Raw genomic sequence first — 94784 nt, 5'->3', positions numbered from 1 at the left:
AAGGAGAAGCTTTCAGACGAGAAAACGGGTGAAATCTACGGAAAACGTAAGGTAGACGTAGAGCCAGTTTTTGGATTTTTGAAGGCTAATTTGCGTTTCACTCGAATGTCCGTGAGGGGCAAAGAGTGTGTGGAAAATGAATTAGGATTTGCCTTCCTGGCCGTGAACTTGAGAAAGTACACGGCCAGAAACGGAAACCGTCTAACCAATGATAAGATAAACTCAGTAAAAAAGGGTTCCGGTCATCAAAATTCGATGACCGGAACCCTTTTTTACGTTTTCGACTGGTTATGTCCCAGCCTCTTTTTTCTTGTGTTTTTATCCTATGTGATTGTCACTTTCAAGACAACTTCGCCCCACATGACTTCTCCTGTTCTTTCAAAACCAAGAGATTCATAAAGCCCGATGGCTCCTTCATTCTCGGGTTCTGCACTTGTGTAGAAGTCGACAGGACCATACGTTTCCTTAATAAGAGCAAGCAAAGCGGTCATCGATGCTTTTCCGTACCCTTTTCCTTGATGATTTTGATCGATCATAAAACGACTTACTTCCAAACGTTTTGTTTCAGGATCACGGTCGTACATAAGAAAACCAATCATCATGTCGCCAACATAAATACAAGTAGGAAAAAACTCCTTTTCAAAAGAAGCTTCTATGATCGAATACCAATTCTCAGCAACAAAGCCTTTTTGGCTTTCATCGACCTTCAGGCTGACACATGTTTCCCAATTTTCTTTTGTTACCGGCTTGAATAATAGATTCATTTCCAGCACCTCCGCTTTCTATTATATAGAGGGATAAGGAAGATAAACAGAATAGTGGGATGAAGCTTTCTAATATTGATCAGTTTTAAATGGCGGAGACCGGGAATATTCTTCATAACATAAAAAAAGGGGTTTTTATTCAAATGTCACTCTATATCGAAGTGGATCATGACCGCCATATTGACTTATTCGTGCAAGATATCGGAGAAGGACAGCCGATCGTATTCCTTCATGGCTGGCCCCTGAACCATCAAATGTTCGAATATCAAATGAACACATTACCCCGGAAAGGCTACCGCTTCATCGGCATCGACCTGCGGGGATTCGGAAAATCAGACAAACCGGCTTTCGGCTATGATTACGATACACTTGCTCATGATGTGAAAACCGTTGTGGAATACCTTCAACTGGAAAACTTCTATTTAACAGGCTTTTCTATGGGCGGGCCGATTGCAGTCCGCTATGCTACGAAATTTGCAAACAAAGAATTGGCGCAGTTGATTCTGGCAGGTCCGGCCGCTCCAAGTTTCACTCAAAGAGAAGGGTATTCCCACGGCATGAAGAAAGAAGAAGTCGACGGCCTGATCCAAGCGATCCAAAACGACCGTCCAGCTGCATTGAAAGATTTCGGCGAAGGGTTCTACCATTCTGATATCTCGGAATCTTTCGGAGAATGGTTCCACAGCCTCGGCCTTGAAGCATCAGCTCACGCCACCATTGCTTGCGCAGAGTCACTAAGAGATGAAGATTTACGGGAGGAAGTCAGTCAGATTGAAGTACCTACCCTCCTCCTCCATGGAAAACACGATGAAATCTGTGATTACGCATTTTCCGAGATTTTGAATGAAAAAATTCCGAACAGCACTCTCATCCCTTTTGAAAACAGCGGCCACGGAATGGTTTATGATGAAAAAGAAAAATTCAACCAAACGCTGCTTGATTTATTGAAATAATAGAAAAGGAGAACCGGCTACATGTGCCGGCTCTCCTTTTCTTTTTCCCTGAATGAATATCCGAAGATCGTAATAATAGTTCCAAAGTCGCTAATAAATACCCCAAAGGTACTGAAATTTTCCCAGAAGAATATTGAGGGCACACCTATAAAAGCATCGAACCCGCTGATTAATGATTAAAAGCCACTGATAAATGCATCAAAGTCACCGTTAAATATTCAAAAGCTACCGATAAAAGTCCCAAACCGACTGATAATTCCTCATAAGGCAGTTACTACTTAAATTCTAATGCTAACTTTTACACCCTTAAAATGATACAGCTATATTCATATTCCTCTATAACTATCACACCCAACAAAAAAAGCCAGGAAGAGCTCAAACACTCTTCCTGGCTGTCACCTTAAGCGATGACCACTTTCTTCGGGTTGGCTAGCTTCTGGATCAGCGGCAATCGGGATAGATCCATGTTTCCTCCACTCAAGACAACACCGCATTGCTGTTGTTCAAACGTGTCACACGTGCTGAGGAGACCGGCAAGCGCAGTGGCTCCCGCTCCTTCAACCAGTGTTTTTTCACGTTCAAGCAGCATCAGCATGGCTTTTGCGATTTCATGTTCTTCCACCGTAATCACTTGATCCACGTATTTTTGGATACACGTGTAGGTGAGTCTTCCTCTTTCCTTCACGGCGATTCCGTCAGCAATCGTCGAAACAGATGTCAGTTTTTCAGGTCCTTTTTTGTACAAAGCATTGTACATGGAAGGGGCTTTCGCTGATTGGACACCGATGACTTTAATGTCCGGCTTCAGCTGTTTGGCTGCGAACGCAATACCAGCGATCAGCCCGCCACCGCCGATCGGTACGAACAGACGGTTCAAATCCGGCTGTTGCTGCAGCATTTCAACGGCGACTGTCGCTTGTCCTGCCATCACATCATAGTCATCGAACGGATGAAGAAAAGTAGCACCTGTTCTTTCCTGCTCAAGCAAAGCGGCCTGGTAAGCTTCCTGGAAGGACTCGCCGGTAAGAACGACTTTCGCTCCATACCCTTGTGTCGCTTCCACTTTCGCTCTCGGTGTTCCTTCCGGCATGAAAATCTGTGCCTGAATGCCACGCTTCGCTGCAGCAAGAGCGACGCCCTGGGCATGGTTCCCGGCAGATGCTGCGATTACACCGCGGGACGCTTCTACTTCCGTCAGGCATGCCACCTTATAGGAGGCTCCCCGCACTTTGAAAGCACCTGTTTTCTGCTGATTCTCCATCTTCAAATAGACGTGCTGTCCGGTTTTTTCATTGAAGGTTGTTGATGTTTGCAGCGGGGTGCGGTGCACCACCTCCTGCAACTGTTCCTGTGCATCCATGACTTTAGCTAGCGTTAAGAAATCCCCAACGTCTTCACTCCTTTGTTTTGTTTTTCGTACTGGTCGATTTTGTCTTCATAGGTCAAAGTGACTGCAATTTCGTCCCAGCCATTCAAAAGCATTTCTTTATGGTAGGACTGGATGTCGAAGGACACTTCTAAGTCCCCGTCATCAATGATCTGCTTTTCCAAATCGACCTTCACTTCATACTTTTCTTTCGTAGCCTTTTCCATCAGCTGATCCACAACCGGCTTCGGTAACTGAATCGGAAGGATTCCGTTTTTGAAGCAGTTGTTGTAAAAAATGTCGGCGAAACTCGGGGCAATAACCACTTTAAAGCCATAGTCCTGAATCGCCCATGGTGCGTGTTCCCTGGAGGAACCGCACCCGAAGTTTTCACCGCCGACAAGAACAGAAGCACCATCATACTTCGGGTCATTTAAAGAGAAATCTTCCCGTAGTGTTCCATCCTCGTTGAATCGCCAGTTGTAGAAGAGAAACTGGCCGAACCCCTGTCGTTCAATCCTTTTCAAAAATTGCTTCGGAATGATCTGGTCGGTATCGACATTCGATCGATCCAATGGGTAGACCAGACCACTGTGTTGTTTGATCGGTTCCATCTCTTCACCCTCCTACTGTACTGGCGTATTTTCTGACATCGACAAAATGACCTTCCAATGCAGCCGCTGCTGCCATTTCCGGACTGACGAGATGGGTACGGGCACCATTTCCCTGGCGCCCCTCGAAGTTCCGGTTGGAAGTGGAAGCACAGCGTTCCCCAGGTGGGACGATGTCATCGTTCATCGCAAGACACATGCTGCAGCCGGCATCGCGCCATTCAAATCCTGCGGTCAAGAATATCGTATCCAGCCCTTCCGCTTCTGCTGCATCTTTCACAGATTTAGAACCAGGGACGACAAGAGCTCTTACTCCTTCATGAACACGGCCGCCACGAACGATTTCTGCCGCTTTACGCAAATCGCTCAGCCTGGAGTTTGTGCAGGAACCGATAAACACATGCTCGACAGGGATCGATTCAATACTCTGGTTCGCCTCAAGACCCATATACTCAATCGCTCGTTCAATACCGTCACGATCATCTTCCACCGATTCTGGATCGGGTACACGACCGCCGACAGGAACACATTGAGAAGGGTTCGTTCCCCATGTGACCTGCGGTTCAATTTCATCCGCATGAATCGTAAGCGTCTGGTCATATTCTGCTCCTTCGTCGGAAGCTAAAGCGAGCCACTGTTCAGCCGCTTCATCAAAAGCTTCTCCTTCCGGTACATAGCGCTTGCCCCGCATGTAGTCGATCGTCGTTGCATCAGGACTGATCAACCCGGCTCTTGCTCCTGCTTCAATGGACATGTTGCATACCGTCATCCGTTCCTCCATCGAAAGATTACGGACAGCTTCCCCGGTGTACTCGATCACATGACCTGTACCGAAGCGGACCCCGTATTTACCAATGATCGCGAGGATTAAGTCCTTCGCTGTGACGCCTGTTCCAAGCACCCCATCGACGTTGACTTGAAGAGTTTTCGGAGGTGCCTGCCATAAGGATTGGGTGGCAAGCACGTGCTCCACTTCACTCGTTCCGATTCCAAATGCCAATGCTCCAAAAGCGCCGTGTGTAGAGGTATGGCTATCACCGCAAACGATCGTTTTACCCGGCTGTGTCAGACCAAGTTCCGGTCCGATGACGTGAACGATCCCTTGATCCGGGTGGTTGATGTCCGCGAGGCGGACGCCGAACTCTTCACAGTTTGCCTTCAAAGTCTCCATCTGCTTTTTGGAAACTTCATCTTTAATGACGTTACGATGGATCGTCGGGACGTTATGGTCCATCGTCGCATACGTACGATCCGGTCTTCTCACTTTCCTTCCGGCCATTCGCAATCCTTCAAACGCCTGGGGAGAGGTCACCTCATGAATCAGATGCAGGTCGATGTAGAGGAGGTTCGGCTTCCCTTCTTCTTCATGGACGACATGCTGATCCCAAATTTTTTCTACAATGGTTTTTGGATGACTCATTCCGTTCCGCTCCCTTCGTGTTTATACGTAACAACGCATGATATTTTCTGTTGTATCACTTGTGCTGATTTGATCAACCACTCTTCTGGCCAATTCACTTCCACTGACGACAGTACCACCTACGAGATCGATGTCTGCGGTATGGTAGCCTTCGTCCAACACTTCCTGCACAGCCGCTTCCACCTGTTCTGCTTCTTCTTCCATGCCGAATGAATGCTTGAGCATCATGGCAACAGATAGAATACTTGCGAGTGGATTCGCTTTATCTTCCCCTGCGATATCTGGGGCAGAACCGTGAACCGGTTCATAAAGTCCGACACCTGTTTCGTTTAAGCTGGCGGATGGCAGCATACCGAGTGATCCTGTCAGTACAGACGCTTCATCACTCAAGATGTCCCCGAACATGTTTTCTGTCACGATGACATCAAAGTAAGAAGGATTCGTAACAAGCTTCATCGCAGCGGCATCCACAAGCATATGTTCCACCCTTACATCCGGGTACTTCTCCTTTTTCTCCTCGACGACTTCCCGCCACATACGGCTCGATTCGAGAACATTCGCTTTATCAACTGAAGTAAGCTGCTTCCTTCGCACCTGTGCACTTTGGAAAGCCTGCTCTACGATTCTTTCAATCTCACGACGTTCGTATGCCAGCGTATCGACGACAGCTTTCCCGTTGTTGCGTCGTTCTCTCGGTTCTCCAAAGTACAACCCGCCAGTCAACTCACGTACGATCAATAGATCGCTTGCCGCGACGACCTCGTGTTTCAAAGGTGATGCATGGAGCAACTGTTGAAACGCTTTGACAGGACGGAGATTCGCAAACAAGCCGAGTTGTTTGCGGATCCCAAGCAGCCCTTTTTCCGGCCTCATATGACCGGGAAGCTGATCCCATTTCGGTCCACCGACCGCTCCAAGGAAAATGGCATCTGCTTTTCTCGCTGCTTCGACCGTATCCTCCGGGAGGGGCGTTTCGTGATTGTCGATCGCCACTCCTCCGATGTCATGACTCTCAAAAGTGAAGGTGTGCTGAAATCGATCCGCGACCGACTGCAGTACGTTTTTTGCTGCTTTTGTCACTTCTGGACCGATCCCGTCTCCTGGCAAAAGTACGATGTGTTTTTCCATGTGCATCCCCCTTTAGTTATACTTGCACTCTTTGATAATTCTCGAATTTGCTTCTATATAATGTGCGGTTTACGGCGTTCAAAAAGGCGTGGGCAGAGGCTTCCAATACATCCTGTGCCGATCCTCGACCAGATGCTTTGATTCCATCTACCGTCAATTGGACGTGGACTTCTGCTAAAGCGTCGCGTCCTTTACCGATGGAACTCAATTGATAGTCTTGCAGATGAACATCGGCATCAATCAGATCATCGAGCGTGTTGTAGATGGCTTCGACGCTTCCTTCTCCAGTATTGGCCTTCTCCACTTCTTCTCCATCCGGACGTGTCAGAAGGACGGTCGCTGTCGGACGGTTGATGCTGCCATATTGAACCTGGAAGGCTTTCAACTCGTATTTAGGCTGATCTTCGTCTTCCGTCTGAGTGTCTGTCAAAATGGCGAATAGATCATCATCCGTCACTTCTTTCTTCTTGCCTGTCAATGTCTTAAATGATTCAAAAGCTTCCTTCAGCTTGTTTTCGCTGAGTTCGAACCCAAGTTCTTCCGCTTTTTGTTTGAACGCATGCCGTCCGGAATGTTTCCCTAACACCATTCGATTGGAATCGATGCCAACCATCGCTGGGGTGATAATTTCATAGGTTGTCGACTCCTTCAGCATGCCGTCCTGGTGGATCCCGGATTCATGGGCAAAAGCGTTGCGTCCTACAACGGCTTTGTTGCCTGGCACCTGCATCCCTGTCAGGCGGCTGACGAGATCACTGGTCCGCTTGATTTCTTTCAAAACAAGGCCTGTTTCAAAATCAAAACGATCTTGGCGGATCTTCAATGCGACAGCGATTTCCTCAAGCGCTGCGTTTCCGGCACGCTCGCCAATGCCATTGATCGTCCCTTCGATTTGCCTTGCTCCGTTTTCAATCGCAGCGAGGGAGTTGCTTACAGCCATTCCCAAATCATCATGATTGTGCGTAGACAAAATCGCCTTGTCGATGTTCGGAACGTTCTCTCTTACATATCGGAAAAGCCGGCCGATTTCGTCAGGAGTTGTGAATCCTACGGTATCCGGAAGGTTGATGACACTCGCTCCAGCGTCAATCACTTTTTCGATAATGTGTACGAGAAAGTCTTGATCGGACCTGAGCGCATCTTCCGCGGAAAACTGGACGTATGGAAATTTCTCCTTCGCATAGGCGACCATTTCCACAGCTTTTTCTACCACCTCATCCGGTGTCTTTTTCAGCTTGTGTGTCATATGAATCGGAGAGGTAGCGATGAATACGTGCAGCCTCGGCTCCGCTCCGCCTTTCAATGCTTCCCACGCAATGTCTATGTCACGTTTGTTAGCTCGCGCTAAGCCTGTGACCGAACAACCGCGGACGGTATCAGCGATCTCTTTGACCGCTTCAAAATCGGCTTGAGAGGAAGCGGGAAAACCCGCCTCCATAATATCTACACCTAAACGTTCCAGCTGTTTGGCAATTTCCACTTTTTCTAAACGATCCAAATTGACACCAGCGGATTGTTCTCCGTCTCTCAAGGTTGTGTCGAAAACGTTAACGTGAGCCATGTGTGACCACATCCTTTTCTTTGGATTGGGACTTCTTGACGAACGGCATCAGTTCACGGAGCTCTCTACCCACCTTCTCGATTTGATGATTGTTTTCACGGGAATTAATGGCGTTGAACTCTGGACGGTTCACCTGGTTCTCAAGGATCCATCCTTTGGCAAACTTCCCTGTTTGGATGTCTGTCAGTACATCTTTCATGCGAGCTTTCGTACTCTCATCAACGACGCGTGGGCCTGATACGAAGTCACCCCACTGGGCTGTATCAGAGATGGAGTAACGCATGCCTTCAAGTCCGCCTTCGTACATCAAGTCAACGATCAATTTGAGCTCGTGCATACATTCAAAGTACGCCACTTCCGGCTGATAGCCTGCTTCTGTCAACGTTTCGAAACCGGCTTTTACAAGGCTTGAAAGTCCACCGCAAAGGACGGCCTGCTCACCGAATAGATCGGTTTCTGTTTCTTCTTGGAAGGATGTTTCAAGAACCCCTGCACGGCCGCCGCCGATTCCTTTCGCATAAGCAAGAGCGATCTCTTTCGCTTCCCCAGTGACGTCCTGTTCAACACCGATCAGTGCAGGTACACCAGCGCCTTCTTCAAACGTACGGCGGACAAGGTGTCCCGGTCCTTTTGGTGCGACAAGGAATACATCCACGTCTGATGGAGGAACAACCTGGTTGAAGTGAACATTGAATCCATGAGCGAAAGCAAGAGCTGCGCCGGACTTCAAGTTCGGTTTGATGGATTCTTCATACACTTTCGGCTGATACTCATCCGGAAGAAGAACCATGACAACATCGGATTCTGCTACAGCATCTGCAACATTCTTCACTTCCAACCCGTCTTGTTCCGCTTTATCCCAGGACTTTCCTTTACGAAGACCAACAACGACGTTATGGCCGCTTTCCTTCAAGTTCTGAGCGTGTGCATGACCTTGGGATCCATAACCTACAACAGCGACCTTCTTATTTTTTAGTACCTCGTCTTTAATATCGTTGTGATAGTATACGTGTGCCATTTTTACATCCATCCTTTCGGGAAATTATTTTAATAGAGAGTAAGATTTGAATTCTGCTACTTGCGGCTGATGACCGCGGGTGAATGCGGTTAAGCCTGTTCTGGCAAGTTCTTTTATGCCATAAGGCCTTAATAGATCGATGAGCGCATCGACTTTATCTGATTTACCTGTCACCTGAACCGTGACGCTTTCTTTACTGACATCAATAATTGATGCACGGAACGGTTCGATGATGCCCTGGATTTCGCTGCGGATCTGTGGGTTGCTTATCACTTTCACCATCGCTAGCTCCCGGGCGACAATTGCTTTGTCTGTGATGTCTGACACTTTCAAAACATCAATTTGTTTGTTCAGTTGTTTGGTGAGCTGCTCGAGCTTACGGTCATCTTCGACTTCCACGACGAACGTCATCTTTGAGACGCCTTCCGTCTCTGTCCGCCCGACGGAAATACTTTCAATGTTGAATTGCCTTTTGGCAAGTAATCCAGTCACTCGGTTCAGCACCCCGCTTCGATTATGAACGGTAGCTGTGACGATTCGCTTCATCGTTTCACCCCAATCATTTCGTGTAATCCTTTTCCTGGTGCAATCATCGGATAGACATTCTCTTTTTGAAGGACGCGGCAATCGATGACCGCCGGCTGATCATCCCCCAGTACTTTCGGCAATACCTCCAAAAGTTCTTCCTGGGTTTCAATCTTATAGCCGGGAACTTGGTAGCTTTCCGCTAGTTTCACAAAGTCCGGCTGCACATCGATGATTGATTCTGAGTATCTTTCACTATAAAACTTTTCCTGCCACTGTCTTACCATCCCTAATGCCTGGTTATTGACGATTAACACTTTGACAGGTAATCTCCGTTCTTGTAGAACAGACAGTTCCTGAAGTGTCATTTGAAAACCACCGTCACCCACAACAGCGACGCAGGTGGAATCCATGTCGGCCAGCTGTGCTCCGATTGCTGCCGGGAACCCGTAGCCCATCGTTCCAAGGCCGCCAGAAGTGACCCAGCGGTTTGGCCGGTCAAATTGATAGTATTGGGCCGCCCACATTTGATGCTGCCCGACGTCTGTCGTAACGACCGCTTCTCCACTTGTGTATTCATAGACTTTTTGCATGAGCCATTGAGGGACGATGAGTTCATCCGGCTGATCATGCCAGAGTGGATAATCGATTTTGTTTTGGCTGATCGCATCCATCCATCCCTTGTGGTGCAGCCCTTTCACAGTCTTGGCATTCAAAGCTTCCAGCGCTGCTTTGGCATCCGATACGATAGGAATGTGCGTCGGAATGTTTTTTCCAATCTCAGCAGGGTCGATATCAATATGGGCGACCATCGCGTTCGGTGCGAAGTGCTTAAGATTACCCGTCAGTCTGTCATCAAAGCGGGAACCGATATTAATCAGCAGATCGCATTCATAAAGGGCGGTGTTTGCCGAATACGTCCCATGCATCCCAGCCATTCCGAGGGACAAATCACAGGTGCCCGGGTAACTGCCAAGCCCGAGAAGCGTAGTCGTAACCGGCAGTTGATAGTTTTGGACGAACGTTTTTAACTCCTCCGAAGCACCTGCATGAATGACACCGGATCCTGCAAGTACCACCGGTTTTTTCGCTTCCACAAGAGCGTCGTGCAGTTTGCTGACCTGAAGTGGATTCGGCTTGACGGTCGGCTGATAGCCCGGCAAATGAAAATCACTCTTCACTTCCTTTGCATAAACCGTTGAACTGATGTCTTTCGGAATATCCACAACGACCGGCCCTGGTCTTCCTGTCGTCGCAATATGAAAAGCTTCATTCACAATTCTCGGCAGGTCCTCGATTTCCTGGACTTGATAATTGTGTTTAGTAATCGGCGTCGTGATCCCCATGATGTCTGATTCTTGGAACGCATCCGTTCCGATGACGCCTTTCGCTACCTGACCGGTAAAAATAACGAGTGGAATGGAGTCCATCATCGCATCCGCAATACCAGTAACTAAGTTTGTTGCTCCTGGTCCTGATGTCCCGATTACGACTCCGGCTTTTCCTGAAACCCTTGCATATCCTTCCGCTGCGTGGATCGCACCTTGTTCATGTCTTGGAAGAATATGATCAAAGCTGCCTTCCGCCCGGTAAATCGCATCATAAATTGGTAAAACCGCGCCACCTGGATATCCGAATAACGTTTCGACACCTTGACCGATTAAAGCTTCTACGAGCAAATCGGCTCCTGTCTTTGTCGCGGTCTCTTGTTCCGCACTTGCCTGTGCCTTCATTTTTCATCCCTCCTGTGTTGAACATATCTTTTATGAAAAGCGGATGTTTTCAGTGATGTTTTTCCGCTTCAAACCTTTCGCCTTTCGAACAAAAAAGAGACCTTCTTCCTCCTCAAATTCCTGCAACACAACAACAGTGTCGTAAGAATGTGAGGGGTGAAAAGGTCTCTCTTTACTTCCACGGTACCACCCTCATTCGTGAAGCTCTATAACAAGCTCCACCTCATGGGATCCAAAATATGAACCCCTTTTGATAACAGGTGCGGTGAAACACCTGGTCCCGCCTACTGGATGAACGTTCGGCGTGGACACTCAAGGATGATGTCAGAATAAGATGTATTTCCGGGCTTCCAGCAACCCCGGCTCTCTGGGAATACAAGCACTTATTCCTTTATTCCTTTCATCGTGTTCGTGTGATTTATTTTTCAACTGCCTCAGACTCTGCTCAGCTTTCCTCTACTAACTGACGTGCGCTTGATCTTTGCTGTACACTTTGTATCCGTCTGTTGTCGTTACTTTTCTGAATTCTGAAAGCAAGTGGTTTGTGACAACGCCAGGCTTCCCATCTCCAACTTTTCGCTGATCGACTTCCACAACGGCAATCACTTCTGCCGCTGTACCTGTCAAAAATACTTCATCTGCGACGTAAACATCATGTCTCGTAAACGGCTGTTCCTTGACTTTGTAGCCTTTTTCTTCGGCTAAATCGATGATGGCGTTACGGGTTATCCCTTCCAAAGCACCTAAATAAGTCGGCGGTGTTAAAATCGTTCCATTCTTCACGATAAAGATGTTATCGGCAGAACCCTCGGTTACATAGCCTTGATCATTCAGCATAAGAGCTTCATCAACGCCTGCTTGATTGGCTTCCATTTTCACGAGAATGTTATTTAAGTAATTCAACGATTTCACTTGGGGCGGTAACACGTCCGGACGATTTCTTCTGCTTGAAACAGATGCAAGCCGGACCCCGCGTTCATATAGTTCTTTCGGGAACAAAGCGAGTGCTTCAGCAATGACAACCAAGCGAGGATTCGCACAGCTGGCCGGGTCCAGACCCAGATTGCCGGCGCCTCTAGAAACGACGACGCGGATATAAGCGGTTTCCAACTGGTTACGGCGGACCGTTTCAGCAATAATCTCTTCGAGTTCCTCCTTGCTATGTGGGATCTCGAGCATGATCGACTTCGCTGAATCATAAAGACGGTTTAAGTGTTCATCAAGCTTGAAAATGTTGCCTTCGTATACGCGAATCCCTTCGAACACCCCATCTCCATATAAGAAACCATGATCATAAACGGAAACGACAGCTTCTTCTTTCTTCACGTATTCGCCGCTCATATAAATCCATTGGCTGCTCATTTTCAGCACTCCTTTCTTTTATAGTTTAATGTTTGAAATGATTAAAGAATGATAAAGAAAATGTGGACCCTTCTGGTAAGTGGTGATCTTACATTTTCAGGGTCCCAATCTCAGGTCTTTCGCATGAACCAACCAGACGATTGAAGTGATCGATGTGGTTGATTGAGGACTACTTTAAACCCATTTCGAGGGAAGGTCAACAGGTTTTTAGTAAATTTTCTGAACACTCAAAAGATTCGATGAATGAGTTAAGCGCTTACACCGTTGAGAGGCTTGACATCCCGTTTCTTTTTCTCTTTTCTTTTTTTCTTTTTTATCTCAAATGAGCATCGATTCAGTGTGAAAAGGTTCAATAAAACACAGGCGATCATTTGTAATTTTTCTTCAAGAAAACCACTTTTTTTGTTCACGAAAGTCTCTAATAAATAAATGTGGACATTCGCCCTGCCTTCAGAGCCCGTCCCCTCATACTGTGTCGTATAGGATTAAAAAAGGTGGTGAAAGATATGAGCTGGTATGGTGGCTGCGGCGGATATGGCGGCGGATACGGCGGTGGATACGGAAGCACTTTCGTTTTGATCGTTGTATTGTTCATCCTTTTGATTATCGTAGGAGCTTCCTTCTACAACTAATAAACCTTTTCGTGTGAACCACCGTTACCCGTAATAAGTGGTTCACACAAACGTGGATGGTCAGTCAACGACTTTCCACTATTCGGGTGTGCATAAAAAAGAACCAGAGGTCATCACCACCTTCTGGTTCATTGTTCGTTATCTTTGCAATTAAAAGAATTCTAGAGAAAAATTGTTTTCTCAATATAGGTTTGGTTATAATAGACGGCGAGACATATTCTCTACAACCTCTACCTGTAGAATGTCTCCCTCTTTCAATTCCAGAGCGTGCTCGCTCTGGCTTTTTTTGTAGACAAACGTCTATTATATCAATATAATGAGCACACTCTTTTTTGGGGCCGGTTTCATCATGTTTTTCATCGCCGCACACCGGTCTGCCTAAAAAGTCATTTTCAGACCATTAAGATTTTTAATAATAATGCATAAAGAAGCGAGTCGCCTATGTAAGATAGCCGGTTCGCTTCTTTTTAGCTGTAAAGACTTTTTCAATCCGGAATTTCTTCGTTTTAATTTTCCAGTGCACATTCTCTTTGATACTCCAAGTTGATGAAAATTTGCTGCAACTCAGGCAAAGTCATCTCAATCGTCCTTTTTCCAAAGGCATCCTCTGTGTAACCTAAATCCCTTAATTGATCAATCAAATAGTACCTGTCCTGATATGAACCTTCTGGGGGATAAACTGACACAAGCATCCTAATCAACTCCTGAGCAAAAGATTATTATAATAAGTTCTTTCTACTCTCATACCCCTTATTCCTCTTTTCAACCGCAAAAATTATCATAATTGTCTGATTTTTAAACGAAGAAAACATCACTCTTTGGAGAATCAGCCATTTTTTTGATGAATGACCTCCACATTTGTTTCTTAATGTTCGGGACTCAGTTTCGTGACACTTTGTAGAGGCCGGTCGGGTCTGCGAACCGATCCAACTCATTGCTTCAAGAGTTCTGCCATATTGTTTGATAAAAAAAACGCCCATCAAATGGACGTTTTTTCGATCATTTATATATTGCCGAAGAACTTCTCCGCTTTTTCTAAATACGGCTCTTCTTCAGGCATGAGCTCATACTCTTCGACAATCGCATCTACCGGACAAACCGATACGCACGCGCCACAGTCTATACAGATATCAGGGTTGATGTAATACTGATCTTCCCCTTTTTCAATACAATCGACAGGACAAACATCGACGCATTCCCCGGCTTGTTCGCCCTGGCACGGTTGTGTAATGACAAATGCCATATGTATCTCTCCCTATTTCCTTAATAGATCTAGTGTCTCGAAAAACAGGGGGTTTTGTCAATCTTTGTACTGTTATCCTCATTAAATCATCACGGTCAGATATAGACATAAAGAGAATACCCCTTTGTATGTTTGCCAAAGGAAATAGCGGCTAGTAGAATAAAAGGTAGCAATTGAATGGCTGGGACTATGATGAAAACGCACGAAATCTGAATGGATGATTTGGATTTCCTGCGTTTTTTTATCTTTCACCCCCGCCCCAGCTTTTTTGTTAGAAAAGGAAGGAGGGATGTCCATGTCCTCATGGATACGGCCTTTTCGTGGTCTCATCGTTGTATTAGTTCTATCTATTTCTACACTTACCGCTTGTACCGAAACACAGCCTGTAGAAGAAGACCCTGACAGTCAAACGGAACAACCACAAGATTCTGAAGAGAATGCTTCCGTAGGAAAAGAGGATGAAGCACCTTCAGAGGAGGAATCTAAGGAATCCGTCAAAGAAAAACAGCCAGGAGATGTTGATGCCACCGTTACAAACGTTGTGGACGGAGACACCATCGATATTAAAATCAACGGCAGAGAAGAACGCGTCCGTTTGTTACTGGTCGACACGCCTGAGACCGTTCACCCTGACAAACCCGTCCAGCCTTTTGGACCTGAGGCAAGCGACTATGCAAAAGAAATGTTGTCGGGAAAAGAAGTACGGTTTGAATATGACGGGCCGAAACGTGATCATTATGACCGGCTTCTTGGCTATGTTTGGGTAGACGGAGAGAATTTCAATCAGCAATTACTTGAAAAAGGGCTTGCCCGATATGCTTATGAATATGATCCTCCCTACGTTCATGCAGCATCTATGAAGAACGCAGAAACCCGTGCCAAACAACAAGAAAAAGGGATTTGGAGCATCGACGGGTACGTTACGGATGAGGGATTTCGTGAAGACGAATCATCAAGCGTTGAGGAAACGAAAGCCTCTTCCCCTTATGAAGGCAGCCTTCCTTATGACCCCCAAGGACCTGACCGGGACTGCGGCGACTTTTCTTCACAAGAAGCAGCACAAGCCTTTTATGAAGCAGCTGGAGGTCCTGCCCAAGACCCCCATCGCTTAGATGGGCACGATCAGGATGGTCTCGTTTGTGAAAGCTTATAAATGAATAGAAATGTCCGTTCCAAGTGAAGTTTCTTTCATTTTTGATCGGTTGAAGAGGAGCTCCTATCAGGAGGTCCTCTTCTTTACTATTACCCCCACGCTTTAATCGTCTTAATTTTTGTAATATTATTGTAATTGCACCATAAACAAGGTAAAATCATGTAAATATAAGGATGTTTTTGGTTTAAATGGATGAAAATGATCCTTTTAAATCAATCCAATTTTATAATAGGGGGTCTTCAAATGAAAAAGTATTCATGGTTGATGTTCGTTCTCCTCTTCACTGTAAGCCTATTCTTGAGTGCTTGTGGTGAAAGTGGGACAAGCGGTTCCGCAGGAGAAGACGGCGGAAGTGATGGTGGCGAAGAAATGACAAACCTGACGATGGGAACAGGTAGTGTCGGTGGCGTCTACTATCCGCTGGGTGGAGAAATGGCGAACCTTTTCACAGATAATATTGACGTTGAAGGTTTTGATGTTAGTTCCGTTGAATCTGGAGCTTCTGTTGAAAACATCGCCAAGATCCAATCCGGAGATTTCCAGTTGGGGATTGCCCAGAATACAACGATGATCAATGCGGTTGAAGGAATGGGTGAATTCGAAGGAAAAGATGTCGGAAATGTCGGCGTCATCGGTTCTCTTTATCCAGAGGCCCTTCAAGTAGTTACGCTGGATTCTACTGGTATTGAGTCCATTGAAGATCTAAAAGGTAAAAAAGTAGCTGTTGGACCTCCAGGTGGAGCGACTCGTGAAGCTGCTGAGATGGTTCTTTCCGCTTATGGTATTGAAGAAGGAGACTATGAAGCGTTTGAAGAAGGATTTGGCGACGCGAAAAGTAAACTTCAAAACAATACGATTGACGCTTCTTTTGCGGTTGTAGGGGTTCCATCCTCCACAACGGATGAATTAGAAGCGGCTACAGGCGAAGTTAAATTCCTGAACATTGAAGGAGACGCTTTAGATGAAGTGGTTGCCAACAGTCAGTACGAAGCTTACACAGTGGAACCTGGTACGTATGAGTGGCAGGAAGAGCCTGTTGAAACCATTACCGCATTGGCGCTACTTCTTGGTTCAACCAGCCAGGTCAGTGAAGATTTAGCGTATGAAATGACGAAAACACTTTACGAAAATGCTGGCGATATGTCGATCGCTCAAGCGAAGCTGATCACGCAGGATAGTGCCTTGACAGGTGCTCAGGATCTTCCGCTTCACCCTGGAGCAGAGAAGTACTTCAAAGAAGCAGGCATTTTAGAATAAAGGCAGGATACGGAACCGGACATTGTTTTTGTCCGGTTCTTTAAAGCGCTGATTTAAGAAAAGAATGGAGGTAAGAGGCGTGACGAAAAAAGATAACAAGGAAGTCGATAAGCAAGAAATGATGAAAAAATACGATAAAGAGAGCACATTCCGCACAAACCTCGGGACCTGGGGCTGGGTGACATTGATCCTTGGCAGCGCACTTACGATTTTTCAGCTTTATACGGCTTACCGTGGAGCTTATGTTTCACTCATCCAGGGTGCCATTCACCTAGGCGCGGCGCTGTGCTTAGTCTATCTCCTCTATCCGATTAAATCTTCTTTAACGAGCAAACGCGGCATCCCGTGGTATGACCTGATCTTTGCTGCGGTCGCTCTTTATGCGAACTTTTATATCATTCAAAATTATGACCGTCTCATCAATGAAGCGATTATATTCGGCTTCACCTATATGGACCAATTTGTCGCAACCGCCGGCATCCTTTTGTTACTTGAAGCGACAAGGCGCGTCGTCGGACTTCCGATTGTCATCATAGCTATTCTCGCCCTTCTCTATGGGATGTTCGGAAACTTCATCCCCATAATTGGGCACGCGGGCAATGACTGGCCGACGCTCGCGACGAAAATGTTTTTCAGTTCCAGTGCCATTTTCGGTATACCGATTCAAATATCATCGACCTATATTTTTCTATTCCTATTTTTCGGAGTCATTCTCGTCAAAACGAACATTGGTCAGTTTTTCAACGACCTCGCCCTCCGACTAACAGGAAAATATACGGGTGGAACAGCCAAAGCCGCGGTTGCAGCGAGCGGGCTTCAAGGAATGGTTAGCGGGAGCTCAGTCGCCAATACCGTAGGATCTGGATCATTTACTATCCCGATGATGAAAAATGCAGGGTTCAAACCTCACTTCGCTGCAGCCTCGGAAGCTTCTGCCTCGACCGGTGGGCAGCTCATGCCGCCAATCATGGGTGCCGCAGCATTCATCATGGCGTCTTATACGGGAATCCCTTATAACGAAATTATCGTCATCGCGATCATCCCCGCTCTTTTGTATTTTTCAGGTGTCTTTTTAGGGACACACTTTGAAGCAAGAAAACAAAACATCCGTGGGCTTTCAAAAGAAGAACTTCCTAAAACAAACAAACTGATCAAACGGCTGGACTTGTTCCTTCCGCTCGTCATCATTATCGGATTTTTACTTGCAGGACGGACACCGACGTATGCCGCTTTATTTGCAATCGTGACGGCCTTCGTTATCAGTTTTTTCCGTAAAGAAACACGCATGTCCTTGAAAGGAATTATCAAATTGCTTGAAGAAGGAGCCCGTGTTGCCCTTCCCGTCATTGCTGCCTGTGCCACTGCTGGAATCATTGCAGGAACAGTAACGACTACAGGCCTCGGACCTAAAATTGCCGGCGGAATCATCGACCTTGCCCAAGGCCAGTTTTTCCTTGTCATGTTCTTCACCATGATTGCTTGTATCATTTTAGGGATGGGACTACCTACGACAGCCAACTATGTCGTAACCGCTACGATGGCGGCTCCAGCCTTGTTAGCTTTTGATGTTCCCGTCATTGCGGTTCACATGTTTGTCTTCTATTTCGGAATTGTCGCAGATATCACTCCACCAGTTTGTCTCGCTGCATATGCAGGGGCAGGAATCGCCGGGGCCAATCCGATGAAAGCTGGTGTAACTGCGGTCAAACTCGCAATTGCCGCATTCATCATTCCGTATGTGTTCGTCACCAACCCGCTTTTATTGCTGCAGGGAGACGTCACTGCATTCAACTTATCCATCAGTGTCATCACAGCCTTATTAGGAATGGCAGCCATCAGCTCCGCACTGATCGGATATTTCGCCACGAAAGTCACGTGGGTCGAACGAATCGCCCTTATCGCTTGTGGACTCATGCTCGTTTATCCACACCTAGTCATTTCTCTCATTGGTTTAGGCGTTTTCGGAGCAGTTTCTGTCTTCCAATATGTAAAAAACAAAAAAGAGGATTCTTCGAAACAACAAGCTGTCGTGTGATCAAAAGTCAGACCTTTCATTACAAGGTCTGGCTTTTTCTTGCCGAATTCCCTTTTAGCCAAAATCCCCCAAGCTCATTTATGAAAATAGCGGCTACGATCAAAATCACCCCCACCCACTGAACCAAGGAAACAGATTCAGAAAGGATGAGCATAGCGGAAATAATCGCAACAGGTAGTTCAATAGAACTCAAGACATTCGCAAGCCTTCCAGAAATCAAAGGGGCTCCCTGCGCAAAAAACAATGGTGGGATGACTGCCCCTACGAAAGCCACTCCTGCCCCTATACTCCACAACTGGGCGTCAAATAGCGGGAGTGTTGGGAGGTCTTGAATAAATACAACCAGCACAAGAATCAACGATCCGGTAACCATCAAAGCACTTCTAGCAATCGGATCGGTTTTTGTCGCGACCTGTCCGCTGAAAAAGACAAAACCTGCATAAGAAAAACCAGAAAGCAGCCCAAGAAATAGTCCTGCCAATGGAAGGTCAAAGAAGCCTCCACCGATCACACCCGACGCGCACACCACCCCTAAGAGGGTAACAACCAATGAAAGAAAATTAATTTTTGTAGGAACAACTTTCGTAAAGATCCATTCGTAAATCATCCCAATCCACACGAATTGGAAAAGTAGAATAATGGCAATCGACGCTGGTAAATACTGCATTGCGCCATAATAGAAGATACTGGTCAAACCAACGGACGTGCCCGTCAACATAATTTTCAAAAGATCTCCCCTGCTTGTTCCTCTCAAAGAAATCCTTTTGAAGAAGCTGATCAACCATAAAAATATAAAGGCAATCGCCATTTGGACAATGTTCAGTTCCCCGAGCGTGTACCCTAAAGAAAAGCCTGTTTTTACAAAAATTGGTGTGAACCCAAAGCTCGCGGCCCCGATGAGAACGAGTGTAATCCCTTTTCCTTTCATTCGTCCCCCTCCTCCTTTCCAACCAACGAAAATTTCATTTTCATACCTTCACTATTTTAACATCTGCCCCCATAAAAAAAGGCCCCTCTTTAAAAAGAGCGGCCCTGCGTATGTTTTTATTATACGATTCTCTTAATCAATCGTCCTATAGTACGTGGAATGAATAAGAGAATATCTACGATAGTATGGATCAACGAACGAATCAGTTTCATTTTCATTCCTCCTTTTTAGATATATAAATACATACCTCAAAGATAGAAGGCTGAAACTCCGCATCGCTATTTAGGGTAAAATGTCCCAAAACCAATAGAACGTGCTGGAGTAGTAATCTCGGGCCTGCTCTCAATCTTATGAAAGTCCTTAAAGGAAAGAAACGACCAGGATAAAAACGGATGTTAAAATCATGTAAATAAGCCGTCTACTCCCTTTATCCCACACCCTTGTACCCTTTTCTATGTCAGTATAATTTTTCCATTACTACTAAAGTGGTATAGACAACTAGAAGGTTAAACCGTATGCTTGAATTATCTGAAAAAGGAGGTCGTAAATTGAAAAAGAAAACAGTATCCATCCTATTAACAACTGCTTTAGGAGCAACTCTATTAAGCCCGCATTCAACCCTCGCAGCACCTGGACCGAGCATAGAGAAGAAAGGAGTGAAAACAAATGTCCATACGAACCAAAGCACTGTCCACCCTGCATTTTCATGGGATCAACCTGGTCCATCCTCTCCAATTCTACACCCTGGGTCTGTACGAGGAGCAGGCATGAGAGAAGAGCCTTTACAAGAAATTGACCCTCTTTTACTCTCTGCCATAGAAAACAACGTGATGCCCGGGGCCGTGACTCTTGTAGCAAGAAGAGGCCATATTGTGAAAGAAGAAGCTTATGGGTATGCCATGAAGTATGAAGACGACGAATTCACACAATCAGAAAACCCAATCCCCATGAAGAAAGATACCATCTTTGACCTCGCTTCCATCAGCAAAATTTTCACCACGACCGCCGCTATGATTTTATATGAACAGGACGCGTTCGAATTAAACGATCCTGTCGCGAAGCACCTTCCGGAATTTGCGGAAAATGGAAAGGAAAACGTGACGATTGAGCAGCTCTTGACACATACCTCAGGCTTCAAGGCGTGGATCCCTCTTTATACAGTTGAAGGTGACAGAAACGACCGTTTACAACATGTATTACAATATCCTCTCGCTAATGAACCTGGATCCACCTATACTTACAGCGACTTAAATATGATCACCCTAGGAGCTCTCGTCGAGCGCCTATCCAATATGCGCTTAGATGAATTTGTTGAAAAAAATATTACCAAACCATTAAAAATGGAAGATACAATGTATAATCCAGAAGAGGATTTGAAACCACGCATTGCTGCAACGGAAGATCAGCCTTGGACGAATCGTGGGCTTGTGTGGGGAGAAGTACACGATGAAAGCGCCTGGTCATTGGATGGAGTAGCCGGTCATGCAGGAGTCTTTTCTACAGCGAATGATTTAGCCAAATTCGCACACATGTTTTTAAATGAGGGTACGTATGGAAACAAGAAGATCCTTGAGCCTGAAACCGTTAAGCTGCTTACAGAAAACCGCATCCCCCAATTTGCAGGTGATGACCACGGGTTAGGCTGGGAACTCCAACAAGGATGGTATATGGATGCCCTCTCAAGTCCAAGGACATATGGGCACACCGGTTACACAGGAACATCCATCGTAGTAAACCCGGAAAATGATACGATCGCTATATTATTAACGAATCGTGTCCACCCTACAAGAGATACGGTTTCTACGAACGGGGCGCGTAGAGGCTTTGCCCGAAAAGTGGCGGATGCCATTCCGGTCCAAATGGATAAAAAATCAAACCCGTGGTTTTCAGGGTATGGGGATCAGGTAGAGAAACAGTTGTTGGCAAAGGTAAACCCAAGCGAAACGGCTTCCCTTTCATTCCGTACATGGTTTGAAATCGAGGATGGTTATGACTTTGGAACATTGGAAGTATCAGACGATGGGGAAACGTGGACAACACTGGATAGATTTACAGGTGACAGTAACGGATGGGTATCACGAAATGTTGAACTACCTTCAGACACTACGCATCTCCGCTTCATCTATGAAACCGATGGAAGTGTGAACAACCGCGGTTGGTACATTGATAATCTAGAAATAAACGGAAATGCTGTAGAGGTTAAAAGCGATTCATGGGAAAAACGATCCTATTAATAAATCTTTCACAATGCAGACAAGTGATCCCACTTGTCTGCATTTTTTTACTTTCCTCACCTCATCTACTATACCAATTGTTTATAATATTTAATTGTTTTTTTCATAGAAACAGTTAAGGATGGGTATAACTGAAAGGAGAGTGAAACATTGACAGAGCACAATAAACTAGTCCGAAATCAAATTCCTAACTTACTGAGAGATTCGGGAAAGAACATCCGAACTCGATATTTCAACATCGATGAAAACAAAGATTCCTTGACGAAACTCGCAGACCCTTTGGAAGTCATTCACGCCTTATCTTACACACAGAGCCACAATTGATGAACTTGAACATATTCTTCAACATCGCAGAAAAGAGCGCTGCGCATTCCATAATCATACGATGCTCCTGGATATTGAAGATGTGTGACCACATGTAAGGGGAAAGCCTGATGGGCTTTCCCCTTTTTCTATTAATCGATTGGATCCACCGCTTTCCCGTAACGAATGACATCATAGATCGCCATACCGTCACTCGGCTTGCCGTCACCATTTCGATAGGGAAAGAGTGAAAAGAATATGAAGTACACAGAGAAATAAGAATATTGGTAGAAAAATAGATCCACAGGAAGAACTCCCTGAGTGATCAAAACATTCAATAACAGGATAATCGCCAAGTTAAAAAGGCTTCCGGCAAGGTAGATCGACACATGAGCCCATGTCTTGTTGTAGGAAAGCTTTTCGTACTGACACCAGCCCTCCATAAAGTACATACGCCTTACTTCCAAAGGCCCCACATGAAACAGCAGTTTCCCTGTCCCTATACAGTACTTTATCTTCCCTCCGAATATACGGGCGACAAGGACATGACCCGTCTCATGAACAAGAGTGACGAGTGGCAGAATCAGAAAAAAGTTTATGATGAACATAGGAATGTCATTCATTGTAAACATAAGCGTTCCTCCGTTATGGTGTGAATTGAAGTTCTGAAAAAACAACTTCCCTTTTTTGTAAAAAGATAACCCAAATGCAGAAAACTGCTTCCATAGCCTCAGTAAGGAGACTATAGACATGACAAGGGAGCCATTCACTGTAATTCGCTCAGAAAGTGCTGAAGTGATCGTCTTCATTATCCTTCCAGATCATCCTTATAAACCCATATTTCCCCATTCAGTGGAACCCTCCTAAAACCTCCCCTTCAAATGTTTGTAAAATTTAAACATTCCTTCTCCTGTTGTGTAAGGCTTCTGTTTCGAGTATGATAGGAATAGCGATTTTTTTTAAAGAGGAGCGTATTTATGAAACGATCCATTTACGGATTGACGTTTGACCAACTGACAGATTGGCTTATAGATCATGGGGAGAAAAAGTTCCGCTCCAAGCAAGTATGGGACTGGCTCTACCAAAAGCGTGTAACAGACTTTTCACAAATGAAAAACGTGAATCAATCCTGCATCGATCTTCTCGATGAACATTTTACGATTGAGACACTTTCTGAAGAAATTAAACAAGAATCAAAGGACGGAACCGTTAAGTTTCTATTTAAATTAGATGATGGAAACGTTATTGAAACGGTACTGATGCGATTCAACTACGGGTTGTCCGTATGTGTGACAACACAGGTGGGCTGCAACATTGGATGCTCCTTCTGTGCGAGTGGAATTCTTCGTAAGAACCGTGACCTTTCCAGTGGCGAGATTGTTGAACAGATCATGCAAGTTCAACAGCACTTGGATCAACAAGGGAACGATGAACGCGTCAGCCACATCGTAGTGATGGGGATTGGTGAACCGTTCGACAACTATGAAAACCTGATTGATTTCTTGAAAGTTGTGAACGATCAAAAAGGACTTTCCATTGGAGCGCGCCACATCACTGTATCCACAAGTGGAATCGCACCGAAAATGTATGAGTTCGCAGATGAAGGCATCCAGATCAATCTGGCCCTTTCCATTCATGCACCAAACAATGAACTGCGTACCCAAATCATGAAAATTAACCGTGCCTACCCACTCGAAAAACTGATGCCGGCTATTGATTATTATCTGGAAAAAACGAACCGACGGATTACCTTCGAATACATTTTACTCAAGGACGTCAATGACCATAAGAAGGAAGCGGAAGAGCTTGCGGACTTGTTGAAGGATAAGCGCCACTTATCCTACGTCAACTTGATTCCATACAACCCGGTCGCTGACAACCCTTATGAGCGAAGTGAAAAAGAAGCGATCCTGACGTTCTATCAAACGTTGATGGACCGCGGAATCAAGTGCGGAGTCCGTACAGAACACGGAACCGACATCGATGCCGCCTGCGGACAGTTGCGCAGTAAGCAAATCGAAAAAGAAAAAGCACGCAAAAAGAAAAAGATGCCAATGAACTAAAAGCATGAGGCCCCGGCCTCATGCTTTTTTTCATACTTATAGCTTTTTCAAATTCCCATTTATCTCTTGAGCTAAATCCTGGCCTCCTAACCTACTAATGAAAATTTTTTTACGCTTAGTATGATAGCTTTCATATAATACCGAAAAAAATGGTTTCATTTGTAAAAATATAGGAAATAGAAGAATATACAAAAATATCCAAGGGGTGATGGGAATCTATCAAAAAGGAGTTTTTCCAGAATGAGAAAATTCTTAGCTTTTCTATTCGTTTTCACTTTAACCTTTGGCAGTGCAGGGATCGTAAGTGCCGACAGTCATGACGGAGACAAAGATTGCAGCGACTTTGATTCTACAGCAGAAGCAGAGCAGTATTGGGAAGAAAATGGGTACGATGAAAATAACGATCCAGATGGATTAGACCGAGACAAAGATGGTGTACCATGTGAGAGCTTAGGTGGCAGCTCATCTGGTGATGGATCTGGTGATTCAGAAGCATCAGAAGACGAGGCAATGGAAGATTCTGAAGAGAACGGAACTCAAGAAGAATCTTCTGACGAAGAAGGTGGAGAGCTTCCAGAAACCGCAACGCCGTATGCTACATATGCGTTACTCGGGATGGGGCTGTTTTTATTGAGTGGCGGACTGTTGTATGTGCGCAGGGAAAATTAAATAACCTTACCCATCCCCCTCTTCAGCGAACCTTTATGGTTCGCTGTTTTTTCTTTGGAGCCTATTTCGTCTAATCTTAAGAGCAAAACAGGTCTATCCGTTTATAGGATAGACCTGTCATTATTTCTGTGCTAACCCATGCATAATGAAGTCAATCGTATAATCAATTTCCTTTTCGTCCTCCCAGTTTAAATCAGGTGCAATGATAAAGCGGGTGACCAGAAAACCGACGACGGAAGAGATAATCATACGTATGATGGAGGCATTCGGCATTTCCACAAGTTTTCCTTTTTCTTTCAAGTGATTCAGTGCCTCTTCGAATTTCGGGAATATTTCTTCAAGGAATACTTCTTGAAAATTTTCCTGAAGCTCAGGGTGAAAGGCCATTTCCTGAATCACAATGCGCAAAAGAGGAGCGTTTTCTTTTGCAAATTCAAATCGATTTTTCAAAAGAGTCCGCAATAAACTTTCCAACCCCTCTGGAGGCTCCTCAAAAACTTCCTTGGCGAAATGAGAAGCAAAAAACGGCAAAGTGAACTTCGTCATAAATGGGGTCACGATGGAGATCAAGAGCTCTTTCTTTGTTTTATAATGACGGAAAATCGTCCCTTCAGCTACATTCGCTTTTGCTGCAATTTCACTGGTGGAAGAAGAAGCGTACCCTTTTTCCGCAAAAATCTCTACGGCAGCTTTTAATATTTGTTCCTGTTTCGGTGTTAACTTTCGATCTTTTTCTGTCGTCTGTTCTAACGTTTCCACCATTTTCTTAAAGTCAGTCATTCATCCATCCTCCTAAAGCGTCCATTCTACCATTATAAACGCCGATGCTTCTTCAATGCGAATATATTCAATGTCGTGAACAGGGCCGTAAACCCTAGTAAAATATACACTTCCAGTTGGATCTCCGCAAAAGAAGCTTCGCGCAGCATAATCCCCCTCATAGCTTCTGCCCCATACGTTAAAGGCATCATCTGTCCAATGACCTGTACCCATGTTCCTAGTCCTTCTATTGGGAATAAACCGGAGAAAAACACCTGGGGAACAATGATCAAAGGAATGAATTGAATCATCTGAAATTCATTCTCAGCAAATGCGGATACCAATGTACCAAGACTTAAAGCCGCTAGAGCAAGTAAAATGGTTACAATGAGCACATAAAAGAAACTCCCATCCATGAACACCCCCAGGATGTAAATGGAAAAGGAGGCAATGACGAGAGACTGAAGGATTGTGAACAGTCCAAATCCTGCGAGATAACCGAACACGATTTCAGATCGTTTGATGGGGGTAGCCAACAAACGTTCCAATGTACCCTGTGTACGTTCTCTTAAAAAAGAAACTCCGCCCACAATAAATACGAAGAAAAAGACGAAAAAACCGATGAGTGCAGGTCCCACGTAATCAAATAACCCGAGATCCTCTGACCCATGGTAGTACTCAACGTTCATTGAAATTTGCTGATTCGCTCTTAAAGATTGCAATTCTTTTTGGATTGCCCCAGCAGCGTTTGGATCACTCCCCTCTAGAAGCAGGGATGTTTCCTGATTTTCAAAATACAACACAGCATCCAACGTCCCCTCATCCAGCTTTTCTTCTGCTCTAGAAGAAGACAGCGTTTCAACAACAAGGGTGTCAGACGACAATTTTTCAAGCATGGATTCTGGAACGTCGACGGCTCCTAGTTCCAAGTTGGTTTCATCATGATCCAGTACCATCCACATGAGGGACAAAACAAGGAGTGGTGCCACCACCATCAGAGCTACACTTCTTTTATCCCGCCGGAATTGGAGAAGAATTCTTTTCATTACATGGAAGGTATCCATTTTGTATCACCTCCATAATGCAAAAACACGTCCTCCATAGATGACACATTCACCTTTTCCTTCAACATTTCTGGAGTATCCATGGCTATCATTTTTCCTTTTCTCAGCAGAGCCAGACGATCGCACTTCTCCGCCTCGTCCATGACATGTGTGGTAACAATAATCGTAACGCCCTTATGCTTCAAATCATTAAGTTCGTTCCAAATCGACTGCCGTAAAACAGGATCGATGCCAACAGTGGGTTCATCAAGGATGATCATTTCCGGTTCATGGACAAGAGCTGCAGCTAAGGACAACCGCCTTTTCATCCCTCCAGAAAATGTTTGGACGGGCTGGTCTTTAGAAGAGGATAAGTTAACCATTTCAAGTACTTCTCTGATTCTTTTCCTTCTCTTTTTTCTCGATAGGGAATAAATGGAGGCAAAAAAATCTAGATTCTCCCATGCCGTCAATTCTTGATACAAAGCATCCGATTGCGCCATGAACCCAAAATTTTTCATCTGCGCAAGATGCCGCAATGCGGCCCCATCAAGAGAAATGGTTCCTTCTGTAGGTTGTAGTATTCCTGCCATCAACTTTACAAGCGTGGTCTTCCCTGCCCCTGAAGGGCCCAACAATCCAAAAATCTCACCTTTCTGTATGGATAGATCCACCTGGTCAATGACTGTAACTTTACCATAACGTTGGACGACACCCTTCATTTCAACCATAGAATTCAAATTAACCCCTCCTAAATGAGTGATTACTCACTTTAATTATACATCGCTTCCTGAACATGTAAAGGGAGAAGGGAGAAATTATTTCTTACCTTCGTTTCTCATCCGCTGGCAGTGTGTGATTCCAAGAAGAGTGCTTTATCAAAAGAACGGTTTATTCTGTTTAATCAATATTTAATATTAGATATCCATCGGCATTTTTAACTGCTATAATATTCTCAATCACTAAGGGAATGTCTGTTCGTAAATAATGAAAGGAGTAAAACGTTGAAAAACCATGATGATCGCGAGGTCCTCTACTATCTTTTTTCAGTAATAACGCTCGCTTCGTTTTTTGGAGTCATTTTTTTGGCAGGATGGCTGGCAGGTGCTGACTGGAGCACCTATTCCATTGAATTCAGTTGGAGTATGTTGAATACCGATACGCTTAAAGACATATTCAAAAACTGATTTCAGGTTCTAATTTGGAAGCTTGTTCGATACAATACATCGATCATCTTTTGGAGGAGAAATTCATGGAAGAATGGATCATTTGGATGATGGAACAGTTCGGGTATCTGGGGGTTTATGCATTGATGGCGATCGAAAACATCTTTCCCCCTATTCCATCAGAAGTTGTTCTGCCGCTCAGTGGATTTATGACTGTAAGGACGGATTTAACGATAACATGGGTCATCATTTATGCGACCTCGGGTTCTTTGACTGGATCTCTTCTATTGTATGGAATCGGGATGTCCATCAGCAGAGACAAACTGGAAGAGTGGGTGGAACGTCACGGAAAATATCTGCGTCTCACGAAAGCAGATGTGAACAGAGCTTTCCATTGGTTTGAGACTTATGGATATTGGGCCATCTTTCTTTGCCGTATGCTTCCACTTGTCAGAAGTTTCATTTCCTTACCTGCAGGAATGGCCCGTTTCTCTATCGTTCCTTTTCTTTTCCTTACCTTTTCGGGAAGTTTGATTTGGAATACAGCCTTGATCTACACAGGTGTCATCCTCGGAGATTCCTGGCGCGATATTCTACACTATATGAAGGTGTACTCTATATGGACGTATGTCCTAATCATCGCTGTTACTTTCCTTACCATTTGGTGGATGCGTAAAGGGAAAGGTGTTCGCTTATGGAGATGATGGAGTTTATTAAAGTCGTGATTCTTGGAATGTTTGAAGGTTTGACAGAGTTTGCGCCCGTATCTTCAACCGGGCACATGATTCTTGTTGATGAAATGTGGCTGAAGACGGACTTGTTTCTGGGAGACTATGTAGCGAATACGTTTAAAGTGTTCATTCAGCTGGGATCTATTCTTGCTGTCGTTGTCATTTTCCGAGATCGATTTAAGGATCTATTGATATCCTCGCGGAAACGTAAAGGCCTCCGTTTAAAATGGTCTCATATTATCACAGGACTCCTCCCAGCTGCCATTTTAGGTTTCCTATTCGAAGATTTTATTGATAAACATTTGTTCACTCTCGAGACCGTTTTGATTGGATTAGGAGCAGGAGCTATCTTCATGATTGCTGCTGATCTGCACCAACCGAAAGGAAGGAAAGAAAGTGTCGATCAAATCAGTCACTCACAAGCTTTTACAATAGGAATCTTTCAATGTCTATCGCTGTGGCCTGGTTTCTCACGTTCTGGTGCTACGATATCAGCAGGTGTTGTAATGGGGCTGAGCCACAGAGCTGCAGCAGATTTCACTTTCATCATGGCTGTTCCAATCATGCTGGGAGCAAGTAGCCTGTCCATTGTAAATAACCTTGCCTACTTCCAATGGACGGCTGTTCCTTATTTTGCTGTCGGTTTCCTAAGTGCTTTTCTCTTCGCTCTCTTATCCATTCGATTCTTTTTGAAACTGATCAATCATGTGAAATTAATTCCATTCGCGATCTACCGTTTCATCTTAATCGTGGTTATCTGTTTTCTATATTTTTAATAAAAAAAGGACAAAGCTACAAGAGCTCAGTCCTTATGGCCACCCTCATTTTTCTCTAAAAAATACTTAACTCCTGCAACAGTACCGATACCAAGCAAGGCATACTTCAACCCTTCCACCGTTGCTGATGGAGAGATGCCTTGCTGCCAATAGGAAAAAGCGACTCCTAAAACAACAGCGATGATGGGGATGTATCGGTTTGGCACTCGTTTTGTCTGCCTCATCGCATACAACAATACAGCGAGTCCCGCATAGGGGGTGAAATCCATCATGAACTCCATGGGTTGATCTCCTTTAGAATAAAATAAGAGCTTATTCCATGTTATTCATGAAGCGAGGCTTGAAGTACTTTCTGCAAAATATAACATCCCGCCCCTCTCATGGGACGAGACGCAATATTTTCTTATGAAACGAATGATTTCGGTCCAAGGGCTTTTTCGACTTCCATATAATCCAACCCATGAGCTTCTGCCACTTCACGATAAGTCACACTGCCATTGACGACATTTACACCTTTTAATAAGGCAGTGTTTTCGAGGCATGCCTTTTGAAAACCTTTGTTTGCGATCTGAACCGCATAAGGAACGGTAACATTTGTGAGCGCAAGCGTTGATGTCTGCGGAACAGCTCCCGGCATATTGCCAACCGCATAATGGACAACTCCATGTTTCACATAGGTCGGATCGTCATGTGTCGTGACGTGGTCGACCGTTTCGACAATCCCGCCCTGATCGACAGCGACATCAACGATGACACTTCCCCGACTCATCGATTTCACCATATCTTCTGTCACAAGTTTTGGCGCTTTGGCCCCTGGAATCAAAACCGCTCCGATAACTAAATCGGACTCCCTGACCGCCTCGCTCAAATTCAATGGATTCGACATAAGCGTGTTGATCGATGAACCAAATATATCATCAAGCTGGCGAAGTCGATCAGGGCTGAGGTCGATCATCGTGACATCCGCCCCTAAACCGATCGCGATTTTAGCAGCGTTCGTTCCTACAACACCACCTCCGATAATCGTCACCTTCCCGCGTTTCACTCCCGGAACTCCGCCAAGAAGAATGCCTTTACCTCCATGGGTGCGTTCTAAATATTGCGCACCTTTTTGCGTGGCCATCCTCCCTGCCACTTCACTCATCGGTGTAAGCAGAGGTAGTGATCCATTCCCGGATTGAACCGTTTCATAAGCAATGGCGACCACTTTTTTCTCTGCCAACGCTTTTGTCAATTCTTCATCTGCCGCAAGGTGCAAATACGTAAATAAGATTAATCCCTCATAAAAGTAAGTGTACTCTTCGGCGAGCGGCTCCTTCACCTTCAGAACCATCTGCTGGGCCCATGCCTCCGCAGCCGTGTCTACGATTTTGACTCCGACTTCTTCATATTGTTGATTAGAAAAACCTGAGCGTTCCCCAGCTTTCGTCTCTAAAAAGACTTCATGTCCTTCATTGATTAGATTAACCGCGCCAGCTGGAGTAATCGCCACACGGTTTTCATTATTTTTAATTTCCTTTGGTATCCCTATCCGCATTCGAGAAACCTCCTAATTAAGATCATAACGTTTGTATCGCCTCCACCACGGTATCCAGCAGGAGAGTCAGATCTTCTTCTTCGATAGACAAAGGAGGAGATAGTGTAATGACATTGTTAAAGCCGGCTACTGTCATCCCATTTTTGCCAATGATTACTCCTTTGTTCTTACAATAAGCGATGATTTGGTTGACTTTCTCAACAGCCAATGGTTCCATCTTTTCCTTACTTTCAACCATCTCAATACCGATGAGCAACCCCTTCCCTCTCACATTGCCCACATGCCTATGGTTTTGAAGACGCGTGTTCAAATCATTTTTCGCTGCCTCTCCTAATTCCCGTGAACGCTCAAACAAGTTTTCTCTTTCCATAATCTCAATATTTTTGAGTGCAACCGCACAAGCCGCTGGATGACCTCCGAAGGTATTGATGTGACGGAAGAAATCATACGTATCGTCTCCACAAAATGCTTCATATACTTCCCGTTTGACTGCCGTCGCTGAAAGAGGAAGATACGCACTTGTAATCCCTTTCGCCATCGTAATGATATCGGGCTTCACCCCATAGTTCATAAAACCGAACGGCTTTCCTGTACGTCCGAAACCACAGATCACTTCATCGACAATCATGAGAGCTCCGTGCTTTTCACAAATGGCTTGAACCTCTTTCATATACTGTTCTGGCGGTACAATGACACCACCACCAGTAATGATCGGCTCCATGATTACACCAGCAATCGATTCACTATATTCCCATGTCATCACATCGTCGATTTCCTTTGCTCCAAAGCGGTCTTTTTCATTATGGTCATTCCGGTACTCATCAGGTGGAGCGACATGCAAAAAACCAGGGCCTAGAGGTTCGTACTTGTATTTGCGCTGCGCCTGCCCCGTGGCAGCTAACGCGCTTGTGGAATTTCCATGATATGCGCGATATCTTGAAATGAATTTCGTCCGGTAGTGATCCCCTTTTTGCTGATGATATTGTCGAACCATTTTAAACGCAGCTTCATTTGCCTCCGATCCACTGTTTGAGAAAAAGACGACATAATCATCACCAAGCAGCTGATTGATTTTTTCTCCTAATTGAATCGCAGCTTCATGACTTTGCGTAAGTGGCATATAAGAAAGATCCTTGATCTGTTCATAAGCTGCTTTCGCAAGCTCCTCCCGCCCATAACCAACGTTCACACACCATAAGCCTGACATCGCATCCAAATATCGGTTACCGTCTATATCGGTGATCCAGGAACCTTTGGCACTTTTGGCTATCATTGTCGCATCAGGGTTATAGGGCTTCATGGAGTGCCATACATACTTCTCGTCTTTTGAAAGCATTTCGCTTTTTACATCAGCTTTAGTCAACGGAGATTCCTCCTCAATGGTCTTTTGTTAGAATTATCTTAATTATCTAATATTTGAGGCGTGCTTTCATTAGACATTGTGTCAAACAGTCATCTCCCCACTTTCACATAATGACAAGAGAGCTTATTAAACAATATGGCAGTATTGTTGAAGACTTGATTTCGAGACGTTTGTGGGAGTTTAGGGCTCCGGGAAAAGGTTCGCTTTCCGTGGGCGAGTGATGAGCCTCCTCGAGCTAACGCTCTGCGGGGTCTCATCTACCACGCACTTCCCACAGGAGTCTCACCGTTTCCCTCCGCCCCTTTGCCATACGAGGTTCTCAAAATCCCTTTAACAGTAACCTGCCGAGCTCTGTAATGAAGGCCTGTTCACCCACGCCGTTATAGGGTTGTTTTAATCATGCATCCTGCACAAATAAAGCGTGGGAACAGGGTCTGGGAAACGTCCGCATGAAAAACGAATGGAGACACGAACATGTGTGTTTTTCTACTGACTGATTCAAAGCACTGCAAATCGTCGTTTCCCTGACCCCGTATCCATGGCCAGGATATGTCATTCATTATTTCAACTGGGCAAGGCTTTCTTTAAGGATGCGCGGTATGTGCTCCTTGCGCTCCCGCGGAAAGCGAGCTATTACCCGCAGCCCCCATCCACACAACAAAAGTCTCGAAACTGAGTCTTCCACAATCGGGAGCTTGAGTTGGAAAAGGATAATAAAAAAACACTTATTCGAAAAGCGAATAAGTGCTTGAAGTAGCTTGGTTAGGTGACGGCTCTTTGGTATTCGTAGGCTAGGAGAGCAAACTCGATGACCTGTCTTTTTTCACATTCCATAAAATCAGGTCCCAGCAGTTTTTCTAACTTCTCCAGGCGATGATATAACGTCTGACGGACAACAAAAACTTTGGAAGCGGTTTCTTTTTTAGATCCATTGCACGCCAAATAAACCCTTAATGTCTCAAGGAGGTTCGTGTTATTCTTTTCATCATACTTAATAATCGGTTCTAAGTACTCTTCAACTAATCCATCAAGGTTGCTGTGTTGATGGACGAGTGAAATTAATCGGTACATGTGTAAGTCATCGTAAAAAAATTTGGACTGACTTTCCGGGAGCTTCTCCTGTAAAGTCAAAGTTTCCTGTGCCGTTTGAAAGCTTTCATGCAACTTGTACAGGTCTTTCACGTATTTACCAACAGCGATTTGAAAAGAGGATATGCATGAATCATTCAAGAGGCTGATTTTCTGTAGTCGCTCAACCCCGCGTTTGACTCGCTTCTTCCAATCTTCAGCTTCTTTCCGATTCAACAGAATGAAAGTAAGCTGATGCCGCTTCTCTACCGGAAAAACATAATAACCGTTCTGGTCAAAAATATTGTGGATGAGCATGTTCATATAGGTGACGTCAGGGTTGGATTTCTGTCTGTCCACCATATTCAACTTAATGGTAAGTACAATCGCCCCTTTTACAGTTTTATCCAGTTTGTAGACGGCAAGTCTGTCACGAATCTCCTCTTCTTCATGCTCTCCCTGCAGCCACTCTGTCAGCCACTCTGTTTCTTTTGCTTTTCTTTTTTCTTCCGTATAAAGTTCTCTTAATAAGTATTGCGCAAGCGCAGTCCCCGTCCTGTCCAATAATAAAGACTCGAATTCACCGAACTCTCTACGGTTGGACAATAAGTAAATATTCGCAAATTCCCGATCGAATACTTGCACCGGCTGTTTTAAAACTCTTCTCGATCCCCCATCTGGCTTGCCGAGCTCCATCAATACTTGCTCGCGTTCTTTCTCTCTCAAGGCTGGGATCGTGACGACCGTATGATCCTTGGCAATATAGACGAGCTGGCAATTCACATATTGCTGCAAGTTTTTTAGAATCTCAAAGTAGTTATCAATGGATAACAACCGTTTATTCAGCCGTTGCGAATAATCTTCTAAATTCGTAATGAATTCGTATTGCTGATTGATGAGATCCGCATGAATATCTTGAGTAATTTCCACAAAAGAAACTTCTTCCCGGAATAAGATGATCGGAAAATCGTTGGCTTCCGCATAATCGATCGCTTCCTGGCGTATGTAATCAACAAAACTCCCGATTTCGATACAAATTCCGGCTACTTCTTTTTCGACTAATTGTTTTAATAAATGGAGAAAAAGCTCATGATCATCCTTCCAGCCAAATCCTGTCGAAAGGACAAGCTCTCCACCTTTCAAGTTCTTTCTCACTTCGATCATTTCAAAAACGTGAACCCATTTGACCAACCGGTCGATCCCCTTCCGACCAGCAATAACTTCAGCAGAAGCGAAATGGTCCCTTTTCAGGATGTTTTCAATCGACATGTGTTCGTTCATTGAATGACCCCTCTTTTAAAGTACAACAATTATTCAGAAAAATCTAATAGATTGTGAGATTTTCTTACAAAAAAGTTTAATAGTCCTAGTGAATCTAACAATTCTCTCAATCTTCATCAAACTGGCAGGTTTATGGAAGACTTGATTTCGAGATTTTCGTGGGTGTTTAGGGGCTCCGGGAAAAGGTTCGCTTTCCGTGGGCGAGTGATGAGCCTCCTCGAGCTAACGCTCTGCGGGGTCTCATCTACCACGCACTTCCCCTTAGATATCCGGTTCCGGCGCCTAGCGGCTAGTGAGACTTCCCTCGCTTCTGTACGATAAGTCAACATCGAATCGCTCCGCTCTTCGTGTTTCCTTTATCTCCTCCAGCTCAGTCCAGTCCATACGCCGCTGACCAAGGCGCCTGCACACTTAAGGTAGGAGTCTCACCGTTTCCCTCCGCCCCTTTACCATATGAGGTTCTCGAAATTGCTCTTAAAGTACCCTGCCTAGTTCTGTGTAAAAATCTTCCTTAACCCACGTCGATATAGGATTCTTAACCATAAAAGCTCCTATTACTGGAAGGTAGTTTCGAGAATCTCTTCCGGCAAGTGGGCGGAGGGGAATGGCGAGACTCCTGCGGGAAAAAAGTGCTTGGTGAGACCCCACAGGAGGCTCACCGCGCTCCCGCGGAAAGCGAGCTATTCCCCGCAGTCCCCATCCACTCAACAAAAGTCTCGAAACTAAGTCTTCCACAATCGGGAGCTTATGTGTAAGATGTAGATGAAATAGAAGAAAGAGGATTGGCGGGGAGCCAATCCTCTTTCTTCTATTTAACACTCTGTTTTTTCTGTTGTTGGACGAGAATGGTAGAGAAATATTTCCTCGTATCCGGGTGCAGGATGTGAAGGCGTTCCTTCTCACTTTTATCAGGTTTGTTTCCTTTATACTCAAACTCCACAAAAGCCCCGCTTAAATTTTCGGTGACTCCACTAATGACATAACCCTGTTCTAATAAGAAATCAATCTTTTCCCGTTCTGCTTCAAACTCACGATGGTCAGACATTTCAATTCCTCCTTGTTAAGCATCTATTTTCCTTGTGGACCCTTCTGTACCTGTCTTGCGTCCCAGCTTTTCTTCTACGAATTTTTCTCCGATAACCCAGTCCCGACCTACGGTTATGCCGAGATATTCATCGTCACTTGGGTTATCGATTTCTGCCTGGGGATGTTTTTTGAAATACCAATGCTTGGCTAATAAGTAATAACATAGGGCACCTACGCCAAATCCGACGAAGAAAGAATAGGTTGAGAACGTATAGGCGAAGGCACTTCCAATGACCCATGAAATAATGCCAGCCCAGTTGATGCCTCCGTCATACCGGAATTGTCCGCCGGGTTTATACAAATCATAGACGTTCATTCTCCGCTTTCTCAATAAGTAGTAATCGGCAAAAATGATTCCTACAATAACAGAGAGAATGGCTGCGGCAATCAATAAAACAGGGATCAATAGGTTAAAAATACTCCATGGCTGGATGACTGTCCCCACTAGACCTGCGATGAAAACGCCGGCCCAGAATGGCAGTTTCGGTCCGCCTACATTTGAAAAGATGGTGGCCGCAGGTACGATGTTGGCTGACACGTTTGTCGACCACTGGGCAAGAACAATCATTAATAGAAGAATTCCGAGGACCAGACCGCTCGCTGACTCCTGCAAAGCGACAACAGGGTCGAAGTTGGAAACAGCAATGTACGATACCGCACCAAGGACGACAATGAATGTTTGTGTTAATGGTAACGCTACAAGACTACCAACTAGAGCACCTTTGTTTCGCTTAATCCAGTTACGCTCATTTTTCGGTGCTTTTATAAAGCGAGAGATGGAAGAAATGTCTGCAGCAAGGGTTGCCCAGTAGCCCATATTTCCGACTACGACTACCACAAATGCTGTAAAAGCAGCTCCTCCGGTGACAGGGCTTTCCACCCATCCCCAAATGTCTCTTCCCTGTTCAGTTGCTGTACCAGCAAGTGTGAAATACATCCACACTCCAATCAAAATGATGATCGGTGCAGCAAGGTCAGCAAATTTTTCTACCGCTTTAATCCCTAATGCCGTATTAAACAGTTGGAATAAAGCAAAAAGAATGTAACAAACGAACCAATTATCAAAACCGAATAAGATGTTTAGAATTCCATTGATAGCGGTTGAACCGAAGAATGTATTAATCCCGAACCACATCGATGCAGCGACCCCGCGGACGACGGAAGGGAAATGGGTACCGAGTGTTCCAAAAGGTGCCCGCATATATACCGGAAATGATATACCATGTTCAATTCCAATATCAGCCGTGACAGTGATTGCAAGACCGATTAGAATCGTTCCCAATAAAGTTCCAAGAACGACCCAGATTAATGAAATTTCCTGCACACCCGCTCCACCAATGGCGAAAGCGGCCAAAACAACAGCCATACCCACCCACATGAATGTAAAGCCAAGGGTACTAATCTTTTTCTCACTGTGCGGGATGGGCATTAAATCCGGGGACATCAAATGATTTGTCTTTTTGTCCATTATTGGACTCCTCCTACCTATACCTGTTTTTTAAAAGGCTGCCCGGCTTTGAATGAAGCGAGGCAGCCTATATTCCATGGCATACGGACAGGTTACTTCTGATAAAGTTCTTCTTTGGAGGATGTCAATTCCCCGTAACGGGAACGTTTCAAATAGTTTCCTTTGCCAAGTTTACCGACAAATTCTTTATTCTTAATGACAAAATCACCACGGGATAATACACTGACCGGTTGTCCCGTCACTTTCATTCCTTCAAAAGGATTGTAATCGGCAGCCATGTGACTCGTTTCAACGGAGATCGTCCGTTCTACACTTGGGTCGAAGATGACAATATCCGCATCTGCGCCGACCGAAATCGTACCTTTTTGTGGGAACAATCCGAATGTCTTCGCGATTTTCGTGGACGTAATGTCTACAAACTCGTTCAGCGAAATTCTTCCTTTTTTCACCCCTTCAGAGAAAAGAATGCTTACGCGATCTTCAATGATAGGCCCACCGTTCGGGATCTTCGTGAAGTCCCCTTTTCCTAAGTCTTTCTGACCTTTAAAGTCAAAGGAGCACTGATCGGAACCAAGTGTTTGCAGATCCCCTGTCTTAAGTGCCTTCCATAATACTTCCTGATGGTGCTTTTCACGAAGTGGCGGAGACCACACATACTTTGCGCCTTCGAAGTTTGGTTTTTCTAAGTAACTTTGATCGAGCACCAAGTATTGCGGGCACGTTTCACCTGTGACGTTATAGCCTTTTTTGCGAGCTTTCGCGATGGCTTCTACCGCCTCTTCACATGTCACGTGAACAACATAAAGCTGGGAGTCAGCAAGTCCTGTTAATTCTGCTGCACGCCCTGTTGCTTCCCCTTCTACTTCAGGCGGTCGCGTCAGTGCATGATAAATCGGATCGGTTTGTCCTGCTTCCAATGCTTTATTAACTAAATGCTCGATCACATCGCCGTTTTCCGCGTGGACCATGACTAAGGCGCCAAGTTTTTTCGCTTGTTCTAAGGTACGGAAAAGGGTGCCGTCATCAGCCTGGAATACATTTTTATAAGCCATGAAAACCTTGAATGATGTAATGCCTTCATCTTCTATGACACTTGGAAGCTGCTCTAGGACACTATCGTTCATTTCACCAATCATCAAATGGAAGCTGTAGTCGATAACGGATTTATCCTTGGATTTCGCGTGCCACTGATCAATGGAATTTTGTAGTGGCTTGCCTTTGTCTGTCAGACAGAAGTCGATGACCGTGGTCGTTCCCCCGTGAGCAGCGGCTATGGTACCTGTTTCAAAGTCATCCTTACTGACCGTTCCCCCAAAAGGCATTTCGAGGTGCGTGTGTGGGTCGATACCACCAGGGAAAATGTAGTTACCTTCAGCATCGACGACCTCAGCTGAAGGATCGGTCAAATCCTGACCGATCAGAGCAATTTTTTCATTTTCAATGAGAATGTCTGCTTTGTACGTATCAGCGGCCGTCACAATCGTTCCATTTTTGATGATTTTCTTCATCCAATCCCTCCGTTAAAATTATTTGATTAAATTGACATCACAAGAAGAGGCGGCACCGATCGCTGCCTGTCTTTCATTCCATGTCATCGGTGGCTTGCCGTTCGCATACTCGACCATATCGATCGCACCATCCACTGGACAGACGATGCTGCAAAGGTTACAACCGACACAATCTTCCTCACGCACTTTGAGAATGTCGTTGCCATTGGCATCTTTCAACATATCGATACACTGGTGAGAAGTATCTTCACAAGCGATGTGGCACTTATTACAGTTGATGCATACATCGTTATTGATTTGAGCAACGACCTGGTGATTGAGGTCCAAATTGCCCCAGTCGCTGTACTTCTCTACAGACTTCCCGACAAGATCCATGACGGAATCAATGCCTTTTTCATCAAGATAATTGTCCAGCCCTTCGACCATATCATCGATAATACTGAAGCCGTGGTGCATCGCAGCTGTACAGACTTGGACACCCGTTGCGCCCATGAGCATGAATTCGACTGCTTCTCTCCAGCTGGATACACCACCCATTCCAGAAATCGGAACATTGATTTTCGGATGGCGGGCACATTCCGCGACCATGTTCAATGCAATCGGCTTAACGGCAGGTCCACAATATCCGCCGTGTGCCCCTTTGCCAGCAACGTTCGGAATTGTATCCCATGAATCAATGTCGACCCCAGCGAGACTGTTGATCGTGTTAATCATACTGACCGCATCAGCTCCACCATTAACGGCCGCTTCTGCTGTGAAAGTAATGTCGGTAATATTAGGTGTGAGTTTTACGATGACAGGCGTTTGGGCGACTTCTTTCGCCCACATGGTCTGCTTCTCAACAAGCTCTGGAACCTGCCCGGAGGCTGCCCCCATGCCGCGTTCTGCCATCCCGTGCGGACAGCCGAAGTTCAACTCCAGCCCATCCACCCCGACATCTTCGACACGTTTCACAATTTCATGCCATTTTTCCTGAGTCGGTTCAACCATCAATGAAGCAATGATCGCATGGTCTGGAAACCTTTTTTTCGTTTCGTAAATTTCTTTCAAGTTCACTTCTAATGGACGGTCTGTGATCAGCTCAATATTATTGAAACCAGCCACTTGTTTTCCATTAAACCCTACGGCCGCAAAACGGGAGGACACGTTTAAGATTGGTTCACCCAACGTTTTCCAAACGGCACCACCCCATCCAGCTTCAAAGGCGCGCTGGACCTGGTAGCCCGAGTTTGTTGGAGGCGCAGAGGCGAGCCAGTATGGATTCGGAGATTTGATTCCTGCAAGATTCAAACTTAAGTCAGCCATGTATGTTCCTCCTTGTTGAAAGATTTGTAGGCGCTCGTCGGCTCAGGTGCCAGTTGTTTGTGGATCGCCATCGCTGCTTCTTTTCCTTGTTGGGCGGCTGTTACAACCATCGCTTCTCCCTGCCCTTTGGCAAAGATGACATCACCCGCTGAAAAAACTTTCGGATTCGATGTTTGCAATGTTTCTGGATCGACAGTGACAACGCCACCTTCATGATCCAGCCCAAACCCTTCAATAAGATCGGTATAACGGCTTTGACCAATCGCTTTAATGACAGCATCCACTTCCATGACAAATTCAGAGTTTTCAACAGGAGACGGTCTGCGGCGGCCATCCGCATCCGGTTCACCGAGGGCCATCTTCACGCATTTTAAGTGTGTGACTTTCCCGTTTTCATCACCAATGATTTCAACAGGTTGTGTGAGCCAGTTGAATTCGACATCATCCTGCTTTGCAAAGTCATATTCGAACTCATACGCGGTCATTTCATTCCTCGTCCGGCGGTAAACGATCTTCACATCACCAGCACCTTTTCGAGCGGCACAAGTCGCAGCATCAATGGCTGTGTTACCGGCGCCGACAACGACGACATTTTTCCCAAGAAGTTCGTCGGTGATCGGTCCAGACTTCGTACTTTTCACAAAATCAATGGCGTCATGCACACCATCCAGATCCTCTCCATCAATGCCGAGCATCGGAACATTCCCCATTCCGATCGTCAACACAATCGAATCATAATCATTGGTCAACTCATCAAAAGAAACATCTGTGCCTACCCTTGTGTTGGTGCGGATTTCAACATCCAGCTTTTCGACTTGGTCGACTTCCCAGCGGGAAATATCCTGTGGAAGACGGAAAGAAACAATCCCGTAGGTATCAAGTCCACCCGCTTCCGCTTCGGCTTCAAAAATCGTTACATCATAACCGAACCTGGCGAGTTCCCTGGCTGCCGATAACCCGGCAGGTCCGCCGCCGACAACCGCAACTTTTTTACCGTTTTTCTTGCCAGGCTTGAACAATAATTGTTCGTTTTTAATTGCCCAGTCTGTTGCGAATCGTTGTAAATCTCCAATCAAGATCGGTTCAGTGGAATGGTTCAAAACACAGGCTCCTTCGCACAACTCTTCCGTCGGACAAACACGGGCGCAAGTCGCTCCGACAGGGTTGGACGACATGATGGTCGTTGCCGATCCTTTCAAGTTCCCGGATGCGATCTTCTTAATGAATTTCGGGATATCGATACCTGTGGGACAAGCCTGGATACAAGGAGCATCGTAACAATATAAACAGCGGTTCGATTCTTCCATCGCTTCCTGAGCATTCAGCCCGTCATGGACTTCCTCGAAGTTCACCTTCAAATTTTCCAATGAAATCCCTTTGCTCTTTAACTGGGTCAAGGTGTTTCCCTCCTTTAATAAAAGAGAGGCTTTTAGTTAGGCCTCTTAATAAAAAAGTTCCACATAGAGAAAATGGTTCATTTTCTTTTGCTCTATGCAGAACTTCTACTTTGTGTCTGATGGATAGGTTTTAAGGGAGAAGCTCAACCATGTTCTCGTAAGTTTCCGGACGGCGGTCGCGATAGAACTGCCATGTGTCACGTACTTCACGGATAAACTTCTTGTCCATTTCTGCAACGAGGACTTCGTCTTGGTCGCGGCTGGCAGTTTCAACAAAGTTTCCGCGTGGGTCGACAAGATAGGACTGTCCATAAAATTCACCCATGTTCCACGGTCCTTCATAACCGACACGGTTAATAGCGCCAAGGTAATACCCATTGGCTACCGCATGAGCAGGCTGCTCAAGTTTCCATAGGTACTCAGAAAGCCCAGCTACAGTGGCTGATGGGTTGAAGACCACCTCTGCCCCGTTTAACCCTAGTAATCTAGCACCCTCAGGGAAATGGCGGTCATAACAGATGTAGACGCCGACTTTCGCAAAGGCCGTATCGAACACCGGGTATCCGAGGTTTCCTGGCTTGAAGTAATACTTTTCCCAGAACCCGTGCCCCTTGTCGCCGACAGCGACTTGTGGAATGTGGTGTTTGCGGTATTTTCCTAGATAAGAGCCATCTGCATCGATGACGGCCGCTGTGTTGTAATACGTTGAAATCCCCTCTTTTTCATAGATAGGAAGAACAATCACCACGCCCAGCTCTTTCGCGAGTTCTTGGAAACGTATCGTTGTAGGACCATTTGGAATTTCTTCCGCTGAGTCGTACCACTTCGGATTTTGTTCTGAACAAAAGTAGGGGCCATAGAAAATTTCTTGAAGGCAAATGATCTGCGCCCCTTTTTCCGCTGCTTCTTTTACTAGTTTGATATGTTTTTCAATGGAGTGCTGTTTATGAACCTCTACAGGCTCACTCCCATCCACATCATGCGAAGCTTGGATTAAACCAATTTGGACTTTATCAGACACTATAATTCCTCCTTATGTAATCCTTTTTTGTTGTCCAGTCACCTTGAAACCAAATCCCCCAAGATTGTGATTTCTTAAATCAAGGCTTACCTCTTTTAATTGAATTTTCTTTATTTACTAAATTTTTAAATAACTAATTTTACTTTACATCATAAAATGAAAAATTCCATTATACATAATGTCAAATGTTGCATTCTGCGTTTAGATTTTTTGTAAGATCGGCAGGAAATTTGTGGATGCTATAGTGGGAAGTGCACGGAATTTTCAGAATCCCGCGCACCTATAAAAAGTCAGTACCAGCGTTGTGTCAGCATTTTACGCTTCGTATAGAAGTTGAGTCCATCTTTACCATTAGCATGGAGATCGCCATAGAAGGACTTTTTATTTCCAGAGAACGGGAAGAACGCCATTGGTGCTGGAACGTTGACGTTGACACCCAGCATTCCGGCATCCATCTCTTCTCTGAACTGTTGAACGGCTTTCCCGCTTGACGTGTAGATGACAGCGCCATTGGCGAATTCAGATTTATTGGCCGTTTCGATCGCCTCATCGAGCGTATCAGCACGAACGATACTAAGAACCGGGGCAAAGATCTCATCTTTCCAAATCTTCATCTCATCGCTGACGTAGTCAAAGATTGTCGCACCAAGGAAATAACCAGACTCATTTTCACGAAGCTCTACTCTCCCATCACGGACAAGCTTCGCATTATCCTGTTCTCCAGCTTCAATATAGCTGAGAACACGCTCACGGTGGGAGTCACGGATCAATGGCCCGAGGTTTGTTTCCTCGTCTAACCCATTTCCTACATTTAATTGATCAGCCGCTTCTTTTAATTTGGCGACAAGGGCATCACCCACATCGCCGACGGCTACAACAACAGAACAAGCCATGCAGCGCTCTCCCGCGCTTCCGAAAGCAGCATTGATGATTCCTTCGACCGACTTGTCTAAGTTACAATCCGGAAGAACGATGGAGTGGTTCTTCGCTCCAGCGAGCGCTTGAACTCGCTTGCCGTGGTTGGCAGCCGTTTTGTACACATATTCCGCAACAGGCTGAGAACCGACGAAGGAAATGGCGTCGACTTCCTCATGCTCAAGCAATCCGTTTACAACGTCATGGGCACCGTTGACGACATTGAGGACGCCTTTCGGAAGACCCGCTTCATGAATAAGTTCAACGAGCATTTTCGCGAGGATCGGCGTGCGTTCTGATGGTTTCAATACAAATGTATTTCCACATACGATCGCAAGCGGGAACATCCATAATGGCACCATCATCGGGAAGTTAAACGGGGTGATCCCCCCAACGACGCCCACCGGATAGCGGTACATTCCAGAGTCTATCCCTTCTGCAATGTCTGGAAGAACATCCCCCATCATAAGACTTGGTGCGCCAGCTGCGAATTCAACACATTCAATACCCCGCTGCACTTCACCTGTCGCATCTTTCATAGTCTTTCCATTTTCCTGTGTGAGTGCTTTGGCCAGCTCCTCACGATTTTCCACTAGTAACTGGTGATACTTGAACATCACTCTGGCCCGCTTCGGTACCGGCACCTTTTTCCACGTCTTGAATGCCTCTCTCGCTGATTGGACCGCTTTATCTACATCCTCTTTCGTTGAAATGGGAACTTGTGCAATGATCTCTCCTGTCGCAGGATTGGGTACGTCCTCCACTTGCCCGTTTTCCGACGAAACCCACTCGCCTCCAATGAAGTTCTGAATGGTTACCTGATTCTTCTTCGAGAAAGTTGTCTCCATTTTTTCACCTCTACTCGTAGATTCTGTTCCTTTACACCCTTCAAATATATTATAAATTCAGAAAATTTCTACATCAATGGACGAAGTGTCAAATCAAAAACCTCCCATTTTGACATAATGACCTTTTGGAAGAAGCTATTTCATATTTGGATAATACTGGATGACCTGGGCATCCTAATATTGGGTGACCAGGTCATCCAGTATTTTACATATAGGAGGGATTTTGTGAGCAATCAGAAGAAGGAGATTCAGCCGAAGCAGCATCAGGAACGGCAACCAGGGTTTGAACATGAAATGAAGCCACTTCCGGAATACGTGGATCCAAACTATAAAGGAAGCGATAAATTAAAAGGAAAAGTGGCTGTGATTACTGGTGGAGACAGCGGTATAGGGCGTGCGGTCAGCCTTTACTTCGCCAAGGAAGGCGCGGACGTTGCTGTCTTATACCTCAACGAACAGGAAGACGCTGAGAAGACGAAGCAGTTGATTGAATCGGAAGGTCGCACATGCCGCCTTTATAATGGAGATATCGGCAGTGCAGCGTTTTGTGAAGAAACCGTCCGGCGAATCAAAACTGACTTTGGAACGATTGATGTTCTCGTAAACAATGCGGCGATGCAGTTTCCACAAAAAGATCTAACTGCCATCACGAATCAGCAGCTGGAGAAGACCTTTCGCGTGAATTTCTTTTCTTATGTATATATGGCTAAGGCCGTCCTCCCTCACTTACAAAAAGGAAGCACGATCATTAACACTTCATCAGTCACTGCATATGAGGGAAATGAACAGTTGATTGACTACTCTTCAACCAAAGGAGCCATAACCACATTCACGCGTTCTCTCGCCAAGTCCTTGGTAGATAAAGGTATACGCGTCAACGGCGTCGCGCCTGGTCCGATTTGGACACCTTTGATTCCTGCAAGTTTTGATAAGCAAAAAGTAGCGGAGTTCGGTTCCACCAACCCGATGGGTCGTCCAGGGCAGCCGTATGAGCTTGCTCCTGCCTATGTTTATTTAGCAAGCCAAGATTCCAGCTACGTGACAGGACAAATGATCCATGTCAACGGCGGCATACCTGTCAACGGTTAAAAGCACGTTCTCTATAAAAAGAGCGGTCCCAAACCCAAAAGGCTGAGGGACCGCTCTTTCTATATATTTTTCACCATCATCATCATTGCAGGTCTACTTTTAGTTTCTCCCCTTCTACCAACACGTTTCCTTCTTCGTCCAAAACATCACTGGTTTCGATCCGCATAGACTCTAATTCTTTCCAATCATGCTCAAGAACAAACCCCATTTGTCCGACACGTGTTTCACCAGGTTCATATACCCCTTTTAGCTTTTCCAAATAAAAGTCGTCCTTGAACCCCAACTTCTCCCCGGTATTCGTCTTCAAGACTTCCACAGGCGCTAAATTCACTTTCTGATCTCCAGTATTTTTTATAGCTACGGTGAACTTGATATAATTAAAGTTTGTTTCATTATGAGTATAGGCATGGAAATAATCCACCAAGTCAGGTGAAGGAGAATAATTGAGCACTTTGACGTCCTTAACCGCCATTTGGACCGGTCCTACTTCTATATACTTCTCCATCTTCTTAATAGCTTTAAGAGCTAGCCGCCCATCCATGTCTTCTACCTGGTTCCCTACTTCCTTTAAATCCTGATCATCGGGAGCTTGGGGATTATTTTTATACTTCGTTTGTTCTGGAATTTCAAATAAGGGAGATTGTCCCTCCGACTCATTCCCTTCTCCAGCCACATGGTTTGAACACCCTGTGAGAATAATGGAAATGGTTAAACTCAATAATAGCAACAAACGTTTCAACGTTTATCTCTCCTTTTTCCAAAAAAGCCTCCCTAAGAAAGGGAAGCTTTTTCAATTATTTATGTGCCTGCTTTTTCATTTTTCCATTCTCCATCAAGTTCATGACCTTTTGTCCAACTTCGTGGTTATCATGAAGTCCTGCGAATTGTTGAGACTGAGGACCATAACCGTACACAATCACATCTTCCCCCGTATGGCCGCCGGTTGTCCATCCTGTACCGGAGCGAATATCAAAAATGTGCTCAATCGCATTATCAATCTCCGTCACTGATCCATTTTCTGCTGCATCTTTCACGGATTGGACTTCATCGTCCGTCAAGTCAAGATCCACGTACTGTTCTAACGTTTTTTCGACTCCAGCTCCTTCTGAGATTTCTGCAGCCATAAAGTCAGGTGTACGTTTCGCAGCTTTCAAAGGTTCAGGATTCCACTGATATTCTCCATCCCGCCCCATAGCCATTCCACCTGTAGAGTGGTCTGCTGTCGTAACAACTAATGTATTCTTATTGTTCTTCGCAAACTCAATGGCTTCTTCATAAGCAGCTTCAAAGTCCTGCATATCGCTCATAGCCGCTACTACATCATTATCATGACCCGCCCAGTCGATCTGACTGCCTTCAACCATCAGGAAGAAACCATCTTTGTCCTCGCTCAGCCTGTCCAATGCTGAAGAAGTCATTTCCTCCAAAGAAGGAGCATCTGAAGACCGGTCAATCATCTTATCCATGCCTTTAGGAGCGAACAAACCAACGATTTGATCATTAGAATCTTCCATAAGTTCCTCACGAGACTCCACATAGCTGTATCCATCTTTCTGGAAATCATTGGTCAGGTCACGATCTTCCCTTTTAAAATAAGTAGTTCCTCCACCGAGCAGCACATCAATCTTGTGTTCACCATTTACTTTTTCATCAAAGTAATCATCAGCGATATCATTATAATTGTGGCGGGATTCATCATGAGCACCGAATGAAGCAGGTGTAGCATGATTTACTTGAGAAGTCGCTACAAGGCCTGTTGCTTTGCCTTTTTCCTTCGCCAACTCGAGAGCGGTTTTCACTTCATTCTTCTGCATGTCCACAGCAATTGCATTGTTGTAGGTTTTAATTCCAGCTGCCATTGAAGTTGCAGCGGCAGCGGAATCCGTGATGCTCTCTTCTGGATCCCAGGAATAGGTCTCCTGCATCCCGATTAAATGTTCATCGAATGCCGTGTTTTCCGTATAAGGAGTAGAAGGATCATCTTTGAAGTAACGGTAAGCGGATGTATAGTTAGGTCCCATACCATCTCCAATTAGAAAAATAATGTTCTCTACCTTTCCTTTATCCTCTTTAGGTTTTGCAAGAACCTCTTCGTTAAAAGTAAAAGCAGAACCTCCTAGAATTAAAGATGTAGTTAGAGCCACAGGCAATAGTTTTTTCATATACTTTTTGCTAAACAACTTTATTCCTCCTCGTTATATGTCGATGCAATACGCATATTACTTGGAGAATATGAAACAATGGTTAAAAAACTGTAAATCTAGCGTAAATTAACAAATTAAGACAATTGGATCAGGTACATTGTTTGGAATTTAATTATCACCGAATGATAGGTTAAGCGTGGTATAATAGGTCAAAATCTAATCAAAAAAGGTGTGAAATCATGACCAAAAGCTTTTGTCACTGCTTTAGTAACAAGGAAGAGATTAATCGAGGAATCGAAGATAAGTGTACATACCTCGCCTTTTGTGTCGTCTCTGGTGAGCACGGAGCTGTAGAGTTCAGTTTCCGTACCAGTTATATCGACAGTGATTCGGAAGCGCCCTTCAGGAAATTTTACGACGTAGGCGAGGAACTTGAGGAGGATAACAAGACATCAAGAAAAATAAGGGTCCACAGCAAACATCCGCTTGCCCACAGTGATGCGGAGCCAACAGAAAAATCTTTCTTACGATCTTCTGAACGCTTCTACTCCTATAAAATCGGACTTGATTTACATAAGCTTCAATCTTTTAAAGACAACCCGGACAAATACTTAAGAACCATCCATTCAAAAAAACTGTACGATGAACTGAAGGCTGTCTATAAAAACATTTTTAAATATCCACCTGATGCATTAAAAGATGATCACTGGGTGGTACTCGTAGATTAACCTCATTTTCCATGTAGGATTTTCACGGAAACCGGAGTACATATTGGACGTTCACACACCAGCCAGATATAACATAGGCTATTGAGGATATAAAGTAAAGACAGGGGGAAAATGAATGTACTCCAATTTTAACCATGTCCCTTATGGTTATGGGTATCCCTACGGGGCAAATCCCTACCACCCTTATTCTCGTTATGCCTACCCTCAAGCCTATGGAACTTACCCAAACTACTATGGCTATGGTGTAAGACAACCGGTGCGCGGCCAGGCCACCTGGACAGAGGGCGGAGAAGTGACCAAATGTAGAATTCCATGGTCGAATAACCGATACATGACGGCTGCTGTCGGTCAGAATTCACCTTACCAATGCGGGCAGACGATTAAAGTGAAAAACCTTGCTAATCAACGGGTCGTTTTAGTCACGGTCGTCGATCAAGTCCCTAACTTCCCGGAAAATAAAATCAACCTTCACAGAAAAGCCTTTGAAACATTAGGGGCAAGTGTGGATCTTGGTGTCATCAATGTAGAAATCACACCGAACCCTCAATTAGAAGAAGAAAAATGGGGGAAATACCTTTTAGAGATCGCTCAATCGGCCTACCCGAATTATAATGCTACGGATTACAGTAAAGTAAGCCAAACCCAGCAGAATGGTAACATAAAGGAAGTTTACAAGTTTGTTATGGAATCCCCTCAGGAAACAATGAGCATCGAAGGGGCGGTCATCTATAATCCAACAACAGACCGCATCATTTCCATCAACTTCAAGGAAGTATCATAAGGTTCAATATATTTTAAGAGACAGCATTTATCTGTCTCTTTTCTTATGAAAAAAAGCAGATGATGACATCCTATAAAAAAAGAAATGACGCAGCCTCTCCCTGGATGAGAAACTACGCCATTTCGGCACTTAGTATGGATGATTCCGATTGGGCTCGAACCAACGACCTCCACCCTGTCAAGGTGGCGCTCTCCCAGCTGAGCTACGGAATCGTATGTAGAATTTTGTCGGCTGTCTTGCTGACAAATAATAATATACTACGGAACAAATAAAGTGTCAATGAAATTTTAAGAGTTTTTTAAGTTCATGTAAAAGTAGCTTTTTATCCTTGCCATAATCGGTCATACTAAGAAACATACACTATATACGAGGAAGTAGGTTTTTCAATGAATAAAGGAAAGGTTTGGATCAATCTCAGAGATAGCTTTTGGTTTCTCCCTACGATATACAGTATCCTTTCAATCATTGCTGTGGCGATAACCGCCCTCATCGATCAATGGATCATATCAGAATATAAAAACAACATCCCTTCTCTCTTTTTGACGAAGTCTTCAGTTGCTCAAACTTTATATGGATCGATGGTGACTTCCATCTTAACAATGACAACGATTAGTTTTTCGACCATTATGGTTGTACTGACAACGTACACTACACAGTTTTCACCAAGGACCCTGCAGGATTTCATGAAGAGTCGAGTGACTCAACATGTGCTGGGTGTGTTTTCTTTTGGCTTTATTTTTTCTCTCATCAATCTGTTTCTAATAGGGAAAGAACCGGGCTTGGGGTTGGTCAGTCCCCTCTTCACGGTCATCGTCTCCATTATTTGTTTAGCATTTTTCATATTGTTCATTCATCATTCTTCACGATTCCTGAAAGTGAATAACTTAATTGGCGCAATTAGAAAAAGCACCTCAACTCTCATCGCCAAAACATTTGAGGAAAAAGATTATCAAACAGCGACGGAATGGGATGACAGCGAGCTAAAAGCATTAGACCGCTCCCAGGCACATGTGATACCAGCTCAGAAGTCGGGGTATGTACAAAGTGTTCAGTACGATTCTCTTATTAAGTGGGCAAAAAATCATACCCTCATTCTTGAAACAAGCTTTTTAATGGGAGATTACATTCAAAAAGGAATGCCCCTCTTTTATTATTGGAAGGATGCGGACAGTGAACTTACAAACCCAAAGGAATGCACAGCTTATGTTTTAATTGGGAATGAACGGATTGATACACAGGATGTCGAATTCTCTATACAAAAGCTAGTAGAGATTGCAGTGAGAGCCATCTCACCAAGCCTGAACGACCCCCATACCGCGACAAACTGCATTAACCGGATTGGATCCCTGCTTATAGAACTGGCGTCGGTTTATGAACCGATCCGATACTACATCGATAATGATGACCAACTTCGTTTAATTGCCCAGCCGAAATCCTTTGAAGAGTATCTGTATAAGAGCTTTTACCAAATAAAAATATATGGCTATCATGATATATCTGTCATGAATAGTGTCCTTGAATCTTTGTATAAAATTGCCGCTACGCAGTCACAAGCTGTCCAAGAAGATGTTTGGACATTCAGCAGCACAATCATCAACGCTGTAAAAGTAGAAGAATTGGATGAACTCGATTTCAAGAGGTTCAACAACGAAGTGGAAAAATTAGCAGAAGCTTGTAACAAAGACTTCAGCTTACCAAACTCATAGAAGAATACAAGCTCAGGAAACCATGAGCCTGATGTCATCATTTGTCCCCATTGAATCTTATAGACCATAAAAAAAGCGAGCATTCATAATGAATGCTCGCTTTTTTTATTAGTGATTCCGATTGGGCTCGAACCAACGACCTCCACCCTGTCAAGGTGGCGCTCTCCCAGCTGAGCTACGGAATCGTATGTAATCATAAGTATTTGCTGACAAGGAATAATATACTACGAAACACTAAGAATGTCAACAATCTCACACTACATTATATTTCTGCCTCGCTTAACTAGAGCTCCCCTTTGTGGAAGACTCAGTTTCGAGACTTTTGGTGAATGGAAGGGGGCTGCGGGGAACAGCTCGCTTTCCGCGGGACCGCGGTGAGCCTCCTTGGACTGCGTCCTGTGGGGTCTCACCATGCACTTTTTCCCCGCAGGAGTCTCGCCATTCCCCTCCGCCCCTTTGCCATATAAGTATATCGAAACCACTTTAACCACTTCCGGAATAAGCCGCTTTTATGCCCATGGTAATTGGAGGGGAATGAACTCCTAAGGACGCTATTCTGCACACGAAAAGCTTGTTATAGAGTGCTTTATGCTTATAACACCAGGATAGTGGAAGGCACCCTCCCACAGGAATGGGGTTCGTTTCTCACCTTCATGGAATGGGGTGGTTGGGAAGCTGCGAGACTCCCGTGGGAGAAAGGAGATAGGCGAGATCCCGCAGGACGAAGTCCGAGGAAGCTTGCCACTCCCCCACAGGAAAGCGAGTAGCTTCCCAGCCACCCCTTACGTGTTCACCCGGGCAACGAACCCCGAAAAGTCTCGAAATCGAGTCTTCAACAATCTTGCCAGTTAGTGAAACAATCTTATAAATATAAAAGAACATTTTACCTGAAAATCCCACCTATCATCTTTTCAACTTTTTCGACAATTATATGATAAAATGAATAGTGGAACGTTTACACGAAAAATTTATTGGGAAATCCTAAAGGAACTTTCCATGCTGTGAGGAGGTGGTAGGAAAATGGGTAGAGACGGATCCATGACAGAATACACCATTGATAGTCAATACTTACAGGAGAAAATGACACTGAGGGTGTACACTCCGAAGAATTTTTCTCCATTATACAAATACCATTTCTGTATCATGCAGGATGGAAACGATTATTACTCGATGGGACGCGCGGCCACATTGAGTGATAAACTCCATAAAGAAGAAAAGATCGAGAACACCATTTTCATTGGCATCCATTACAATGACAAATATGATCGCCAGGACAAATACCATCCAGACGGAAAGAAACAAGCAGAATACGTCAACTTCCTTATTCGCGAAGTTGTACCTTTCCTGGATGAGGAGTTTCCTGGTTACTGCATGGGGCGCGGACGAACACTTGTCGGTGACTCTTTAGCAGGCACGCTCGCTTTAATGACGGCGGTGAAATTCCCGAACATCTTCGGCAATGTCATCATGCAGAGTCCTTATGTGGATGAACATGTCAAAGAGGTCGTGCAATCGACCAAAGACTTTTCTTCCTTGACCATTTATCATACCATCGGAATGGAAGAAACAGATGTCGAAACGACAGAAGGAGCAAGAAAGAATTTTCTTGAACCTAACCGTGAACTGCGCGAGTTTTTGAATCGCCAGCCGCTTGCCTATACGTATCATGAATTAGATGGTGATCATACATGGGGCACATGGCAGAAGGATTTTGAACGTGCTTTATTGAAGATGTTTGGTAAGGAATAGCGATATAGAAGGAAACAGGAGGTTAGTCCAATGAGATACGGAATAGCAGTTTTTCCATCAAAAAAAGTACAGGATGTGGCGAATTCATACCGCAAGCGTTATGATCCCCATTATGCGTTGATTCCCCCACATATCACGATGAAAGAAGCGTTTGAAGCAGAAGAAGAAGAAATTGAGAACAAAATCATTCCTGAATTGAGCGAGATTGCAAAAAACACGCAGCCTTTTTCGTATGGTGTTTATAAGGTGAGCTCTTTCTCACCCGTCACAAATACGATTTACTTAAAAATTGAACCTTCCGATGAAATTTTTGAATTGAATGACAAGCTGCACGCAGGAGAACTTCCAGAGGAGAAAGATTTTGCTTTTGTCCCACATATCACAATTGCCCAAAAGCTTTCGGATGAAGAATTCTCGGATGTATATGGCAGCCTGCGCATGCTGAAATTCGACTTGAATGATAAAGTCGACCGCTTCCAGTTGCTTTATCAGCTTGAAAATGGGGCATGGAGTGTTTATGAAACATTCCGACTCGGCAAAGGGTGATAGTCCGTGGACATTGTGAAGGTTAAGAATAAACAGCAAAAAGACGACGCTTTCTACGTTAGACGCGTCGTCTTTGTAGATGAACAACAGGTTCCCTTGGAAATAGAAATTGATGAGTTTGATGATAGCGCCATCCATTTTGTTGGATATGAGGGGAAACAGCCGGTCGCCGCTTCCCGACTACGCTTTGTTCAAGGATTTGGGAAACTTGAACGGATTTGTGTCATGAAGGAACACCGAGGCCAATCATTCGGAAAACAGATCATCGAGTCGATGGAAGAAGTAATCCGTGATTATGCATTTGACAAGGCCAAATTGAATGCCCAGACCCATGCAGAGGCTTTCTATGTGTCTCTTGGGTATGTGACCATTTCAGACCCATTCATGGATGCCGGCATCCCACACGTGACGATGGTGAAAAAATTATAAAAAAATGATAAACGAAAAAACTCCGGGCTTCCGGAGTTTTTTCGTTTATCCTAAGGTCCTTTTGTCTAAAATGAACCGTATAGGCTACAGGTAAGGATCGTGAAACGCTATGGAGTACTTACAAATTACTGTGGAAACATTTTTTGGTTTTGCTGCACTCTTTGTTATGACAAAAGTGCTTGGGAAATCGCAGATCACACAAATTACCGCTTTCGATTTCATCGCTGCTCTCGTCCTTGGGGAACTGGTCGGTAATGCTTTGTATGATAAAGAAGTGGGAATCCTGGATATCGGTTATGCCATTTTATTATGGAGCATACTCATCTACTCAACCGAGATGATCACAGAAAAGTTTAAAGGAACACGAAAAATTTTAGAAGGAAGTCCTTCCCTCGTTATTTATAAAGGAAAAATCGATCGAAATCAGCTGAAGAAAAACAAGCTGGATCTTAATCAACTGCAGCATTTGTTACGTTCGAAGGATGTTTTCTCGATCCAGGAAGTTCAATATGCGGTACTCGAAACGGATGGCACCATTTCTGTCCTGAAGGCTTCCCAGTATCAAAATGTCACTCGTGACGATATGAATTTAGCCCCTCAACCTGTTCCTCTTCCTCGGACCATCATCAGTGATGGAGAGGTCATTTGGGATAATCTCAAAGAAGCTGGTTTTGATGAGAAGTGGCTGAATGAACAGCTAAGAGCACAAAATTTTACCGATCCTGCTGAAGTCATGTACGCTGAACACAAAGAAGGCGAGCCGGACTTATTCGTTATTGGTCTGTAATATAAAAACTCCACGTATTGTTCATGATGCGGTCCTCCACGAGGCCCGCTTTTTTTAATCCGATTAAATAGGCAGTGACCGCCGTTCTGAATAGCAGCCATTGTGACAAACCCTGAGCTTCAACGTTGTAGTGTTCACACATAGCCCTAACGAGGATCTCGTGCGCCGCCGGGCCTTCTTCAGCAAGGTATTGATGCAGCCATGCGGACAACTGCTCATGGTAGTCCATGTTGTTTTGTATCGTCAAGGTAGGAGAAGCCTCGAACTTGCCATGACCAGGAACCGCCCCCCTGCATGGAATTTTAGTGAGGCGGTCCAAACTATCCAATGCTAAACTGACATCGGTCAAAAAGGGAATCTTATGTTTTTTTAGTGTCTCCACACTAAAATAACTGTCAGCCGCGTAAAGAATGTCATTAATTTTCAATGCCAACTGGTGATAACTATGACCAGGAAGATGGTAAGCTTCCGCTCTTAAAGCACCAAACACTACCTCCCCTTCTTCCACGACCTCATCCACCCTTATAGCTGGCCCTTCTAAAAATTTGTTATGTAACTCTGGGAGCGGGTCGTTCCCTCCGAATAAATAAAGAGGTTCCAGACCAGGATTTCTTAAAATAGCTTCTTCAAACACAGGGGCGACGGTATGTACATTGTACTTTTCCTGAACAAACCGAGCCCCTCCGTAATGATCTGCATGGGCATGGGTAATAAAAAGATGCGTCAACGGGAGCTTTCTTTTCTCTAGCTCCTTGATCACCTTTTTCACGGATGAAACATCGATCCCTGCATCGATGAGTAACCCATCCTTCCCTTGATGTACATATCCAATATTGACGGAACTATGATAGTAATAACAACATTCATCCAACTGTTGAAAAGACATATCCACGACTCCTTTAGCTTTTTCATACAGTTTCGCTAAAGTGACGCCCTTTTCCTGTCATATTAGAAAGAATCTTCTCTGTACCGCTTCTTTGAAGTGAAGGTTGTACGCTGTTGACAGCATGGGTATTCCTCGGTATATGGATCGATCTTCCACGCTGGTCTTCCACACGATCTTGATTGTGCTTCATTTTATGATCCAACGTAGCTTTGAACACTTTTTCAAGGACAAAAGGTGAACGTTCATGCTGGGTCGTTCTGGTTTGATAATCCTGATACTGATAATGATTCACAGGCAGAATATATCCCATATCGACGCCTCCTTTTTTTATCTATACCCTTTTTTCCTACTCAAAGAAACGCTCCATTTTCCCCATCTGTTTGGTCAGAAATTTTTCCATGTCCGTCATCCGCTTCGAGAAACGACGATCCCATGCCTGAAAGTCCTTTTCCCACTCGTTGAATTTCTTCTCAGGTTGTTTGATGATTCCATTCATTTTCGACGTTTCCACATCGATTTCCTTTAAAACTTCAAACAACGTCTTTTCCTTTTTATCCGTCATTGTCGATCAACCCATGTATAGATGATGGATTGCAATCCGGCAAGAGCGAGCAATAGCACCAACCACTCTCCATATGGAATTACTATATAGAAGAAAAGCATAATTAAAGCAGACCACACACCGACACACCATTGACAACTCAATCCTTCACCGATAAAACCCTTCGGTTCCACCCATTCTTCTTCGACGCCGTGCTCGTTTTGGATGACCTTTACGTCAATAAAAGGCCGTCTGAACCATTCCATGATGTAATCTCTGACAATGAGACGTGTCAGACGGAAAGTGGCAAGTGCCAGCAATACAATCTCCATCACACTTAACATCATTCTCCTTCTCTCCCATGAAGAAAAAGCCACTACGTTCCTTGTAGTGGCTCACTCTTTATTTTCTTAAAACCAACGAAATCCCCCACGGCGGTCGGAAGATTCATCATCACGACGGCGGTTTCTTGAACTACTTTCATCTCTTGCTTCTTCTTCTCTACGTCGTCTCGGTCCGCCGAAAAATGGATCGACACGGTCGTCTCGGTCATGACGGTTATGACGGTCGTCACGCTGGGGCTCGATGACGACATTATCCGCTTTAATGACAAGGTCTTTCACATGGATGACCTTCTTTTTATCAGACATTCCATTCACTCCTTATTCGAATTCACTTCTAATCTATGGTGTTTGCCCCTGTTGGGTATAGTCTCCTGCCCATGAAGGACAAAAAAAGTGCGGATTCAGAGAAAAGAGACAAATGCCCACACCGACACGGACACATTTCATATTCTAGTAAAGACAATACGTCAATGCGTATGGAAAGGGGAAATTAGAAAATGAGCTGTGGAAAAAGACACGATTCAGGTTCATGTGTGATTGATATCCTTAAAGATATCGTCGATGCACAGAATGATGTCATGCACGATTGCACGACAAGCTGTGAGCGTTCAATCGCAGACCTTTTAGGTGACACTGGTGGAGGTTCCGGCTTCGACACGGTTCCTGTCATCCTTTACTGTAAAGATGGATGCACACCTTTTAAAGGCTACGGTTCAAAACGAAGTGGCGACGATTGCGAAGTGAAAGGAAGCTTCTTCTTCAGAGTTAAATCTGTCGATCACGATGGTTGTGCCATCCTTGAACTTCTTTTTGCTGACCGCTGGCATGATGACGACGAGGATGAGGTTGAAGGCTCACGCCGTCACAGAGGATTCGATCCAAAATCACCAGCTGATCAAAGCTGCAGAAACCTTCGTGCTTCAGGAATCTGCATTACAGTAGACTTGAACTGCTTCTGCCACGTAACATGTCTCCCGGCAGCAGCAACTCTTTAAGATTCATAAAAAACCGCGCACAGATGCGCGGTTTTTTCATAACTTTACTAAAACCCTAGAAGTCTAATATCTTGAATGGCCTCAAATGCTATCTCCCTCTGAAACGGACGCTGAAAAACTTTCATGTGCACGACACCATCTACATAATCCGTAATGTACCCTCGGTAGTTTTCTTCCTCTGTCATTACTTCACATTTCATTTTCGGCACGTGAGGGGAAAGATTGAAGAAATATAAAACTTTTTCCTCTAGCGTCATGTCATGGAAGCGCTGCCTTCGATCTCGAGGTGCATCCTTTTCCACCTTTTCTTCTGCACTTACAGCTGAAGCGTCTCCACCTCTCTCTTCTCCACTCATTTCCGGTTCATCCGATGTTTTCAATTTTGCAAGCTCTTGACGGTGGGGGGAGTTCTGACTGCGCATCCGTATTTCGCGCTCAGTCGATGGAGCTTCTGCTGGAGGCTGTTCTGTCTTCTCTTCTGCTTTAGAAGATCGCTGACTTCGAAAGCTGGTTTGCATTGGAACTTCTGCTGGTTTCAAGCCCTTAGGCTGGACAATATAAAGCATCGGCTGCTTAGCAAGTCGCTTTTCATCTGCCATCAAGATCTCTCCTTTTCCATTCGGTCATCATTATATATATATGCCCAAGTCACAGACCATGTTCACTTTTGTCCTCATTTGACAAAACCTCTCATGATTTTACACAAAATTAACAGAACCCGGCGATTCTTTTATCTTACGATTGTTATGGTAGGTGTAGACCATTGTTTAGGAGTGTTTTCATGAGCCTTGCTCAACAACGAGAACGCAAGTCATCAGAAGATGTCCTCACTTCATACATGAATGAGGACAAGCTTTTTATCCATTATCCTGTGAGTGCTTATTTTAAAAGCCCAGTCGAACTCTTCCAGTTTGCCGATCAGACGAACCGGTTATTTCAACTTGAAAAACATACACGCGAGCTTGCCATCGACTCGGTTCTCCCCTATTTACAAGAGAAACAGCAATTGTGGGTGAATTTAACGCCGAATGTCATACATGACGATTCTTTTATTCCGGGTTTCACCCATGCCGTTTTGAAAAATACAGGGTTAAACCCAGACCAGATCGTCTTTGAAATTACCGAGCACTCCGCCATTTCTGATTTTCAAAGCTTCCGAAAACTTCTAGAACATTATAGGAAACAAGGATTTAAAGTGGCGATCGATGACGTCGGTGCAGGTTATTCCTCCCTACAAATGATTTCTGAATTGAAACCGGACTACTTGAAAATCGATCGGTCCCTGATTACCCATATCGATCAATTCCGTGAAAAACAATATATGGTGGAGGCTTTACAACATATCGGAAAGAAGTTAGGTGCAGGGATTATTGCTGAAGGAGTGGAAACCGAAGGCGAGTGTCTTCATTTAATTCAAATGGGGATCTTCCTTATGCAAGGTTATTATTTTGCAGAGCCTGACTATCCTCCTCCCCCGCTGCCAGTGTCCATTTCCGAACAATTGAACCTGCAAAGAAATAGTCAAATGTTTCCCTTGAAAATTGGTGAGCATACCACATTTTTTGAGCTGATGACATGGATCATGGCTTATCAGGGAGGTTATGATCACCACTTCGCACTGATCCATGTTCCTAATAGAAAAGAAGTGCTACCATTAACGGAAGTGGTGCGATTTGTTGCTTCCCACGGTACAAAAAAGAAAGAAACCGTTTGGCCACACCTTCGAAGCTTGTTCACATGACAAAACCCCTTTTCTACTCTATGTAGAAAAGGGGTTTTGAGTTTAGATTAATAAGCGACAATGCTGAATCCGGAGTCCACGTGAATCACTTCTCCGGTCACACCGCGAGATAGATCACTCATTAAATAATACCCGGTGTCACCTACTTCTTCTTGAGTAACAGGACGACCTAACGGCGCACGTTCCTCAATCACTTTAAGAATTTGATTGAAATCACCGACGCCTTTAGCGGAAAGTGTACGAATCGGACCAGCGGAAATGGCATTTACCCGAATGTTATGTTTACCAAGATCGTTAGCTAAGTATTTGACGCTAGCATCCAGACTCGCCTTCGCTACACCCATGACGTTATAATTTTTCACGACTTGTTCTCCACCAAGATAAGTAAGGGTTACGATACTTCCTCCATCAGTCATCAACGGTTGAGCTGCACGAGCGACCGCTGTTAGAGAATAAGAGCTGATGTTGTGAGCAGTGAGGAAACCATCGCGACTTGTGTTCAAGAATTCATCTTTCAATTCTTCACGATTCGCGAATGCGATACAGTGGGCAAGGCCGTGAATCGTCCCTACATCTTTACCGATTTGTTCAAACGTCTGGATGATCGCTTCATCGTCTGTCACGTCACACTCATACACCAGTGACTCCTCGCCACCTTCCAAAGTATCGGCAAGATCCTGAACCGACTTTTTGAAGCGCTCCGATGCGACTGTAAAAATCAAACGCGCTCCAGCAGAGTGAAGTGAGCGGGCAATCCCCCAGGCAATGCTTCGTTTGTTCGCCACTCCCATGACGACATAAGTACGTCCTTCTAGTGAAAAGTTCATGTTTTTGAACACCCTCCTTGAGGTAGTAGAATCTAAATTAGTATTTGTTATTAGTACCTGCTCCTATTTTAAACCATTAACTTTTGAAAAACAAACCTCCATTTATCCTTTCCCTATTTCCACTCACATAAGCCCATTCTCTATCCAAAATCAGGATATCGAAGTTCACCTTTTTCAATTAAATGACAGGATTGTGTAAGACTTGACTTCGAGACTTTTATTGAGTTTGTGGGGCTACGGGAAATAGCTCGCTTTCCGCGGGAGCGCGCCTGAGCCTCTTCGGACTCCGTCCTGCGGGGTCTCACCTAGCACTCTTTTCCTCTTCAATATCCGGTTCCGGCGCCTAGCGGCTAGTGAGACTTCCCTCGCTTCTGTACGATAAGTCAACATCGAATCACTCCGTTCTTCGTGTTTCCTTTATCTCCGCCAGCTCAGTCCAGTCCATACGCCGCTGATCGAGGCGCCTGCACACTTAAGGTAGGAGTCTCGCCATTCCCCTCCGCCCCATTACCATATCAGTGTCTCGAAACCACTCCTTGGATAAGTTAGCTATCCAGCTTGATGGAGTGTAAGAATAAACTCCCATGTCCAGGTTCATGAAAGCTTGATACAAAGCGATTTATGCTTCTAAACAGCGGGGTAGTGGAAGACAATCCAATTTGGCAAAGGGGTTCGTTTCTCACATTCAACGAATGGGGTGGTTGGGAAGCTGGGAGACTCCCGCGGGAATGGACTGGCTGGAGAGACCCCGCAGAGCTTTAGCTCGAGGAGGCTCTCCGCCATCCCCGCAGGAAAGCGAGCTGCTTCCCAACCACCCCTGACTCTCAATATGGCAAACGAACCCCGGTTATTTCGAAACTGAGTCTTCCACAATCGGTAGCTACACTTTAAAGGAAGATAAAAAAACCGCTCATTCTCGTGATGAGAAGGAGCGGTTTGAGGGTTAACACCATTCACAATATTCCAGTTCCATTTTCAGTTCTTCTACATACTCATGAGAGCCTGTAACGATCAGGCGGTCACCCATTTTCAACTCTGTATCCCCGTGAGGAACGATGGAGTCTTTTCCGCGGAAGATACGGACCATGATGACATCTCCGGTGAATGGAAATTCACGAAGATGGATGCCGTTATAGACCGAGTTGTTCATATTGATTTGATAGAGCGCACTATCTTGTTTCGTTAAGATATCTACAACATTTGGTGCTTCGATCATCGCTTTCAGGAGCGCTTTGGAAGACAAGAAGACGGAGAACACATTGATATTGAGATCTTTCATTTCCTGAGATAAGTCTGGGGACTCTACTCGGACAATGACGCGTTCCACCCCTTGCTCTTTCGCAAAGCGGGCAATCTCAGCATTTCGTTCTTCGTCACCCGTTGAAGCGACAATCAAGTCTACTTCAAAGACTCCGAGTTCCTTCATTTTTTCGACATCATAGCCATCTAACTCTTTGATATCAAAGCAATTACGGCTGATGCGTTCATCAATTTTATCCACTTTTGTATGGTAAAGATGAGTCTCATATGCATGAATGTCCAGTTCTCGAACAACCGGTAAGGTCATGCGGTTAGAACCGATAAAGGAAACGACCGTCTTATGGTCTTCGTCTTCAAATCGTCCATAAACCTTTTTGAAGACGATCGGTGCCACTAGACATGTCAGGACAGCCACTAGGATCAGGGCGCCTTCCATTTGGTCATCGATCATTCCTTCCCGCTTCCCGATGGCAGCTGCCGCAATCACAAGAGAGAGTGTGGAAGTAAGGATAAAACCTGATCCAAAAACGGTTTTCTTATCATACCACTTACTCAATATTAAAGCAGGAACAATCTTCGAGACGAGTAAGGCGATAAATAACAGTGGAATCAATATGAGCACACGTGAATCAGTAAATAGGCTCCAAATATCAATTTCCACACCAACCATAACGAAGAAGATTGGAATTAGGAATCCATAACCGAAACTGTCCAGACGCTTGACCATCTCTGGGTTAGGAGACAGCAAGGAAACGAGCGTACCTGCTAAGAAAGCACCAAGGATATTCTCTGCTCCAACAGTCTCAGATAAGGCGACAAGCAGAAGGATGAGTGTGAACACAGCACGTGTATCGATCTGGATCGTCCCTTTGGCCATCGTCTCCACAAACGACTGATGACGAAACTTTTTGCCGATGTAATAGAAAAGGACACCCGCTGCAAAAAGTATGAGCAGTAACCATGTGTTTCCACCGCTCTCTCCATAAATGGATACGAAAACAGCTAACAAAATCATTGTCACAAGATCGGCGATGACCGCAATGAGGAGGATGGTTTGACCAATCGTCGTCTTCATCATTTGGGCATCCTTCAACGTGGGCACGACTACACCTAATGAAATGGTAGAAATGATCAGTGTCATCAAAAAGGCATTGTCAATGAAACCAGCCAACACGAATAAATAAGAAAGTGCCAGAGATATGATGAAGATCCCAATGAAGACAGTGGTCGCCACCCATACTGGGTTCGGAGCACCTGTCCCCTGGTTTTCCGGCTTAGCTTTCTTCTTTCTACTTGCAAATATAGAAAAATCAATTTCTAATCCACTGAGGAACATCAAGAAAATGAACCCTAATGTAGACAAGATCTCTAACCAGCTTCCTTGCTCTACAATATCAAATCCACTTTGACCGATGATTAATCCTACGATGATTTCTGCTACTACAACCGGAATAATATTCAATTTAAAACGGTGTAGTAAGATGGGAGTTATGAATGCTGCGATAATTACAATAACTAGAGAAGTTACTGATGCACCATGTTCCATACTCGCCCTCCTTCCTTAAATCAATAAATTCATGAAAGCTGTCGCGAGTCCAAAGTAAATCAAAATGGAGATCAAGTCATTCACCGTTGTAATGAATGGACCTGAGGCAACAGCTGGGTCGATCTTTAAACGATGCATAAGAAGGGGAACGAGAGAGCCAGCCAATGTTGCTACAACCAAGGTCATAAAGATGGACAATCCGACTAATACGCCTAAAAAGAAGTTTTCATGCCATATATATACAATGAGAGTGATCAATACACCACAAGAGAGCCCAGTAATAATACCGGTTCCTGCTTCTCTCATCATCATTTTCCATTTTCCTTGCTTTTCAATTTCCCCGGTAGCAATACCGCGGACAGCAACGGCTAGTGCCTGCGTTCCAGTATTTCCTGCCATTCCGGCAATCAGCGGAATAAAAATAGCGAGGATAGCTACTTGATCCAAGGTGTCCTCAAAACGCCCAATGAGACTGGCTGTCAGACTTCCCAAAAAGAGGAGAATGACAAGCCAGGGCAAACGCTTTTTGGCTGAGGCAAAAGCATTGTCATCAGGGCTGTCAACGTCAGAAACGGCCGCAAGTTTAGAATAATCATCACTTGCTTCTTCTTCCATGACGTCCATAATGTCATCGACGGTAATGATTCCAAGGAGATGGTCCTGGAAATCAACGACCGGTAAGGCAAGAAAGTCGTAGTCGCGCACCATACGTGCCACTTCTTCCTGGTCTTCACCGACTGAGACCGATACCACTCGTTCATTCATAACGTCGGATATCAGCCATTCTTCTTCAGATATAATCAAATCCCTCAACGAAATAACACCTACGAGCCGTTTATCTTCATTAATGACATACGTGTAATAAATCGTCTCGGCGTCCGGGGCTTCTGTTCTCAGATGAACCATCGCTTCCTTGATCGTCATACCGGCTTTAACGACAACAAATTCTGTTGTCATTATGGAACCAGCGGTTTTCTCTTCATAATGAAGCAGGTCTTTGATTTCGTCAGCTGCATCATCATCCATGATCGTCAAGAAACTCGCCACTTTATCTTTATCTAATTCGTTTAAAATATCAACAGCATCATCCGTTGACATTTCAGCGAAGACTTGCGCAGCAAAAGTCGGTTCCATTTCAGTAAAGAAAGGTTCAATCTCATCATAGTCGATGTGCTCCATGACATCTGCAACCTCTTCTGGAGAGAGGTAGGTGTAAATTTGCATCCGGATTTCTTTATCCAAATCTTCAAAGATCCGGGCCTGGTCATATGGATGCAGTTCGAGAAATTCTGCACGGAACTGGTCGATGTGATCATTGAACAAAGCATCTTTAATATTCGTCCAAACTTCTTGGCGCTCCTGGTCATCTAAGTGTTCCATAAGCAACCCTCCCCAGTGTCTATTTCGTTTTTGACCGTTTAATCTTAATGGCGATACACATGTTTGTCAACGAAAGTCACTCAATTTTTAACAGCCAAATTCCTCACATAAATGTAGTTTAACAGAAGAAATCCAGGTTAGGGAATAAACTCCCCGTATGTTTAGTATTACGAAGGCTTGGGAAAAATATCTTCCATATATAGGACAGCATCAAAACAATTATTGAATAACAAAAGGAGAATGACCATGAACTACGACATAATCGGGGACGTCCACGGCTGCTTCGATGAGTTAAAACAACTGTTTGAAGAACTCGGCTATGAATGGAGCGAAGGTCTCCCGCAGCACCCCGAAGGAAGAACTCCTGTGTTCGTGGGAGATATCACTGACCGGGGCCCCTCATCCGTGGAGTGCATAACCTTCGTCTATCGTCTAGTTACAGAAAAAGGAGCCCATTATGTCCCGGGAAATCATTGCAACAAATTGTATCGTTTTTTTCTAGGGAATCCTGTCCAAGAAAAGCATGGATTGGAGACGACCGCTGCAGAATACCGTACCTTATCTAAACAAGAACAGATGGATGTAAAAAAACAATTCAAGCATTTGTATGAGCAATCCCCTCTGCACTTAATTTTGGAAGATGTTGATGCTGTTGTTGCTCATGCCGGGATCCGCGAGGAAGACATCGGTCATAAAAGTAAAAGTATCGAAACGTTCGTGCTCTATGGGGACATTACTGGTGAAAAACTGCCGGACGGTCGTCCTGTCAGACGAGACTGGGCCCAGCATTACACCGGAGATCGATGGATCATCTATGGACATACTCCAGTCCGTGAACCCCGTTTTGTTAATAAAACCGTTAATATAGACACAGGGTGTGTGTTCGGAGGCAAGTTGACCGCTTTCCGACTGCCGGAAGAAAAAATCATCAGTGTACCATCAAGCATGCCTTTCGTAGAAGAAAAGTTCAGATATTAAAAAGCAGGAGCACTCGTGGCTCCTGCTTTTTAATAGAATCGAACACATGCTTCTCAAGCAAATTCTTCCCAATGTTTCGGTGGTTCTGATGTAAAGGTCATCTTTTTCTTCGTCCATGGATGAATGAAGTGAAGACGCTCACAATGCAAGGCCTGACCATCCACCCCATCTACTTTTTTCCCGCCATATAACGTGTCACCAGCTAAAGGATATCCCCTATGGGCCATATGGACACGAATTTGGTGCGTCCGACCGGTGAGGAGTTTAAAGCGGATTCGGGAATAATTTTTCTCCTGATTAATCAGATGGTACTGAGTTTTTGAAGGCTTTCCCTCTGGAGATACAACTCTTCGAATGATGGAGTCCTCTGCACGGCCGATTGGCTCATCAATCAGACCTTCCTTTTCACGAAATTCTCCTTCAACTACCGCAACGTACTGTCGTGAAATCAAGTCCAATTTCTTAGTTAGAAGCCAATGACTATAAGCGTGTTTAGCAATCAACATCAATCCAGAAGTATCTTTGTCCAGCCTCGTGACAATATGGGCCGTACAGGGGTACCCTCTTTTTTCATATTCAAAAAGCAAGTAACTTGCAATTGAAGGCTCTTTTTGGTCAAAAGGAGGTACCACTGGGATGCCTGCAGGCTTGTCGAGGACAATGACATCATCATCCTCAAATACGATCGGTAAAGTCCCCTGGTGAGGAAAGATCGCTCCTTTTTCTTCTTCAGGAAAAACGAGGAGGACTTCATCCCCTGTATCTAATGGGCGCCACATCTCCACCTGAGTTCCATTTATGAATACCATACCGTCCATCCGAACTTTCTTGAGCAATTGTCGGGAAAACTCACCCGCCTGTAACAGAAATTCCCGAATGGAGGAACCAGCGTAAGCCTCTGTCACCTGCCACCTCTTTGTCACATTAGTCTGAGTAGTCATCAGCTACAAAGGAGTCGTGGACACGTTTCCAGAAAGGAAATGGACGGAACCTTGCAAATCGGACTTTTTCTTCAGCCACGCGGCATTGAATCGATTTTACGTCTTTATAGGTACGAGTGATGTGATCGATCGTAAAAAGAAAACTGCGGTCATGCTTCGGCTTGAACATGCACGTATGATGACTAGGTAAAATCAATGGAGACCCAATCGTTCGGAACACACGGTTATTGATCGAAGCCATTTCAGCAATTTGGAAGGCTTCAAGAGAAGGATGCAGAATCGCTCCTCCCAGCGCTTTATTATAGGCGGTACTCCCGGATGGTGTAGACACGCAAAGACCGTCTCCACGGAACGTCTCGAAATGGTCTCCTTTAATTTCAATGTCCATAACCACCGAACCTTCTGACGTTTTGATCGTACACTCATTCAGCGCAAGGTAGCGGTCCTCTTCTCCCCCGCTTTTCGGGCGGATGGTAACTTCAAGGAGTGGATATTCGACCACCTGAAACGGTGTCTTCGCAATCTCAATGATCAGCTTTTCTAATTCTTCCGGCATCCAATCTGCATAAAAACCGAGGTGGCCGGTATGTATTCCTATAAAAGCTGTTTTATCCAATCGGTGAACATACGTATGGAAAGCCTCCAGCAATGTGCCATCCCCACCGACAGAAATGGCAAGATCTGGTTCATCTTCATTGTATTCCAACTTGAACTCCGTCAAGTAGTTCTTGATTTTCGAACGGATTTCGTTCGATTTTTGATCACCTTTAGAAAGGATCGAGAACTTCATCGTCCACCCACTCCTTTAAGTTTTTCTAGGGTTCTTTTTTTGTTCTTCTTTTCTTAGAAACGCTCGTTGTGCTTCTTGGATCTCGCTTTTTATTTTGGACATCTCTTCATCGAGCTGAAAGGCAGCCTCACCGGCACGTTTGAGACGTGATTTGATTTCTGATGGTATTTTCCCCGAATACTTATAATTTAATGAGTGTTCATTGGTCGCCCAAAAGTTCATGGCAAGGGTGCGGATCTGTATTTCTGCCAATACTTTTTTCTCTCCATGAATGGTTTCCACCGGGTAACGAATAATGACATGGAAGGATCTATACCCACTATCCTTTTTCCTTGAAACGTAATCTTTCTCTTCTACGATTTCAAAATCATGGCGGTTCCGAAGCATGGTGACAACCGCATAAATGTCATCAACGAATTGACAGACCACTCTCACTCCAGCTATATCCTGCAGTTCTTCTTCGATGTTTTCAGGATTAATGGCTTTTCGTCTAGCCTTTTCAATAATGCTTGATTTCGGCTTTACGCGTCCGGTTACAAATTCGATAGGGGATTGTTCTTCCTCATATTCAAACTGCCGGCGCATGCCTTTTAATTTAATTTTTAATTCTTCCACAACTTGTGCATAAGGTGCTATAAATATATCCCAATTCATCAAGCAACCACCTTTATGTATCCAATCTTCATAGTAAATATGTGCGTTTTGTTCATCATTCATTGTATCATAAAGTTAGCCTGCAGAATAAGCAGAGCGCCTGACATTATACTACGATCAGGAGGTCTTAACCATGGCACAGGAAATTGAAATCGAGTTTAAAAACTTATTAACAGAAGACGAATATGAAAAGGTTTATCATTTTTTACCATTCAAATCAGTTGAACTCATGGAACAAACCAATTATTATTTTGAAACAGAAGACCTAAATCTAAAGCAGCAAGGAGCCGCTTTAAGAATACGTCAAAAACAAGGTCAATGGACATTGACGCTGAAGCAGCCACATGCAGAAGGTCTGCTTGAAACTCATGATTCGCTTACAGAAGAAGAAGCCAATCTTTGGATTCAAAACAAAATGACAGAAAAGCCTCATGTATCCAAGCAACTGGATGACCTTGGTATATCCCTTGAAAATCTTCACTACCTCGGTTCTCTTACAACGAGACGAAAAGAACTTGCCTACAAAGAGGCTACCGTCGTCCTTGACCACAGCCTTTATTATGACAAGGAAGATTATGAGCTGGAAGTAGAAGCCGGTTCTAAAGAGACCGGGAAAAAAGTGATCGACGAAATCCTGCATGTATGCAATATTCCGAACCGTGAAACAGATAATAAGATCAAACGTTTCTACGACAGAAAGCGACTGCAATCAGAATAGTTGCCGTTCTCTAGCCCTCATTGCTAAAATGATGAACAGACAGGAAGGGATGCTATGCAACAACGAGAAACGTTTTTTGAGGAAATTGGTAAAGAAAAAATCGATGAGCTTGTCGAAGCTTTTTATAAACGTGTGAGTGAACACCCGGATTTAATTCCGATCTTTCCGGACGATCTTACAGAAACCATACGAAAACAAAAGCAATTTTTAACCCAGTTCTTCGGTGGCCCCCCACTCTATGTTGAGGAACATGGCCATCCGATGTTACGGGCAAGACACCTGCCTTTCAAAATCACACCTACAAGAAGAGATGCATGGTTATCCTGCATGTCCGGTGCCATGAATGAGGTTGATATTGAAGAACCACATCGTTCTTTTATGTTTGAAAGGCTTACGATGACAGCAAACCATATGATGAATTCACCAGAAGATGAGAAAGGAGAATCGATGTGAGTTGGAAAAGTTTAAACAGTGACAGTGATACAACTGGAACAGCGAGCGGTTTTTTCGATTTACTGAAACGACCGATTGAGATCTATGTTTTTATTGATCCCTTATGCCCCGAATGCTGGTCACTGGAACCCTTCCTCAAAAAGCTCACGATCGAATACGGACGCTTCTTTACTCTCCGGCCGATCATCAGCGGGAAGCTATCTTCTTTACACCAGAATAAAATAAAGAAGCCTGAAAACTTGAAAGAGGCGTGGGACAAGACCGGGTCACGTACAGGCATGTGCTGTGACGGGGATGTATGGCTTGAAAACCCTATATCCTCCCCGTTTGCCACAGCTCTTGCTGTAAAAGCTGCTGAATTACAAGGGAAAAAGGCTGGAATGCGCTTCTTACGAAAAGTACAGGAATATGTTTTCTTGGAAAAACAGAACATTTCAGATGAATCGGTTTTAATCGAGTGTGCTGAAAAGTCCCGTCTTGATGTTTCTGAATTCAAAAAAGATCTCCATGGAGAGGCTGCACGAAGAGCCTTACAGTGTGACTTGAAATTAGCTCATGAGATGGATGTGGATTCCACTCCTACCATTGTCGTCTTTAACGAATCAGAAGAAGATGCTGGCTTGAAAATCACAGGATTATACACGTACGACGTTTATGTGAAAGTGTTGAAAGAAATGCTACAAAAAGATCCAAAGCCAGGAATAAAACCAGCTTTGGAGGATTTCTTGCAACACTATCGCTTCGTTGCCAACAAAGAAATAGCGGTTGTGTATGACTGGACAGAACAAGAAGCGAAACGAGAAATGAAAAAGCTTGTACTGAAACAAAAAGTGCGGGAAATTCCCGTGAAGCATGGAGCTTTTTGGCAATATATCGAAAGTTGATTAAACTCCCGGAAGCGGGAGTTTTTCTTTGGCAGGGAGTCATGTGAATCCATTCCTCTCCATAAAATGAACCATGGAGGTGTGTGTGGAGATGAAAATTTGGGTAATCCTATTTTTCGTAATTAGTATTTTATTTCTTGCTGCTTTCCACTTGTTCGCACTCATGAATTTATATCCCATTTACATCAGTTCGCCCTTATTGTTCATTGCGATTTATCTCATTTTATCCATACCATCCCACAAGAAAACATTTCGCGGCTTTAAATAAAGAAACCCACAGAACCTTTTATTCTGTGGGTTTATCTGTGTTATTTTTTCAAAAGTTGTTCCATTTCATTTAATTTTTCTTCAAAAACATCCAATGCTGATAATATGGGATCTTTCGATGTCATATCGACTCCAGCCTGCTTTAGGACCTCAATCGGATAGTCACTGCTGCCCGCCTTCAAGAAGTTTTTATAGCGTTCAACCGCTGGTTCTCCTTCTTCAAGGATTTGTCCTGCTAATGCCTGTGCGGCTGCATAACCAGTAGAGTACTGGTACACATAATATCCCATATAGAAATGCGGAATACGTGCCCACTCAAGACCAATTTTTTCATCAATGACGATATTCTCGCCAAAGTATTTCTTATTTAGCTCATAATAAATTTCTGTCAGTTTTTCAGCTGTCAAAGCCTCGCCGTTCTGGGCTTGAACGTGAATCTCGTGTTCAAATTCCGCAAACATCGTCTGGCGGAAAACCGTACCACGGAAGCCTTCTAAAAAGTTGTTCAATAAATAAAGCTTCTCTTTTTCACTATTTGTCTTCTTAATCATATAGTCATTGAGAAGGGCTTCATTACATGTAGAAGCTACCTCTGCCACGAAAATGGAGTAGTTACCGTAGCGATATGGCTGGTTTTGATGCGTATAATAGCTATGAAGAGAATGGCCGAGTTCATGAGCTAACGTAAATAAATTATTTACATTATCCTGCCAGTTCATAAGAATATATGGGTTTGTTCCATAATGGCCGGATGAATAAGCACCGCTTCGCTTCCCTTTATTCTCCTCTACGTCAATCCAGCGATTTTCAAACCCCTCTTTAACGATATTAACGTATTCTTCACCCAACGGCTCCAAGCCTTTGATGACCAAGTCCTGAGCTTCTTCGTACGTAACTTCCATCTCTGCATCTTTCACAAGTGGAGTGTACAAGTCATACATATGAACTTCATCAAGGTCCAGCACTTCTTTTCGAAGCTCTGCATAGCGATGCAAGAGAGGAAGTCTTTCGTTTACTGCTTCGAGCAAGTTATCATAAACCGATTCGGGGATATTATTGCTATCCAGTTTGGCTTGTCTTGCCCGGTCATATTTCCTTACAGACGCGTTGAAATTGTTCTTCTTCACATGTCCTCCGAGTGTGGAGGCAAATGTGTTCTTGAACGACCCAAACGTATCGTACATGGCATCAAACGCAGATTTTCTCACTTCCCGATCATCTGACTTCAGAAAATTGATGTAGCGCCCGTGAGTTAGATCGACCTCTTCTCCTTTTTCATTTTTTATGGTTGGAAAAGTGAGATCCGCATTATTTAAGGCGCCGAAAGTTTGTGAAGGGTTGGCACCAATCTCAGAAAATCCAGCCAACAATTTTTCCTCTTTCTCACTCAATACATGAGCCCGTTGGCGTGTAATTTCATCGAGTGTATGTTCATATAGCTCTAAAGGCTCATAAGATTCAATAAAGCTTCTCACTTTCCCTTCAGGAAGAGCAAGAATCTCCGGAACGATAAAACTCATAGCCGAGGCGATCTTCGTGTATAAGTTCTCAGCCTTTGCATTCATCTCCTGATAATGAGCATTCGTTGTATCCTGGTCATTTCTCATATGGGCATAAGTGTACAACAAGCCAATTTTATGTGAAATTTTATCTTGAAAGGAAAGAAGCTCATATAGCTGTTCCGCCGATTCCCCCAGTTTACCCTGGTACTTTTCTAATTCAGGAAGCAGCTCCTTCGCTTCTTCTAATTCTTTATACCATTCTTCATCTGTGGCAAACATGGCTTCAAGGTCCCATGTTTTATCAACAGGTATATCTTCTCTTTTTGGTAGTTCTTTCGCAGACGACATTCAACATCCTCCTTCAAAATAATTCGTCACCCTAAAAATTTCTCGATTGAGGTGCAAATCCCTTCTTAAATCTTAATTCTTTGTAAATTTTTCAACTGTTCCAACGTCCTACGGTCATCTTCCAGCGCATCCTCCACTCGTTTATGGAAGGGGACCTGTTTGCTCTTGATATAATTATTCTTCCCTGTTTTTTCTATGATATTTAATTGAGTAAGTAAGTCTAAATATTGTTGGCTTAAATGAGGGACATATCCGTTTGGAGTCGAAGAAATCTTCAGGAAGGGAAATTCGATAGGAGAACCTATAGGAAGGTGAAAGAAATGATCCAGGAAAAGACGGGTTTGCCATACATACGGCCTCATTACAGATTGAACTTGGGCGGGCACAGGCAAATAACAAATACTCGGGATTAACGAGAAGTGATAACCCCTTAAGTAAAGATACTGACGATATTGACGTTCTTCAGAACTTACCTGACTCTGATAAACCGTCCGATTTTTATACCATAATCTCTCTACTTCTCTTAAGAAATGCCCTTCTCCGTGACTATATGGTACAGAGGAAAATAACTGAGCAAAACTAAGATTAGTTAAAGATGAGGAGAAAGTATTAGCAAAGACCCGGCGTCCACCTGCGGATTTGGCATTTGAAAGCACGCAGATGATATTTTTTGAAGCATGAAAGAAATATAAGTGATAATCATCATTTAAGTAATAAAGGAAAGAGCGGGTAAAATCACTGAGAGAACAATGATTGGAGTTTGAGGATTGAAGGTGTTTTGCACCAAGAATCCAGAGAGGAAAAATTCCTGCGTCCCGGTAGGAGAGGGTTCGTTTTTTGATTTCGCGCTTGGAGACAGAAGCACACTGATACTCAATCGCGATTTTCTTATCATTGACCATTAAGTATAAGTCCGGTCTTTGTCTAATCTCTGGCAAGTACTGCTCCAGCTGAACCTCATACCCTTGGTGCTTCAACCATGTAAACAACTGCCATTTTCCTCGATCATGTTCGACAGTCTCCCCTCCTTTTAGCACAGTACAATTGCTTTTGGGAAGATGGGAAAAGTGAGGAACCGTCCGTGTCCCCGACCGTATTTGCAACATTTCATGACAGACAGGACAAAAATAGGGGTTCTTCCTTGCCAAATTTATTTCCGCTTGCGTCAGCTGGTACAAAGATTGTAAATCTCCATTTGTATCTAAAGCATACAACACCTGCTTGATCACCTCCTATGTTCTTTTATTCGACGCAAGGCCCCAATAATCCTGCTTAACTTACCGGATTCGAACCTCGAACCGCTGTCAAACCTTAGGGAAATAGCCTGAGTATCCAAAACTGAGTCTTCATTTAAATGGCCCACAATTTTGAAGTAAATAAATATCATTTAAGACAAAAAAATAAGCACACGTGGTGGTGTGCTCGTCGAATTAATCGACAGGAAAATATTCTTTCACTGATTCCAATGCCTGCTCGCTGAATATCGTTTTTCCATACTCCTCCAACCTGTGAATCGTAAGGGATGACTCATGTCCGTATTCCATAAGTTGACTCAACACATTTTCTTGGTCATCATCACTCATATTTTCATCATTGAATTGAATATATAAATAGTAGCGGTCTTCAAAATGGAACAAGCGCTGCTCCATGGATTCAGTTGGTAATACGTAGTGGCTCAGTTGGATCACATCTTCAAAATCATTGAATTTGAGTGTGAACGTCAGAGGTTCATCTGAATCCTCCTGATCCTCATCGTATTCATTCCTTTGATCATAGTCTTCGGAAGATTGGAATTTATCATCAAGCAGTGACTCCAGTTTTTCATCCACTGGAACATCAATTGCCTTACCGTCCTCATTCGGAAGTTCGAGCTTTTGGCCATCCTGGGATACTTGAGCCTTAGTCACGATCACTTCTAGTCCTTTGTCCATCGCCTGGACCTGAATCCACAATGGACCATCCGCCTGGAAGTTTTCCTGATCGTTCACTTCATCCATCATTTCCCAAAAAAGCTGTTCACTGCGTTCTCGGTTATACCAGATTTCTTCTCTGTCGAAACCTCTTTGCTCTACGTCTTGATATGTTACGTAAAATTTAACGGTATTTTCATTAATGCGTTCGATTTCCATACGTTTCTCTCCCTTCTTGTCATGTTTTAAGGGGGAAGGGAACACTCACCCTTGCGTCGCTTATAAAACCTTACCCGTTAGGCCAAAGCTTCAACCGTCATGATGTGTGGAAATAAGGGTTGATGTACTTCTATTGTATGACAGCAAAGGCTGTTTTGAAAACAAAATGCTCGATTTCAGCATATAACCATTTGTGTCATGAATAAACATGGAAATAGGCCCTCATTCGGTTGATTGACTTTATATTTTAGCTTATTCCCTTAGGTTTGTCACTACATAGCAGGAGGATTTTTCAATGAACTGGGACTTGCTTGAACCATTACTCATCATTATCAGTATTGATATCATTCTTGGCGGTGATAATGCCGTAGTCATAGCACTGGCCAGCCGCAATTTACCCCCTCAGCAAAGAAACAAAGCGATTCTTCTCGGGACAGGCTTAGCCATCGCTGCCAGAGTCCTTTTGACTTTGGTTGCTCTTTATCTTCTCCAAATCCCTTTCCTTCAATTAATCGGAGGATTGCTTCTCTTTTATATTGCCATGAAACTGCTAACTGATACAGAAGAGAACGATCACATCAAAGCAGGTGACAGCCTGGCTGCTGCTGTAAAAACAATTGTCTTTGCTGATATCGTGATGGGTTTTGACAATGTACTTGCCATAGCTGGAGCCTCTCACAACAACATCATTCTCGTCATCATCGGGCTTCTCGTATCTGTACCTATCATCGTTTGGGGAAGCCGAATCATCCTCGTGCTCATGGACAAGTTTCCACTCCTCATTTATTTCGGCGCTGGGATTTTAGCTTACACAGCTGCCGAGATGGTAATGGAAGACCGCTATATCCTGCAGTATATGGAAGATTATCCACTTATCCATCAGTGGTTTGCAGTGGTTATGGTTATTGCAGTCATTACTTTAGGTTATTTTTCCAACAAAAGAAAAGGCACGGCAGTCTAACAAAAAATCACCCATTTTCTAAGTAAGAATAAGGGAATAAAAAAGCTGTGATGGTTTGATCACCATCACAGCTTTTTCATTTATTAATTGACTAAGCGTTGAGCTTCTTTCAATTGGAATGTGCGTACACTTCGAGGTAAGAAACGTCGAATTTCATCTTCGTTATAACCTACCTGCAGTCGTTTGTCATCCAAAATAATTGGGCGACGTAACAAACCAGGGTTCTCCTGAATCAAGTCAAAAAGATCTTGCATCGGCAGCTGATCGAAATCCACCTTCAATTTTTGGAAAACTTTTGAGCGTGTAGAGATGATTTCTTCCGTTCCATCCTCCGTCATACGGAGAATTTCCTTAATCTCATCCAACGTTAGCGGCTCGGAAAAGATGTTTCGTTCAGTGTAAGGAATATCGTGCTCTTCCAGCCATGCTTTAGCTTTTCGACATGATGTACAACTTGGTGAGGTATAAAGTGTAACCATACAGAAACTTCACTCCTCAATATTTTATGGTAGAACTTTAATTGCTTATTTTATTTGTAATCAATATAATCTAACCATGATTCTACTATAACACACCTGTCAAGTTTCATCTATAAAAACACGAACATATGTTACAGAAAGCAATTATAAATCGTTTCCATGTTCTTATACCACGTTATATATAAGGTTAAACCTCTTTTTTAGAGAAAATATAAAATTATTCTATTTTCAACTAATAGCCTTCCATTGAAAATACCCACCTTAATTAACGGTGGGTATATGTGATCAGTTTTTTGTTTTATCCAGTTCTTTTAGGATGTTTTCCATATCACGCTCTTCATCATGAGTCAGCACTTCATCGACAGGCTGATAGGATTTTCCGTAGAATTCTTTATCCTTATACGTATGGATTTCTGTGTACATCTCTTTCATCTGCTCATAAATTTGTTCCTCAGACGCATCTTCCGGAGACCAGTAAAGGATTTCCATTTGATTGAGTTCGTCTGTAACAACAGAGCGTCTTGTGTAACCAATGGATTTTGCGTGCTTAAATCCTTCACGCTGATAAAAGCGGAGTCTTGCTTCAGTATCCGAGTCATCATAATCGACAGGTTCGACTTCCAGGATGATCGGCTTCCCTTTCGCCTTCATTTTTTCGATGAGTTTATGACCAAGTCCTTGACCACGTGAAGCAGTGGAAACGTATACATAGTCGATGAAAAGAAAAGAATCAAATTCCGCGTACATAAGGACGTGGTGTTCTCCTTCATCTTTGTAGTACACATCACTTTTTTCTTTCAATAATGCTTCCATGTGTTCTTTTGATTTCATTTCCTCTACTGGGAAATACTCGTTCAACTTCTCATACCAATTCATTGATCTACTCCCTTATCATTAGTCATCTTCTATTATACCGAATAATCATTCAGTTGTTAAATGCTATTCTATACACTTTCTTTTGCATTTGTAGCGTCAGCTGTGTATAGAATGTGGAGGCTTCTTATAAGATATGCTCTATTTATCCATTTCCTAAAATAGCTCCGAAAAAACGTCCCCCTTCTTTACCTTTGGGCTGCGGGGAATAGCTCGCTTTCCGCGGGAGCGCGGTGAGCCTCCTCGGACTTCGTCCTGTGGGGTCTCACCATGCACTTTTTTCCCGCAGGAGTCTCGCCATTCCCCTCCGCCCCTTTGCCATATAAGTATCTCGAAACTACATCCGGAATAAGCTGCTTTTATGCACATGGTAATTGGAGGGAATCAACTCCCAAGAAGGCTATTACGTATGCGAAAAGGTTGTTATAGTGCGCTTTATGCTTAAAACACCAGGATAGTGGAAGGCACCCTCTCACAGTGAAAGGGTTCGTTTCCTCCTGCATCGAATGGGGTGGTTGAGAAGCTGCGAGACTCCCGTGGGAGAAGGAGACAGGCGAGATCCCGCAGGGCGGTAGCCCGAGGAAGCTCCGCGCTCCCCCACAGGAAACGAGTTGCTACCCAGCCACCCCCACCGCTCAATACGGCAAACGAAACCCGAAACATCTCGAAATCAAGTCTTCAAGAAACCTGCCATTATCTTCAATAAAGAAAAAGGTGTGGAATCTTTTTGATTCCACACCTTTTTACTAATCTAAGGGTGTATAGTCTACGTTTTTCGTGTAATTGTTTCCAGCATTCCATAGAAGGAATTCGTCAATCCCGTTTTCGTTTAAGGCACGAATTTGAGCTTCCACTTCTGCTTTTCCATATTGCTTCGTAGGTCCAGAATAAAGCCATGGAGCTTCAAAATCCTGCAGCCAAGGGCGCGAGGTTGGAGAATTCTCTAATGCTCCCAATACCTCGTTCTCGACTTTTGCGTATTCACTTATTAGACGGTAAGGTTCAGTATCCGGTTTGGAGATTCCAAAATACGGCCCCCAGTGACTTGGATAAATCATAGATGAAATAACATCAACATTTGATGAAATCTTTGAAAAGTTCTGTCCGATGTTAGGTGCTTCTGTAATGGTTGCTGCATAGCCAAAGATATCTACAGAGACATCAACACCATAGTATTCCAACTCTTTACTGGCATATTCGACAAAATCTGTAACGGCCTGCACGCGTTTTTGGACATTGTCCATATCCATATCTCCGTACTTCCCTTGGCCGTACTCGAGAACATCGTCACGGCTTCCAAAACCTTCTGGGAAGCGGACATAATCGTACTGAATTTCTTCAAAACCCATTTCTGCTGCTATTTTTGCAAGTTCTACGTTATATTCCCAAACTTCCTCCATAAATGGATTGACGAATGATTCACCTTTTCCGTTTTTCCAAACTTGTCCATTCTGAGTGAAAGATAAGTCCGGGCGTTTTTCAGCGAGTAAGCTGTCCTTAAATACAACGACACGAGCAATTGGATAGATTCCTTTTTCCTCAAGCTCTTCTAACATAGCACGAGGATCATCAATAAATCCCTCGGCAACGTCGGCATAAGGAGAACCTTCTTCTGGCTCGAACGTGATGTTCCCGTTATCCTCTTTTATATCAATGACCATCGCGTTCAGTTCTGTATCTTCGACAAGTTTCGTAAGCTCCGCCATCTTCGCTCCACCGGCGGAAGGCCCCGTAACAAAAATACCTCTAACGGCATCTGGGTATTCAAAAGTCAATCCAGAGTTATATGTAAATCTTGCCGCTGGACTAGGAACGGTTAATTCCTTCAAACCCGATTGTTTTTTCGTAAGCATGGCGACCTCTTTCGTTCCTTCTCCATCTTCCGCCTTCACGATATGTAATGACCCCATCATTCCGAAAAGGAGAACCCCCGTGAAAATCATCATCCATAGTTGTCTTTTCCCCATGTGCATCCTACTCCTATCCTAATTTCTTCTAATCTTTATTATAAAAGAGGAAGACCATTTATAACAGAGCTCTCTGACAATTTTTCATAATTTTTCCCTATAGCACAACAATTGTACTAAACATAGGTAAAAAAAAAGGCTCTGTCACCTCGACAGAGCCTTTTCACCTTATTATTCTCCGGTACCGTGCTCACGTCGGTACTGTTCGAATTCTTTTGTGGTACAAAGAACAAAGTGACCAGGACGTACTTCCCGGAACTCAGGTTCTTCACTCGTATCATGTTTCGTAGGATCATACGTGAAACGCTCACGAGAACGTTCGTAATCCGGATCAGGTAATGGAATGGCAGATAGTAGAGACTGTGTATAGGGATGAATTGGGTGCTTGTACAATTCATCTGCATCCGCAAGCTCAACCATTTTACCAAAGTACATAACGCCGATCCGATCACTGATATATTTGACCATCGACAAATCGTGAGCGATGAACAAATAAGTTAGACCTTTTTCTTCTTGAAGCTTTTTCAAAAGGTTAACCACTTGTGCTTGAATGGAAACGTCAAGAGCAGAAATTGGCTCATCAGCGATGATGAAACTCGGGTCTACAGCAAGGGCACGTGCGATACCGATACGTTGACGCTGACCACCACTGAACTCGTGCGGGTAACGGTTAGCATGCTCTTTATTCAACCCTACCGTTTCCAACAACTCGTGGACTTTCGCTTTACGGGCTTTTCCATCTTTCGCAAGTCCGTGAATGTCCATTCCTTCTGCAATAATATCTTCAACCTTCATACGAGGGTTTAACGATGCATAAGGATCCTGGAAAATCATTTGCATTTCACGGTTGAACTTCTTCAAGTCTTCACGAGATTTTTTCCCATGTACGTTTTCTCCGTCAAAAATGACTTCTCCATCTGTAGCATCGTACAAACGGATGATCGTACGTCCAGTTGTCGATTTACCACAACCAGACTCACCAACAAGTCCGAACGTTTCCCCTTTATAGATGTTGAAGTTCAAACCGTCCACGGCTTTTACAACACTATGACGGCCTGTTTTAAAATGTTGTTTAAGATTTTTTATTTCGACTAGTTTTTCTTGACTCATACTCGTTCACCTTCCGAACTGCTCGATGAATTCGCCATGCCTTCCATACGCTTCTTCACCGCTGCTGGTGGTTCAATCTTTGGTGCATGCTCATGCAGCAACCATGTAGCTGCGTAATGTGAATCACTTACCTTAAACATTGGTGGCTCTTGTTCAAAGTCGATCTTCATCGCGTATTTGTTACGCGCAGCAAAAGCGTCCCCTTTTGGTGGGTGCATTAAATCTGGTGGTGTACCAGGGATAGCGAAAAGCTCTTCATCCGCGCTGTCAAGTGAAGGCATAGAGCCTAATAATCCCCATGTGTACGGATGTTGTGGATTGTAGAATATATCATCTACCGTGCCGACTTCCACAATTTTCCCCGCATACATAACCGCTACTCGGTCAGCAACGTTTGCTACAACACCCAGGTCGTGCGTGATGAAAATGGTCGCTGAATCTGTTTTCTTTTGAATATCTTTCATAAGCTCCAGGATTTGCGCCTGAATCGTTACATCCAAGGCTGTTGTAGGCTCATCGGCAATCAACAGTTTAGGATTACAAGCCAAGGCAATGGCAACAACGACACGCTGTCTCATACCACCCGAGAACTGGTGTGGATATTGTTTCATACGGTTTTCAGCATCTGGAATACCTACAAGCTCAAGTAATTCCATGACACGTTTACGAGCCTGAGGCTTACTCATTTTTTGGTGTTTGATCAGACCTTCCATGATCTGATTTCCAACTTTCATCGTCGGGTTCAGAGAAGTCATAGGATCCTGGAAAATCATTGAGATTTCTTTACCGCGGATCTTCTGCATCTGTTTCTCGTTCATTTTCGCAAGGTCACGACCTTCAAAAAGGATCTCTCCTTCTTTGATCCGACCCGGCGGCTTTGGAATTAAGTGCATAAGAGCTTTAGTTGTAACGGATTTACCGGAACCTGACTCTCCTACAATCGCTAAAGTTTCTCCTTTTTTCACATCAAAGTTAACGCCGCGTACAGCTTTGACTTCACCACCGTAGGTGTCAAAGGAGACATGTAAGTTTTTAACATCTAGTAGTTTTTCCATTTTGTACACCTACCTCCTATTCGCGCATCTTCGGATCGAATGCATCACGAAGACCATCAGCTAAGACGTTAAAGGCAATCATGATAAGTGAGATTATAATTGCCGGGAATAATAGAATGTGCGGATAAATCTGCAATGAATCGAAACCTGCATCGATGAGTGTACCTAAAGAGGCCATCGGAGTTGGTAGACCTAGTCCGATAAAACTTAGGAAAGCTTCAAAGAAAATCGCTGAAGGAATCGAGAACATCGTGTTGATAATAATTAAACCTAATGTGTTCGGAATTAAATGTCTTTGCAATATACGTCCATCTTTCGCACCTAACGTTCTAGATGCAAGAACGAACTCTTGGTTTTTCAATTTCAATATTTGTCCTCGGACTATCCGTGCCATTGAGATCCATCCCGATATGGCAAGGGCTATGGTAATAGACATGATTCCTGGTTCTAGTATTAGAATCATTAAAATAATGAGAACCAAGTTTGGAATACCAACGAGGATTTCAATGAAACGCTGCATGTAGTTGTCAACACGACCGCCGTAATAAGCTGAAATCCCACCATATGCAACTCCAATAACCATATCTATTGCTGCAGCCAGCAGGGCAATATAAAGAGAGACACGTGTTCCCATCCAAGTACGGGACCACTGGTCACGCCCCAAACCGTCAGTACCGAACCAAAAGTTCTCATCCATGTCTTTGGCAGCATATACATCATAAGTGGCTCTGACTTCTGCTTGTTCACCATTGGAGCCATCATTCAATACTTCCGTCGTGATAAACTCTTCCTGGTTATTAAAACGCATCAGGGCTTTTGTTTGTGCGCCCTCTAATGTGTCGGCAGACTGTACATCAGAAAGTGTACCATCCATTCCAAGCCACGCCAGCCCCTCTATCTTAGGGGGCATTTTGGCACGAGAAAGGTCTTGTTCATACTGTCCATAATCGTTCATATATGGACCAAAAGCAGCCATTAAACCTAAAACAATCAAAACAGCCAGTCCAATCATCGCTCCTACGTTCTTGCGGAGACGAATAAAGGAATCCTGCCAGAAGGAAAGGCTCGGCCGTGATATCTTCTCATTTTCTGTTTCTGTCGTTTCTACGGGCACAAATAAGTCTTTCGATGGTTTGTGGTTATCCATAGTCGATCACTCTCCTTCCGCCAGTCGAATTCTAGGGTCGATGACTCCATAAAGCAAGTCGATGACCAGGATGATGAAGATGAATAGGAAAGCGATTAAGAGGGTTGTACCCATTATGATTGGGAAATCATTCATATTGATCGCCTTAACGAACTGTTCACCAATGCCAGGCACGGCAAAGATGTTTTCAATAACAAGCGTACCTGTCATCAATCCTACAGCTAGCGGACCTAACACTGTAATTAATGGAATTAATGCATTCCTTAAACCATGCTTAAATACAACACCGACTTTATTCACACCTTTGGCACGGGCTGTAACAATATAATCAGATCCCATAACCTCAAGCATTTCTGTTCTCATAAAACGGGCAGCAATTGCAATTGGGAAGATGGCCAACGAAATGGTTGGTAATATGGTATATTCCCAGCCTTCCCACAGGGCAACTGGCAGCCAGCCGAACTTAACACCAATATAAAACTGTAATAAACCTGCAAATACAAATGATGGTATGGACTGTCCTAATACAGCAAGGAATGTAGACGTATAGTCCATGATTCCATTATGGTAAATCGCAGATACCAGTCCCAACAGCATACCAATGATTGTTCCTATAATCATCGCTTGGAATCCTAGTTGAACAGACGGACCGATTCTCTCCATAATAATTGTAGTGACCTCTCGATTGTCGAACTGGAATGAAATACCTAAATCACCTTGAGCCAAGTTGACCATATAGTTGAAATACTGAACAGGAACTGGATCATTCAATCCATACTTTTCTAAAACTACCGCTTGCTGTTCGTCTGATAATTTATCTGCAGCACTTAGGGGAGTACCTGGTAAAAACTTCATCAGAAAGAACGTTAAGGTAGCAATTAAAAACATCGTTATAACCATATATATTAGACGCTGGATTATATAACGAGTCATATCAACACCTCCATATGTGTAAACCTACAAACTTATCATGTTGTCATAATTGACAGAAATTTGTCTATAATCTGAATAATTTGATGGCAGGGAAAAAGAGAGCATACGCCAACACGTTGGACATATACTCTCTCCCCTTTAAAGCAAGCCTATATGTGGTTGGAAATTGTTATTTCAATTATTTACCTTCGATATAAGCATACTTGTAAGTGTAGTCAGGTCCCATAGGCTGAGTGATTACACCTTTAACATAAGGCTTCCAAAGTTGAGCAACTGCACGCTGGTAAAGAGGTGCAAGAACTGCATCTTCTTGGATTAGCAATTTCTCAGCTTCTAGGAATGTTTCGAAGCGTTCAACCGGCTCTTGAGCAAGCTCAGTATTCGCTTTTTCAATTAGACCGTCGTACGCTTCAGAAGAGTATCCAGTCTTGTTGTTTCCGCCATCTGTTACGAACATGTTCAAGAACGTGTTCGGGTCGATGTAGTCAGGACCCCAACCAGAGTTTTGAATATCATATTCCATGTTTTCATCACGCTGAAGGCGCTCTTTGAAAGGTACGGACTGAACATTGACAGTTAGACCTTCCAGCTGCTCAAGCTGGTCCTTGATGTAAGCGTCCATGTTCATAGCCACTTCACTATCGCCACCAAGGTAGCCAAGTTCAACTGTGTCCATGCCAAGCTCTTCTTTAGCCGTAGCCCAAAGCTCTTGTGCTTGTTCAACATTTGTTTCAATTAGATCACCGTTAAGCTCACGGAAGTCCTCTTCTGTTTCAGGGTGCTTCGTGAAGTTCTGTGGAACGTGACCTACAGAAGGAATAGATCCATTATTCAAGATAACATCAACCATAGATTGACGGTCGATAACCATTTGAATCGCTTTACGGGCATTTACGTTACCCAATACTTCGTTTTCTTGGTTCATCTTCAAGTAGAACAATACAGGCTCTTCTTCAACTTTGAAGTCATCAGAAGTACGGTATTGGTCTACGAATTCTGCAGAAAGACCTGTACGATCAATTTCACCCGTATCATAAAGGTTTACAGCCGTAGATGTTTCTTTAACAACGTTAACGTTGATTTGTTCAAGTTTCACATTTTCTGCATCCCAGTAATCCTGGTTCTTTTCAAGCGTCCAGCCTTCACCGTGGTTCCACTCAGTTAGAACGAATGGACCGTTGGAAAGAAGTGTGTCCGCTTCAAGAGCGTATTGATCACCTTGTTCTTCAACGAATGCCTGATTCAACGGTAGGAAAGTACCGAAAGTAGTCAAAGATTCGAAGTAAGGAACCGGCTTTTCAAGTTCTACAACTAGTGTGTAGTCGCCATCAGCCTTAACACCAAGTTCTTCGACAGGAACTTCACCGTCAACGACAGCTTGTGCATTCTTGATAACGCCACCCATCATGTATGGGCCGTACTCAGAACCTGTATCAGGATTTACAGCACGTTGCCAAGCGTATACGAAATCGTTCGCTGTAACAGGATCGCCGTTTGACCAAACAGCGTCTTCACGAAGGTTGAACGTCCAAGTAAGACCGTCTTCACTTACTTCGTGGTCTTTAGCAATTCCTGGTTCTGGCTGAGCGTTCTCACCAAGACGATAAAGTCCGTCTGTTGTAGAACCTAACCATTGGAATGCTACAGCGTCAGTTGCTAGAGATGCGTCCATTGTTGGGATCTCTGCACTGTCTGTAATGTTAAGTACTTGTTCACCTGAAGCTTCTCCTTCTTCACCAGAAGTGTCTTCAGTTTCTGTTGTTTCCTCTGAGTCAGCATCGTCTGTGGAATTTGACGTATCGTCTGATCCACCAGAACAAGCTGCGAGGAACATGCTAAGTACTAGTGCAAGTACTAGCAATAACCAATTTGTCTTTTTCATGATAGAAAATGACCTCCCCTAAAAATTTTCTAAAAATTTGTTGTGGCGTTTTGTCCACATATCGAATTATACAAGTTTTCTAACTATTTTGCATTACCTTTTTTTTTGAAAACTCTCAGGATTCCCACCATTATTACGTTTCAGTAACACAAAATGCGACTAATTACCTAGTTTATTTTACAATATTTAAGACCTAAACTTATTATTTATAAGCTCATATGCATAAAAAAAGATATGGGATTTTCAAACAATGTTATTTATCACGGTTATCCGTTAAAGCGTTTGAATAACCCATTCATTATTTTACCAAAGCTGAATTTTCTGTTTATTTATAGTGTTAACAATTCCTTCATACTTGCTAAACATGCTATAATATAGTTCGAGTTTGTATGAAAGGTGGAAAAGATGTGTCCATCATAAAAAATAAATGGTTGATGTTCAGCTTAAACATGGCAATCGTAACGACCCTGTTTATTGTTCTTGCCCCTGCTTACGATTTATTTCATTATATTAACCAGCTTTTCTATATCGCTTACTTCTATATATTCGTAGGTATTATCATGTGGGTTATCCGAGGGGGATTCTTTGACGGGATCACATACGGTTTCAGACGATTTACAAACCGCATGTCCAAACAGAGGGATTACTTAGACGATTGGGAAGAGAAACCCCTCCCCTCTCAAACAGTACACAAAACGTTACCCAAGTTCTTCTTATTCCATGGGACAATGTTAAGCATAAGTTTACTGGCTTTACTTTTCCTTTACTATTCAGCTTAAGAACTTGCATAAAGCCTATGAATCCGATATAATACTGACTTACTAATATAGTACGAAAAGCAATGAAGAAGGATAAGTACGTAGGGTGGATCCTCTACAGAGAGGCTGTGGTCGGTGGAAACAGCTGAGGATACCATACGAAATTGGGCCTTTGGAGCTTCTAATGACGTAAATCGGCGTTAACGATTCAAGACGACTTCTATATTATTAGAAGTAATTAGGGTGGCACCGCGGATCATTCGTCCCTTCCATGATGGAAGAGACGAATGATCCTTTTTTGTTCAAAAATAAACGTTGAGGTGATGATGATGACAAAAACGATTTTCTCAGGCATTCAACCAAGTGGTACATTAACACTTGGAAACTATATTGGAGCCATGAAACACTTTACAAATTTACAGGATGATAACCACTGCTATTTTTGTATTGTCGATGAGCACGCGATTACTGTTCCGCAAGATCGTCTGAAATTGAGAGAAAACATCCGTTCTCTGGCAGCTCTTTACTTGGCTTCTGGAATTGACCCTGAGAAAGCGACCCTTTTCATTCAATCTGAAGTTCCCGCCCACACTCAGTTGGGTTGGATGTTACAATGCGTCAGCTACATTGGTGAGCTGGAGCGAATGACGCAATTCAAAGACAAATCCGCCGGCGGAAAGGAAGGGGTATCTTCTGGTCTCCTTACTTATCCTCCATTGATGGCAGCAGATATTCTCCTTTATAAAACGGATGTCGTTCCTGTAGGAGATGATCAAAAGCAGCATCTAGAACTTACAAGAAACTTAGCTCAACGCTTCAACAATAAATTCAATGACATTTTCACCGTTCCTGAAGTAAGCATTCCAAAAGAAGGGGCACGCATCATGTCCCTTCAAGAACCTACGAAGAAAATGAGCAAGTCTGATGAAAATCAAAAAGCGTTTATATCTATGCTGGATGATGAAAAGAAAATTATGAAGAAAATCAAAAGTGCGGTCACAGATTCTGATGGAATCGTGAAGTATGATAAAGAAAACAAACCTGGTGTTTCTAACCTGTTGACGATTGAGTCTGCTTGTAGTGGTGCCAGTATCGAAGAGTTAGAGCAAAAGTATGAAGGGAAAGGATACGGGGATTTCAAAGTAGGCGTCGCAGAGGCGGTCATTGCCGTTTTGAAACCGATCCAAGAGCGTTACCAAACACTGATTCAATCAGAAGAATTGGATGATATTTTAGATGCAGGAGCCGAGAAAGCATCATATGAAGCAAACAAAATGATCCGCAAAGCGAAGAAAGCTATGGGTCTTGGACGCGTCAAGAAGAAGAAATAACAAAAAGCCAGAATTGAGTATTTTCCTCAATTCTGGCTTTTCATATGTTGAGAGACACCTTCATTTTCTCCCTGCCATATGGTTTCAAAGAAAGGCTGCCCTTTCACCATCTTTTTGCATAGTTCTTCGTGGGCCATCGACCATCCATTACATGTTCCTTCATATAAACGATCCCATGCTTCATCGTTGGAGAACTGCTTGATCGTTGGATATTGAGCTGGATTCCATTCCGTCAACCAATAGCGGATTTCTTCCGGGTGATCGGATTGCTTCAATTGATCGAGTGCCATCATCAAAAGCTGTTTCAATTGCCTTTCTCTCCGCGTCAATCCAGACATCTTCCTTGGGTCTAATGATAAAATATGATGTTCTTTTAACATTCTTTCTTCTATTAAATAGTGCTCAGGTTCTTTGCCTTGAACCATTTCGAACACTAGACGTTCTTGTCTAGGTATTAAACGGCTCTTCTTAACAGGAAGCGTGTAGCCAATCGTATCAAATACAATAACATCTTTGCCATTTGTGACGACCGCTGCATATTCAACCGTGTGACGTTCTTGATTTTTCTTCATATACGTTTTCCGGTGGACATCCTGTAGCAGCGATGCTGGTAGATCTTGCAAATCATTCTCAATAAAATTAAACAATTCATCACTGATTAAAATCAAAGGGATTTGATCGATCAGCTCAATTCCATCCTCTTTGCGCCATTCATGAAAACGACAGACGTTATACCCATTCTCTTCACCTTCAAACCAGTTCACCCACAGATCATGCATGTATAACATTTCGGACCCTCACTTTCACTCGGTGATCTCTTTTGGTTACATTATGACCAATGCTGGCTTTTTTATTCTTTGAATCCATATTTTAGAAAATTAATCTTCCATAAGAATTAAGGCTGTCGTAATCAATATCAATCCGATAGGAAAAAAATAGCACTCCACCCGTGTACGAATCAGGATAAAGAATTCAATCCAACTCAACCCGGCAGGAACGAGATTCAAATACGTGATTGTTACCGTTCCTCCTGCGACAGCGAAACCGAAACCTGTCAATAGCAGCATCCAGTACCACATAACTTCATCCCCTCCGGCTCGTCCTCCTATTGCTATCTTATGAAAGGAAATGCTTTGTCATGCGGTGAATTCCCTTTAAATCCTAGTCTTTACTTCATTGGCAAGAACAGGTACATTTAATTACAGACAGACATTTATAAACAAGCTTTTTGGGTGAGTTAAGTTTGAAAGGATGATGACTTTGTCACAGTCGAGATCCTTGCGGAAACGCAGTAAAAGAAGGCGAAAACGCAAGCTATTTATTGGTATGTATGCTCTTATTTTTCTACTAATCATCAGTTACTCCGGCTACGAGTACTTAGCAGGCAAGCATCAAGCAATGAGTCAACAGGCTTCTGCTGCTGAAAGTATCGATCAAGTAGAAACGGTCGAAAGTGTGTACAAAGAAGACTTCAACGGAAGAGATAACGGGGACGGGAAGATGACCGTCCTTCTATTGGGAGTCGACCAGCGAGAGTCAGAGATTCCAAGGACGGACACGATCATGATTGCAGAATATGATCCCGCTTCAAAAGAAGCAAAGATCGCTTCTTTAATGAGAGACCTTTACGTTGATATCCCTGGACACGGATACAACAAACTGAATGCCGCATTCGCTTTAGGCGGCCCGGAGCTTCTCCGTGAGACCATTGCAGTGAATCTAGGTATTGAAATCGAATATTACTCGATCGTCGACTTTCAAGGGTTTACGCAAATCGTAGATACTTTATCACCAGATGGAATGCAAGTGGATGTAGAAAAGAACATGCAATACCGTTCCGGGGATGGAACGACAGACATCCAGTTGCAAGAAGGGATACAAACCCTCGACGGTGAAGAACTTCTTGGTTATGTGAGGTATCGCAGTGATGCCCGGGGAGATTTCGCCAGAGTAGAGAGACAACAGAAGGTTATTCAATTGCTGAAGGATGAACTCCTCTCTTTCCAGGGAGTTCTAAAAGCACCACGTTTGATTGGAAACATTCAGCCATATATTGATACAAACCTCGGTAGCAGTAAAATGATCCAGGTTGGTAAAGACCTTTTGCTGAACCCTGTAGAATCCATGGATATGATTAGCATCCCTACGACAGATAATGTATGGGATGAACGAAAGCCTTATCCGATCGGCCTAGTGCTTAACCACGATGAGGAATCTACGAAACAAACATTACAACAGTTTTTTGAACAAGAATAAAATAAACCCGATGTCTGAATCGCAGACATCGGGTTTATTTTATTCTTCGTACTTTTGGAAAATCAGACTAGCATTGTGGCCGCCAAATCCGAGCGAGTTACTCATCACCGTATTGATTTCTTGTTTACGCGCCTCATTCGGAACATAATCAAGGTCACATTCCGGATCTGGAGTTTCGTAGTTGATCGTCGGTGGAAGTATTCCGTCGTTAATTGCCTTTAAAGAAATGAGCGCTTCAACCGCACCTGCAGCACCCAAAAGGTGACCAGTCATGGATTTCGTTGAAGAAATCGCAAATTTATTCGCATGCTCTTGGAATACTGTCTTGGCCGCATGTGTTTCAAATTTATCATTGAGCTCTGTGGACGTTCCGTGAGCGTTCAAGTAATCGATGTCTTCTGGTTTTAAACCTGCATCATCAATCGCTTGTCTCATTGCACGCGCCGCGCCGTCTCCTTCAGGTGCCGGAGAAGTGATATGATAGGCATCTCCTGTAGAACCATAGCCTTTCAGCTCGCCATAGATTTTCGCTCCACGCTTTTTCGCGGATTCCAGCGTTTCCATAATAAGAATGCCTGCTCCTTCACCCATGACGAAACCATCACGGTTTTTATCAAAAGGACGGCTGGCTGTTTGCGGATCTTCATTAAGGGATAACGCACGTGCAGCGGCGAATCCAGCAAATGACATTTTATTCATCGGTGCTTCTGTACCACCGGCAATCATAATATCCGCATCGCCACGTTGGATGACTTTGAAAGCATCCCCGATTGAGTTTGCACCTGAAGAACAGGCGGTCACTGTACAGGAATTAATCCCTTTAGCTCCGAGCGCAATGGATACCTGGCCTGCTGCCATGTCCGGAATCATCATAGGAATGAAAAACGGACTGACACGACGGTAGCCTTTTTTCTGGAACGTTTCAAATTGAGACTCATACGTTCCCATTCCACCAATTCCAGAACCAATCCATACCCCTGTTCTATGAGCGACATCATCTGTGATTTCAAGGTTCGCATCCTCAACAGCCATATGAGAAGCGACCATTGCATACTGGACAAATGGGTCCATACGACGTGCATCTTTACGATCCACATAATCAGAAGGGTCAAAATCTTTCAGTTCTGCTGCCACATGGACAGGGTAGTCTTCTTTATTGACTTTCGTAATTTCTCCTACCCCGGACACGCCATTTTTAATATTATTCCACATTTCTTCTACTGAATTACCGACAGGAGTCACCGCTCCCATTCCGGTAATGACAACACGATGTTTATCCATCATTCCATTCCTCCTTGATTACTTCCCCCATCGAAGGGCCACGGCTCCCCATGTGAGTCCGCCACCGAATCCGACAAGAACGACTAGATCATTATCTTTTATTTTACCTGCCTTCACGTCCTCTGACAAAGCAATCGGAATAGACGCTGAAGAAGTATTTCCATAACGCTTCACCTGCGTAGACATTTTTTCTTCAGGAATTCCTAAGCGTTGTCTGGCTGCTTCCATAATTCTTATGTTCGCCTGGTGTGGCACTAAATAGTCAACATCCTGTTCACTCAGGCCAATTTTTTTAACGACATTGACTGAGGATTCAGGCATTTGTCTTACTGCAAACTTGAATACTTCACGACCATTCATGGACAAGGTATCTTCAGGCGTCTGATACAAGTGAGGTCCACCTGCTCCATCGGCCCCAAGTTCAAAGGAAAGAATTCCTTTATCATCACTTACCGGTCCAATGACAGCAGCTCCTGCTCCATCACCAAAAAGAACGCATGTATTACGGTCTGTCCAGTCCGTGATTTTTGAAAGTTTCTCAACCCCTACGACAAGAATATTTTTGTAGGCATTCGTTTCAATGAATTGTTTAGCTGTGATGACTCCATACATGAACCCGGCACAGGCTGCACTCAAGTCCATAGCCGCGACCTTGTTGGCACCAAGCCTATGTTGAAGCATGGTGGAGACAGATGGGAATGGCGTATCTGGAGTAACAGTAGCAACGAGGATCATATCAAGTTCCTCTGCTTTCATATCTGCATCTTTCAAAGCTTCTTCCGCTGCACGAAAGGCTAGATCAGAAGTATCCATTTCGTCCGAAGCGATACGGCGTTCTTCAATTCCAGTTCGCGTACGAATCCACTCATCACTCGTCTCTACCATTTTCTCCAAGTCTTTATTGGTCAGCACTTTTTCCGGCGCATAGTGTCCAACGCCCAAGAATCCTGCGTTCATATATTCATCCCCTTAAAGGTAATATCTAATATCAATTCTTATGACTTGGTACTAATTTTAATTCATCTTGGACCAATCTGCAAGTTTTGCAAAAGGCTACCCTTGAACTTGTACTTTTTTTAATATTTGTTGTACCTGCCTACAAAACACAGGGAGATCTTTCATAAATTGTAACAGAGGAGGTGTGCTTGTATGGGCAAAAGAAAGTCATCCCCCTTTGATGATTTTTGGGGGTTCCGTCAGCCAGAAGAAAACGAAGGAGAGAAAGATTCGCAACCGAAACTCAATGATCTCTTTCAAGAAGCTTCAAAAACGTGGAAGTCAGTGTCACCGATGATCAAACCAATGATCGATAAGTTCAAGAAATAAAAATCATTTCCATGAAACTCCTTTAGATTAATAATCAATTTAAGTTATTCCACTATATGGCTGGATTGTGGAAGACTCGAATTCGAGACTTTTCGGGGTTCGTTTGCCGTGTTGAGCGTCAGGGGTGGCTGGGAAGCAGCTCGCTTTCCTGTGGGGGAGCGCCGAGCTTCCTCGGACTGCGTCCTGTGGGATCTCGCCTATCTCCTTCTCCCACGGGAGTCTCCCAGCTTCCCAACCACCCCATTCGAGAAAATAAAAAAACGAACCCCCTATACTTAGAAGGAGCGTCTTCCATCCTCCTTGTCCAGTAGTCATAAAGCGCGCTGTAACAGCATTTGAATGGGGAGATCACAGACTTTTGCATTTCGACAAATCTTGGAAGCTCTGCTATCTATGGGAGTAGTTTCGAGACACTGATATGGCAAAGGGGCGGAGGGGGATGGCGAGACTCCTACCTTAAGTGTGGAGGCGCCTCGGTCAGCGGCGTATGGACTGGACTGAGCTGGCGGAGATAAAGGAAACACGAAGAGCGGAGCGAGTCGATGTTGACTTATCGTACAGAAGCGAGGGAAGTCTCACTAGCCGCTAGGCGCCGGAACCGGATAACTAAGAGGGAAAAAAGTGCTTGGTGAGACCCCGCAGAGCGGAGCTCGAGGAGGCTCACCGCGCTCCCGCGGAAAGCGAGTCATTCCCCGCAGCCCCAACCCAGGATACAAACATCTCGAAATCAAGTCTTCCATAAACGGGAGCTTATGTGAAATGAACCATACTCTGATATGAATCTATAATAAAAACCTCTGAAGCCGTTTGTGTGCTTCAGAGGTCTTTTTCAGGGAGCTCTCCTGTTTCTTTATAATTTTCTACGACTTCTTCCATTCTACTGCGGAAGTTTTCTGGGATACTTGGGCTGTATTCCCCCATCTTTATAGCACCTTCCTGAAAATCGAACGTAAGCATTTCTCCAGGTAAGTCTTCGTTCATATAACGCTCCATTGCTAATTTATATACTTCATCTACCTTTTGGACGGTACTCGTGAGCACCGTATTTTCAGCCACGGAAGATTGGTCCTGTACATAACCGATGGCATAATTCCCGTCGTTTTGAGCCTGTTCAATGACAGCAACATTAAAAACATCTCCCGCTGGATAAAACACATCCACTCCCTCTTCGTTCATCGATTCATAATACATGAGGGCCATCTCCGTATTTTCCCAGCTGTTCGTAAGTGAAATGTCTACTTCGGCCTCTGGATTTTGATAAATGACGCCTTCATAAAACCCTTCCACTTCTGGTTGCCATTCAAATACTCCAATGATTCCAACACGATCCGTTTGTGTCATTTCCCCAGCTACCATTCCTGCGAAAAATCCCATCGCTTGCGCATCAAAATTGAGACTTGTTACATTTTCGGCTGAGAATTGGCCATTAAAATAGACAAAGTCCATCTCAGGATAAACCTCATGCAATTCCCTGAAATGATTTCCATATAAGCTGCTATGTCCAAAGATGACGTCAATGCCTTTAGCTGCAAACTCATCGATCGCCTCGGCTGTATGTTTGTATGTTCGTATGCCTTCTTTAAAATAAATGTCTACTCCATATTCCTCCTGGATCGCTTGCAATCCTTTGTACCCTTGCTGCCCCCATGCTTTATCATGGATGGTCGTTTCGACAAGCATCCCGACCTTTATATCTTTCTTATAATCCGGGAGGCCTTGACATGCGACAAGGGAAAATAATAGAGAGAGGATCATGATGGACTGTAATTTCACATTCAAGCACTCCTAAGTACCTACTTATATCCTCTCCCTATTCTACATTTTTTTCATAACAAAAGTAAATGACCAACATGGAAAGCTTTAGATTTTGCGAATCAGCTGCTCACAGCGCCACAAAGCATCCACTCTTTCTGTGATGGTATCCTTGTCTTCGACTCGCTCCTCAATGCGAAGCGATTGATCGAAGAATCTCTCCAGGAAGGTCTCCATGAAAGTTCCAATATAGGTCGCCTGGTGATCTATGACCCATTGCACAAGCTCATCTTTTTCTTGCACCCCGGCCCTCTGGAGATCCATCCATTCACCATAAAGAAGGGGAAGCTCGATCCAATTTCTTTCTTTATCTCCTTGCCTGACTAACAAGCCGTCATCGACCAAGTCCACTTCCCACTCGTCATTCGATTGTTGGACGTGATTTTCTTTGTCACTTCTTTGAAAGAAATGCTGAAAATTACTGTTTCTGCCGACATACATATATAATAGATCACTCTTCGCATCCACGATGGGGTCAATACCGATGACTTCGATTCCTTCTTGAAGAAGATTTGATGTCAAATGATATCCAATCCAATGAAAGCAAGGGTTAACGGTCACCATCATAGGCTATCCTCCTCTTCCTTGTCTTCCTACATATTATTCAATGGAAACGTCAATCATGAAGCGATTTCATATTTCCTTTTCCTGTACTCTCTGATAAGATAAGAGTAGATTGTGTAAAAAATGAGGTGAATAATGATGCGGATGATTTGGACAATCATTTGGGCTTTCCTATTGAGCTTCATGTCCGCTTATGTAGTCAGCAACATGGCTGGGAGCAGTTTCGCTTTCTCTCAAGTCATCATTATGACAATTCTTTTCACACTGGCTGCAGTTGTTCTTGGGGAAGGAATTATCAAAGAAGAAGCATAAGCCACACTCAAGCGTTGCTATCCTTCGGGAGGCAACGTTTTTCATTTGGAAAATGATGAAATCCTCCTCTAGCCACAAGGACAAGGTTCCTTTATAATCGTAGAGTGCGTGAACATCATCACAATTGTTCTATCAACACAAATTATAAATATAGATATAAATAGGAAAACAGACGGGCAGGAGGAACAAGCATTATGGAACAACTATGGTTAATTATTAAATATTTATTTTTGGGGATCTTTCAAGGATTCACTGAACCGATTCCGATTTCGTCCAGTGGTCATTTGGTCATTGCCCAGGAATTACTAGGAATTAGACTGGAAGGACTTACGTTTGAGGTGCTCGTGAACTTTGGGTCTCTCGTAGCGGTATTAATCATCTACCGTGAAGATCTCATTCGGTTGATTCAAAATGGATTCGGATACTTATTCAATCGCAGCCAACGCGATCAACAGCAGAAAGACGATTTTGATTTCATAATCTACCTGATCATAGGAACGATTCCTGCTGGGGTGCTCGGCGTTCTTTTAGGAGATGCTATTGAAGTTTTATCTACCGTTCAAACGGTAGGCATCACATTAATTATCACAGGAATTGCCCTCTGGTTAATTCGTAACCTGAGAGGACGGAAAGGCGACGGACAATTAACGTGGAAGGATGCCCTGATTGTTGGGATTGGACAAGCGGTCGCACTCATACCGGGAATCAGCCGCTCAGGAGCCACGATTGTTGCGGCCATGTTTTTAGGCATGAAACAAGAAACGGCGCTCCGTTTTTCGTTCTTATTATTTATCCCTGTCAGTCTCGGGACAATGCTTCTATCCATCGAAGATGTGATCAAACATGCAAGTGCTGAGAATGCCTGGTTTGCTTATATCATGGCCTTTGCCGGATCCGTAGTTGCTTCTTATTTCTCATTAAAATGGTTCATGGGAATCATGGCTCGTGGGAATTTGAAATACTTCGCGTTTTATTGTTTTATCGTCGGTGGACTTGTCGTGCTATTCTTATAAATAGTAAAAGAGGCTGGGACAAAACTCAGCCTCTGAAACAAAAAGGAGCCCTGCGAACCAATTTGGTTCGCAGGGCTCCTCAATTTATGTTGTCTTTTTTCATTTCAATTAAAAATAAGAGCACACTCTGATAAAATTAAAGTTCCTACACAATAACCTCGGAGGTGCTCTTATGTTTAAAAATTATAACATGAATCAAGTGGTTTTGCCCATGGACGTTGAAATGAAACTTCAGGAAAATGACATCGCCTATTCGGTCCATGAATTGGTGGAAAGTATTCCGGATGAGGATTTCTCATGTTTCATGCGTGATACGGGATGCCCCGCTTATCATCCTCGTATGATGATGAA

General features: G+C 43.9%; 93 protein-coding genes, 2 tRNA genes, 1 pseudogene and 1 other annotated feature. Of the genes and pseudogenes, 35 read left to right on the top strand and 61 right to left on the bottom strand.

Annotated features, from left to right (window positions below):
• Window positions 1-399 (top strand): transposase (locus BLS23_RS22065; RefSeq protein WP_244157244.1); only part of this gene is annotated, 399 nt, incomplete at its 5' end.
• On the opposite strand, the gene BLS23_RS15820 is transcribed toward BLS23_RS22065, so the two are convergent.
• Complete coding sequence (locus BLS23_RS15820) at window positions 324-764, bottom strand: GNAT family N-acetyltransferase (protein WP_089654011.1); 441 nt, start codon at window positions 762-764, stop codon at window positions 324-326. The two genes, BLS23_RS22065 and BLS23_RS15820, sit on opposite strands and share 76 nt — an antisense overlap.
• A gap of 143 nt (window positions 765-907) precedes the next feature.
• Between BLS23_RS15820 and BLS23_RS15815 the strand changes: the two genes are divergently transcribed.
• Window positions 908-1717, top strand: coding sequence for an alpha/beta fold hydrolase (locus BLS23_RS15815; protein ID WP_089654010.1), 810 nt, complete (start codon window positions 908-910; stop codon window positions 1715-1717).
• A gap of 400 nt (window positions 1718-2117) precedes the next feature.
• On the opposite strand, the gene ilvA is transcribed toward BLS23_RS15815, so the two are convergent.
• From ilvA to ilvE, 9 genes are all read right to left on the bottom strand, one after another.
• A complete protein-coding gene (gene ilvA / locus BLS23_RS15810) occupies window positions 2118-3047 on the bottom strand; it encodes a threonine ammonia-lyase (RefSeq protein ID WP_370551086.1) in 930 nt (309 codons plus the stop codon).
• Window positions 3048-3091: 44 nt separating this feature from the next.
• Window positions 3092-3697, bottom strand: coding sequence for a 3-isopropylmalate dehydratase small subunit (leuD, locus tag BLS23_RS15805; RefSeq protein ID WP_089654008.1), 606 nt, complete (start codon window positions 3695-3697; stop codon window positions 3092-3094).
• A gap of 4 nt (window positions 3698-3701) precedes the next feature.
• On the bottom strand, window positions 3702-5114 hold the full coding sequence (leuC, locus tag BLS23_RS15800) for a 3-isopropylmalate dehydratase large subunit (protein WP_089654007.1): 1413 nt from the start codon (window positions 5112-5114) through the stop codon (window positions 3702-3704).
• A 21-nt stretch (window positions 5115-5135) separates the two neighbouring features.
• Entirely contained in the window at window positions 5136-6242 is a 1107-nt protein-coding gene (gene leuB, locus BLS23_RS15795; RefSeq protein ID WP_089654006.1) for a 3-isopropylmalate dehydrogenase, read from the bottom strand.
• A 16-nt stretch (window positions 6243-6258) separates the two neighbouring features.
• Window positions 6259-7803: a 2-isopropylmalate synthase gene (locus tag BLS23_RS15790; protein WP_089654005.1), complete on the bottom strand. Its 1545-nt coding sequence runs from the start codon at window positions 7801-7803 to the stop codon at window positions 6259-6261.
• The gene (gene ilvC, locus BLS23_RS15785; protein WP_089654004.1) at window positions 7790-8821 is read right to left on the bottom strand and encodes a ketol-acid reductoisomerase; all 1032 of its coding nucleotides are present in this window, start codon (window positions 8819-8821) and stop codon (window positions 7790-7792) included. The genes BLS23_RS15790 and ilvC overlap by 14 nt, the downstream gene beginning before the upstream one ends.
• A 24-nt stretch (window positions 8822-8845) precedes the next feature.
• Window positions 8846-9367 carry an acetolactate synthase small subunit gene (gene ilvN, locus BLS23_RS15780; protein ID WP_089654003.1) on the bottom strand — a complete coding sequence of 174 codons (522 nt, stop codon included), beginning with the start codon at window positions 9365-9367 and terminating at the stop codon, window positions 8846-8848.
• Window positions 9364-11079, bottom strand: coding sequence for a biosynthetic-type acetolactate synthase large subunit (gene ilvB, locus BLS23_RS15775; protein WP_089654002.1), 1716 nt, complete (start codon window positions 11077-11079; stop codon window positions 9364-9366). The genes ilvN and ilvB overlap by 4 nt, the downstream gene beginning before the upstream one ends.
• Window positions 11080-11538: 459 nt before the next feature.
• Window positions 11539-12441, bottom strand: a complete 903-nt coding sequence (gene ilvE / locus BLS23_RS15770) for a branched-chain-amino-acid transaminase (protein WP_089654001.1) — start codon at window positions 12439-12441, stop codon at window positions 11539-11541.
• 506 nt (window positions 12442-12947) lie between these two features.
• On the opposite strand from ilvE, the gene BLS23_RS15765 reads away from it, so the two are divergent.
• Complete coding sequence (locus BLS23_RS15765) at window positions 12948-13073, top strand: YjcZ family sporulation protein (protein WP_089654000.1); 126 nt, start codon at window positions 12948-12950, stop codon at window positions 13071-13073.
• A gap of 506 nt (window positions 13074-13579) precedes the next feature.
• Here the strand turns inward: BLS23_RS15765 and BLS23_RS15760 are convergent.
• Window positions 13580-13765: a hypothetical protein gene (locus BLS23_RS15760; RefSeq protein WP_089653999.1), complete on the bottom strand. Its 186-nt coding sequence runs from the start codon at window positions 13763-13765 to the stop codon at window positions 13580-13582.
• 311 nt (window positions 13766-14076) lie between these two features.
• Entirely contained in the window at window positions 14077-14316 is a 240-nt protein-coding gene (locus tag BLS23_RS15755; protein ID WP_089653998.1) for an indolepyruvate ferredoxin oxidoreductase subunit alpha, read from the bottom strand.
• A gap of 295 nt (window positions 14317-14611) precedes the next feature.
• Here BLS23_RS15755 and BLS23_RS15750 point away from each other — a divergent pair, with 295 nt between their 5' ends.
• From BLS23_RS15750 to BLS23_RS15740, 3 genes are all read left to right on the top strand, one after another.
• Entirely contained in the window at window positions 14612-15469 is an 858-nt protein-coding gene (locus BLS23_RS15750) for a thermonuclease family protein (protein ID WP_167356101.1), read from the top strand.
• A gap of 243 nt (window positions 15470-15712) precedes the next feature.
• Window positions 15713-16726 carry a TAXI family TRAP transporter solute-binding subunit gene (locus BLS23_RS15745; RefSeq protein WP_089653996.1) on the top strand — a complete coding sequence of 338 codons (1014 nt, stop codon included), beginning with the start codon at window positions 15713-15715 and terminating at the stop codon, window positions 16724-16726.
• A gap of 64 nt (window positions 16727-16790) precedes the next feature.
• Complete coding sequence (locus BLS23_RS15740; protein WP_089653995.1) at window positions 16791-18761, top strand: TRAP transporter permease; 1971 nt, start codon at window positions 16791-16793, stop codon at window positions 18759-18761.
• A gap of 19 nt (window positions 18762-18780) precedes the next feature.
• Here the strand turns inward: BLS23_RS15740 and BLS23_RS15735 are convergent, their stop codons facing one another.
• Window positions 18781-19689 (bottom strand): EamA family transporter, encoded by a 909-nt coding sequence (locus BLS23_RS15735; protein WP_089653994.1) that lies wholly within the window; start codon window positions 19687-19689, stop codon window positions 18781-18783.
• 548 nt (window positions 19690-20237) lie between these two features.
• Between BLS23_RS15735 and BLS23_RS15730 the strand changes: the two genes are divergently transcribed.
• Window positions 20238-21923 (top strand): serine hydrolase domain-containing protein, encoded by a 1686-nt coding sequence (locus BLS23_RS15730; RefSeq protein ID WP_244157243.1) that lies wholly within the window; start codon window positions 20238-20240, stop codon window positions 21921-21923.
• Between the two features lie 150 nt (window positions 21924-22073).
• A complete protein-coding gene (locus BLS23_RS21825; RefSeq protein WP_167356100.1) occupies window positions 22074-22247 on the top strand; it encodes a nucleoside triphosphate pyrophosphohydrolase family protein in 174 nt (57 codons plus the stop codon).
• A gap of 131 nt (window positions 22248-22378) precedes the next feature.
• On the opposite strand, the gene BLS23_RS15725 is transcribed toward BLS23_RS21825, so the two are convergent.
• A complete protein-coding gene (locus tag BLS23_RS15725) occupies window positions 22379-22858 on the bottom strand; it encodes a site-2 protease family protein (protein ID WP_089654018.1) in 480 nt (159 codons plus the stop codon).
• 345 nt (window positions 22859-23203) lie between these two features.
• Here BLS23_RS15725 and rlmN point away from each other — a divergent pair, with 345 nt between their 5' ends.
• Both rlmN and BLS23_RS15715 read left to right on the top strand, forming a co-directional pair.
• Window positions 23204-24289, top strand: coding sequence for a dual-specificity RNA methyltransferase RlmN (gene rlmN / locus BLS23_RS15720; RefSeq protein WP_089653992.1), 1086 nt, complete (start codon window positions 23204-23206; stop codon window positions 24287-24289).
• Window positions 24290-24529: 240 nt separating this feature from the next.
• Entirely contained in the window at window positions 24530-24958 is a 429-nt protein-coding gene (locus BLS23_RS15715; protein ID WP_089653991.1) for an excalibur calcium-binding domain-containing protein, read from the top strand.
• 120 nt (window positions 24959-25078) lie between these two features.
• On the opposite strand, the gene BLS23_RS15710 is transcribed toward BLS23_RS15715, so the two are convergent.
• The 3 genes from BLS23_RS15710 to ccmA are packed head-to-tail and all read right to left on the bottom strand — an operon-like array spanning window position 25079 to window position 27491.
• Window positions 25079-25738, bottom strand: a complete 660-nt coding sequence (locus tag BLS23_RS15710; protein ID WP_089653990.1) for a TetR/AcrR family transcriptional regulator — start codon at window positions 25736-25738, stop codon at window positions 25079-25081.
• 32 nt (window positions 25739-25770) lie between these two features.
• Window positions 25771-26781, bottom strand: coding sequence for an ABC transporter permease (locus tag BLS23_RS15705; RefSeq protein ID WP_089653989.1), 1011 nt, complete (start codon window positions 26779-26781; stop codon window positions 25771-25773).
• Window positions 26763-27491 carry a heme ABC exporter ATP-binding protein CcmA gene (gene ccmA / locus BLS23_RS15700; RefSeq protein WP_089654017.1) on the bottom strand — a complete coding sequence of 243 codons (729 nt, stop codon included), beginning with the start codon at window positions 27489-27491 and terminating at the stop codon, window positions 26763-26765. The genes BLS23_RS15705 and ccmA overlap by 19 nt, the downstream gene beginning before the upstream one ends.
• 273 nt (window positions 27492-27764) lie before the next feature.
• Between ccmA and BLS23_RS15695 the strand changes: the two genes are divergently transcribed.
• The 3 genes from BLS23_RS15695 (at window position 27765) to BLS23_RS15685 (ending at window position 29433) form a co-directional block, all read left to right on the top strand.
• Entirely contained in the window at window positions 27765-27947 is a 183-nt protein-coding gene (locus BLS23_RS15695; protein ID WP_089653988.1) for a hypothetical protein, read from the top strand.
• A gap of 65 nt (window positions 27948-28012) precedes the next feature.
• A complete protein-coding gene (locus BLS23_RS15690) occupies window positions 28013-28630 on the top strand; it encodes a DedA family protein (protein WP_089653987.1) in 618 nt (205 codons plus the stop codon).
• Complete coding sequence (locus BLS23_RS15685) at window positions 28621-29433, top strand: undecaprenyl-diphosphate phosphatase (protein WP_089653986.1); 813 nt, start codon at window positions 28621-28623, stop codon at window positions 29431-29433. Before BLS23_RS15690 ends, BLS23_RS15685 begins: the two co-directional genes overlap by 10 nt.
• A 26-nt stretch (window positions 29434-29459) precedes the next feature.
• On the opposite strand, the gene BLS23_RS15680 is transcribed toward BLS23_RS15685, so the two are convergent.
• The 11 genes from BLS23_RS15680 to BLS23_RS15630 all read right to left on the bottom strand — a co-directional run bounded on the left by BLS23_RS15680 (window position 29460) and on the right by BLS23_RS15630 (window position 44230).
• Entirely contained in the window at window positions 29460-29714 is a 255-nt protein-coding gene (locus tag BLS23_RS15680) for a phage holin family protein (protein ID WP_089653985.1), read from the bottom strand.
• A gap of 122 nt (window positions 29715-29836) precedes the next feature.
• A complete protein-coding gene (ald, locus tag BLS23_RS15675) occupies window positions 29837-30970 on the bottom strand; it encodes an alanine dehydrogenase (RefSeq protein WP_089653984.1) in 1134 nt (377 codons plus the stop codon).
• A gap of 22 nt (window positions 30971-30992) precedes the next feature.
• Complete coding sequence (locus BLS23_RS15670) at window positions 30993-32333, bottom strand: aspartate aminotransferase family protein (protein ID WP_089653983.1); 1341 nt, start codon at window positions 32331-32333, stop codon at window positions 30993-30995.
• Window positions 32334-33095: 762 nt separating this feature from the next.
• Window positions 33096-34682, bottom strand: coding sequence for a PucR family transcriptional regulator (locus BLS23_RS15665; protein ID WP_089653982.1), 1587 nt, complete (start codon window positions 34680-34682; stop codon window positions 33096-33098).
• Between the two features lie 808 nt (window positions 34683-35490).
• On the bottom strand, window positions 35491-35727 hold the full coding sequence (locus BLS23_RS15660) for a hypothetical protein (RefSeq protein ID WP_089653981.1): 237 nt from the start codon (window positions 35725-35727) through the stop codon (window positions 35491-35493).
• 15 nt (window positions 35728-35742) lie between these two features.
• Complete coding sequence (locus tag BLS23_RS15655) at window positions 35743-37236, bottom strand: NCS1 family transporter (protein WP_089653980.1); 1494 nt, start codon at window positions 37234-37236, stop codon at window positions 35743-35745.
• A 92-nt stretch (window positions 37237-37328) separates the two neighbouring features.
• Complete coding sequence (gene hydA, locus BLS23_RS15650; RefSeq protein ID WP_089653979.1) at window positions 37329-38744, bottom strand: dihydropyrimidinase; 1416 nt, start codon at window positions 38742-38744, stop codon at window positions 37329-37331.
• Window positions 38745-38762: 18 nt separating this feature from the next.
• Complete coding sequence (preA, locus tag BLS23_RS15645) at window positions 38763-40049, bottom strand: NAD-dependent dihydropyrimidine dehydrogenase subunit PreA (protein ID WP_089653978.1); 1287 nt, start codon at window positions 40047-40049, stop codon at window positions 38763-38765.
• Window positions 40037-41446: an NAD(P)-dependent oxidoreductase gene (locus BLS23_RS15640; protein WP_089653977.1), complete on the bottom strand. Its 1410-nt coding sequence runs from the start codon at window positions 41444-41446 to the stop codon at window positions 40037-40039. Before BLS23_RS15640 ends, preA begins: the two co-directional genes overlap by 13 nt.
• A 130-nt stretch (window positions 41447-41576) precedes the next feature.
• Window positions 41577-42467 (bottom strand): nitrilase-related carbon-nitrogen hydrolase, encoded by an 891-nt coding sequence (locus BLS23_RS15635; RefSeq protein ID WP_089653976.1) that lies wholly within the window; start codon window positions 42465-42467, stop codon window positions 41577-41579.
• Between the two features lie 290 nt (window positions 42468-42757).
• Complete coding sequence (locus BLS23_RS15630; RefSeq protein ID WP_089653975.1) at window positions 42758-44230, bottom strand: CoA-acylating methylmalonate-semialdehyde dehydrogenase; 1473 nt, start codon at window positions 44228-44230, stop codon at window positions 42758-42760.
• A 225-nt stretch (window positions 44231-44455) separates the two neighbouring features.
• On the opposite strand from BLS23_RS15630, the gene BLS23_RS15625 reads away from it, so the two are divergent.
• Window positions 44456-45319, top strand: coding sequence for an SDR family oxidoreductase (locus BLS23_RS15625; RefSeq protein WP_244157242.1), 864 nt, complete (start codon window positions 44456-44458; stop codon window positions 45317-45319).
• 82 nt (window positions 45320-45401) lie between these two features.
• On the opposite strand, the gene BLS23_RS15620 is transcribed toward BLS23_RS15625, so the two are convergent.
• Window positions 45402-46058 carry a hypothetical protein gene (locus BLS23_RS15620; protein WP_089653973.1) on the bottom strand — a complete coding sequence of 219 codons (657 nt, stop codon included), beginning with the start codon at window positions 46056-46058 and terminating at the stop codon, window positions 45402-45404.
• Between the two features lie 55 nt (window positions 46059-46113).
• Window positions 46114-47499, bottom strand: a complete 1386-nt coding sequence (locus BLS23_RS15615; protein ID WP_089653972.1) for an alkaline phosphatase — start codon at window positions 47497-47499, stop codon at window positions 46114-46116.
• A 203-nt stretch (window positions 47500-47702) separates the two neighbouring features.
• Here BLS23_RS15615 and BLS23_RS15610 point away from each other — a divergent pair, with 203 nt between their 5' ends.
• On the top strand, window positions 47703-48191 hold the full coding sequence (locus BLS23_RS15610; protein ID WP_089653971.1) for a hypothetical protein: 489 nt from the start codon (window positions 47703-47705) through the stop codon (window positions 48189-48191).
• A 115-nt stretch (window positions 48192-48306) separates the two neighbouring features.
• Entirely contained in the window at window positions 48307-48972 is a 666-nt protein-coding gene (locus BLS23_RS15605; protein WP_089653970.1) for a DUF3889 domain-containing protein, read from the top strand.
• Window positions 48973-49111: 139 nt separating this feature from the next.
• On the opposite strand, the gene BLS23_RS15600 is transcribed toward BLS23_RS15605, so the two are convergent.
• Window positions 49112-49184: transfer RNA gene (locus BLS23_RS15600), tRNA-Val, on the bottom strand.
• 174 nt (window positions 49185-49358) lie between these two features.
• Between BLS23_RS15600 and BLS23_RS15595 the strand changes: the two genes are divergently transcribed.
• On the top strand, window positions 49359-50678 hold the full coding sequence (locus tag BLS23_RS15595) for a DUF2254 domain-containing protein (RefSeq protein ID WP_089653969.1): 1320 nt from the start codon (window positions 49359-49361) through the stop codon (window positions 50676-50678).
• 112 nt (window positions 50679-50790) lie between these two features.
• Here BLS23_RS15595 and BLS23_RS15590 read toward each other — a convergent pair.
• A tRNA-Val gene (locus BLS23_RS15590) sits at window positions 50791-50863 on the bottom strand.
• An 835-nt stretch (window positions 50864-51698) separates the two neighbouring features.
• Here BLS23_RS15590 and BLS23_RS15575 point away from each other — a divergent pair.
• The 4 genes from BLS23_RS15575 to BLS23_RS15560 all read left to right on the top strand — a co-directional run bounded on the left by BLS23_RS15575 (window position 51699) and on the right by BLS23_RS15560 (window position 54189).
• Window positions 51699-52427, top strand: coding sequence for an alpha/beta hydrolase (locus tag BLS23_RS15575; RefSeq protein ID WP_089653966.1), 729 nt, complete (start codon window positions 51699-51701; stop codon window positions 52425-52427).
• Between the two features lie 30 nt (window positions 52428-52457).
• Complete coding sequence (locus tag BLS23_RS15570; RefSeq protein ID WP_089653965.1) at window positions 52458-52973, top strand: 2'-5' RNA ligase family protein; 516 nt, start codon at window positions 52458-52460, stop codon at window positions 52971-52973.
• Between the two features lie 6 nt (window positions 52974-52979).
• The gene (locus BLS23_RS15565) at window positions 52980-53402 is read left to right on the top strand and encodes a GNAT family N-acetyltransferase (protein WP_089653964.1); all 423 of its coding nucleotides are present in this window, start codon (window positions 52980-52982) and stop codon (window positions 53400-53402) included.
• 109 nt (window positions 53403-53511) lie between these two features.
• Window positions 53512-54189, top strand: coding sequence for a YetF domain-containing protein (locus BLS23_RS15560; RefSeq protein ID WP_089653963.1), 678 nt, complete (start codon window positions 53512-53514; stop codon window positions 54187-54189).
• Here BLS23_RS15560 and BLS23_RS15555 read toward each other — a convergent pair.
• From BLS23_RS15555 to BLS23_RS15535, 5 genes are all read right to left on the bottom strand, one after another.
• Entirely contained in the window at window positions 54176-55075 is a 900-nt protein-coding gene (locus BLS23_RS15555; protein ID WP_089653962.1) for an MBL fold metallo-hydrolase, read from the bottom strand. The two genes, BLS23_RS15560 and BLS23_RS15555, sit on opposite strands and share 14 nt — an antisense overlap.
• A gap of 22 nt (window positions 55076-55097) precedes the next feature.
• Window positions 55098-55385 (bottom strand): hypothetical protein, encoded by a 288-nt coding sequence (locus BLS23_RS15550; RefSeq protein WP_089653961.1) that lies wholly within the window; start codon window positions 55383-55385, stop codon window positions 55098-55100.
• A gap of 36 nt (window positions 55386-55421) precedes the next feature.
• On the bottom strand, window positions 55422-55637 hold the full coding sequence (locus BLS23_RS15545) for a hypothetical protein (RefSeq protein ID WP_089653960.1): 216 nt from the start codon (window positions 55635-55637) through the stop codon (window positions 55422-55424).
• Complete coding sequence (locus tag BLS23_RS15540) at window positions 55634-55963, bottom strand: DUF1360 domain-containing protein (RefSeq protein WP_244157241.1); 330 nt, start codon at window positions 55961-55963, stop codon at window positions 55634-55636. The genes BLS23_RS15545 and BLS23_RS15540 overlap by 4 nt, the downstream gene beginning before the upstream one ends.
• A gap of 63 nt (window positions 55964-56026) precedes the next feature.
• Complete coding sequence (locus tag BLS23_RS15535; RefSeq protein ID WP_089653959.1) at window positions 56027-56266, bottom strand: hypothetical protein; 240 nt, start codon at window positions 56264-56266, stop codon at window positions 56027-56029.
• Between the two features lie 191 nt (window positions 56267-56457).
• Here BLS23_RS15535 and BLS23_RS15530 point away from each other — a divergent pair, with 191 nt between their 5' ends.
• Window positions 56458-56955, top strand: coding sequence for a CotY/CotZ family spore coat protein (locus BLS23_RS15530; protein ID WP_089653958.1), 498 nt, complete (start codon window positions 56458-56460; stop codon window positions 56953-56955).
• Between the two features lie 47 nt (window positions 56956-57002).
• On the opposite strand, the gene BLS23_RS15525 is transcribed toward BLS23_RS15530, so the two are convergent.
• On the bottom strand, window positions 57003-57554 hold the full coding sequence (locus BLS23_RS15525) for a CotO family spore coat protein (protein WP_089653957.1): 552 nt from the start codon (window positions 57552-57554) through the stop codon (window positions 57003-57005).
• A gap of 182 nt (window positions 57555-57736) precedes the next feature.
• Between BLS23_RS15525 and BLS23_RS15520 the strand changes: the two genes are divergently transcribed.
• Entirely contained in the window at window positions 57737-58696 is a 960-nt protein-coding gene (locus BLS23_RS15520; protein ID WP_089653956.1) for an EAL domain-containing protein, read from the top strand.
• A gap of 47 nt (window positions 58697-58743) precedes the next feature.
• Here the strand turns inward: BLS23_RS15520 and fabI are convergent, their stop codons facing one another.
• From fabI to mgtE, 3 genes are all read right to left on the bottom strand, one after another.
• Window positions 58744-59523, bottom strand: a complete 780-nt coding sequence (gene fabI, locus BLS23_RS15515) for an enoyl-ACP reductase FabI (RefSeq protein WP_089653955.1) — start codon at window positions 59521-59523, stop codon at window positions 58744-58746.
• A gap of 943 nt (window positions 59524-60466) precedes the next feature.
• Window positions 60467-62329, bottom strand: a complete 1863-nt coding sequence (locus BLS23_RS15510) for a monovalent cation:proton antiporter family protein (RefSeq protein WP_089653954.1) — start codon at window positions 62327-62329, stop codon at window positions 60467-60469.
• A 15-nt stretch (window positions 62330-62344) separates the two neighbouring features.
• Window positions 62345-63709 carry a magnesium transporter gene (gene mgtE / locus BLS23_RS15505; RefSeq protein WP_089653953.1) on the bottom strand — a complete coding sequence of 455 codons (1365 nt, stop codon included), beginning with the start codon at window positions 63707-63709 and terminating at the stop codon, window positions 62345-62347.
• A gap of 246 nt (window positions 63710-63955) precedes the next feature.
• Here mgtE and prpE point away from each other — a divergent pair, with 246 nt between their 5' ends.
• Entirely contained in the window at window positions 63956-64687 is a 732-nt protein-coding gene (gene prpE / locus BLS23_RS15500; RefSeq protein WP_089653952.1) for a bis(5'-nucleosyl)-tetraphosphatase PrpE, read from the top strand.
• Between the two features lie 53 nt (window positions 64688-64740).
• On the opposite strand, the gene BLS23_RS15495 is transcribed toward prpE, so the two are convergent.
• The 3 genes from BLS23_RS15495 to yjbM are packed head-to-tail and all read right to left on the bottom strand — an operon-like array spanning window position 64741 to window position 67072.
• On the bottom strand, window positions 64741-65592 hold the full coding sequence (locus BLS23_RS15495) for an RluA family pseudouridine synthase (RefSeq protein WP_244157240.1): 852 nt from the start codon (window positions 65590-65592) through the stop codon (window positions 64741-64743).
• A 19-nt stretch (window positions 65593-65611) separates the two neighbouring features.
• Window positions 65612-66418 (bottom strand): NAD kinase, encoded by an 807-nt coding sequence (locus BLS23_RS15490; RefSeq protein WP_089653950.1) that lies wholly within the window; start codon window positions 66416-66418, stop codon window positions 65612-65614.
• 15 nt (window positions 66419-66433) lie between these two features.
• Window positions 66434-67072, bottom strand: coding sequence for a GTP diphosphokinase (gene yjbM / locus BLS23_RS15485; protein WP_089653949.1), 639 nt, complete (start codon window positions 67070-67072; stop codon window positions 66434-66436).
• A gap of 133 nt (window positions 67073-67205) precedes the next feature.
• On the opposite strand from yjbM, the gene BLS23_RS15480 reads away from it, so the two are divergent.
• Genes BLS23_RS15480 through BLS23_RS15470 form a run of 3 tightly spaced genes read left to right on the top strand, consistent with a single transcriptional unit; the run spans window position 67206 to window position 69127 of the window.
• Entirely contained in the window at window positions 67206-67790 is a 585-nt protein-coding gene (locus BLS23_RS15480; RefSeq protein ID WP_089653948.1) for a CYTH domain-containing protein, read from the top strand.
• Between the two features lie 54 nt (window positions 67791-67844).
• Window positions 67845-68243 carry a globin domain-containing protein gene (locus BLS23_RS15475; RefSeq protein ID WP_089653947.1) on the top strand — a complete coding sequence of 133 codons (399 nt, stop codon included), beginning with the start codon at window positions 67845-67847 and terminating at the stop codon, window positions 68241-68243.
• A complete protein-coding gene (locus BLS23_RS15470) occupies window positions 68240-69127 on the top strand; it encodes a ClpXP adapter SpxH family protein (RefSeq protein WP_089653946.1) in 888 nt (295 codons plus the stop codon). Before BLS23_RS15475 ends, BLS23_RS15470 begins: the two co-directional genes overlap by 4 nt.
• Before the next feature lie 308 nt (window positions 69128-69435).
• On the opposite strand, the gene pepF is transcribed toward BLS23_RS15470, so the two are convergent.
• The 3 genes from pepF to mecA all read right to left on the bottom strand — a co-directional run bounded on the left by pepF (window position 69436) and on the right by mecA (window position 73373).
• Window positions 69436-71244: an oligoendopeptidase F gene (pepF, locus tag BLS23_RS15465; RefSeq protein WP_089653945.1), complete on the bottom strand. Its 1809-nt coding sequence runs from the start codon at window positions 71242-71244 to the stop codon at window positions 69436-69438.
• Between the two features lie 65 nt (window positions 71245-71309).
• On the bottom strand, window positions 71310-72461 hold the full coding sequence (locus tag BLS23_RS15460) for a competence protein CoiA (RefSeq protein WP_167356099.1): 1152 nt from the start codon (window positions 72459-72461) through the stop codon (window positions 71310-71312).
• 213 nt (window positions 72462-72674) lie between these two features.
• A complete protein-coding gene (mecA, locus tag BLS23_RS15455; protein WP_089653943.1) occupies window positions 72675-73373 on the bottom strand; it encodes an adaptor protein MecA in 699 nt (232 codons plus the stop codon).
• A 295-nt stretch (window positions 73374-73668) separates the two neighbouring features.
• Between mecA and BLS23_RS15450 the strand changes: the two genes are divergently transcribed.
• Entirely contained in the window at window positions 73669-74334 is a 666-nt protein-coding gene (locus tag BLS23_RS15450; RefSeq protein WP_089653942.1) for a TerC family protein, read from the top strand.
• 83 nt (window positions 74335-74417) lie between these two features.
• Here the strand turns inward: BLS23_RS15450 and spxA are convergent, their stop codons facing one another.
• From spxA to BLS23_RS15410, 8 genes are all read right to left on the bottom strand, one after another.
• Window positions 74418-74813: a transcriptional regulator SpxA gene (gene spxA, locus BLS23_RS15445; protein WP_008638741.1), complete on the bottom strand. Its 396-nt coding sequence runs from the start codon at window positions 74811-74813 to the stop codon at window positions 74418-74420.
• A gap of 285 nt (window positions 74814-75098) precedes the next feature.
• The gene (locus BLS23_RS15440) at window positions 75099-75689 is read right to left on the bottom strand and encodes a GNAT family N-acetyltransferase (protein ID WP_089653941.1); all 591 of its coding nucleotides are present in this window, start codon (window positions 75687-75689) and stop codon (window positions 75099-75101) included.
• 743 nt (window positions 75690-76432) lie between these two features.
• Entirely contained in the window at window positions 76433-77653 is a 1221-nt protein-coding gene (locus BLS23_RS15435; RefSeq protein WP_089653940.1) for a putative glycoside hydrolase, read from the bottom strand.
• A 171-nt stretch (window positions 77654-77824) separates the two neighbouring features.
• Complete coding sequence (locus BLS23_RS15430; protein WP_089653939.1) at window positions 77825-78763, bottom strand: ABC transporter ATP-binding protein; 939 nt, start codon at window positions 78761-78763, stop codon at window positions 77825-77827.
• Window positions 78760-79818: an ABC transporter ATP-binding protein gene (locus BLS23_RS15425; RefSeq protein ID WP_089653938.1), complete on the bottom strand. Its 1059-nt coding sequence runs from the start codon at window positions 79816-79818 to the stop codon at window positions 78760-78762. Before BLS23_RS15425 ends, BLS23_RS15430 begins: the two co-directional genes overlap by 4 nt.
• Before the next feature lie 16 nt (window positions 79819-79834).
• Window positions 79835-80965, bottom strand: a complete 1131-nt coding sequence (gene opp3C, locus BLS23_RS15420; protein ID WP_089653937.1) for an oligopeptide ABC transporter permease — start codon at window positions 80963-80965, stop codon at window positions 79835-79837.
• Window positions 80966-80971: 6 nt separating this feature from the next.
• Window positions 80972-81898, bottom strand: coding sequence for an oligopeptide ABC transporter permease (gene opp3b, locus BLS23_RS15415; protein WP_089653936.1), 927 nt, complete (start codon window positions 81896-81898; stop codon window positions 80972-80974).
• 178 nt (window positions 81899-82076) lie between these two features.
• Window positions 82077-83780 carry a peptide ABC transporter substrate-binding protein gene (locus BLS23_RS15410; RefSeq protein ID WP_089653935.1) on the bottom strand — a complete coding sequence of 568 codons (1704 nt, stop codon included), beginning with the start codon at window positions 83778-83780 and terminating at the stop codon, window positions 82077-82079.
• A 407-nt stretch (window positions 83781-84187) separates the two neighbouring features.
• On the opposite strand from BLS23_RS15410, the gene BLS23_RS15405 reads away from it, so the two are divergent.
• Both BLS23_RS15405 and trpS read left to right on the top strand, forming a co-directional pair.
• Window positions 84188-84559 (top strand): DUF3899 domain-containing protein, encoded by a 372-nt coding sequence (locus tag BLS23_RS15405; protein WP_089653934.1) that lies wholly within the window; start codon window positions 84188-84190, stop codon window positions 84557-84559.
• Window positions 84560-84612: 53 nt separating this feature from the next.
• Window positions 84613-84809: a binding site (T-box leader), on the top strand.
• 58 nt (window positions 84810-84867) lie between these two features.
• On the top strand, window positions 84868-85869 hold the full coding sequence (gene trpS, locus BLS23_RS15400; RefSeq protein WP_089654015.1) for a tryptophan--tRNA ligase: 1002 nt from the start codon (window positions 84868-84870) through the stop codon (window positions 85867-85869).
• Between the two features lie 26 nt (window positions 85870-85895).
• Here the strand turns inward: trpS and BLS23_RS15395 are convergent, their stop codons facing one another.
• Window positions 85896-86657: a YjbA family protein gene (locus BLS23_RS15395; protein ID WP_089653933.1), complete on the bottom strand. Its 762-nt coding sequence runs from the start codon at window positions 86655-86657 to the stop codon at window positions 85896-85898.
• 90 nt (window positions 86658-86747) lie between these two features.
• Window positions 86748-86948 carry a YuzI family membrane protein gene (locus BLS23_RS15390; RefSeq protein ID WP_089653932.1) on the bottom strand — a complete coding sequence of 67 codons (201 nt, stop codon included), beginning with the start codon at window positions 86946-86948 and terminating at the stop codon, window positions 86748-86750.
• A 181-nt stretch (window positions 86949-87129) separates the two neighbouring features.
• Here BLS23_RS15390 and BLS23_RS15385 point away from each other — a divergent pair, with 181 nt between their 5' ends.
• Window positions 87130-88125 carry an LCP family protein gene (locus BLS23_RS15385; RefSeq protein ID WP_244157239.1) on the top strand — a complete coding sequence of 332 codons (996 nt, stop codon included), beginning with the start codon at window positions 87130-87132 and terminating at the stop codon, window positions 88123-88125.
• Window positions 88126-88164: 39 nt separating this feature from the next.
• Here BLS23_RS15385 and fabF read toward each other — a convergent pair whose 3' ends face one another.
• Both fabF and BLS23_RS15375 read right to left on the bottom strand, forming a co-directional pair.
• Entirely contained in the window at window positions 88165-89406 is a 1242-nt protein-coding gene (fabF, locus tag BLS23_RS15380) for a beta-ketoacyl-ACP synthase II (RefSeq protein ID WP_089654013.1), read from the bottom strand.
• An 18-nt stretch (window positions 89407-89424) separates the two neighbouring features.
• Complete coding sequence (locus tag BLS23_RS15375) at window positions 89425-90363, bottom strand: beta-ketoacyl-ACP synthase III (protein WP_089653931.1); 939 nt, start codon at window positions 90361-90363, stop codon at window positions 89425-89427.
• A gap of 192 nt (window positions 90364-90555) precedes the next feature.
• On the opposite strand from BLS23_RS15375, the gene BLS23_RS21820 reads away from it, so the two are divergent.
• Window positions 90556-90732, top strand: coding sequence for a hypothetical protein (locus BLS23_RS21820; protein WP_167356098.1), 177 nt, complete (start codon window positions 90556-90558; stop codon window positions 90730-90732).
• Between the two features lie 816 nt (window positions 90733-91548).
• Here BLS23_RS21820 and BLS23_RS15370 read toward each other — a convergent pair.
• The gene (locus BLS23_RS15370; protein WP_244157238.1) at window positions 91549-92505 is read right to left on the bottom strand and encodes a BMP family ABC transporter substrate-binding protein; all 957 of its coding nucleotides are present in this window, start codon (window positions 92503-92505) and stop codon (window positions 91549-91551) included.
• Window positions 92506-92592: 87 nt separating this feature from the next.
• A complete protein-coding gene (locus tag BLS23_RS15365) occupies window positions 92593-93111 on the bottom strand; it encodes a hypothetical protein (protein WP_089653930.1) in 519 nt (172 codons plus the stop codon).
• 132 nt (window positions 93112-93243) lie between these two features.
• Between BLS23_RS15365 and BLS23_RS15360 the strand changes: the two genes are divergently transcribed.
• The 3 genes and pseudogenes from BLS23_RS15360 to BLS23_RS21500 form a co-directional block, all read left to right on the top strand.
• Window positions 93244-93420, top strand: a complete 177-nt coding sequence (locus BLS23_RS15360; RefSeq protein ID WP_237417175.1) for a YjzD family protein — start codon at window positions 93244-93246, stop codon at window positions 93418-93420.
• Window positions 93421-93614: 194 nt separating this feature from the next.
• Window positions 93615-94433 (top strand): undecaprenyl-diphosphate phosphatase, encoded by an 819-nt coding sequence (locus tag BLS23_RS15355; protein WP_089653928.1) that lies wholly within the window; start codon window positions 93615-93617, stop codon window positions 94431-94433.
• A gap of 172 nt (window positions 94434-94605) precedes the next feature.
• A pseudogene (locus BLS23_RS21500) lies at window positions 94606-94784 on the top strand (IS5/IS1182 family transposase); the annotation flags it as partial.

Origin of the sequence: Halobacillus aidingensis, from assembly GCF_900104185.1 — a bacterium.
Taxonomy (GTDB): Bacteria; Bacillota; Bacilli; order Bacillales; family Halobacillaceae; genus Halobacillus; species Halobacillus aidingensis.
This window is presented reverse-complemented; position numbering and strand designations above follow the sequence as displayed.

What these genes read in the sequence shown, in the direction of transcription:
- BLS23_RS15530 (WP_089653958.1), top strand. Translation starts at nt 56,458, where the DNA reads ATGAGCTGTGGAAAAAGACACGATTCAGGTTCATGTGTGATTGATATC.
- BLS23_RS15725 (WP_089654018.1), bottom strand. Translation starts at nt 22,858, where the DNA reads ATGTTTACAATGAATGACATTCCTATGTTCATCATAAACTTTTTTCTG.
- BLS23_RS15665 (WP_089653982.1), bottom strand. Translation starts at nt 34,682, where the DNA reads ATGAACGAACACATGTCGATTGAAAACATCCTGAAAAGGGACCATTTC.
- leuD (WP_089654008.1), bottom strand. Translation starts at nt 3,697, where the DNA reads ATGGAACCGATCAAACAACACAGTGGTCTGGTCTACCCATTGGATCGA.
- fabI (WP_089653955.1), bottom strand. Translation starts at nt 59,523, where the DNA reads ATGAACTTTTCACTAGAAGGACGTACTTATGTCGTCATGGGAGTGGCG.
- preA (WP_089653978.1), bottom strand. Translation starts at nt 40,049, where the DNA reads ATGGCTGACTTAAGTTTGAATCTTGCAGGAATCAAATCTCCGAATCCA.
- ccmA (WP_089654017.1), bottom strand. Translation starts at nt 27,491, where the DNA reads ATGGTTGAAATGAAGGGTGTCGTCCAACGTTATGGTAAAGTTACAGTC.
- trpS (WP_089654015.1), top strand. Translation starts at nt 84,868, where the DNA reads ATGACAAAAACGATTTTCTCAGGCATTCAACCAAGTGGTACATTAACA.
- ilvE (WP_089654001.1), bottom strand. Translation starts at nt 12,441, where the DNA reads ATGAGCAGCCAATGGATTTATATGAGCGGCGAATACGTGAAGAAAGAA.
- mecA (WP_089653943.1), bottom strand. Translation starts at nt 73,373, where the DNA reads ATGGAAATCGAACGCATTAATGAAAATACCGTTAAATTTTACGTAACA.
- BLS23_RS15680 (WP_089653985.1), bottom strand. Translation starts at nt 29,714, where the DNA reads ATGGAGTTCATGATGGATTTCACCCCCTATGCGGGACTCGCTGTATTG.
- BLS23_RS15540 (WP_244157241.1), bottom strand. Translation starts at nt 55,963, where the DNA reads ATGATGTTAAGTGTGATGGAGATTGTATTGCTGGCACTTGCCACTTTC.
- leuC (WP_089654007.1), bottom strand. Translation starts at nt 5,114, where the DNA reads ATGAGTCATCCAAAAACCATTGTAGAAAAAATTTGGGATCAGCATGTC.
- yjbM (WP_089653949.1), bottom strand. Translation starts at nt 67,072, where the DNA reads ATGAATTGGGATATATTTATAGCACCTTATGCACAAGTTGTGGAAGAA.
- BLS23_RS15390 (WP_089653932.1), bottom strand. Translation starts at nt 86,948, where the DNA reads ATGTGGTACTGGATGCTGCTATTGACAGGTTTCGGTTTCGCTGTCGCA.
- BLS23_RS15655 (WP_089653980.1), bottom strand. Translation starts at nt 37,236, where the DNA reads ATGGACAAAAAGACAAATCATTTGATGTCCCCGGATTTAATGCCCATC.
- BLS23_RS15560 (WP_089653963.1), top strand. Translation starts at nt 53,512, where the DNA reads ATGGAGTACTTACAAATTACTGTGGAAACATTTTTTGGTTTTGCTGCA.
- BLS23_RS15425 (WP_089653938.1), bottom strand. Translation starts at nt 79,818, where the DNA reads ATGGAAAAACTACTAGATGTTAAAAACTTACATGTCTCCTTTGACACC.
- BLS23_RS15715 (WP_089653991.1), top strand. Translation starts at nt 24,530, where the DNA reads ATGAGAAAATTCTTAGCTTTTCTATTCGTTTTCACTTTAACCTTTGGC.
- BLS23_RS15535 (WP_089653959.1), bottom strand. Translation starts at nt 56,266, where the DNA reads ATGTCTGATAAAAAGAAGGTCATCCATGTGAAAGACCTTGTCATTAAA.
- ilvC (WP_089654004.1), bottom strand. Translation starts at nt 8,821, where the DNA reads ATGGCACACGTATACTATCACAACGATATTAAAGACGAGGTACTAAAA.
- BLS23_RS15570 (WP_089653965.1), top strand. Translation starts at nt 52,458, where the DNA reads ATGAGATACGGAATAGCAGTTTTTCCATCAAAAAAAGTACAGGATGTG.
- ilvN (WP_089654003.1), bottom strand. Translation starts at nt 9,367, where the DNA reads ATGAAGCGAATCGTCACAGCTACCGTTCATAATCGAAGCGGGGTGCTG.
- BLS23_RS15690 (WP_089653987.1), top strand. Translation starts at nt 28,013, where the DNA reads ATGGAAGAATGGATCATTTGGATGATGGAACAGTTCGGGTATCTGGGG.
- pepF (WP_089653945.1), bottom strand. Translation starts at nt 71,244, where the DNA reads ATGTCGTCTGCGAAAGAACTACCAAAAAGAGAAGATATACCTGTTGAT.
- BLS23_RS15395 (WP_089653933.1), bottom strand. Translation starts at nt 86,657, where the DNA reads ATGTTATACATGCATGATCTGTGGGTGAACTGGTTTGAAGGTGAAGAG.
- BLS23_RS15480 (WP_089653948.1), top strand. Translation starts at nt 67,206, where the DNA reads ATGGCACAGGAAATTGAAATCGAGTTTAAAAACTTATTAACAGAAGAC.
- BLS23_RS15440 (WP_089653941.1), bottom strand. Translation starts at nt 75,689, where the DNA reads ATGAATTGGTATGAGAAGTTGAACGAGTATTTCCCAGTAGAGGAAATG.
- BLS23_RS15555 (WP_089653962.1), bottom strand. Translation starts at nt 55,075, where the DNA reads ATGTCTTTTCAACAGTTGGATGAATGTTGTTATTACTATCATAGTTCC.
- BLS23_RS15705 (WP_089653989.1), bottom strand. Translation starts at nt 26,781, where the DNA reads ATGGATACCTTCCATGTAATGAAAAGAATTCTTCTCCAATTCCGGCGG.
- BLS23_RS15525 (WP_089653957.1), bottom strand. Translation starts at nt 57,554, where the DNA reads ATGGCAGATGAAAAGCGACTTGCTAAGCAGCCGATGCTTTATATTGTC.
- BLS23_RS15765 (WP_089654000.1), top strand. Translation starts at nt 12,948, where the DNA reads ATGAGCTGGTATGGTGGCTGCGGCGGATATGGCGGCGGATACGGCGGT.
- BLS23_RS15375 (WP_089653931.1), bottom strand. Translation starts at nt 90,363, where the DNA reads ATGAACGCAGGATTCTTGGGCGTTGGACACTATGCGCCGGAAAAAGTG.
- leuB (WP_089654006.1), bottom strand. Translation starts at nt 6,242, where the DNA reads ATGGAAAAACACATCGTACTTTTGCCAGGAGACGGGATCGGTCCAGAA.
- BLS23_RS15550 (WP_089653961.1), bottom strand. Translation starts at nt 55,385, where the DNA reads ATGGGATATATTCTGCCTGTGAATCATTATCAGTATCAGGATTATCAA.
- BLS23_RS15360 (WP_237417175.1), top strand. Translation starts at nt 93,244, where the DNA reads ATGATGCGGATGATTTGGACAATCATTTGGGCTTTCCTATTGAGCTTC.
- BLS23_RS15740 (WP_089653995.1), top strand. Translation starts at nt 16,791, where the DNA reads ATGGAGGTAAGAGGCGTGACGAAAAAAGATAACAAGGAAGTCGATAAG.
- BLS23_RS15575 (WP_089653966.1), top strand. Translation starts at nt 51,699, where the DNA reads ATGGGTAGAGACGGATCCATGACAGAATACACCATTGATAGTCAATAC.
- BLS23_RS15745 (WP_089653996.1), top strand. Translation starts at nt 15,713, where the DNA reads ATGAAAAAGTATTCATGGTTGATGTTCGTTCTCCTCTTCACTGTAAGC.
- BLS23_RS15685 (WP_089653986.1), top strand. Translation starts at nt 28,621, where the DNA reads ATGGAGATGATGGAGTTTATTAAAGTCGTGATTCTTGGAATGTTTGAA.
- BLS23_RS15760 (WP_089653999.1), bottom strand. Translation starts at nt 13,765, where the DNA reads ATGCTTGTGTCAGTTTATCCCCCAGAAGGTTCATATCAGGACAGGTAC.
- rlmN (WP_089653992.1), top strand. Translation starts at nt 23,204, where the DNA reads ATGAAACGATCCATTTACGGATTGACGTTTGACCAACTGACAGATTGG.
- BLS23_RS15430 (WP_089653939.1), bottom strand. Translation starts at nt 78,763, where the DNA reads ATGAGTCAAGAAAAACTAGTCGAAATAAAAAATCTTAAACAACATTTT.
- BLS23_RS15820 (WP_089654011.1), bottom strand. Translation starts at nt 764, where the DNA reads ATGAATCTATTATTCAAGCCGGTAACAAAAGAAAATTGGGAAACATGT.
- opp3C (WP_089653937.1), bottom strand. Translation starts at nt 80,965, where the DNA reads ATGGATAACCACAAACCATCGAAAGACTTATTTGTGCCCGTAGAAACG.
- fabF (WP_089654013.1), bottom strand. Translation starts at nt 89,406, where the DNA reads ATGGATAAACATCGTGTTGTCATTACCGGAATGGGAGCGGTGACTCCT.
- BLS23_RS15750 (WP_167356101.1), top strand. Translation starts at nt 14,612, where the DNA reads ATGTCCTCATGGATACGGCCTTTTCGTGGTCTCATCGTTGTATTAGTT.
- BLS23_RS15790 (WP_089654005.1), bottom strand. Translation starts at nt 7,803, where the DNA reads ATGGCTCACGTTAACGTTTTCGACACAACCTTGAGAGACGGAGAACAA.
- ilvB (WP_089654002.1), bottom strand. Translation starts at nt 11,079, where the DNA reads ATGAAGGCACAGGCAAGTGCGGAACAAGAGACCGCGACAAAGACAGGA.
- BLS23_RS15475 (WP_089653947.1), top strand. Translation starts at nt 67,845, where the DNA reads ATGCAACAACGAGAAACGTTTTTTGAGGAAATTGGTAAAGAAAAAATC.
- BLS23_RS15605 (WP_089653970.1), top strand. Translation starts at nt 48,307, where the DNA reads ATGTACTCCAATTTTAACCATGTCCCTTATGGTTATGGGTATCCCTAC.
- BLS23_RS15355 (WP_089653928.1), top strand. Translation starts at nt 93,615, where the DNA reads ATGGAACAACTATGGTTAATTATTAAATATTTATTTTTGGGGATCTTT.
- BLS23_RS15755 (WP_089653998.1), bottom strand. Translation starts at nt 14,316, where the DNA reads ATGGCATTTGTCATTACACAACCGTGCCAGGGCGAACAAGCCGGGGAA.
- ald (WP_089653984.1), bottom strand. Translation starts at nt 30,970, where the DNA reads ATGCGGATAGGGATACCAAAGGAAATTAAAAATAATGAAAACCGTGTG.
- BLS23_RS15660 (WP_089653981.1), bottom strand. Translation starts at nt 35,727, where the DNA reads ATGTCTGACCATCGTGAGTTTGAAGCAGAACGGGAAAAGATTGATTTC.
- BLS23_RS15410 (WP_089653935.1), bottom strand. Translation starts at nt 83,780, where the DNA reads ATGAAAAAGACAAATTGGTTATTGCTAGTACTTGCACTAGTACTTAGC.
- BLS23_RS21820 (WP_167356098.1), top strand. Translation starts at nt 90,556, where the DNA reads ATGGGCAAAAGAAAGTCATCCCCCTTTGATGATTTTTGGGGGTTCCGT.
- BLS23_RS15510 (WP_089653954.1), bottom strand. Translation starts at nt 62,329, where the DNA reads ATGGAACATGGTGCATCAGTAACTTCTCTAGTTATTGTAATTATCGCA.
- BLS23_RS15435 (WP_089653940.1), bottom strand. Translation starts at nt 77,653, where the DNA reads ATGGGGAAAAGACAACTATGGATGATGATTTTCACGGGGGTTCTCCTT.
- BLS23_RS15815 (WP_089654010.1), top strand. Translation starts at nt 908, where the DNA reads ATGTCACTCTATATCGAAGTGGATCATGACCGCCATATTGACTTATTC.
- BLS23_RS15520 (WP_089653956.1), top strand. Translation starts at nt 57,737, where the DNA reads ATGAGCCTTGCTCAACAACGAGAACGCAAGTCATCAGAAGATGTCCTC.
- BLS23_RS15450 (WP_089653942.1), top strand. Translation starts at nt 73,669, where the DNA reads ATGAACTGGGACTTGCTTGAACCATTACTCATCATTATCAGTATTGAT.
- spxA (WP_008638741.1), bottom strand. Translation starts at nt 74,813, where the DNA reads ATGGTTACACTTTATACCTCACCAAGTTGTACATCATGTCGAAAAGCT.
- BLS23_RS15735 (WP_089653994.1), bottom strand. Translation starts at nt 19,689, where the DNA reads ATGAAAGGAAAAGGGATTACACTCGTTCTCATCGGGGCCGCGAGCTTT.
- BLS23_RS15710 (WP_089653990.1), bottom strand. Translation starts at nt 25,738, where the DNA reads ATGACTGACTTTAAGAAAATGGTGGAAACGTTAGAACAGACGACAGAA.
- mgtE (WP_089653953.1), bottom strand. Translation starts at nt 63,709, where the DNA reads ATGGAACACTTAGATGACCAGGAGCGCCAAGAAGTTTGGACGAATATT.
- BLS23_RS15490 (WP_089653950.1), bottom strand. Translation starts at nt 66,418, where the DNA reads ATGAAGTTCTCGATCCTTTCTAAAGGTGATCAAAAATCGAACGAAATC.
- BLS23_RS15595 (WP_089653969.1), top strand. Translation starts at nt 49,359, where the DNA reads ATGAATAAAGGAAAGGTTTGGATCAATCTCAGAGATAGCTTTTGGTTT.
- opp3b (WP_089653936.1), bottom strand. Translation starts at nt 81,898, where the DNA reads ATGACTCGTTATATAATCCAGCGTCTAATATATATGGTTATAACGATG.
- BLS23_RS15545 (WP_089653960.1), bottom strand. Translation starts at nt 55,637, where the DNA reads ATGACGGATAAAAAGGAAAAGACGTTGTTTGAAGTTTTAAAGGAAATC.
- prpE (WP_089653952.1), top strand. Translation starts at nt 63,956, where the DNA reads ATGAACTACGACATAATCGGGGACGTCCACGGCTGCTTCGATGAGTTA.
- BLS23_RS15630 (WP_089653975.1), bottom strand. Translation starts at nt 44,230, where the DNA reads ATGGAGACAACTTTCTCGAAGAAGAATCAGGTAACCATTCAGAACTTC.
- BLS23_RS15610 (WP_089653971.1), top strand. Translation starts at nt 47,703, where the DNA reads ATGACCAAAAGCTTTTGTCACTGCTTTAGTAACAAGGAAGAGATTAAT.
- hydA (WP_089653979.1), bottom strand. Translation starts at nt 38,744, where the DNA reads ATGAAGAAAATCATCAAAAATGGAACGATTGTGACGGCCGCTGATACG.
- BLS23_RS15365 (WP_089653930.1), bottom strand. Translation starts at nt 93,111, where the DNA reads ATGATGGTGACCGTTAACCCTTGCTTTCATTGGATTGGATATCATTTG.